This window comes from Streptomyces sp. UC4497 (assembly GCF_054871485.1).
The window spans coordinates 282,214-363,721 of the sequence record NZ_JBTYHB010000005.1 but is presented as its reverse complement, the minus strand read 5'-3'; the positions used below and the strand labels follow the sequence as shown (position 1 = coordinate 363,721).

General features: G+C 70.7%; 80 protein-coding genes and 1 riboswitch (1 of these 81 cut by a window edge). Of the genes, 54 read left to right on the top strand and 26 right to left on the bottom strand.

Annotated elements, in window-relative coordinates:
• Nucleotides 1–170: 170 nt before the first annotated feature.
• The 10 genes from ACYSUO_RS10520 (at nt 171) to ACYSUO_RS10475 (ending at nt 10,369) form a co-directional block, all read left to right on the top strand.
• Nucleotides 171–779 carry a CDP-alcohol phosphatidyltransferase family protein gene (locus ACYSUO_RS10520; RefSeq protein WP_461775787.1) on the top strand — a complete coding sequence of 203 codons (609 nt, stop codon included), beginning with the start codon at nt 171–173 and terminating at the stop codon, nt 777–779.
• A 112-nt stretch (nt 780–891) separates the two neighbouring features.
• Nucleotides 892–3,387 (top strand): sugar phosphate nucleotidyltransferase, encoded by a 2,496-nt coding sequence (locus ACYSUO_RS10515; protein WP_461775786.1) that lies wholly within the window; start codon nt 892–894, stop codon nt 3,385–3,387.
• An 88-nt stretch (nt 3,388–3,475) separates the two neighbouring features.
• Entirely contained in the window at nt 3,476–4,381 is a 906-nt protein-coding gene (locus ACYSUO_RS10510; protein ID WP_461775785.1) for a DUF881 domain-containing protein, read from the top strand.
• The gene (locus ACYSUO_RS10505; protein WP_266722032.1) at nt 4,378–4,710 is read left to right on the top strand and encodes a small basic family protein; all 333 of its coding nucleotides are present in this window, start codon (nt 4,378–4,380) and stop codon (nt 4,708–4,710) included. Before ACYSUO_RS10510 ends, ACYSUO_RS10505 begins: the two co-directional genes overlap by 4 nt.
• A gap of 5 nt (nt 4,711–4,715) precedes the next feature.
• Nucleotides 4,716–5,702 (top strand): DUF881 domain-containing protein, encoded by a 987-nt coding sequence (locus tag ACYSUO_RS10500; protein WP_461775784.1) that lies wholly within the window; start codon nt 4,716–4,718, stop codon nt 5,700–5,702.
• A 122-nt stretch (nt 5,703–5,824) separates the two neighbouring features.
• On the top strand, nt 5,825–6,733 hold the full coding sequence (locus ACYSUO_RS10495; RefSeq protein WP_461775802.1) for an FHA domain-containing protein: 909 nt from the start codon (nt 5,825–5,827) through the stop codon (nt 6,731–6,733).
• A gap of 27 nt (nt 6,734–6,760) precedes the next feature.
• Nucleotides 6,761–7,489: a transcriptional regulator FtsR gene (gene ftsR / locus ACYSUO_RS10490; RefSeq protein WP_461775783.1), complete on the top strand. Its 729-nt coding sequence runs from the start codon at nt 6,761–6,763 to the stop codon at nt 7,487–7,489.
• A gap of 86 nt (nt 7,490–7,575) precedes the next feature.
• The gene (locus ACYSUO_RS10485) at nt 7,576–8,049 is read left to right on the top strand and encodes a bifunctional nuclease family protein (RefSeq protein ID WP_006123076.1); all 474 of its coding nucleotides are present in this window, start codon (nt 7,576–7,578) and stop codon (nt 8,047–8,049) included.
• 192 nt (nt 8,050–8,241) lie between these two features.
• Entirely contained in the window at nt 8,242–8,901 is a 660-nt protein-coding gene (locus ACYSUO_RS10480) for a MerR family transcriptional regulator (RefSeq protein ID WP_461775782.1), read from the top strand.
• Between the two features lie 46 nt (nt 8,902–8,947).
• On the top strand, nt 8,948–10,369 hold the full coding sequence (locus tag ACYSUO_RS10475; protein WP_461775781.1) for a DNA polymerase IV: 1,422 nt from the start codon (nt 8,948–8,950) through the stop codon (nt 10,367–10,369).
• On the opposite strand, the gene ACYSUO_RS10470 is transcribed toward ACYSUO_RS10475, so the two are convergent.
• Complete coding sequence (locus ACYSUO_RS10470; RefSeq protein ID WP_461775780.1) at nt 10,312–10,686, bottom strand: PRC-barrel domain-containing protein; 375 nt, start codon at nt 10,684–10,686, stop codon at nt 10,312–10,314. The two genes, ACYSUO_RS10475 and ACYSUO_RS10470, sit on opposite strands and share 58 nt — an antisense overlap.
• A gap of 123 nt (nt 10,687–10,809) precedes the next feature.
• A riboswitch (glycine riboswitch) is annotated at nt 10,810–10,905 on the top strand.
• Between the two features lie 186 nt (nt 10,906–11,091).
• Between ACYSUO_RS10470 and gcvP the strand changes: the two genes are divergently transcribed.
• On the top strand, nt 11,092–13,977 hold the full coding sequence (gcvP, locus tag ACYSUO_RS10465) for an aminomethyl-transferring glycine dehydrogenase (RefSeq protein ID WP_461775779.1): 2,886 nt from the start codon (nt 11,092–11,094) through the stop codon (nt 13,975–13,977).
• A gap of 51 nt (nt 13,978–14,028) precedes the next feature.
• Here the strand turns inward: gcvP and ACYSUO_RS10460 are convergent, their stop codons facing one another.
• Both ACYSUO_RS10460 and ACYSUO_RS10455 read right to left on the bottom strand, forming a co-directional pair.
• On the bottom strand, nt 14,029–14,229 hold the full coding sequence (locus tag ACYSUO_RS10460) for a DUF5999 family protein (protein WP_461775778.1): 201 nt from the start codon (nt 14,227–14,229) through the stop codon (nt 14,029–14,031).
• Nucleotides 14,230–14,579: 350 nt separating this feature from the next.
• Entirely contained in the window at nt 14,580–15,176 is a 597-nt protein-coding gene (locus ACYSUO_RS10455; protein WP_461775777.1) for a hypothetical protein, read from the bottom strand.
• 537 nt (nt 15,177–15,713) lie between these two features.
• On the opposite strand from ACYSUO_RS10455, the gene ACYSUO_RS10450 reads away from it, so the two are divergent.
• Nucleotides 15,714–17,234, top strand: coding sequence for a glutamate-cysteine ligase family protein (locus tag ACYSUO_RS10450; RefSeq protein WP_461775776.1), 1,521 nt, complete (start codon nt 15,714–15,716; stop codon nt 17,232–17,234).
• Between the two features lie 15 nt (nt 17,235–17,249).
• Here the strand turns inward: ACYSUO_RS10450 and ACYSUO_RS10445 are convergent, their stop codons facing one another.
• Nucleotides 17,250–19,013: a substrate-binding and VWA domain-containing protein gene (locus ACYSUO_RS10445; RefSeq protein WP_461775775.1), complete on the bottom strand. Its 1,764-nt coding sequence runs from the start codon at nt 19,011–19,013 to the stop codon at nt 17,250–17,252.
• 190 nt (nt 19,014–19,203) lie between these two features.
• Between ACYSUO_RS10445 and ACYSUO_RS10440 the strand changes: the two genes are divergently transcribed.
• A complete protein-coding gene (locus tag ACYSUO_RS10440) occupies nt 19,204–20,004 on the top strand; it encodes a CPBP family intramembrane glutamic endopeptidase (protein ID WP_461775774.1) in 801 nt (266 codons plus the stop codon).
• A gap of 18 nt (nt 20,005–20,022) precedes the next feature.
• On the opposite strand, the gene ACYSUO_RS10435 is transcribed toward ACYSUO_RS10440, so the two are convergent.
• The gene (locus ACYSUO_RS10435; RefSeq protein ID WP_461775773.1) at nt 20,023–20,832 is read right to left on the bottom strand and encodes a PhzF family phenazine biosynthesis protein; all 810 of its coding nucleotides are present in this window, start codon (nt 20,830–20,832) and stop codon (nt 20,023–20,025) included.
• A gap of 220 nt (nt 20,833–21,052) precedes the next feature.
• Between ACYSUO_RS10435 and ACYSUO_RS10430 the strand changes: the two genes are divergently transcribed.
• Complete coding sequence (locus ACYSUO_RS10430) at nt 21,053–21,679, top strand: PadR family transcriptional regulator (protein WP_461775772.1); 627 nt, start codon at nt 21,053–21,055, stop codon at nt 21,677–21,679.
• Between the two features lie 134 nt (nt 21,680–21,813).
• Here the strand turns inward: ACYSUO_RS10430 and ACYSUO_RS10425 are convergent, their stop codons facing one another.
• On the bottom strand, nt 21,814–22,242 hold the full coding sequence (locus ACYSUO_RS10425; RefSeq protein ID WP_327664398.1) for a type II toxin-antitoxin system Rv0910 family toxin: 429 nt from the start codon (nt 22,240–22,242) through the stop codon (nt 21,814–21,816).
• 257 nt (nt 22,243–22,499) lie between these two features.
• On the opposite strand from ACYSUO_RS10425, the gene ACYSUO_RS10420 reads away from it, so the two are divergent.
• The 3 genes from ACYSUO_RS10420 (at nt 22,500) to ACYSUO_RS10410 (ending at nt 25,513) form a co-directional block, all read left to right on the top strand.
• Entirely contained in the window at nt 22,500–23,009 is a 510-nt protein-coding gene (locus ACYSUO_RS10420; protein WP_328634094.1) for a Clp protease N-terminal domain-containing protein, read from the top strand.
• Nucleotides 23,010–23,233: 224 nt separating this feature from the next.
• Nucleotides 23,234–24,205 (top strand): EamA family transporter, encoded by a 972-nt coding sequence (locus ACYSUO_RS10415; protein WP_461775771.1) that lies wholly within the window; start codon nt 23,234–23,236, stop codon nt 24,203–24,205.
• A 396-nt stretch (nt 24,206–24,601) separates the two neighbouring features.
• The gene (locus tag ACYSUO_RS10410) at nt 24,602–25,513 is read left to right on the top strand and encodes a DMT family transporter (protein WP_461775801.1); all 912 of its coding nucleotides are present in this window, start codon (nt 24,602–24,604) and stop codon (nt 25,511–25,513) included.
• A gap of 4 nt (nt 25,514–25,517) precedes the next feature.
• On the opposite strand, the gene ACYSUO_RS10405 is transcribed toward ACYSUO_RS10410, so the two are convergent.
• Both ACYSUO_RS10405 and ACYSUO_RS10400 read right to left on the bottom strand, forming a co-directional pair.
• On the bottom strand, nt 25,518–26,168 hold the full coding sequence (locus ACYSUO_RS10405) for an FMN-binding negative transcriptional regulator (protein ID WP_461775770.1): 651 nt from the start codon (nt 26,166–26,168) through the stop codon (nt 25,518–25,520).
• Nucleotides 26,168–26,857, bottom strand: a complete 690-nt coding sequence (locus ACYSUO_RS10400) for a pyridoxamine 5'-phosphate oxidase family protein (protein ID WP_461775769.1) — start codon at nt 26,855–26,857, stop codon at nt 26,168–26,170. The genes ACYSUO_RS10405 and ACYSUO_RS10400 overlap by 1 nt, the downstream gene beginning before the upstream one ends.
• A gap of 37 nt (nt 26,858–26,894) precedes the next feature.
• On the opposite strand from ACYSUO_RS10400, the gene ACYSUO_RS10395 reads away from it, so the two are divergent.
• Nucleotides 26,895–28,226, top strand: coding sequence for an aminotransferase class I/II-fold pyridoxal phosphate-dependent enzyme (locus ACYSUO_RS10395; RefSeq protein WP_461775768.1), 1,332 nt, complete (start codon nt 26,895–26,897; stop codon nt 28,224–28,226).
• A 254-nt stretch (nt 28,227–28,480) separates the two neighbouring features.
• Here the strand turns inward: ACYSUO_RS10395 and ACYSUO_RS10390 are convergent, their stop codons facing one another.
• Nucleotides 28,481–29,428, bottom strand: a complete 948-nt coding sequence (locus ACYSUO_RS10390; protein WP_461775767.1) for a DMT family transporter — start codon at nt 29,426–29,428, stop codon at nt 28,481–28,483.
• A gap of 75 nt (nt 29,429–29,503) precedes the next feature.
• On the opposite strand from ACYSUO_RS10390, the gene ACYSUO_RS10385 reads away from it, so the two are divergent.
• Nucleotides 29,504–30,421, top strand: a complete 918-nt coding sequence (locus ACYSUO_RS10385; RefSeq protein ID WP_426905078.1) for a LysR family transcriptional regulator — start codon at nt 29,504–29,506, stop codon at nt 30,419–30,421.
• A gap of 57 nt (nt 30,422–30,478) precedes the next feature.
• Here the strand turns inward: ACYSUO_RS10385 and ACYSUO_RS10380 are convergent, their stop codons facing one another.
• On the bottom strand, nt 30,479–30,958 hold the full coding sequence (locus tag ACYSUO_RS10380; protein WP_461775766.1) for a pyridoxamine 5'-phosphate oxidase family protein: 480 nt from the start codon (nt 30,956–30,958) through the stop codon (nt 30,479–30,481).
• 128 nt (nt 30,959–31,086) lie between these two features.
• On the opposite strand from ACYSUO_RS10380, the gene ACYSUO_RS10375 reads away from it, so the two are divergent.
• Nucleotides 31,087–31,737, top strand: coding sequence for a cysteine hydrolase family protein (locus tag ACYSUO_RS10375; protein WP_461775765.1), 651 nt, complete (start codon nt 31,087–31,089; stop codon nt 31,735–31,737).
• Nucleotides 31,738–31,766: 29 nt separating this feature from the next.
• On the opposite strand, the gene ACYSUO_RS10370 is transcribed toward ACYSUO_RS10375, so the two are convergent.
• Nucleotides 31,767–32,225, bottom strand: coding sequence for a Rieske (2Fe-2S) protein (locus tag ACYSUO_RS10370; RefSeq protein ID WP_403714038.1), 459 nt, complete (start codon nt 32,223–32,225; stop codon nt 31,767–31,769).
• A gap of 126 nt (nt 32,226–32,351) precedes the next feature.
• Here ACYSUO_RS10370 and ACYSUO_RS10365 point away from each other — a divergent pair, with 126 nt between their 5' ends.
• The 7 genes from ACYSUO_RS10365 (at nt 32,352) to ACYSUO_RS10335 (ending at nt 38,497) form a co-directional block, all read left to right on the top strand.
• Nucleotides 32,352–33,161, top strand: coding sequence for a HipA family kinase (locus tag ACYSUO_RS10365; protein ID WP_461775764.1), 810 nt, complete (start codon nt 32,352–32,354; stop codon nt 33,159–33,161).
• Nucleotides 33,158–33,541 carry a DUF3037 domain-containing protein gene (locus ACYSUO_RS10360; RefSeq protein WP_403714042.1) on the top strand — a complete coding sequence of 128 codons (384 nt, stop codon included), beginning with the start codon at nt 33,158–33,160 and terminating at the stop codon, nt 33,539–33,541. The genes ACYSUO_RS10365 and ACYSUO_RS10360 overlap by 4 nt, the downstream gene beginning before the upstream one ends.
• 157 nt (nt 33,542–33,698) lie before the next feature.
• Nucleotides 33,699–34,460: a 3-oxoacyl-ACP reductase FabG gene (gene fabG, locus ACYSUO_RS10355; protein WP_266722087.1), complete on the top strand. Its 762-nt coding sequence runs from the start codon at nt 33,699–33,701 to the stop codon at nt 34,458–34,460.
• A gap of 17 nt (nt 34,461–34,477) precedes the next feature.
• Entirely contained in the window at nt 34,478–35,245 is a 768-nt protein-coding gene (locus ACYSUO_RS10350; protein ID WP_461775763.1) for an SDR family oxidoreductase, read from the top strand.
• A 209-nt stretch (nt 35,246–35,454) separates the two neighbouring features.
• Nucleotides 35,455–36,984, top strand: coding sequence for an ABC transporter substrate-binding protein (locus ACYSUO_RS10345; RefSeq protein ID WP_461775762.1), 1,530 nt, complete (start codon nt 35,455–35,457; stop codon nt 36,982–36,984).
• A gap of 119 nt (nt 36,985–37,103) precedes the next feature.
• Nucleotides 37,104–37,787 carry a uracil-DNA glycosylase gene (locus tag ACYSUO_RS10340; RefSeq protein WP_403714050.1) on the top strand — a complete coding sequence of 228 codons (684 nt, stop codon included), beginning with the start codon at nt 37,104–37,106 and terminating at the stop codon, nt 37,785–37,787.
• A gap of 140 nt (nt 37,788–37,927) precedes the next feature.
• Nucleotides 37,928–38,497: a hypothetical protein gene (locus ACYSUO_RS10335; protein ID WP_461775761.1), complete on the top strand. Its 570-nt coding sequence runs from the start codon at nt 37,928–37,930 to the stop codon at nt 38,495–38,497.
• Nucleotides 38,498–38,536: 39 nt separating this feature from the next.
• On the opposite strand, the gene ACYSUO_RS10330 is transcribed toward ACYSUO_RS10335, so the two are convergent.
• Together ACYSUO_RS10330 and ACYSUO_RS10325 are read right to left on the bottom strand one after the other, a co-directional pair.
• The gene (locus tag ACYSUO_RS10330; RefSeq protein ID WP_461775760.1) at nt 38,537–39,016 is read right to left on the bottom strand and encodes a hypothetical protein; all 480 of its coding nucleotides are present in this window, start codon (nt 39,014–39,016) and stop codon (nt 38,537–38,539) included.
• 215 nt (nt 39,017–39,231) lie between these two features.
• The gene (locus tag ACYSUO_RS10325) at nt 39,232–39,846 is read right to left on the bottom strand and encodes a TetR/AcrR family transcriptional regulator (RefSeq protein WP_461775759.1); all 615 of its coding nucleotides are present in this window, start codon (nt 39,844–39,846) and stop codon (nt 39,232–39,234) included.
• Between the two features lie 95 nt (nt 39,847–39,941).
• Between ACYSUO_RS10325 and ACYSUO_RS10320 the strand changes: the two genes are divergently transcribed.
• Together ACYSUO_RS10320 and ACYSUO_RS10315 are read left to right on the top strand one after the other, a co-directional pair.
• Nucleotides 39,942–41,201: an FAD-dependent monooxygenase gene (locus tag ACYSUO_RS10320; protein WP_461775758.1), complete on the top strand. Its 1,260-nt coding sequence runs from the start codon at nt 39,942–39,944 to the stop codon at nt 41,199–41,201.
• Complete coding sequence (locus tag ACYSUO_RS10315) at nt 41,198–42,100, top strand: Gfo/Idh/MocA family protein (RefSeq protein WP_461775757.1); 903 nt, start codon at nt 41,198–41,200, stop codon at nt 42,098–42,100. Before ACYSUO_RS10320 ends, ACYSUO_RS10315 begins: the two co-directional genes overlap by 4 nt.
• Nucleotide 42,101: 1 nt before the next feature.
• Here ACYSUO_RS10315 and lnt read toward each other — a convergent pair whose 3' ends face one another.
• Both lnt and ACYSUO_RS10305 read right to left on the bottom strand, forming a co-directional pair.
• Complete coding sequence (gene lnt / locus ACYSUO_RS10310; RefSeq protein ID WP_461775756.1) at nt 42,102–43,694, bottom strand: apolipoprotein N-acyltransferase; 1,593 nt, start codon at nt 43,692–43,694, stop codon at nt 42,102–42,104.
• 98 nt (nt 43,695–43,792) lie between these two features.
• Nucleotides 43,793–44,269 (bottom strand): nuclear transport factor 2 family protein, encoded by a 477-nt coding sequence (locus ACYSUO_RS10305; protein WP_461775755.1) that lies wholly within the window; start codon nt 44,267–44,269, stop codon nt 43,793–43,795.
• Nucleotides 44,270–44,369: 100 nt separating this feature from the next.
• Between ACYSUO_RS10305 and ACYSUO_RS10300 the strand changes: the two genes are divergently transcribed.
• Nucleotides 44,370–45,038: a maleylpyruvate isomerase N-terminal domain-containing protein gene (locus tag ACYSUO_RS10300; protein WP_461775754.1), complete on the top strand. Its 669-nt coding sequence runs from the start codon at nt 44,370–44,372 to the stop codon at nt 45,036–45,038.
• Nucleotides 45,039–45,098: 60 nt separating this feature from the next.
• Nucleotides 45,099–45,839, top strand: coding sequence for an SDR family NAD(P)-dependent oxidoreductase (locus ACYSUO_RS10295; protein WP_461775753.1), 741 nt, complete (start codon nt 45,099–45,101; stop codon nt 45,837–45,839).
• On the opposite strand, the gene ACYSUO_RS10290 is transcribed toward ACYSUO_RS10295, so the two are convergent.
• Nucleotides 45,836–46,009 carry a hypothetical protein gene (locus tag ACYSUO_RS10290; RefSeq protein WP_266722113.1) on the bottom strand — a complete coding sequence of 58 codons (174 nt, stop codon included), beginning with the start codon at nt 46,007–46,009 and terminating at the stop codon, nt 45,836–45,838. The genes ACYSUO_RS10295 and ACYSUO_RS10290 overlap by 4 nt on opposite strands.
• A 100-nt stretch (nt 46,010–46,109) precedes the next feature.
• On the bottom strand, nt 46,110–46,961 hold the full coding sequence (locus ACYSUO_RS10285; protein ID WP_461775752.1) for a helix-turn-helix transcriptional regulator: 852 nt from the start codon (nt 46,959–46,961) through the stop codon (nt 46,110–46,112).
• A gap of 101 nt (nt 46,962–47,062) precedes the next feature.
• Here ACYSUO_RS10285 and ACYSUO_RS10280 point away from each other — a divergent pair, with 101 nt between their 5' ends.
• The gene (locus ACYSUO_RS10280; protein ID WP_461775751.1) at nt 47,063–47,770 is read left to right on the top strand and encodes an SDR family NAD(P)-dependent oxidoreductase; all 708 of its coding nucleotides are present in this window, start codon (nt 47,063–47,065) and stop codon (nt 47,768–47,770) included.
• A 16-nt stretch (nt 47,771–47,786) separates the two neighbouring features.
• On the opposite strand, the gene ACYSUO_RS10275 is transcribed toward ACYSUO_RS10280, so the two are convergent.
• From ACYSUO_RS10275 to ACYSUO_RS10265, 3 genes are all read right to left on the bottom strand, one after another.
• The gene (locus ACYSUO_RS10275) at nt 47,787–48,707 is read right to left on the bottom strand and encodes an NADP-dependent oxidoreductase (protein ID WP_461775750.1); all 921 of its coding nucleotides are present in this window, start codon (nt 48,705–48,707) and stop codon (nt 47,787–47,789) included.
• Between the two features lie 98 nt (nt 48,708–48,805).
• Nucleotides 48,806–49,681: an undecaprenyl-diphosphate phosphatase gene (locus ACYSUO_RS10270; RefSeq protein WP_461775749.1), complete on the bottom strand. Its 876-nt coding sequence runs from the start codon at nt 49,679–49,681 to the stop codon at nt 48,806–48,808.
• Between the two features lie 206 nt (nt 49,682–49,887).
• A complete protein-coding gene (locus ACYSUO_RS10265) occupies nt 49,888–50,874 on the bottom strand; it encodes an ArsR/SmtB family transcription factor (protein ID WP_461775748.1) in 987 nt (328 codons plus the stop codon).
• A 94-nt stretch (nt 50,875–50,968) separates the two neighbouring features.
• Between ACYSUO_RS10265 and ACYSUO_RS10260 the strand changes: the two genes are divergently transcribed.
• Complete coding sequence (locus tag ACYSUO_RS10260) at nt 50,969–52,204, top strand: MFS transporter (RefSeq protein WP_461775747.1); 1,236 nt, start codon at nt 50,969–50,971, stop codon at nt 52,202–52,204.
• On the opposite strand, the gene ACYSUO_RS10255 is transcribed toward ACYSUO_RS10260, so the two are convergent.
• On the bottom strand, nt 52,128–52,847 hold the full coding sequence (locus tag ACYSUO_RS10255) for a TVP38/TMEM64 family protein (RefSeq protein WP_461775746.1): 720 nt from the start codon (nt 52,845–52,847) through the stop codon (nt 52,128–52,130). The genes ACYSUO_RS10260 and ACYSUO_RS10255 overlap by 77 nt on opposite strands.
• Nucleotides 52,848–52,934: 87 nt before the next feature.
• On the opposite strand from ACYSUO_RS10255, the gene ACYSUO_RS10250 reads away from it, so the two are divergent.
• The 3 genes from ACYSUO_RS10250 (at nt 52,935) to ACYSUO_RS10240 (ending at nt 56,021) form a co-directional block, all read left to right on the top strand.
• Entirely contained in the window at nt 52,935–53,639 is a 705-nt protein-coding gene (locus ACYSUO_RS10250) for a DNA alkylation repair protein (RefSeq protein ID WP_461775745.1), read from the top strand.
• Nucleotides 53,640–53,919: 280 nt separating this feature from the next.
• Entirely contained in the window at nt 53,920–55,101 is a 1,182-nt protein-coding gene (gene tuf / locus ACYSUO_RS10245) for an elongation factor Tu (protein ID WP_461775744.1), read from the top strand.
• 56 nt (nt 55,102–55,157) lie between these two features.
• Nucleotides 55,158–56,021: a spermidine synthase gene (locus ACYSUO_RS10240; protein ID WP_461775743.1), complete on the top strand. Its 864-nt coding sequence runs from the start codon at nt 55,158–55,160 to the stop codon at nt 56,019–56,021.
• Nucleotides 56,022–56,048: 27 nt separating this feature from the next.
• Here the strand turns inward: ACYSUO_RS10240 and ACYSUO_RS10235 are convergent, their stop codons facing one another.
• Nucleotides 56,049–57,362, bottom strand: coding sequence for an MFS transporter (locus ACYSUO_RS10235; RefSeq protein ID WP_461775742.1), 1,314 nt, complete (start codon nt 57,360–57,362; stop codon nt 56,049–56,051).
• Between the two features lie 147 nt (nt 57,363–57,509).
• Between ACYSUO_RS10235 and ACYSUO_RS10230 the strand changes: the two genes are divergently transcribed.
• The 3 genes from ACYSUO_RS10230 to ACYSUO_RS10220 all read left to right on the top strand — a co-directional run bounded on the left by ACYSUO_RS10230 (nt 57,510) and on the right by ACYSUO_RS10220 (nt 59,229).
• Nucleotides 57,510–57,677 (top strand): DUF4442 domain-containing protein, encoded by a 168-nt coding sequence (locus tag ACYSUO_RS10230; RefSeq protein WP_461775741.1) that lies wholly within the window; start codon nt 57,510–57,512, stop codon nt 57,675–57,677.
• Nucleotides 57,678–57,822: 145 nt separating this feature from the next.
• Nucleotides 57,823–58,275: a DUF4442 domain-containing protein gene (locus ACYSUO_RS10225; protein WP_461775740.1), complete on the top strand. Its 453-nt coding sequence runs from the start codon at nt 57,823–57,825 to the stop codon at nt 58,273–58,275.
• 774 nt (nt 58,276–59,049) lie between these two features.
• Entirely contained in the window at nt 59,050–59,229 is a 180-nt protein-coding gene (locus ACYSUO_RS10220) for a hypothetical protein (protein ID WP_461775739.1), read from the top strand.
• Nucleotides 59,230–59,267: 38 nt separating this feature from the next.
• On the opposite strand, the gene ACYSUO_RS10215 is transcribed toward ACYSUO_RS10220, so the two are convergent.
• From ACYSUO_RS10215 to ACYSUO_RS10200, 4 genes are all read right to left on the bottom strand, one after another.
• On the bottom strand, nt 59,268–60,017 hold the full coding sequence (locus tag ACYSUO_RS10215) for an AfsR/SARP family transcriptional regulator (RefSeq protein ID WP_461775738.1): 750 nt from the start codon (nt 60,015–60,017) through the stop codon (nt 59,268–59,270).
• A 47-nt stretch (nt 60,018–60,064) separates the two neighbouring features.
• Entirely contained in the window at nt 60,065–60,295 is a 231-nt protein-coding gene (locus tag ACYSUO_RS10210) for a hypothetical protein (RefSeq protein WP_461775737.1), read from the bottom strand.
• A 28-nt stretch (nt 60,296–60,323) separates the two neighbouring features.
• On the bottom strand, nt 60,324–61,430 hold the full coding sequence (locus tag ACYSUO_RS10205; protein WP_461775736.1) for a hypothetical protein: 1,107 nt from the start codon (nt 61,428–61,430) through the stop codon (nt 60,324–60,326).
• Between the two features lie 227 nt (nt 61,431–61,657).
• Entirely contained in the window at nt 61,658–62,179 is a 522-nt protein-coding gene (locus tag ACYSUO_RS10200; protein ID WP_461775735.1) for a hypothetical protein, read from the bottom strand.
• Nucleotides 62,180–62,879: 700 nt separating this feature from the next.
• On the opposite strand from ACYSUO_RS10200, the gene ACYSUO_RS10195 reads away from it, so the two are divergent.
• From ACYSUO_RS10195 to ACYSUO_RS10125, 15 genes are all read left to right on the top strand, one after another.
• Nucleotides 62,880–64,787 carry an ATP-binding protein gene (locus tag ACYSUO_RS10195; RefSeq protein WP_461775734.1) on the top strand — a complete coding sequence of 636 codons (1,908 nt, stop codon included), beginning with the start codon at nt 62,880–62,882 and terminating at the stop codon, nt 64,785–64,787.
• Complete coding sequence (locus tag ACYSUO_RS10190) at nt 64,784–67,684, top strand: eCIS core domain-containing protein (RefSeq protein ID WP_461775733.1); 2,901 nt, start codon at nt 64,784–64,786, stop codon at nt 67,682–67,684. Before ACYSUO_RS10195 ends, ACYSUO_RS10190 begins: the two co-directional genes overlap by 4 nt.
• Nucleotides 67,681–69,501 carry a Pvc16 family protein gene (locus ACYSUO_RS10185; protein WP_461775732.1) on the top strand — a complete coding sequence of 607 codons (1,821 nt, stop codon included), beginning with the start codon at nt 67,681–67,683 and terminating at the stop codon, nt 69,499–69,501. Before ACYSUO_RS10190 ends, ACYSUO_RS10185 begins: the two co-directional genes overlap by 4 nt.
• Nucleotides 69,502–69,519: 18 nt before the next feature.
• Nucleotides 69,520–72,456 carry a phage tail sheath family protein gene (locus tag ACYSUO_RS10180; protein WP_461775731.1) on the top strand — a complete coding sequence of 979 codons (2,937 nt, stop codon included), beginning with the start codon at nt 69,520–69,522 and terminating at the stop codon, nt 72,454–72,456.
• Nucleotides 72,457–72,477: 21 nt separating this feature from the next.
• The gene (locus ACYSUO_RS10175) at nt 72,478–72,915 is read left to right on the top strand and encodes a phage tail protein (RefSeq protein ID WP_461775730.1); all 438 of its coding nucleotides are present in this window, start codon (nt 72,478–72,480) and stop codon (nt 72,913–72,915) included.
• The gene (locus ACYSUO_RS10170; RefSeq protein ID WP_461775729.1) at nt 72,912–73,283 is read left to right on the top strand and encodes a hypothetical protein; all 372 of its coding nucleotides are present in this window, start codon (nt 72,912–72,914) and stop codon (nt 73,281–73,283) included. Before ACYSUO_RS10175 ends, ACYSUO_RS10170 begins: the two co-directional genes overlap by 4 nt.
• A 20-nt stretch (nt 73,284–73,303) precedes the next feature.
• Nucleotides 73,304–73,438 (top strand): DUF6760 family protein, encoded by a 135-nt coding sequence (locus ACYSUO_RS10165; protein WP_461775728.1) that lies wholly within the window; start codon nt 73,304–73,306, stop codon nt 73,436–73,438.
• Between the two features lies 1 nt (nt 73,439).
• Nucleotides 73,440–73,874, top strand: a complete 435-nt coding sequence (locus ACYSUO_RS10160; protein WP_461775727.1) for a phage tail protein — start codon at nt 73,440–73,442, stop codon at nt 73,872–73,874.
• Nucleotides 73,875–74,418: 544 nt separating this feature from the next.
• The gene (locus tag ACYSUO_RS10155) at nt 74,419–75,072 is read left to right on the top strand and encodes an eCIS core domain-containing protein (protein ID WP_461775726.1); all 654 of its coding nucleotides are present in this window, start codon (nt 74,419–74,421) and stop codon (nt 75,070–75,072) included.
• Nucleotides 75,063–75,743, top strand: coding sequence for a CIS tube protein (locus ACYSUO_RS10150; RefSeq protein ID WP_461775725.1), 681 nt, complete (start codon nt 75,063–75,065; stop codon nt 75,741–75,743). Before ACYSUO_RS10155 ends, ACYSUO_RS10150 begins: the two co-directional genes overlap by 10 nt.
• A gap of 6 nt (nt 75,744–75,749) precedes the next feature.
• Nucleotides 75,750–76,811, top strand: coding sequence for a phage late control D family protein (locus tag ACYSUO_RS10145; protein ID WP_461775724.1), 1,062 nt, complete (start codon nt 75,750–75,752; stop codon nt 76,809–76,811).
• Nucleotides 76,808–77,467, top strand: a complete 660-nt coding sequence (locus ACYSUO_RS10140; RefSeq protein ID WP_461775723.1) for a phage baseplate assembly protein V — start codon at nt 76,808–76,810, stop codon at nt 77,465–77,467. The genes ACYSUO_RS10145 and ACYSUO_RS10140 overlap by 4 nt, the downstream gene beginning before the upstream one ends.
• Nucleotides 77,468–77,479: 12 nt before the next feature.
• Nucleotides 77,480–77,869, top strand: coding sequence for a PAAR domain-containing protein (locus ACYSUO_RS10135; RefSeq protein WP_461775722.1), 390 nt, complete (start codon nt 77,480–77,482; stop codon nt 77,867–77,869).
• Nucleotides 77,870–77,873: 4 nt separating this feature from the next.
• Nucleotides 77,874–78,263, top strand: coding sequence for a GPW/gp25 family protein (locus ACYSUO_RS10130; protein ID WP_461775721.1), 390 nt, complete (start codon nt 77,874–77,876; stop codon nt 78,261–78,263).
• A 2-nt stretch (nt 78,264–78,265) separates the two neighbouring features.
• Nucleotides 78,266–81,508, top strand: the 5' portion of a protein-coding gene (locus ACYSUO_RS10125; protein ID WP_461775720.1) for a baseplate J/gp47 family protein. Its footprint extends 792 nt past the window's final position; 3,243 of the gene's 4,035 nt are visible here — the first part of the coding sequence; the start codon lies at nt 78,266–78,268; the stop codon falls past the right edge of the window.

Sequence of the window (81,508 nt, the reverse complement as noted above, 5' to 3'; positions counted from 1 at the left end):
GCCGCCGAACTCCTTTTATGGAAAAGCCCGGGCCGGGATACGGTCCGGGCTTTTCTGTGTTTAGGGTGTGGGCGTGTACTGCGTTACGACGCCCCCATAGCTCAGGCCTCCTGACACTGAGGGTAAAGTCAGGGGGCATCGTTGGTTCGTTCCCCACAGGAGGCCCCCGGGTGGAGGTCCAGGAGACCCGTGTTCAGACGGACAGGGTCCTCACCATCCCGAACATCCTCAGCATGGCGCGTCTCGTCGGCGTGCCCCTCTTCCTGTGGCTCATCCTGCGCCCTGAGTTCGGGGGCCCCAAGAGTGACGGCTGGGCACTGCTCGTGCTGGCGCTCAGCGGCATCAGCGACTATCTCGACGGGAAGCTCGCGCGGCGCTGGAATCAGATCAGCAGCCTTGGCCGGCTGCTCGACCCGGCCGCCGACCGGCTCTACATTTTGTCCACGTTGGTGGGTTTGACCTGGCGTGACATTCTGCCCATTTGGTTGACCGCCGTACTTTTGGCGCGTGAACTGCTTCTGCTGGTGATGGTGGGGATCCTCAGGCGCCACGGCTATCCGCCGCCCCAGGTGAACTTCCTCGGGAAGGCAGCGACCTTCAACCTGATGTACGCGTTCCCCTTGCTGCTTCTGAGTGACGGAACGGGCTGGATCCACGAACTCGCTGCTATTTTCGGATGGGCGTTCGCCGGATGGGGTACGACGCTGTACTGGTGGGCAGGGATCCTCTACGTGGTTCAAGTCCGCCGGCTTGTCCGGGCGGACTCCACGGCCGATTGAGCTCGCCATTGCGCGTTGGCAGAGGCCAGATGTCCCGCCGTGAGAAGTGCGGGCCATTCAAGGCGGGTGAAGTCGGCTAGACCGTCGTCTCTTCAAGGAGGACGCTTCCGACATGAAGGCCGTCGTGATGGCCGGAGGCGAAGGCACACGCCTTCGCCCAATGACCTCGAGTATGCCCAAGCCGCTCCTGCCAGTGGCCAATCGGCCGATCATGGAGCATGTGCTCAGGTTGCTCAAGCGGCATGGGCTCAGTGAGACCGTGGTCACCGTGCAGTTCTTGGCTTCACTCGTCAAGAACTACTTCGGGGACGGCGAAGAGCTTGGAATGGAGCTCACCTATGCCAATGAGGAGAAGCCACTCGGCACTGCCGGCAGCGTGAAAAACGCTGAGGAAGCGCTGAAGGATGACTCTTTCCTTGTCATCTCGGGTGACGCCCTCACTGATTTCGACCTCACCGAGCTCATCGAATTCCACAAGGAAAAGGGTGCGCTCGTCACCGTCTGTCTGACGCGTGTGCCCAATCCGCTAGAATTCGGTATCACCATCGTCGACGAGGAGGGGAAGGTCGAGCGCTTCCTCGAGAAGCCGACCTGGGGGCAGGTCTTCTCGGACACGGTGAACACGGGCATCTATGTGATGGAGCCCGAAGTCTTCGACTACGTCGAGGCCGATGTCCCGGTGGACTGGTCCGGGGATGTCTTCCCGCAGCTGATGAAGGAAGGCAAGCCCATCTACGGCTACGTCGCCGAGGGCTACTGGGAGGACGTCGGTACTCACGAGAGCTATGTGAAGGCCCAGGCCGACGTCCTCGAAGGAAAGGTCGACGTCGAACTCGACGGGTTCGAGATCTCGCCCGGTGTCTGGGTGGCCGAAGGTGCCGAGGTGCACCCGGACGCCGTGCTGCGCGGGCCGCTCTACATCGGCGACTACGCCAAGGTCGAAGCGGATGTAGAGATCCGCGAGCACACGGTCGTCGGCTCGAACGTCGTCGTGAAGAGCGGGGCCTTCCTGCACAAGGCCGTCGTGCACGACAACGTCTACATCGGGGAGCACTGCAATCTGCGGGGCTGTGTGGTCGGCAAGAACACCGACATCATGCGGGCCGCGCGGATCGAGGACGGCGCCGTCATCGGCGACGAGTGCCTCGTCGGTGAGGAATCGATTGTCCAGGGCAATGTGCGGGTCTACCCGTTCAAGACCGTCGAGGCCGGCGCGTTCGTCAACACCTCGGTCATCTGGGAATCGCGCGGGCAGGCCCATCTGTTCGGGGCGAGGGGCGTCTCCGGGATCCTGAATGTCGAGATCACGCCCGAACTGGCCGTGCGGCTCGCGGGGGCGTACGCGACGACGCTGAAGAAGGGGTCGACCGTCACGACCGCGCGTGACCACTCCCGTGGTGCGCGTGCGCTCAAGAGGGCCGTCATCTCCGCGCTCCAGGCCAGCGCCATGGACGTAAGGGACCTGGAGAACGTGCCGTTGCCCGTGGCGCGGCAGCAGACGGCTCGGGGCAGTGCCGGCGGGATCATGATCCGTACGACGCCCGGGGTGCCGGACTCCGTCGACATCATGTTCTTCGACGAGCGCGGGGCCGATCTTTCGCAAGGCAGCCAGCGCAAGCTGGACCGGGTGTACGCGCGGCAGGAGTACCGCAGGGCGTTCCCCGGGGAGATCGGCGATCTGCACTTCCCGTCGAGCGTCTTCGACTCGTACACGGGGTCCCTGCTGCGGAACGTCGATACGACGGGGATCGCGGAGGCCGGGCTCAAGGTGGTCGTCGACGCGTCAAACGGAAGCGCCGGGCTCGTGCTGCCCAGCCTTCTCGGGCGGCTCGGCGTCGACTCCCTGACGATCAATCCCGGGCTCGACGAGTCCAGGCCCACGGAGACCGCCGACGCCCGCAGGTCCGGGCTCGTACGGCTGGGGGAGATCGTGGCCTCGGCGCGGGCCGCGTTCGGCGTGCGGTTCGACCCGGTCGGCGAGCGGCTTTCGCTGGTCGACGAGAAGGGGCGGATCGTCGAGGACGACCGGGCGTTGCTCGTGATGCTCGATCTTGTCGCCGCGGAGCGCAGGAGCGGGCGGGTGGCGCTGCCCGTGACCACGACCCGGATCGCGGAGCAGGTCGCCGCGTATCACGGGACGCAGGTCGAGTGGACGACCACGTCTCCCGACGACCTGACGCGCGTGGGGCGTGAGGACGGGACGATCTTCGGCGGGGACGGGCGGGCCGGGTTCATCATTCCCGAGTTCAGCAGCGTGTTCGACGGGGCCGCGGCGTTCGTGCGGCTCATCGGGCTCGTCGCCCGTACGCAGTTGACCCTCAGCCAGATCGACGCACGGATTCCGCGGGCGCATGTGCTCAAGCGGGATCTGGCGACGCCGTGGGCCGTCAAGGGCCTCGTCATGCGCCGTGTCGTGGAGGAGGCGGGCGAGCGGTCCGTGGACACGACCGACGGTGTACGGGTCGTGGAGGCCGACGGGCGTTGGGTGATGGTGCTGCCCGACCCGGCCGAGGCGGTCACCCACCTGTGGGCCGAGGGGCCGGACGACGCCTCGGCGCAGCAACTGCTCGACGAGTGGTCGTCCGTCGTGGACAGCGCCGGGCGCTGACCCGGATCCCTGCTGCTCGACGCCCAATTCGGGCGTCGGGCGGCAGGGCAGTGGGGTCGTTGGGTGACAGCGGCCGCGACGTGCGACGATGTGCGGCATGCCGCAGCAGCCCCCCAAACGGAGCACCCCAGAGCGCCCCTCGCGCCCCGACGCCTCCATGTCGCTGCTGACCAACGTCATGGATCACAGCCTGGACGACGGATATGCGGAGGCCACCGCGCGCAAAGAGGCGCTGGGGCAGAGCGGTTTGCCGAAGACGCTGCGGGCGAAGCTGGGGCTCGCGGCCGGACTTGTGCTCGCCGCGCTTGTGGTGACGGTGGGCGCGGCGCAGGCCCGCGTCACCGCGCCGGTGGTGGCCAAGGAGCGCGAGGAGCTCATCGACCGCATCGACCAGGAGACCGAGTCCGCCGACCAACTGGAGGGGCAGGTCGACTCGCTGCGCGGGCGCGTGGGGGAGATGCAGCGCGAGGCGTTGAAGAAGCACGGTGGTGAGCAGGCGGAGTTGGCGGGAGTGCTCTCCGGCGCCGTCGCCGTGCACGGCCCCGGTGTGAAGCTCGTCATCGACGACGCCAAGTCGGCCACCACGGGCGACGGCAGCGGTCCGCGCGAGAGCAACGGTTTCTCCGACACGGGCCGCGTACGCGACCGGGACATGCAGCGCGTCATGAACGGTCTCTGGCAGTCCGGCGCCGAGGCCATCAGCATCAACGGGCAGCGCCTCACCTCGCTGTCCGCGATCAGGGCCGCGGGTGACGCGATACTGGTCGACAACAAGCCGCTGGTGCCGCCGTACACGGTGCTCGCGGTGGGGGACGGACAACGGCTGAGCACCCGGTTCCAGAACAGCCCCGACGGTCTCTATCTGCACGCGCTGCAGGAGAACTTCGGGGTCAGGACCAGTATTTCGGCTCAGGACGACATCGAGCTTCCTGCCGCACCCAGCGTGATCGTACGTACAGCACAGCCGAGAGCAGAGCAGAAGGGCACATCGTGATCGCCGTACTGGGCCTCGTCGTGGGAGTCGTGGTCGGACTTTTCGTCCGGCCCGAGGTTCCGGCGGTCGTCGAGCCTTACCTCCCCATCGCCGTCGTCGCGGCGCTGGACGCGGTGTTCGGGGCGCTGCGCGCCATGTTGGACGGGATCTTCGACGACAAGGTGTTCGTCGTCTCGTTCCTGTCGAACGTCGTCGTGGCCGCGCTGATCGTCTTCCTGGGCGACAAGTTGGGCGTCGGCGCGCAGCTGTCGACCGGTGTCGTCGTGGTGCTCGGCATCCGCATCTTCTCCAACGCGGCCGCGATCCGGCGGCATGTGTTCCGGGCGTGAGGCCGATGAGTCAGAACGAGAACGAAGAGAACGCAGAGAACCGCGAGAACCCGCGGGGCGTGCAACCGGACGGCGGGACCGACCAGTTGCGCAAGGAGCTCTCCAAGGAGCTGCCCCCCGAGGTGCCGCCGGCGAACCGTGCGGCGGAGCGGGAGGCAGAGGCGGCTCCGGCCGAACCCGAGGCGCCCGAACCCCGGGCGCCCGAACCGGAGCCGGCAGGCCCGGATGACCGTCCGGACGCCGGGCCGGAGGTCGTCGAGCCCGAACTGACCGGGCGGCAGCGGCTCGTGAAGGGTCTGTGGCCGCCGCGCGCGTCACGTGCCCAACTCATCATGGCCGTGCTGCTGTTCGTCCTGGGGCTCGGGCTCGCCATCCAGGTGCGGTCCACCAGCGACAACAGCGCGCTGCGCGGTGCGCGTCAGGAAGATCTCGTTCGCATTCTCGATGAACTGGATGATCGAACTCAGCGTCTTGAGGATGAGAAGCAAGGTCTCGTGGACCAGCGCACCGAGTTGGAGAACAGCTCGGACCAGGCCGACGAGGCCCGCAAGCAGACGGCCGAGAAGCAGAAGCAGCTCGGCATTCTGGCGGGCACGACGGCCGCGCAGGGCCCCGGGATCACCATGACCGTCACCGACACGAAGGGGGCCGTGGAGGCGGACATGCTGCTCGACGCGGTCCAGGAGCTGCGCGCCGCCGGCGCGGAGGCGATTCAGGTGAATGATGTCCGCATCGTGGCCAACACGTATCTGACGGACGGCAGCGGAGGGAAGGGGATCAGTGTGGACGGGCACGAGATCAGCCGCCCCTACCGGTTCAAGGTCATCGGCAAGCCGCAGGACCTGGAGCCGGCCCTGAACATCCCCGGGGGTGTCGTGCAGACGCTGGAGAAGGAGCAGGCCACGGTGGCCGTGAGCCGCTCGAACAAGATCGTCGTGGATGCCTTGCGATCGGCGCAACGGCCTGATTACGCTCGGTCGTCCTCGGAGTGAAGCCGGGGGTGCATGGTGGATACCGTGCGAGGGCATGAGGTTGCGGGGGGTCGCCGCAGCAAGGGTGGTGCGCGTGGTGGAAACTGTTTGGCGGATACGGACGTTGTGAGGGTGTCCGTGTCATTGATGTACGCGATGTACGCCGATGTGTGCAGTCAGGGTTCGTCCTGCCCCACGGGCGGGTCTGTTTCGGTCAAGGGGAATCGCCCGTGAAGTTGTTTGCGAAGTTGTTCGGCAAGAGCCGTGAGGACGCGCGTCACCGTGCGCCGCGGCAAGGGGACGCCCCGGAGACGCAGGTGGGCGAGCGCCCGCTGTTCCGGGACCAGGTCGCCGGAGACAATTCGGGCGGACAGGGCGCGTCGTCTGTTGACCCTGCCGGTTCCGGCCGCATAGGTTTCGGAGAACCGTCAACCTCAAGTACGGGTGGAGGGTTTGCCCCCGACCCGTACGCGTCCCACGCCCCCGCGGGGCAGCCGCGGCAGGAGGATCCGTCCATGTCGGCCCTGGTGTGTACGAGGTGCGGAAACCGGAACGGGGAGAACAGCCGGTTCTGCTCCAACTGCGGTGCGCCGCTGCGCGGCGGTGCGGCGCCGGAGGGGCCGTCCGAGACGACGTCCACGATCTCCATCTCCGGCCTCGAGTCCTACGACCCGGAGGCGACGGGTCAGACGCAGCTTCCGGCCCTCTCTCCCGAGGCGCAGGCGGCGGTCGACGCGCTGCCGCTGGGCTCGGCGCTCCTGGTGGTGCGGCGCGGTCCGAACTCGGGCAGCCGCTTCCTCCTGGACGGCGAGCTGACCACCGCGGGGCGCCACCCGCAGAGCGACATCTTCCTGGACGACGTGACCGTGTCGCGCCGCCACGTGGAGTTCCGTCGCCTGCAGGACGGCTCGTTCACCGTCGCCGACGTCGGCAGCCTCAACGGCACGTATGTGAACCGTGAGCGCATCGACTCGGTGACGCTGAACAACGGGGACGAGGTGCAGATCGGCAAGTACCGGCTGGTGTTCTACGCGAGCCAGCGCGGTATCTGAACCGTCCGCGACCCTTCAGGAAGGTCCATGCTGCACACGACGAGTGGCGGTGCCCCCGGGGGCACCGCCACCACGGACAGTCGGCTGATGAGCATCGGCACCGTACTGAACGTGCTCCGAGAAGAGTTTCCCGAAGTCACCATCTCCAAGATCAGGTTCCTGGAGTCCGAGGGCCTCGTCGAGCCGCGGCGCACGCCCTCGGGCTACCGGAAGTTCAGCCCGGACGACGTCGAGCGGCTCGCCCATGTGCTGCGCATGCAGCGGGACCACTACCTGCCGCTGAAGGTCATCAAGGAGCAGCTCGACGCCCTGGAGCCGGGCGAGACGCTGCCCGTGCCCGCGCCGGGACGCCCCGGCGACGCGGAGGACGGCACCGATGTGCCGACGGCCGCGCGAGTCGGCCGGGACGAATTGCTGGCCGCCGTCGGCGTCGAGGAGCACGAGCTCGACGAATGGGAGTCGTACGGGCTCCTCACGCCGCTGCCCGACGGTGGCTACGACGCGTCCGCCGTGTCGGTCGCCGAGCTCATCGGCGAGCTGGCCCGGTTCGGGATCGGGCCGCGGCACCTGCGGGTCATGCGGGCGGCCGCGGACCGGGAGGCCGGCCTGGTGGACCAGGTGGTGGCCCCCCTGAAGGTGCACCGCAACCCGCAGACGCGGGCGCACGCCGAGGCCCGCGCCAAGGAGCTCGCAGGCCTCACAGTGAGGCTGCACTCGGCACTTGTGCAGACCGCGCTCGGGGTGCGTCTGCCCTGATCGCGGGCTCGGGTGAGCACCGACGGCCCGGTCCTCGGTGGATGCCCGACTACCCAAACCGACCGGGCACGTCCTAGGGTTGCTGTGTGAACGAGCTCGACGTCGTAGGTGTCCGGGTCGAAATGCCCTCCAACCAGCCGATCGTGCTCCTGCGTGAAGTGGGAGGCGACCGGTACCTCCCCATCTGGATCGGACCGGGGGAGGCGACCGCGATCGCCTTCGCCCAGCAGGGCATGGCGCCCGCGCGTCCGCTGACGCACGACCTTTTCAAGGATGTCCTTGAGGCGGTCGGCCAGGAGCTCACGGAAGTGCGCATCACGGACCTGCGCGAAGGCGTCTTCTACGCGGAGCTGGTGTTCGCGAGCGGGGTCGAGGTCAGCGCCCGCCCGTCGGACGCCATAGCCCTCGCACTGCGCACCGGTACGCCGATCTACGGCAGTGACGGGGTCCTGGACGATGCGGGGATCGCGATCCCCGACGAGCAGGAGGACGAGGTGGAGAAGTTCCGCGAGTTCCTCGACCAGATCTCTCCCGAGGACTTCGGCACCAACAGCCAGTGACCGGTCGGCCGACGGCCGGGCCCGGGCGTCGAGCGGCGGCGCCCTCGGGACATTCGGCTAGCCTTTCCCGGCGGTGGGCCACGGGAAACCACTCTTAGGGTGATTATCACTCGGCGTGCCTAGTGTGGCGTTCGTTGACGCACCCCCTGTGACTGCCTACCGTCGACAAGGCAGGTCAATGAGGAGGTCGGCGTGAGAAGCAGCGGCGACGGTACGGCGACGGGCGGACCGTACCTTCCCCCGAGCTCTCGAATGAGCTCGAGCAGGGGGTACCCCCTCCACGGCGGCGCGGCCGATCACACTCCGCAGCGCCCACAGGCCGTGCCTGTGGTGGCGGGGAACAGCGGCGAGGCCGCTTCCGAGCAGCTGGGATACCGGGGGCCGACGGCATGTGCGGCGGCCGGCATCACCTACCGGCAGCTCGACTACTGGGCCAGGACCGGCCTTGTCGAACCCAGTGTGCGCTCCGCGTACGGATCGGGGACACAGCGGCTCTACAGCTTCCGGGACGTCGTCGTCCTCAAGGTCGTCAAGCGGTTCCTGGACACGGGCGTCTCCTTGCAGAACATCCGGGCGGCCGTGCAGCACCTGCGCGAGAGCGGCTTCCGGGACCTGGAGCGGATGACGCTGATGAGCGACGGCGCGACCGTGTACGAGTGCACGTCGCCGGATGAGGTGCACGATCTGCTCCAGGGCGGCCAGGGGGTCTTCGGGATCGCCGTGGGCGTGGTCTGGCGGGACGTGGAGGCCGCGCTCTCGCAGCTGCACGGTGAGCGTGTGGACACCGGCGAGACGATCGTGCCGCCGAACCCCACGGACGAGCTCGCGAGGCGGCGGGGCAGGGCCGTGTGAGGTCCGTACGGCCGCGTTGTCAGTGGCGTAGGGCAGCATCAGTGATGTGAGAACCGCGCCCACCATCCTGCATCTCGACATGGATGCCTTCTACGCCTCTGCGGAGCAGGCGGCGAAGCCGAGCCTGCGCGGGAAAGCGGTCGTCGTGGGCGGGCTCGGTCCGCGCGGTGTCGTGGCCACGGCGTCGTACGAGGCGCGGAAGTTCGGGGTGCACTCGGCGATGCCGATGGGACAGGCGCGCCGGCTCGCCCCGCATGCCGCCTACCTGGTGCCGCGCTTCCGGCTCTACCGGGAGATCAGCGAGCAGGTGATGGGGCTCCTCGGCGCCCTTTCGCCGCTCGTGGAGCCGCTGAGCCTGGACGAGGCGTTCGTCGATCTGGAGGCCGGTGAGGCGGCCTGGGACGCCGCTTCGGCGGAGGCCGTGGGGCGGCGGCTGCGGGCCGACATCCGGCGTGTGACCGGGCTGACCGGGTCCGTGGGGCTCGCCGCGTCCAAGATGCTCGCCAAGATCGGCTCGGAGGAGGCGAAGCCGGACGGGCTCGTGCTCATACGCCCCGGTACCGAGCGCGCGCTGCTCGGGCCGCGGTCCGTGCGGATCCTGCCCGGCGTCGGGCCCGCGACGGCGGATCATCTGCGGCGGGCCGGGATTCTGACCGTGGAGGAGATCGCGGGGGCCGGCGAGGACGAGCTGGTGCGCCTCCTCGGGAAGGCGCACGGCAGCCATCTGTACGAGATGGCGCTGGCCCGCGACGAGCGGCCGGTCGTCGCCGAGCGGGACTCCAAGTCGGTATCGGTCGAGGACACGTACGACGTGGACATCCATGACCGGGTGCGGGTCCGGATGGAGGTGCGCAGGCTCGCCGGCCGGTGCGTGGAGCGGCTGAGAGCGGCCGAGCGCTCGGGGCGGACCGTGGTGCTCAAGGTGCGGCGCTACGACTTCTCGACGCTGACGCGCTCCGAGACGCTGCGGGGGCCGACGGACGACCCCGGGGTGGTGCGGGAGGCCGCGGCGCGGTTGCTGGAGAGCGTGGACACGACCGGTGGTGTGCGGTTGCTGGGGGTCGGTGTCAGCGGGCTCGCCGACTTCACGCAGGAGGACCTGTTCGCGCAGTTCGCCGCCGCGGAGGAAGCGGCCGCGGAGGAAGCGGCCGCCGAGGAGCCGGAGGGGGAGGCGGACGCGGCCGAGCCGGTGGAGGCCGCCGAGCCCGTCGAGCGGCGATGGCTGGCCGGGCACGATGTGCGGCATGCCGAGTTCGGGCCCGGGTGGGTGCAGGGCAGCGGGCTGGGGCGGGTGACCGTGCGGTTCGAGACGCCGTATGCGCTGGTGCCGGGGCGGGTGCGGACCTTCCGGGTCGACGATCCCGAGCTGGAGTCGGCGGATCCGCTTCCGCTGGTGGAGGGCGCCGAGGTTCAGGTCGGGTCGTCCTCCGCGCCCGCGACCTTGCCGAATGTGACGTCGGGCGACTGAGGAGCCGTGATGTCCAGACCGTAGTGGTCGTAGAGCTGGAGTTCCTGCTCGGGGGAGAGGTGGCGGCCGACGCCGAAGTCGGGGGAGTCCTTGATCAGGGAGCGCTCGAAGGGCACGTGCAGCGTGCCGTCCGTGAAGTCGCTGGGTTCGAGCGGGACGAAGGCGTCGCGGCTGAACAGGCCGGTTCGTATCGCGGCCCACTCCGGTTCGCCCGTCGCGTCGTCGAGGTACACCTCGTCGATGGTGCCGATCTTGGCTCCGTTGCGGTCGAACGCCTTGCGGCCGATCAGATTGCGCGGATCAACATCGGTCTGCACGGGCCCTCCAACTGATCGCGATGATCGCAACTCGTCTGTAAGCACTACGAAAGAGCACATTGCGGAAGGCGGCCACTCGGGGGCTGCGGCCAAGTAGCCGCTGGTAGGCTGGCGAGTGGCTGCTGACCCCGTGCGGGAGAGTCTTCCGACAGTAGTCGGGGGCGCCGAAGGAGCAAATCCTCCCCGGAATCTCTCAGGCCCCTGTACCGCACGGACGAGGTCACTCTGGAAAGCAGGGCGGGGTGCACGGTTTCCGCTCTCACCGACGGTGCAAGCCGGTGTGTTCCGTGTTCTCGCGGGGTGGGCCGGTGAAGCTCTCAGGTTGAGATGACAGAGGGGGAGGCCGTCCGGGTACCCGCGCCGTGGTGCCCCTCGTAGGTCGCAATGACCAGGAGGCCTCCGCCAATGACCGCCAATCGTATTCCGCTCTCGCAGCTGGAGCGAGGAATCCCCTTCGAGCAGCGCCACATCGGCCCCGATGACGCCGCTCAGGCCAAGATGCTCGCGCAGGTCGGCTACGGCTCGCTGGACGAGCTGACCGCGGCCGCGGTGCCCGATGTGATCAAGAGCGCCGAGGCGCTCGACCTTCCGGCCGCCCGTAGCGAGGCCGAGGTGCTCGCCGAGCTCAAGACGCTCGCCGAGCGCAACCAGGTGCTCGGCTCGATGATCGGCCTCGGTTACTACGGGACGTTCACGCCGCCGGTCATCCTGCGCAATGTGATGGAGAACCCGTCCTGGTACACGGCGTACACGCCCTACCAGCCGGAGATCTCGCAGGGCCGCCTCGAGGCGCTGCTCAACTTCCAGACCATGGTCGCCGAGTTGACCGGCCTGCCCACTTCGGGTGCCTCGCTGCTCGACGAGGGCACCGCGGCCGCCGAGGCGATGGCCCTGTCGCGCCGCGTCGGCAAGGTCAAGAACGGCGTGTACGTCGTCGACGCCGACGCCCTTCCGCAGACCATCGCCGTCATCGAGACGCGCGCCGAGCCGACCGGCGTCGAGATCGTCGTCGCCGACCTGAGCGAGGGCATCCCCGCCGAGGTCGCCGAGCGCGGTGTCGTGGGTGTGCTCGTGCAGTACCCCGGTGCCTCGGGTGTCGTGCGGGACATCAAGCCCGTGATCGACCAGGCGCACGAGCTGGGTGCCATCGTCACCGTCGCCGCCGATCTTCTTGCTCTTACGTTGCTGACCTCGCCCGGCGAACTCGGCGCGGACATCGCCGTCGGTACGACGCAGCGCTTCGGTGTCCCGATGGGCTTCGGTGGTCCGCACGCCGGATACATGGCCGTACGCGAGAAGTTCGCGCGCTCGCTGCCGGGCCGTCTGGTCGGTGTGTCCGTCGACGCCGACGGCAACAAGGCGTACCGACTCGCCCTGCAGACCCGTGAGCAGCACATCCGCCGCGAGAAGGCGACCAGCAACATCTGTACCGCGCAGGTGCTGCTCGCCGTCATGGCCGGCATGTACGCCGTGTACCACGGGCCCGAGGGCCTGAAGTCCATCGCGCGGCGCACCCACCGCTACGCCACCGTGCTCGCCGCGGGACTCACCGCGGGCGGCGTCGAGGTCGTGCACGGCGCGTACTTCGACACCCTCACCGTGCGGGTGCCCGGCCGGGCCGCCGAGGTCGTCTCCGCCGCGCGCGAGGGCGGTGTCAACCTGCGCCTCGTGGACGCCGATCACGTCTCGCTCTCCTGTGACGAGACCACCACACGGGCCCAACTGGGCTCCGTTTGGAGCGCGTTCGGTGTCGAGGGGGACGTCGAGGCCCTGGACGCCGAGGCGGCGGACACGCTGCCGGGCGGCCTGCTGCGCGAGGACGACTACCTGACGCACCCCGTCTTCCACCAGCACCGCTCCGAGACGGCGATGCTGCGTTACCTGCGGACGCTCGCCGACCGCGACTACGCGCTGGACCGCGGCATGATCCCGCTGGGCTCCTGCACGATGAAGCTCAACGCGACGACGGAGATGGAGCCGGTCACCTGGCCCGAGTTCGGCCAGCTGCACCCCTTCGCCCCCGCCGAGCAGGCGCAGGGCTACCTGACGCTCATCCGTGAGCTGGAGGAGCGGCTCGCCGAGGTCACCGGCTACGACAAGGTGTCGCTGCAGCCGAACGCCGGCTCGCAGGGCGAGCTCGCCGGTCTGCTCGCCGTCCGTGGCTACCACCGGGCCAACGGCGACGAGCAGCGCACCGTCTGCCTCATCCCGTCCTCCGCGCACGGCACGAACGCGGCGAGCGCCGTGATGGCCGGCATGAAGGTCGTCGTCGTGAAGACCGCCGACGACGGCGAGGTCGACATCGAGGACCTTCGCGCCAAGATCGAGCAGTACGCGGACCAGCTGTCCGTCCTCATGATCACGTACCCGTCGACGCACGGTGTCTTCGAGGAGCACGTCGCCGACATCTGCGCCGCCGTGCACGACGCGGGCGGTCAGGTCTACGTCGACGGCGCCAACCTCAACGCGCTTGTGGGTCTCGCCAAGCCGGGCCGCTTCGGCGGCGACGTCTCGCACCTGAACCTGCACAAGACGTTCTGCATTCCGCACGGCGGCGGCGGTCCCGGCGTCGGCCCGGTGGGTGTGCGCGAGCACCTCGCGCCGTACCTGCCGAACCACCCGCTGCAGCCGGCCGCGGGCCCCGAGACGGGCGTCGGCCCGATCTCCGCGGCGCCGTGGGGCTCCGCCGGGATCCTGCCGATCTCCTGGGCGTACGTACGGCTCATGGGCGGCGAGGGCCTGAAGCGGGCCACGCAGGTCGCCGTGCTCTCCGCGAACTACATCGCCAAGCGGCTCGAGCCGCACTTCCCGGTGCTCTACAACGGCCCGGGCGGGCTCGTCGCGCACGAGTGCATCATCGACCTGCGGCCGCTCAGCAAGGCGACGGGCGTGAGCATCGACGACGTCGCCAAGCGGCTCATCGACTACGGGTTCCACGCGCCGACCATGTCGTTCCCGGTCGCCGGTACGTTCATGATCGAGCCCACCGAGAGCGAGGACATCGAGGAGCTCGACCGGTTCTGCGACGCGATGATCGCGATTCGCGGCGAGATCGAGCGCGTCGCCTCCGGCGAGTGGGCGGCCGACGACAACCCGCTGCGGAACGCTCCGCACACGGCCGGGATGCTCGGCGGTGACTGGGAGCACGCGTACAGCCGGGAAGAAGGTGTCTTCCCGGCCGGGGTGGTCGCTTCGGACAAGTACTGGCCGCCGGTGCGGCGTATCGACCAGGCGTTCGGCGACCGGAACCTGGTGTGTTCCTGCCCGCCGATCGACGCCTACGAAAGCTGATCCACTCGGGACTGCGCGGCCGTCGGTCGCGCAGTCCTGCTCAGCTGATCCCTACGCCGCCGTCACCACTGCGCCCAGTGGGCGGTGCGGGGCGATGATCCTGCCACTGGGCAGCAGCTCGCCGGTGTCCTCGAAGAGCAGGACCCCGTTGCAGAGGAGACTCCACCCCTGCTCGGGGTGGTGAGCCACAGGGAGTGCTGCTTCCCTGTCCTCGGATTCCGCTGTCGGGCAGAGTGGCTGGTGCTGGCACATGGATGGGATCTTTCGCTGCGAAGTGATCTCGATGACGTGGGCTGTGCTGGTGGTGCCTGTCGTGCTGCGGCTTGAAGGCTTGTTCATGGCCGCCCCCCGATTTCGTGAGTTCTGGAACCCAGTGTTGCCCTGTGGGCGTCAATCCGCAGGGATTTCCTTGCAGCGGTCCTTATGGGTGTCAGACGCATCACCCGTGCGGACGGTTCAGTTCAACTCGACTCTCCCTTCGGGTGGTTAGGAGTGGTCGGTACGGGCTAGTCCGCCCGGGCAGGGCTGTGCCCCGCGACCGGACGGCGGACGGTGCGGGGCACAGGCGTGTGTGACAGGAGCCGTCGGCGGGCCCCGGTCGGTCAGGCGAGCAGGCCGGCGGTGGCCGGGGTCGGGCTCGGCGTCAGACGGTGTGTGAGGACCGGCAGGAGCTCCGCCACCCGGTGCGGGCGGTGCGGGGCGATGCCGGGCGGTGCGGGTGCCAGCGGGACGAGGATGTCGTCGGCCGCGGGTTGGCCGCTCGCCGGGTCGGCGGTGCGCTCGCCGTGCAGCCACAGCGTGAGCATGTAGAGCTCGGGCACCGAGAGCAGCCGCGGCTGGTAGGCCTGGGGCAGCGACTCCGCCTGGCGAAGGGCCCGTTCGGTGGACCTGATGTAGGGGCCCTCGAAGAAGTGCGAGAAGGCCCAGCCGTCGGGTGTGAGCATGGTGTCGGCCGCTGCCACCGCGCGCTCCCCGCAGCGGATCAGGAAGCGCCAGCCGACAAGACGGGCCCTGGATGGCCCGGTGGTTCCGTTGATGTGGTCCAACACATGGAGCGGCAGCGGGAGTTCGGGTGTGGCGGGTCCCTGTGCGGAGCGCAGGGACGGGGTGCGTGCCTCGCGGACGGCGGTGGGGGAACCGAGGGCCGTGAGGACACTGCGCAGGGCAGGCGCGGGAGCCGGTGGGACGTGCAGCGGCATGGTGGGTCGCCTCTCATTCGACAGGCATGTGATGCGAGGGCGGTGCGGGACGAGCGGACGGCGCTGTCTGCTGCGGGTGCACATGGGTACTCGGGGCAGAAAGGGCGGGGGTCCGGTCCGAATCCGGGCCGCGGGCGCCAACTCCCTGTCTCGCCAGCGGAGTTTATACGATGCGTGTTCACGCGGTGTTTCGCCTAGCACGCCGCCCGGATTTCGCAAGGTGCTATTCGGGCGCGGTTCCCCTGCGGTTTTGGGGCTATCCTCCCCATTTCCGCTGGGGTCGCCGTGCGTGACCTCGGCGTCCTTCGGCAGAGCGGTCGGCGTGTTCTTGTCGGCGTTTTTCACCAGGGCCGCAAGTGACGGAATCTGCGGGCGGCCGCATGCCTAGGGAATGTGCCTGCGGGTAACCGCCCTGAGGCTACTGTTCCGTGGACGCGCGCGGGGGCGTTACGGATCACATTGCCGGGGCATCATCCACCGTGACACGCGGCCGTGACGGAGCATCAACGGGTCGCCCGTGCGAGGAGGGACGCTTCCATGGGGGAGAAGGTCGTTGCGGGGACGGTCGGTCTTGCCGATCCGCGGCGCTATCGGGAGAAGCTCAAGGAGTGCCTGGAGGGGTTCGGGCGACTGCTGGAAGAGAAGCGCTTCGATCGTCCGAAGAATCTCATGGGGCTGGAGATCGAACTGAATCTCGCGGGGCCCGACGGGCTGCCGAGAATGATGAATGCGGAAGTTCTGGAGCGCATCGCGAGCCGCGATTTCCAGACCGAACTCGCGATGTTCAATCTCGAAGTGAACATTGCCCCGCACCGGCTCGGCGGCCGCGTTCTCGACCAGCTCGCCGAGGAACTGCGCACGGGGCTCGGATATGCGCACCGGAAGGCGAACGAGGTCGACGCGGGCATCGTGATGATCGGCATTCTGCCGACGCTCAGCGCGGACGACCTGGTCTCGGCGAACCTGTCGGACGTCGACCGCTACACCCTGCTCAACGACCGCATCGTGGCCGCGAGGGGCGAGGACTTCGCGCTCGACATCGCCGGTGTCGAGCGGCTGACCTGCACGTCCTCCTCGATAGCGCCCGAAGCCGCGTGCACGTCCGTGCAGTTGCACCTCCAGGTGACGCCTGGGCGTTTCGCCGATGTGTGGAACGCGGCGCAGGCGGTGGCCGCCGTGCAGATCGCGCTGGGAGCCAACTCGCCCTTCCTGTTCGGCCGTGAGCTGTGGCGCGAGTCGCGGCCGCCGCTGTTCCAGCAGTCCACCGACACCCGGCCGCCGGAGCTCGCGGCGCAGGGCGTACGGCCGCGTACCTGGTTCGGGGAGCGCTGGATCGATTCCGCGCACGACCTTTTCGAGGAGAACCTGAAGTACTTCCCGCCGCTGCTGCCGATCCTCGACGACGAGCAGCCGCTCGACGTCATCGCCAAGGGCGGCACCCCGAGCCTCGCCGAACTCGTCCTGCACAACGGCACGGTGTACCGCTGGAACCGCCCCGTGTACGGCATCGCGGACGGCGTGCCGCACCTGCGCGTCGAGAACCGGGTGCTGCCCGCGGGCCCCACCGTCACGGACGTCATCGCCAACACCGCGTTCTACTACGGCGTCGTCCGCGCCCTGGCCGAGGAGTCCCGGCCGGTGTGGTCGCGGCTCCCCTTCGCCGCGGCGGCCCGCAACTTCGACACCGCCTGCCGGTACGGCATCGACGCGCGCCTGGAGTGGCCGCGCAGGGGCCGGTTCGGCGGCACGGAGCGGGTGCCGGCCGTGAACCTCGTACGGGACGAGCTGCTGCCGCTCGCGGCGGCCGGGCTCGACGCGTGGGGCGTGGCGCCGGCCGACCGGGATCTGTACCTGGGGGTGATCGAGGAGCGGTGCCGGCTGCGGATGAACGGTGCGGCGTGGCAGTCGGCGACGTATCACCGGGCGCTGGAGAGCGGTCTGGCGCGGGACGCGGCGCTCGCGGCGACCACGCGCCGGTACTGCGAGCTGATGCACGGGGGCGAGCCGGTGCACAGCTGGCCCGTCGGGCTGCCGGAGCCGGCGGTTCCGCTGGGCTGAAAGGGCCCGGCCGGCTCAGTTGCCTGTGGCGCCCGCTTCGATGATGGCCTTCAGGATGACTTTCTGGATGTCCGCCGGGTCGCTGACCTGGTGTCCCGATCCGCCCGTCGCCTCGGCGATCTGCTCGACCTCCCGCTTGTCGGTGTCGGGCCCCACGGCGATGGCGATCAGCGGGACGGGGTGGTCGCGGTCGGTGAGACTGCCGAGCTTCCTGATGAGGTTCTCGCGGGAGATCGACCCCGGGTCCTCGTTCACGCCGTCCGTGACCACCACGACGGCGTTGAACCTGCCGCTCTTGTACGAGGACGTGGCCTCCTTGTAGGCCGCGAGCGTCGTGTCGTACAGGCCCGTCGCCCCGCCGGGCACCGGCTGCAGCGCGGTGAACGCGGCCGACAGGCGGTCGCGCCGGGTGCCGGAGCCGACGCGGTCGCCGAGGCGTTCGGTCGGCACGAGCTTCTTGTAGTCGCGGTTGCCGTCGAGGAACGTGGCGAACTCCCACAGGCCGATCTCGTCCTCCGGCGTGAACGTGGAGAGGGCCGCCAGCATCGACGCCTTCGTCACCTCCATGCGGGACTCGCCGCGGCTGGGCACGATGTTCCCCATCGAGGCCGACGCGTCCACGACCGTCGTGATCCGGGCGCTCTGCACCGTGATCGTCCACATGCCGAGGGTCTCCTCGAGCTGCTCCTCGGTGGGCGCCTTGGCCGCCACGCGCGCGTACGGCTGTGGGGAGCGGCCGCCGGCCCGTGAGACGAGCGTCGCGGGGGAACGGCCGCTGTCCGTGCGGAAGCCGTGCCGCTCCAGGATCGAGCGGCCCTCGGGCGCGCTGAGCAGCGTCATGAAGCGGACGGCCGCGCGGCTCTCGTCGGTGCTCAGCGTGTCCTCGCCGACCAGCGAGAACGGGTAGTCGAGGGTGGGCGAGCCGTCCTTCGGATAGAAGAGGTCGACCGAACCCGCCTTCCCCGATTCCCTGTTGTGCGCGTACGCGGCCTGCTCGGACAGGATCAGCGCCTCGTTGCGCCGCGGGTTGCCCTGCTCGGTGCCGGAGGTGTCGCGCGGCACCGTGTCCATGAGCTGCGCGTCGCTGTCGGACGTGCGCTGCGAGAGGGTCTTGGCCATGGCGGCGGCCTGTGTGCCGTCCTCCTTCGCGGATGCGGCCGCCAGCTTCGTGAGCGCCAGCAGTCCGCTGGCGCTGCGGGCGGGGTCGGCGGCGCCCAGGCGCAGCTTGTCGTCCTGCATGGCGGCGCCCGTCAACTGGGCCCAGGTGTACGTCTTCCGCGGCCAGCCGAAGGACTTCGCGGCCGCGGGCACCATGCCCACGCCGATCGGTGAAGAGGCGACGTTGCCGGCCGGTGTGACCTTGGTGTCCCCGGTGCCCGTGGTGACGCGCTGCACCCAGACGTCCGAGTCCGGCACCCAGACCTGGTAGTCCGCGGTGCCCTTGCCCGCGCGCAGGGAGTCGGCGACCTTGTACGCGTCGCGCGCGGTGACGGCGACGTCGAGGCAGTTGCCGTCGGAGGTGAGCTTCTCGCGGTGGGCGTGCTCCGCCGCTTCCCGCAGCGCCGGGGCCATGTCGGGGGAGGCGACCACGTCGAGGTGGACCTCGTCCTCGCATCCGCTGCCGAGGCCGAGCAGCTCGGGGCGGAACACGGCGGCCGTGCCGGCGGCGACGACCAGGACGAGGGCGGTCGCGATGGCCACGGTGCGCCCGCGCGAGCGGGGACGGGGTGCGGTGGCGGCCGTCCCGTACTCGTCGTGCATGCTGCTGTGACGTCCCATGGCGGTGGAGCCCCTCCCTGAGCCACAAAGGCAGTTGCGGTATAAGCGGTGGAGCAGTGGAGGGGAGCGGTGCGCCGAATTGCGTCGCCCTGGCCCCCTCGGCCTGTCGCACGCGATCTTCGTACCTGCATTCGAGACCCTAGCGGGACGCTGTGACGGGTGCGGCGGGATTCATCAACTGGAGGCAGGTGTGCAGGTGGAGGCGGAACCGACGCCCGGTTCTTCTCCCGAGAAGCGGCTCTCACGGCGCTTTTTGCGGGACGAGACGCTGCTTGTTCTGGGGCTTTCGCTCGGTGCGAGCGGTGTGTCCGCGCTCATCAGCTTCGTCGGCTCTGTCACGAAACCCGGCGGCCTCAAGGACCAGGCGGCGACCCTGAACGCCTCGGCGGCGCCCGGCCGTCCGTGGCTCGACCTCGCCTGGCAGCTGTTCGGCATCGCGAGTGCCCTCGTGCCGGTCGCGCTCGTCGCGCACTTCCTGCTCAGGGAGGGCGAGGGGATGCGCACGATCGGCTTCGACCGCAAGCGCCCGTGGTTCGACACGGGCCGGGGCGCCGCGGTCGCCGCCGTCATCGGCAGCACGGGGATCGCCTTCTACCTCGCCGCCCGTGGCCTCGGCTTCAACCTCACGGTGGTGCCGGAGGCGCTGCCCGACGTGTGGTGGAAGTTCCCGGTGCTGATCCTCTCCGCGGTGCAGAACGCCGTGGTGGAGGAAGTCATCGTCGTCGGGTATCTGCTGCGCAGGCTCGGGCAGTTGGGGTGGTCGCCCGGGACGGCGCTCGTCGCGTCGTCCGTGCTGCGTGGCTCGTACCACCTGTACCAGGGCATCGGCGGGTTCTTCGGGAACCTCGCGATGGGCGTCGTCTTCGTCTTCCTGTACCGGCGGTGGGGGCGGGTCGGGCCACTGGTGGTGGCCCATTCGCTGTTGGACATCGGTGCGTTCGTCGGATACGCGGTGCTGGCGGGCAAGGTGGGCTGGCTGCCCACGGCCTGAACCCCTACGCGTATTGGCTTATGCGTGCAGTTCGCCCTCGATGGTCGTGACCGCGCGGCCGGTCAGGAGTGTGCGCTCGCCGCGCAGGGCGACGCGTACGAGACCGCTGCGGGGGGAGGCCTGCAGTCCGGTCAGCTCCTCGCGGCCCAGGCGCGCCGCCCAGAACGGGGTGAGCGCCGTGTGCGCGCTCCCGGTCACCGGGTCCTCGTCGACGCCGACGCCCGGGAAGAAGCAGCGCGACACGAAGTCGTAGCCCCGGGACGGGTCCTCGGCGCGGGCGGTGGCGATGATGCCGCGCCGGGAGAGGCCCACGAGCGCCTTGTGGTCGGGGGCGAGCGCCCGCACGGCCTTCTCGTCGGCGAGCTCCACGACCAGGTCGCCGACGGACGGGCCCGTGTCGTGCACGGAGAGCGGCTCGGCGCCGAGGGCCTCGGCGAGCCCCGCGGGGACGGGCTCCTCCGTGAGCGGCGCCGTAGGGAAGTCGAGCGTGAGCGAACCGTCCTCGCCGGGCGTCGCCACGAGCACGCCGCTGCGTGTCGCGAACCGCACGGGGCCGCGCGTCACCCCGGTGGAGTGCAGTACGTGGGCGGTGGCCAGGGTCGCGTGCCCGCACATGTCGACCTCGGTGGCGGGCGTGAACCAGCGCAGCGCCCAGTCGGCGTCCCCGCCCTCCGGCAGGGGGTGCGCGAAGGCGGTCTCGGCGTGGTTGACCTCCAGGGCGACGTTCTGCAGCCAGGCGTCGTCGGGGAAGGCGTCCAGGAGCAGGACGCCGGCGGGGTTGCCGCCGAAGGGCCGGTCGGTGAAGGCGTCGACGATACGAATACGCATGTCAGAGACGTTAGTTGCCCTCACTGACAACGGCCCAAGGCCAATCCGGGGTGGCTGGCCTGTTTTCCGGGAGCCATCGGGCTTGCCGTCGGGTGCCGCGATTGAGGGCTGCGATCGGGGCTTGCCATCCGAACAGTCCCGATATATCGTTGAGGCATCGCGATCGGTTGATGATCGCGTTCAGAGAAACCTGCGATCAGTTGTGAAAGGACTGATTCCCATGCGTAACCACGGACACGAACACGGACATGGCGGCTTCGGCCCCGGCCACCCCGGCAGGGGCGGATTCGAGCGCGGCGGCTTCGAGAGCCGGCGCGCGGCGTTCGGGCCTTTCGGGCCCGGCTTCGGCGGCCCCGGCGGTCCCGGCCCCTGGGGGCGCGGCGGCCGCGGTGGCGGGCCTCGCGGACGGGCGCGGCGCGGTGACGTGCGCGCCTCGATCCTGGCCCTGCTGAAGGACCGCCCGATGCACGGCTACGAGATGATCCAGGAGATCGCCGAGCGCAGCGGCGGCGCGTGGAAGCCGAGCCCCGGCTCGGTCTACCCGACGCTGCAGCTGCTCGAGGACGAGGGCCTGATCGCCAGCGCGAGCGAGGGCGGCAAGAAGCTCTTCTCGCTCACGGACGACGGCCGTACCGCCGCCGAGGAGGGGCCCGAAGCCCCTTGGGAGGAGGCCGGTCGCGGCGTCGACTGGGAGGCCATGAACGAGATCCGGCAGGCCGGATTCGGCCTGATGGAGGCGTTCGGTCAGGTCTGGAAGACCGGCAGCAAGGAGCAGCGCGAGAAGGCGCTCTCCGTCATCACCGACGCGCGCAAGAAGCTGTACCTGATCCTCGCCGACGAGGACTGAGCCCCGTGCGGGCCCGGACAGGCCACAGAGCGCGGAAGAGGCGTCCCGTACGACAGGTGCGGGGCGCCTCTTCGCGTGCGTACGTCACGTACGTAGTACGTACTGCGTACGTACGAAGGGGTCAGGTCGTGCCGTCAGGTCACGAGCCCGTTCAGCTTGCGCAGTGACTCGTCGAGCGCGGCCGTCGCCGAGTCCTTGAGCTTGCCCGCCATGAGCGAGACCGCCGCGCCCGTGAACTCGCCCTTGATGCGGGCCGTCGTCGCGTCGCCGTCCGGGGTGAGCGAGTAGTGCATGAAGAGGTTCACGCCCATCGGGCCCTTGCCCCTGATGGCGAAGGCGCGGCCGTCCTCCAGCTCCTCGATGGTCCAGTTGACCTCGGCGGGGAAGCCCATCAGCTTCATGTTCTCCTCGAACTGGCCGCCCACTTCGAGTGAGGTGGGGCCGCCCTTCGGGAAGTCGGTGTGGGTGGCGTTCCACTTCCCGTACGAAGAGAAGTCGGTGAGCTGCGCCCAGACCTTCTCCGTGGGCGCTTCGATGCGTGCTTCCGCGCTGACTTCGGCCATGTGGCCACCCCTTTGAGTCGTGAGCCATGACGGGCTTCGGTGTCGCGTCGTCGCGGAAAGTAGCCGTGTGGCCTCGAACATTCAATACTGATGACCCGTCAGTTCCGGGGTGGCGCGTTCCGGTCCCCTCGGGGACGGGTGGCTCGATCTCATCCGTAAGGAGGAGATGTCCTTGATCAGTGCCCAACTTGTGTCGGACATGAGAATGCTCCTCACCGTGGATGTTCCGAAGGGCCCGCGCTGATGGGGTGGGGAGTGTGCATAGCTCAACCCCGTCCGACGCCGATGCGCTCGGCCCCACCAGCGACGAACCCGTAGACGCCCAGCTCAGCGACGAACTCGCGGCGGTCGTCGCGGGCGCTCGGCGGCGCGCGGTCCGGGACGGGGACCGGCAGATCGACACCGCGCACCTGCTGCACTCCCTTCTTGAGACGGATCCCGACGTACGTGCCGCGTTCCCGGAAGGCGCGCAGGTGGCGCGGCTGCTCGGCTATCTCGTGCAGCGCAGCATCGGGTACGGGCTGCGCTGGCAGGGCTCCGTGGAGGACTCCGGCGCCGTGCCTCTCGTGCCCTCCGCCCCCGGCTGGTCGCCCGTCGCGGCCGCCGCGATGGAGGCGGGCGTGGAGCGGGCCGCGTCGCGCGGGGACGAGCGGGCGCGCGGCGTCGACGTGCTCGCCGCGCTCGCGGCGGACGTGGAGTGCCGGGCGGTCGAGGTGCTCGGCCGGGCGGGCGTCGATGTGGAGCGGCTGCGGCGGCAGCTCAACTGAAGCGGATTGCGAGGCGCCGGGGTGCCGCGGTTCGGCGGAGCCGTGTGTGAGGCGCGGTGGCCCTGCGGCTCGACTTGCTTTCCGCGCAAGGCGACCCACGGGGCCGCCGTCCATCCCGTGAGACAGGGGTCAATGGGGATGACGGTCCTGACGCACCCTGCCATGATGTGCCGGTGCACGAGTCAATGGGGTCTTCGGGGAAGCAGGCAACCCGCGGGCGTGGCATGGGACTGGGCCTTGCCCTCCTCTCCGCGCTCGCGTTCGGCGGTTCCGGGGTGGCCGCCAAACCACTGATCGAGGCGGGGCTCGACCCGCTCCATGTGGTGTGGCTGCGCGTCGCCGGCGGCGCCCTGGTCATGCTGCCGGTCGCCTGGCGGCACCGCGCGCTCGTGCTGCGCAGGCCCGCGCTGCTCGCCGGATTCGGACTGCTCGCGGTGGCGGGCGTACAGGCCTGCTACTTCGCCGCGATCTCCCGCATCCCCGTCGGTGTCGCCCTGCTCATCGAGTACTTGGCGCCCGCGCTCGTCCTCGGCTGGGTCCGCTTTGTGCAGCGCAAGCCCGTGACACGCGCTGCCGCGGTCGGCGTCGTGATCGCCGTGGCCGGCCTCGCCTGTGTCGTCGAGGTGTGGTCGGGACTCGGCTTCGACGCGCTCGGCCTGCTGCTCGCGCTCGGCGCGGCCTGCTGCCAGGTCGGCTACTTCGTGCTGTCCGACCACGGCGGCGACGCGGCCGAATCCGGGGCAGAGGTGCCCGACCCGTTCGGTGTGATCGCGTACGGGCTGCTCATCGGCGCCCTGCTGCTCACGGTCATCGCCCGCCCCTGGGGCATGGACTGGTCGGTGCTCGCGGGCAGCGCCTCCATGGACGGCACGTCCGTGCCCGCGTGGCTGCTGCTGTGCTGGATCGTGCTGCTGGCCACGGTCGTCGCGTATCTCACCGGTGTGGTGTCGGTGCGCCTCCTGTCGCCGCAGGTGGCCGGGGTCGTGGCCTGCCTGGAGGCGGTCGTCGCGACCGTCCTCGCCTGGGTGTTGCTCGGGGAGCACCTGTCGGGTCCGCAGTTGTTCGGCGGGGCGATGGTCCTGGTCGGGGCGCTCATCGCACAGTCGTCGAAGTCGGTCGCGACGCCGCGGAATCCGTCCGACGACGCTGACGACGCACCGGAAAACGTGTTGTCGCGCTCCGGCGGGGCCGTCTAGCCTGCCGGGCATGCACGCACGCGCACTCGTCCTCCCGCCCCCGGCCGTCTGAGGGCTGCCCGGCCGTCGTGGCCGGGCCCGGTCGACCGGGGATCTCGCCACTGTGGGGCTGCCACCTGAGGGTGCCGGTCGAAACCGTGCTGCTTGAAGCGATCCCCGGCGCCGTGTTCGGCCCTGCCGCGGGCGGCGCTTCCCGGAGGGACACGGCCGTCCGCCCACGACGGTCCGTGTTCCTGGCCCCCGGTGTCTGACGGAGGGCCGCTCTCCGTGGAGTGTCACGTGTCGCATGTCTCGCATGTCTTCAAGGCGGGCGCGGTCGCGCCTGCTGATTCCGGGTCTGTAGCCGGTTCTGCGTCCGGATCCGGTTCTGCTTCTGGTTCTGGGCCCCTACGTCAACTGCCGGTCGCCCGCGGTCTGGTGTATCTGGTCGTCGCCGGTGTCGCCTGGGGCACCGCGGGCGCTGCCGCCTCGCTGGTGTTCCGGGCCAGTGACCTGGGGCCGGGTGCCCTGTCGTTCTGGCGCTGCGTCGGCGGGCTCCTGTTGCTCGTCGCCGTGCGGGCGCTGCGGCGTACGCCCACGCCTGTGTCGTACGAGACGCGGGGGCGCAAGGCCGTCCGGCTGGGCGTGCTCGGTCTTTCGCTCGCCGTGTTCCAGACCGCCTACTTCGCGGCGGTGCAGGTGACCGGGCTCGCCGTTGGCACCGTGGTCGCGCTCGGGGCGGGGCCCGTGCTCATCGCGGTCGGCGCGCGCGTGCTGCTCGGGGAGCGGCTCGGTGTGGGCGGGCTGCTGTCCGTGGCCGGGGCGCTCGGCGGGCTCGCGGTCCTCGTCCTCGGTGGTGGCGGGGCGACCGTGCGTCCGCTCGGAGTGGTGTGGGCGCTGCTGTCCGCAGCCGGGTACGCCGTGATGACGCTGCTCACCCGGTGGTTCGGGCGGCACGGCGGGGGAGGGGGCGGGCTCGGCACGACCGTGGGCACGTTCGCGGTCGCCTCGCTCGTGCTGCTGCCGCTCGGCGCGGCCGAGGGACTGGTGCCGCACACCGGCCATCACCTCGCCGTCCTCGGCCTGTTGGTGTACATCGCCTCGGTGCCGACCGCGCTCGCGTACAGCCTGTACTTCGCGGGCGCGGCGGCCGTGCGCTCCGCCACCGTCTCCGTGATCATGCTGCTCGAACCGGTCGGCGCCGCCGTCATCGCGGTCACGCTGCTCGGTGAGGAGCTGACCGGGGCGACCGTCGCGGGCACCGCCCTGATGCTGGCGGCGGTGACGGGCCTCGCCGTGGCGGAGGCCCGGTCCACCTCAACCGGATGACCCGCTAAGCGGGTTCGTGACGGCGCCGGCGCTGCGTGGCGAGGGCGGCGGCGTCGCGCGGGTCGCCGCGACCGGCGAGGCCCGCCGCGATCTTGTCCTGGACCTCCTCGGGCTTGTGCTCCGCGTACTTGAACTTGGCGCGTACGTCGGTCACCTGGAGCAGCAGGCCTCGGATGCCCGGCAGCATCCGGCCGTACGGGGCCTCGCCCGCGGCCACCGGAACCGAGAGGCCGGGCGGCTGGAAGTGGCCCACCTGCCGGTTCAGGAGCTCCGCCTTCTCCTCCGCGTCGTCCACCACGCGCGCGGTGCAGCGGAGTTGGACGGCGGCGTAGAAGCTGGTCGGCGTGCCGTGCTCCGGCGGGACGTCCGGCGGCGCCTGCCAGGGGCCCGGCACGAACGCGTAGTCGTCGACGACGCTCAGCAGCACCTCCGGGTTGGCGTCGAGCGCGGACCACAGGGGGTTGGGGCGGGCGAGGTGGGCGACGACCTCACCGAACTCGCCCGGGCCTTCAGGGGCGTACGCGAAGTGCATGGGTTGTACGAAAGGGGGCTCGCCGTCGAGGCCGTTGACCGCGAGCTGGCCGAAGTCGTGGGCGGCGAGCCACTGTTGCCACTCGGCCGTGTCGCGCGCCGCGTCCCAGGGGTGGATCAGCATCACAGCCCCTTGAGGTACGAGGGAACGTCGATGCCGTCGGCGAGGTCGTCCGAGGGGAGTAGCTCGCCGTAGCCGCGCTGTACCGGGACCACGCCCGCCCAGTGCGGCAGATCCATGTCCTCGGGCTCGTCGTTCGGACCGCCCTCGCGGACCTTCGCCGAGACCTCGGAGAGGTCGATGCGCAGCACCGCCGTCGCGGCGAGCTCCTTGGCGTTCGCGGCCCGGGAGTCGGCGGAGCGGCCCGCCACCACGTGGTCGACGATCGCGTCCAGGGCGAGCCGCTTCTCCTCGGCGTCCGTGACCTGGTGCGCCGTGCCGTGCACCACCACGGAGCGGTAGTTGATGGAGTGGTGGAAGGCGGAGCGAGCGAGCACCAGGCCGTCGACATGGGTCACGGTCACGCAGACCGGCAGGCCCGGGTCCCGCTGCCCCGCCATGCGCAGCGGGCGCGAGCCGGTGGAGCCGTGCACGTAGAGCCGCTCGCCCACGCGCGCGTACAGCGTGGGCAGCACCACGGGGGCGTCGTCGCGGACGAAGCCGAGGTGGCAGAGGTAGGTCTCGTCGAGTATCGAGTGCACCAGGGCGTGGTCGTACGCCGCGCGCTCCTTGGAGCGGGTCGGGGTCGTGCGGTCCGTGGGCGCGTAGGAGGCGGCCGGCTGTTCCTGGTTCACGTCCTGGGTGACGCTCATGTTGCGAACTCCATTGCACTAGTACATACTGCTGTTTGTGCTAGGAGAGTATCGGATCAGTGGGCGTCGCGCAGCAGAGATCTGTGCCAGCGTCGAGCGTGGAGTGATTTCAGGTGACCTGGAGCCGGGTCAACTGCTTCCGCCCATGCGGGAGTTGGCGGAGCAGCTTGGGGTGAATCCGAATACGGTCGCGGCCGCGTATCGGTCGCTGCGTGAGCGCGGGGTCATCGAGACGGCCGGGCGGCGCGGCAGCCGGGTGCGTTCGAAGCCGGTCATCACCGCGCGCGAGGCCATCCGCGTGGACGTGCCGGAGGGGGTGCGGAACGTGTCGGACGGCAATCCCGACACCGCGCTGCTGCCCTCGCTGGTCGAGGCGTTCGCGGCGGCGGCCGGCGTCGCCGACAAAGAGCCGGTGCTGTACGGGGACGACTCCCTGGAGCCGGGGCTTGTGCGCCGCGCGCGGGCCGACCTCGACGCGGACGGGGTGCCGGACGGGCCCGTCGCCGTGACGTCCGGTTCGCTCGACGCCATCGAGCGGGTGCTCGCCGTGCACCTCAAGCAGGGGGACGCGGTCGCCGTGGAGGATCCCGGCTGGGGCAGCATGCTCGACCTCGTGCCCGCGCTCGGGCTGCGGACGGTGCCGGTCGGGGTGGACGACGAGGGGCCGCTGCCGGACGACGTGGAGCGGGCGCTGGAGGCGGGGGCCCGGGCGATCGTGGTGACGGACCGGGCGCAGAATCCGACCGGGGCGGCGGTGGGGTCGGGCCGGGCGGAGGCGTTGCGGGAGATTCTGGGCGCGCACCCGGAGGTCCTGCTCATCGAGGACGACCATGGTCACGGCATCGTCGATCTGCCGCTGCATCCGCTCGCCGGGGCGACGCGGCAGTGGGCGTTCGTACGTTCCGTGGCCAAGGCCTACGGGCCCGACCTGCGGCTCGCCGTGCTTACGGGGGACGTCGGAACGGTGGATCGGGTGCGGGGGCGGCAGCGGCTCGGGCCCGGGTGGGTCAGCCGCATCACGCAGCGGGCCGTGGCCGGGCTGTGGGAGGCCGGGGCGGTGGATGCGGTGGCCGTCGCGGCGTCGTACGGGGAGCGGCGGGATGCGCTGGTCGCCGCGCTGGCCGAGCGGGGGGTCGTTGCGCATGGGCGCAGCGGGATGAATGTGTGGGTGCCGGTGCCGGATGAGACCGGGGCGGTGGCGAGGTTGTTGCATGCGGGGTGGGCGGTGGCGCCGGGGGCGAGGTTCCGGATGGAGGCGGCGCCGGGGGTGCGGATCACCGTGTCCCGGTTGGGGGTTGAGGAGGTCGGGGTGGTGGCGGATGCGGTGGTGTCGGCCGTGCGGGCCGCTCCGCGGAGGCATTACGCGTGAGGGTTGCGGTGGGCCGTGGGTTCGGTGCCGCGTCGGGGTGGGGCTTAGGGGGTTCCGTTGCGCGGGGCCGGCTTTTTGGGCTGTGCCGGGGTGGGGGCCTCCCGAGGGCGCTGCCCGCGCCGGGGTGCCGCCTTGCCCACCCTGCCGCCCCAGGCGGCAGATTGCCCAAGGCGGGGGCGGCGTTGGCCGTCAGGGGTGGGGAGGCGTGGTGGGTGGTGGGTTGCTCAAGGCGGGGGCTGGCTGGCCCCCGTGGCTCAGGGGCGGTTTCCGCCGCGCCGTCGCGACTGTGTCAGGGCTGCGCCGGCCAGGACGATGGCTGCGCCGATAGGGGTTGACCAGGAGAGGGACTCGCCGAGGACTGCGACGCCGGCTGCTGTCGCGATGACCGGGACGAAGTACGTGACCATCTGCGCGGTCGTCGGGCCGACCTCGGCCACGAGGCCGTACTGGATGAGGAACGCCACGCCCGTGCCGAGCGCGCCCAGCGCGGCGATCGCGAGCAGCGGGCCCATCGCGAAGTGGGTCGGCCAGGACGTGAACAGCGGGGTGACGAGCGCCAGTTGGGCGGTGGCGAGCAGCAGCTGCGCCCCGATCATCGACACGTTCGACTCGCCCGTGTTCGCGAGCGTGCGGCGGACGTAGATCCAGCCGATCGGGTAGCAGAGCGAGGCCAGCAACGCCATCGCCGTGCCCGCCACGTCCAGGCCGTGGAAGCCCTGCCACACGCCGAGGACGGTCAGCACGCCGAGGAAACCGATGCCCAGACCCGCGACCCGGCGCCGCGTGGGCCGGTCCTCGGAGAGTGCGACCAGCGAGAGTGCCATGCCCCACAGCGGCGACGTCGCGTTGCAGATCCCGGCGAGCGTCGACGGGATCGTCTCCTCGGCGAACGCGAAGAGCGAGAACGGCAGCGCGTTCAGGAAGAGCGCCGCGACCGCCAGATGCCCCCAGGTGCGGGCCCCGCGGGGCAGTCGCTGACGCTTCACGATCATGGCCACGAGCACGACCGCCGCGCCGAACAGCAGGCGCCCGAGCGTGACCTGGAACGGGGCGAAGCCCTCCGTGCCCACCTTGATGAGCAGGAAGCTGAAACCCCAGATGAGGGCGAGTACGCCGAAGCGGATGCGCCAGTCGAGGGCGGGTCGCGGGGTGCCGGCTGTGGGCGGAGCCGCAGTGGCTCGGGAAGCGGTCGTCGTGCTCATGGGGTCCAGAGTGGCTCCCCGCGTCTTCGTAGCACAAGCGAGATTAATTTCCGGGTACCAATTAGCATCACTTACATGTTGAACCTGGAGCGCCTACGGGTCCTGGATGCCCTGGCCCGGCACGGATCGGTGAGCGGCGCGGCCGAAGGGCTGCACGTCACCACATCCGCCGTCTCGCAGCAGATGGCCAAGCTGGAGCGCGAGGCGGGCCAGCAACTGCTCGCCAAGCAGGGGCGCGGCGTGCGGCTCACCGACGCGGGCCGGCTGCTCGCGGAGCACGCGGCGCGCATCCTCTCGCAGGTCGAGCTGGCGCAGTCCGACCTGGAGGCGCAGCGCGGGCAGGTCGTGGGGGAGCTGCGACTGTCCGCATTCCCGACGGCCGCCCGCGGACTGTTCCCCGGCGCGCTCGCCGCGCTGCGCGCCGAACATCCGCAACTACGTGTACGGTCCCAGGAGTTGGAGCCCGAGGCCGCGGTCGCCGAGGTGATCCGCGGGGATCTCGATCTCGCCGTCGTACTGGACTGGTACAACAAGCCGATGCCCATGCCGGAAGGCCTGGTCAAGGCGAGCATTCTCGACGATCCGGCCGATGTCGCCATGCCGGCCGACCATCCGCTGGCGGGGCGCGAGGAGGTCGGCCTGGAGGACTTCGCGGACGACGAGTGGATCACCTGGGGGCAGGGCGAGTTCTGCCACGAGTGGCTGATGTTCACGCTGCGCGCCAAGGGCGTCGAGCCGCAGGTCGGCCACCGCGCCGCCGAGACGCACACCCAACTCGGCCTGGTCGCCGCCGGGTTGGGCGTGTGCGTCGCGCCGTTGCTCGGCCGCGATCCGATGCCCGAGGGTGTCGTGACGGTGCCGGTGCGGCAGAAGGTGCGGCGTCATGTGTACGTCGTGTGGCGCGCGGACGCGGACCGGCGGCCCTCGATCCGCGCGGCGGTGCGGGCGCTTCAGAAGGTGGGGGCGGACCTTGGGCAGCTGGCCGACGGGTGATGGTCGTGGGCCACGGCCGATAACCGATGGCCGATCAGTGGCGGCTGGCGGGTGGCGTCAGCGGCGGCCCGGATCGGCCAGCTTCCGGAAGTCCCATGACGCGATCTTGTCCGGCGTGAGTCGCGCCCACGCGTGTCGGCCGTCGTGGACCATCTCGGTCATCCCGAAGTTCTTGTGCGCGAACAGCCTCTCCACGGTGTCGAGTTCGGGGCACTCCTCGCCGGTGCGCGGGGTCTCGCCGACGAAATCCATGCGCCCGGACAGTTCGACGCCGCGCAGCTCCCCGTACTGTTCGCCCGCGTCGACCACCACCGCCACCCGGCTGTCGGCCCGCAGGTCGGCCCAGCGGCGGCTGCGGGACAGCGAGTAGATCCACAGCGACGTGCCGTCCCAGACGAACCAGAGCGGGCTGACGTGCGGCGTGCCGTCCGCGGCCACCGTGGCGACCCGGCAGGTGCGCTGCTCGGTGAGGAACGCGTCGCGCTCCTCGGTCGACATCATGATTTTGCGTCCGCGGCGCTGGGTGGCGGTGGTCATCTGGGCTCCCTTGAACGGTGTCCGACTCGCCTGACGTGGTATCAGGAACGCAGCATGCGACCTCTTCCCTGTGCACGCAATGGTGGCTAGCCTCCAGCAGCCCGGAATCCGACAGGCAGGGGGCGGTCGTGCCGTTGAACGAGAAGCACGCGAAGCGCGAGAAATTGGCCGAGCTGCTCGCCCCGGCGAGCACGGTGCTGCTGACCGTCGAGTGCCAGCAGGGCGTCGTCGGCGCCGACAGCGCACTGCCCGAACTCGCCGAAGAGGCACGGTCGTCGGGGGCCCTCGCCAACGTGGCGCGACTGGTGGCCGCCGCCCACGAGAGCGGAGTCCAGGTCCTGCACGCCGTCGCGGAGCGGCGCCCGGACGGCCGCGGGGCCAGCCGCAACGCCCGGCTCTTCCGCGCGACCGAGCGCCTTCCCGTGAAGCAGCTCTCGGGCACCGACGCCGTCCGCGTCTCCCCGCCGATCGAGGTCGCGGACGAGGACCTCGTCGTACGCCGACTGCACGGGCTCTCACCCATCTCCGGCACCGACGTGGATCCGCTGCTGCGCAATCTCGGCTGCCGCACGCTCGTCGTCACCGGGGTCTCCGCCAACGTGGCCATCCCGAACGCCGTGTTCGACGCCGTCAACCTCGGCTACACGGTGGTCGTGCCCCGGGACGCCATCGCGGGGGTGCCCGCCGACTACACCCCCGCGATGATCGACAACACGCTCGCCCTGGTCGCCACCGTGACGGCGACACCGGACGTGCTCGACGCGTGGAAGCGCCCTTAGGCCCTGCGCCGGGCCGATGCCCTGTCGGGCTACGCGAGCTCGATCGAGTCGCCGCTGACCTTGAGCTTCCTCTCCTCCAGGGGCTGCGTGGCCGGCGGATGCGCCACGCTGCCGTCCTTGATGGAGAACTTGCTGCCGTGGCACGGGCAGTCGATGGTGCCGTCGGCCACCTTGTTCACCTTGCACCCCGAGTGCGTACAGATGTTGGTGAACGCCTTGAACTCGCCGGACGCGGGCTGCGTCACGACGACCCCGGCGTCCGTGAGGACTTTTCCACCGCCCTCCGGGATGTCCGAGGTCTTGGCGATCGCGTTGCCTTTCTTCTCGCCGCCGCCCGACGACGCGTTGCCCGCGGGCTGTGACGTGTCCTCGTCCGAGCTGCCGCACGCGGTCAGCGCCGCGGCGATGCCCACGGCGCCGACCGCCGTGACGACGGTGCGGCGCGACGGGACGTGGCTCGTGGGGGCGGGCTCCTGCGAAGCGGTCATGAGGTGAAGGTCCCTTCATCGGTGGGTCGGGTCGAGGGGACGTGCTGGATCCCGTGGGGGTTTCCCTGAGGTACGTACGGTGATCCCTGGACGTTCAACGCCCTCCTGATCTCATAACCTGGGCGCATGCTCACCGAAGTCACCGCGACCCGCTATGTCACCCCATTGAGGGAAGGCGGGTCGCTGCCCGGTCTCGTCGAGGCCGACGACCTCGTCCCGTACGTCATGAAGTTCACCGGCGCGGGACAGGGCCGCAAGACGCTTGTCGCCGAGGTCATCTGCGGCCGGTTGGCGCGCGCGCTCGGCTTTCGCGTGCCGGAGCTCGTCGCGATCGACCTGGACCCGGTGATCGGCCTCGGCGAGCCCGACCAGGAGGTGCAGGAGCTGCTGAAGGGGAGCGGCGGCACCAACCTCGGCATGCGGTTCCTGCCGCGGGCGCTCGGCTTCGACCCGCTCGCGTACGTCGTCGATCCGGTTCAGGCGGGCCGGATCGTCTGGTTCGACGCGCTGATCAACAACGTCGACCGGTCCTGGCGCAACCCCAACATGCTGGTCCAGGGCGGCGAGCTGTGGCTCATCGACCACGGCGCCAGCATGATCTGGCACCACAACTGGCGCGGCGCGCACGCGTGGGCGGACAAGCCGTACGACGCGAGCGACCACGCCCTCGCCCCGTTCGGGCCCGACGTGGAGAGCGCCGCGGCCGAGCTCGCGCCGCTCGTCACGGAGGAGCTGATCGCCGGGGCCGCCGCCGACGTGCCCGACGTGTGGCTCGCGGACGAGCCCGGATTCGACACCCCGGACGCGGTGCGGCGCGCTTACGTAGAGACGCTACGCGCGCGTGCCGCCACGATTCACGAACGCGTCACGCTGCCCGCGGCCGACACCCGCCCCGTCACCACACCCGGCTGGGTGACCGAAGGAGCCGCCCGATGAGCGAGCGCCACGTCTTCGAGTACGCCCTGCTGCGCGTCGTGCCGAGTATCGAACGCGGGGAGCAGATCAACGCCGGTGTCGTCGTGTACTGCCGCGCCAAGTCCTTCGTCACGGCCCTCACCCACCTCGACGAGAAGCGGCTGCTCGCGCTCGACCCCGAGGCCGACGTGACGGGTGTGCGCGCCGTACTGCATGCCGTCGAGCGGCACTGTCGCGGGGGAGACGACGCGGGCCAGGCGGCCGCGGACGACGCCGGACGGCGCTACCGCTGGCTCGTCGCGCCGCGCTCGACCGTGGTCCAGCCCGGTCCCGTGCACACCGGTCTGACCGCGGATCCGGCCGCCGAGGCGGAGCGCCTGCTGGGCCTGCTGGTGCGCTGAACGCCCAGGTCGGGGGCGGCTAGTGATCAGCGGCACCTGGTGGGCACGTTGACACCGGGTGCCAGGGCTTCTAGCGTCGCACGCACAGGGTACTAAGCGGTTGCTCACCCGCACCGGGTGCGGCGGCCGCACCTCTAGGGCGAGGAGACCGAAGAGCATGTCCACCACTGAGCAGCGCGTAGCGATCGTCACGGGAGCCGCGCGCGGCATCGGCGCCGCCACCGCGATCCGTCTGGCCGAAGAGGGCCGCGCCGTCGCCGTGATCGACCTCGACGAGGCCGCCTGCAAGGACACCGTCGAGGCGATCACCGCCGCCGGTGGCAAGGCCCTTGCCGTCGGCTGCGACGTCTCCGACGAGGCGCAGGTCGAGGCCGCGATCGCGCGCATCGCCGAGGAGCTCGGCGCCCCCACGATCCTCGTGAACAACGCGGGCGTGCTGCGCGACAACCTGCTGTTCAAGATGAGCGCCAACGACTGGGACACGGTCATGAACGTGCACCTGCGCGGCGCGTTCCTGATGTCGAAGTACGTCCAGAAGCACATGGTGGACGCCAAGTTCGGCCGCATCGTCAACCTGTCGTCGTCCTCGGCGCTCGGCAACCGCGGCCAGGTCAACTACTCGGCCGCCAAGGCCGGTCTGCAGGGCTTCACGAAGACCCTCGCCAAGGAGCTCGGAAAGTTCGGCGTCACCGCCAACTCCGTCGCCCCGGGCTTCATCGTCACCGAGATGACCAAGGCCACCGCCGAGCGCGTCGGCATGGGCTTCGAGGACTTCCAGGCCGCGGCCGCGACCCAGATCCCGGTGCAACGCGTGGGCCGCCCGGAGGACATCGCCAACGCCATCGCCTTCTTCACAGGCGAGCAGGCCGGCTTCGTCTCGGGCCAGGTCATGTACGTGGCCGGCGGCCCGCTCAACTGAGGCCGGGGGATACGGACATGACCACTTCCGAACTTCCGGAGCTCTCCGGCAAGGTCGCGCTCATCACGGGCGCGAGCCGCGGCATCGGCTACGGCATCGCCGAGGCCCTGATCGCGCGCGGCGACCGCGTCTGCATCACCGGACGCGGCGAGGACGCCCTCAAGGAGGCCGTCGAGCAGCTCGGCTCCGACCGTGCGATCTACGTAGCGGGCAAGGCGCACGACGAGGCGCACCAGGCCGCCGCCGTCGAGCGCACCATGGAGGCGTTCGGCCGCGTCGACTTCCTCGTCAACAACGCCGGTACGAACCCGGTGTTCGGCCCGATCGCCGAGCTCGACCTGAACGTGGCGCGCAAGGTCTTCGAGACCAACGTCGTCTCCGCGCTCGGCTTCGCGCAGCAGACGTGGAAGGCGTGGCAGAAGGAGAACGGCGGCGCGATCGTCAACATCACGTCCGTGGCGGGCATCTCCGCCTCGCCGTTCATCGGCGCGTACGGCATCAGCAAGGCCGCCATGGTCAACCTGACGCTCCAGCTGGCGCACGAGTTCGCGCCGGTGGTACGGGTCAACTCGATCGCCCCGGCGGTCGTGAAGACGAAGTTCGCGACCGCCCTGTACGAGGGCCGGGAGGCCGAGGTCGCGGCCACCTACCCGATGGGCCGGCTCGGTGTGCCGGAGGACATCGGGGGCGCCGCCGCGTTCCTCACCTCCGAGCAGTCCGGCTGGATCACCGGGCAGAACCTCGTCGTGGACGGCGGCAAGTTCCTCAACGCCGGCGTCGAATAGGCCCGCGGGGCCGAGTCCCCGAGGGCAGATTCCGGGCGTTGCGCGACAACGTTCCACAAAGGGCCCCGCTCGCGAAGTGCCCCGTCGTTTCAAGCAGTTGAACCGGCGGGGCGCTGCGATATTGTCTGCCGACCTGGCATGGCTGATCGAGGAGCGAGCGCGTGTTCAACAGGTTCCCTGCCCCTCGCACGTGGGCTGCATTCGCGTCGATGACCCTGCTCACGGGGTGCGGTCTGATGAACTCGGGCGAGGGTTCCGACGCGCGGCCCATCACCGTGGGCACCACCAGTGTGCCGAGCACGCTGGACCCCGCGATGTCCTGGGACGGCTCGTGGGAGCTGTTCCGCAACGTCTACCAGACGCTGGTGGCGTTGCCTTCGGGCGCCGCCGAACCGCAGGCGGACGCGGCCGAGTGCCGGTTCGAGGACTCCGCCAACCGCGTCTACCACTGCGAGCTGCGGGAGGACATGAAGTTCTCCAACGGGAACAAGCTCGACGCCAAGGCCGTGAAGTACTCCATCGACCGGGTCCGCAAGGTCGGCGGGGGCGGCGGCCCCGCGGGGCTGCTGGGCAGCCTCGACCGCGTGGAGACGCAGGGCGAGCGCGGCGTAACGTTCCGCCTCACCAAGCCGGACGCCACCTTCCCGTTCGTGCTCTCCACCCCCGCCATGTCGATCGTCGACCCCTCCGCGTACCCGGCCAAGTCCGCGCGCACGGACGGCAAGGTGACCGGTTCGGGTCCCTACGTGCTCAAGTCGTACGCCGACGGCAGCAAGGGCGAACTCGTGCGCAACGACAACTACCAGGGCTTCGCGGACCGCAAGAACGACGCGGTGACCATCCGCTACTTCAAGACGTCGTCCGCCATGGTCGGCGCCCTGAAGGCGAAGAAGATCGACGCGACCTTCCGTGGTCTCGCGGCCGACGACATCGTGAAGCTCCAGAACAAGCAGGGCGCGAACGGCCTGCAGCTCGTCGAGGGCGCGGGCATGGAGATCAGCTATCTGGTGTTCAACCCCAAGGACCCGTGGGCCGGCAAGAGCGCGGTGCGCCGGGCGGTGGCCCAGATCGTCGACCGTGGGGCGATCGCGGAGAAGGTGTACGCGAACACCGTGGAACCGCTGTACTCGATGGTCCCCAGGGGCCTCGCGGGCCACACCACCGACTTCTTCGACGAGTTCAACGACCCGAGCGCCGCGAAGGCGGCCCAGATCCTCTCCAAGGCGGGCATCAACGCCCCCGTCCCGCTCACGCTCTGGTACACCTCCGACCGCTACGGCTCCGCCACCGAGCCCGAGTTCGCCGAGCTCAAGCGGCAGTTGGAGGCGTCGAAGCTCTTCAAGGTCACGCTCAAGAGCCGCCCCTGGAAGTCGTTCGAACAGGGATACAAGAAGGGCGAGTACCCGGTGTTCGGGCGCGGCTGGTTCCCCGACTTCCCCGACGCGGACAACTTCATCGCGCCCTTCGTGGGCGAGAAGAACGCCCTGAGCACGCCGTACGTCTCGCCCGAGATCACCGACAAGCTGCTTCCGCTGTCCCGCAAGCAGAGCGACCGGGGCGTCGTGGTGCGACAGTTCGAGCAGGCCCAGCACATCATGGTGCGGGACGCGCGGCTGCTGCCGCTGTGGCAGGGCAAGCAGTTCATCGCGGCGAGCGAGGAGATCTCGGGCGGCGAGCGGGCCCTCGACCCGTCGACGATCATGATGATGTGGGAGCTGCACCGCAAGACGAGCTGGTGATGTGGGTGCAGGCGTCGATTGTCAGTGGGCGCCGGTAGGTTTCTGGGTGTAGATGCGGCCGCGTCCCCGGCACGGTGGGGCGCGGGCGTGCATGTGCCCGTACCCCGGAGGTTGTTGACGTGACCGACACCGCGATGCTGCCCGAGTCCTGGCGCGGCGTCCTCGGCGAGGAACTGCAGAAGCCCTACTTCAAGGAGCTCACCGAGTTCGTCGAGGAGGAGCGCGCGAAGGGTCCCGTCTACCCGCCGCGCGAGCAGGTCTTCGCCGCGCTCGACGCGACGCCGTACGACAAGGTCAAGGTGCTTGTCCTCGGCCAGGACCCGTACCACGGCGAGGGGCAGGGGCACGGCCTGTGCTTCTCGGTGCGGCCCGGCGTGAAGACGCCGCCCTCGCTGCGCAACATCTACAAGGAGATGCAGGCCGAGCTCGGCACCCCGATCCCGGACAACGGGTATCTGATGCCGTGGGCCGAGCAGGGCGTGCTGCTGCTCAACGCGGTGCTGACGGTGCGGGCCGGAGAGGCCAATTCGCACAAGGGCAAGGGCTGGGAGAAGTTCACGGACGCCGTGATCCGCGCCGTCGTCCAGCGGCCCGACCCGGCGGTCTTCGTGCTGTGGGGGAACTACGCGCAGAAGAAGCTGCCGCTCATCGACACCGAGCGGCACGCGGTGGTGAAGGGCGCGCACCCCTCGCCGCTCTCGGCGCGGAAGTTCTTCGGCTCGCAGCCGTTCACGCAGATCAACGAGGCGATCGCCGCGCAGGGGCACACGCCGATCGACTGGACCATTCCCGACCTGGGCTGAGCGCGGGTCCCGATCTGGGGCGGGCGCCGGCCCGGCTCGCGGGGAGTCGTGCCTGAGCTGGATTGTCAGTGCCGCCGGTTAGCGTCGTCGGATCGGACATCGTGGTCGGGCGCACCGGGCGGCCGAGCTTGGAGGAGACAGTGGCACAGCAGCGTGAGCAGGCGTCGGACGACGCCATGATGAGCCGCATCGGGCAGGCGGTCATGCTGCACCACGGCGGCGACCGCGAGGAGGCGCAGGGCCGCTTCCTCGGCCTGTGGGCGGAGATCGGGGAGGACGGCGACCCGCTGCACCGCTGCACGCTCGCGCACTACATGGCCGACACCCAGGACGACCCGTCGGACGAGCTGGCCTGGGACCTGCGCGCGCTGTCCGCCGCCGACTCCCTGACCCAGGAGCGGCTCGCCGAGCACGAGGCGTCCCTGGCGCTGAAGGCGTTCTATCCGTCGCTGCATCTCAACCTGGCGGCGGACTACGTGAAGTTGGACCGCCCCGGGGCGGCCCGCAGCCATCTGACGCGGGCCCGCGCGGCGGCGGGGGCCCTGGGGGACGACGGTTACGGGGACGGGGTACGGGCCGCCCTCACGCGGCTCGAGGAGCGGGTGGCCACGATGGGGGCGGGGCCGGCGGAGCCGAGAGCGGGGGACGGGCGCGGGGGTGAGGGCCGGTCCGGCGGGGAGCCGCTGGGGCCGCCGCGGAACGGCTCGTAGGCGGGGGAGCTTCCCGCGGCTGCGGAGGCGCGGGCGCGGTCAACCGCCGTAGGTGTCACGGCAGATGGCCGCCTGGGGGCTGTCCGGGTCCCAGCCGCCGTATCGACGGCCGAGGGCGCAGACGTCGGTCTGGGCGGGGACCTTCGGGGCCTTCTTGACGTGCCGCGTTTCGGGGCCGGTACGGGGGTCGGGGGCGGTGGTTCGGTGCGGGGCTTGGGTGGCTCTCGGGGCCGGGCGCGGGGGAGTGGGGGCGGTTGCCTGCGGCGGCTGTTCCGGGTGCCGCGCCGGGGTGTGCTGCGGGGTGGACGGTTTCAGCTGCTCCATGGCCTCGCGGGCGGGCGCCTGGACGACCGGGTGGTCGGCATGTCCCTCGGGGCGGGGCGCCGGGGCGGAGACCGAGGGGGAGGGCGCCTTCGGGGTGGCCGGCGGACGGACGCTGACGCAGCCGGAGGCGGTGACTGCGGTGACGGCGGCGGCCGCGGTCAGCAGGAATGTGGTTGAGCTGGGCGTTCGGGGCACGGGGGCCACTTTGGTGGGGGAGCGGGGGGTGGGGGAGGGAATGGGGGGATGATGCCCCGCATGGGTGACGGGTGCTCCGCGTGGGGCGGGAGGGGTGCTTACGTCGCGGGGCTCTGCCCCGGACCCCGCTGCTCAATCGCCGCAGGGGCTTGATTTGTGCTCAATCGCCGCACGGGCTTGATAGGTGGTCGATCGCCGTAGGGGTTGTGGGCGTCCTAGAGGCGGCTTGAATGGGTCAGCATTCCGTTGAGGAGTTCGGTGTAGCTCTTGCGGAGGGACGGGAGGGTGGGGGGTGAGGTGTGGAATGAGCCGGCCACGGAGGAGAACATGATGCCCTCCGTCCAGGCGATCAGGGACAGCGTGTGGCGCTCGGGGGTGCTTGAGCCTGCTGAGCGGAGCAGGGTGGTGAGGGGGTCGCGGAACTGGCGGCCCGTCTCGTCGAAGAAGGTGCGCAGCTCGGGCCTGCGGGTTGCCTCCAGCGCCAACTCGTAGCGGCAGACGAGGAGTTGGGGGTGGTGGGTGAGGTAGCGGTGCAGGGCGAGGGCCATTCCGTCGACCAGGGAGGCGAGGCCGCCCGCGGGGGTGGGGAGTTCGTCGACCGAGAGCACCTGCCCCTCGCGCACCGCGAGCCGCCGCACCGCCGTTTCCAGGAGGGCGAGGCGGGTGCGAGCGTGGTTCGACGTCGAGCCCTGGGGCAGCCCCGCGACCTCGTCGACCGCGCGGTGGGTCAGTCCGCGCATGCCGCGTTCCGCGAGCAGCGTCAGGGCGGCGTCGGCGATCCGGTCGGCCCGGGTGAGGGCGAGTGCGGGGGCGGCTTCGGGGTCGGTCATAGGAGGAATCTATCGCGATTACTACGGGTGTAGTACGGTCGTGGTCCGGGCTCACTACAGGTGTAGTGATTCTTCGGTACTCCATAGGAGGCGTCATGTCCCGACAGCCCCGTGCCGTCGTCGTCGGAGGCGGGATCGGTGGGCTCACCGCCGGGCTCGCGCTCCAGCTGCGCGGCTGGCAGGTCACCGTTCTGGAGCGGGCGGGCGAGCTGAAGCCCGTGGGGGCGGGGATTTCGCTCGCGCCCAACTCCCAGCGCGCGCTCGGCGTCGTAGGACTCGGTGACGAGATCCGTTCCCTCGAGGCGTGGGAGGGGGACGGTGGGTTGCTCACGCCGAAGGGGCGCTGGCTCTCGCGGGCCGACCCGAAGCTCGCGGCCGAGCGGTTCGGTGGCTCCATCGTGCTGCTGCACCGGGCGACCCTGGTCGACAAGCTGGCGGGCCGGCTGCCCGCCGACGCCGTGCGCACCGCGTCCGACGCGCGGCTCCTCGATCCCGGTGACTCGGACGACCCGGCCCGCCCCGCGCGCGTCGGCACACCCGAAGGAGACCTGGAGGCGGAGCTCGTCGTCGGCGCCGACGGCATCAAATCCGCCGTGCGCGGCGCGCTCTTCCCCGAGCACCCCGGCACCGAGTACACCGGCTTCACCACCTGGCGCGTGCTCGTGCCGCCGCTCGGCCGCCCCTTCACCCAGCACGAGACCTGGGGTCGCGGCCGGATCTGGGGCACCCACCCCTTCGCCGACGGCACCGTCTACGCGTACGCGGCGGCCATGGCCCCGGCCGGACAGCGGGCACCAGACGGCGACGAGAGGGCGGAACTCCGTCGCCTGTACGGGAGTTGGCACGATCCGATTCCCGCGATCCTCGACGCGGTCGAGCCCGGCCGGGTCCTTCGCCACGACGTCCACCAGATCGCCGAGCCGCTGCCCGCCTTCCACCGCGGCCGCGTCGCCCTGCTCGGCGACGCCGCGCACGCCATGGCGCCGACCCTCGGCCAGGGCGGCAACCAGGCCATCGAGGACGCGGTCGTCCTCGCCCACCACGCCGCCCCCGACGCCCCGCTCGACCTGCCCGGCTACACGGCCGCACGGCTGCCCCGTACGACGGCGATCGCGCGCAAGGCGATGACCGTCAGCCGCGTCAACCTCACCGCGAACCGGCCCCTGATCGCCCTGCGCAACACGGCGATCCGCGCCGTCGGCGCGCTCGGCCCGGCCTTCCTGCTGCGCGGCATGGACGGCATCGCGGACTGGCGCCCGCCCCAGCGCGAGCCGTACACCGCCCCGTATGCTGCCCGGACGCAAGCGCGGGCCGGCACGGCCCGGTCGTCGCAGGACAGGAGCACTCAGACGTGAAAGTCGGCGTCATCGGACTCGGAGACATCGCCAAGAAGGCGTACCTGCCGGTGCTCGGCGCGCGGCCCGCGCTCGAACTGCACCTGCAGACGCGGACGCCCGCGACCCTGACCGAGGTCGCGGACCAGCTCCGCGTGCCCGAATCGCAGCGCCACGCCGACCTCGACTCGCTCCTCGCGCAGGGCCTCGACGCGGCCTTCGTGCACGCGCCCACCACCGCCCACCCGGAGATCGTCACGCGGCTCCTGGAGGCGGGCGTCGCGACGTACGTCGACAAGCCGCTCGCCTACGAACTCGCCGAGTCCGAGCGGCTCGTACGGCTCGCCGAGGAACGCGGCGTGAGCCTGGCCGTCGGCTTCAACCGCCGCTACGCGCCCGGGTACGCGCAGTGCGTCGAGCACCCGCGCGAGCTGATCCTGATGCAGAAGAACCGCGTCGGGCTCCCCGAGGAGCCGCGCGCGATGGTCCTCGACGACTTTATCCACGTCGTCGACACGCTGCGCTTCCTCGCGCCGGGACCGGTCGAGGACGTGAGCGTGCGCGCCCGCGTCGAGGGCGGCCTCCTTGAACACGTCGTACTCCAGCTCGCGGGCGACGGCTTCACCGCGCTCGGCGTCATGAACCGGCTGAGCGGTTCCACCGAGGAGATCCTCGAGGTGTCGGGGCAGGACTCGAAGCGGCAGGTCAACAACCTTTCCGACGTCGTCGACCACAAGGGCCAACCCACGGTCCGCCGTCGCGGCGACTGGGTGCCGGTCGCCCGCCAGCGCGGCATCGAGCAGGCCGTGCTCGCGTTCCTCGACGCGGTGCGGGCGGGCAAGGTGCTGAGCGCGCGGGACGCGCTCGCCACGCATGAGCTGTGCGAACAGGTTGTGCGTGAGGTGTTGCGGCGGATGTGACTCAGCGGGGCTCGAACGCACCGTTCAGGCGGCGACGGCGTTGCGGACTCGGGGCTCCGCCCCGGACCCCGCTGCTCAATCGCCGCAGGGGCTCAATGAGCGAGAGCACCACGAGGACCGTCACCGCCCCGTGCACCGGCCACGCGCCGAACCGTACGTACAGCGTGGTGCCCCGAGCCGTCGGCATGTCGTAGACGCGGGCCGCGCTCGCCGATGTGCCGAGCCAGGCGCCGGCGCGCGTCCCGTCCGGGCCGTACACCGCGGAGACCCCGGTCAGCGTCGCGTGCACCATCGGGCGGCCGGTCTCCGCGGCCCGTACCGCCGCGAGCGAGGCGTGCTGCGCGGGCGCCCAACTGTGCTGGAACGTCGACGTCGAGGACTGCGCGAGCAGCACCTGCGCCCCGTCCCGCGTCAGCTGCCGCGTCATGTCGGGGAACGCCGACTCGAAGCAGACCAGCGGCCCGACGCGCAGTGTCCGCCCGCCGTGGCGCACGTCCATCACGACCTGCCGCGTGCCGCGCATCCGGTCCTCGCCCGCCGCCTTGCCGACCGAGGTGGCCCAGCCGAGGAGCGAGCGCGCGGGCACGTACTCGCCGAAGGGGACGAGCCGCATCTTGTCGTAGTGGTCGCCGGTGGGGCCGTCCCTGCCGACCAGCACGGAACTCTTGTATATGCCCAGGCCCGAGCCGTCGGCGGCGCGGCGCCGCGCGTCGACGTTGACGAGGATCTCCGCGTCCACCTCGCGGGAGAGCGCGGCGAGCCTGCGGGCCAGGTCGGGGCGGCGCGGCAGGTCGTAGCCGACGCTGCTCTCGCCCCAGACGACGAGGTCCGCGCCCCGGCCCGCCAGCTGACGGGTCAGCCGCACCTCCCGGTCGAAGCGGGCCTTGATGCTGCCGAGCCCGTCGACCACACCCGGCTGCACCACCGCGATCCGCGCCCGCCCGTCGGTCTCGGGCTGCGGCGCCCACGCCCACGCGGCCCCGGTGACCGTGACCGTGGCGACCAGCCCCGCCACCGCCGGAGCGCGGGCGCCGCGCGCGACGACGAGCAGCGTCACGCCGGTGTTCACGGCCACCACGAGCAGGCTCAGCAGCCAGACGCCGCCCACCGACGCGAGTCGCAGCGCGGGTGTCACCTGCCACTGACTGGAGCCGAGCAGACCCCACGGACCGCCCAACCCCTGCCAGGAACGGACCAGTTCGACCATCAGCCACCCCGAAGGCACGGCGAGGAGCGCGATCGCCGCCTGCCCCGGCGTCGGCCGGCCGTGCAGGAGGCGGCGCAGCAGCCAGCCCCACGGCGCCCACAGCGCGCCGAGCAGCGCCGCGAGGACGAGCGTGAACACGTGCAGGCTCGGCAGCAGCCAGTGGTGCACCGCGAGCATGAACCCGAGCCCGCCCAGCCAGCCGTCGAGCGCCGCCCGGCGCGGCGTGCCGGCCGAGCGCGCGAGCAGCATCCACGGCACGAGCGCGACGTACGCGAACCACCACAGGGAGGGTGCCGGGAACGCGAGCGCGGGCAGGGCGCCCGCGACGACCGCCGCGGCGCCGCGCCACCACCGTGATGTGTCGAGCCGCTGCCGCCACCCCTCCATGCGCCGCGCCTCCCGACCGACTCGTCCTCGTACGACCATCGCCTCGCGGCTCCAGTGTGCGCGCCGCCGACGATCAACGACAGTGGGCGGAGAACGCGTCAGCTGCCCGCGACGGCCCGCTGGGGGACGCGGCGCCACTTCTCGTAGACCGTCACCCGGTGCAGCCGCCAGCCGCCGGGCGTACGGACGAGGTCGAAGGCGTACCGGCCGCCGCAGATGAAGTCGGGGGCGGTCGAGTCGCCGTCGCCCGCGAAGCGCATGGGGTTGAAATAGTCGGCCCGGACCCGGCCCGTGTCGCCGATGTCGCGGTCGACGGTGTCGAAGCGGACCCGGCGGTTCACGATCAGGTGCTGGCGCATCGGGAACAGCTCCATCGTCGTCGACAGCCACTGCGCGATCTCCGCGGCGGTGCCCTCCACCCCTCCCGCCTCCCGGTAGTCGGCACGGCCCTCCGGTTCGAACAGGGCGCGGTACGCCGCCCAGTCGCCGTCGTCCACGGCCGCCGCGTAGTCCGTCACCAACTCGTCGACGGCGAGGCGGTCGAGAACGGTCGCCAGTTCCACACGCTGCGTCATCGGCTCAGTCTCGGGCCCTGGGCGCACAGAACCAAGAGGCGTGCGCCGGCGGGTCGAAAACTCCTGGGGAGCGCGCGGCGTGCGCTGTTACGGTCGCGCCATGGCAGCTGATCCGAACACGCAACTCCCGTCCGGGGCACCGGGACCCGTCACGGCGGACGACGTCGTGCAGGCCGTCGAGCTCACGGTCGCCGCACTGCGGGCCGCGCCCGACGCCGACTGGAACGCCCCGGCGGGCTCGCTCGAGTGGACGTGCTGGGAGACCGGCGAGCACCTCGCCGACGACCTCTTCTTCTACGCCGCGCAGATCGGCTCGCTGCGCCCCCTGGAGGACGACTACGTGCGCTGGGGTTACAGCCGGCGCCGCGCCGAGGGGCCTGACAACACCATCACCGTCGAGCTCGACGCGGGCCCGTCCGCGATGCTCGGGGCCCTGGAGGCGGGCGGCGGCATCCTCGCGGCGGTGGTGCGCGCGACCCCGCCGACCGCCCGCGGGTTCCACGTCTTCGGCGCCTCCGACCCCGAGGGCTTCGCCGCGATGGGCGTCGTCGAGACGCTGGTGCACGCGCACGACCTGGCCCTCGGCCTCGGCTTCACGTTCGAGCCGCCCGCCGATCTGTGCGCGCGCACGCTGCACCGCCTCTTCCCCGACGTCCCCGGTGACACCGAGCCGTGGGCGACGCTGCTGTGGGCCACGGGGCGGGGCGAACTGGAGGGCAGGGAACGGCGCGGAAAGTGGCGCTGGTACGGTGCGCCCGGCGCGACATGATCTTCGTCCGCGTGGCCACATCCCGGTCCACGGGGACGTACTTCTGACCAGGAGGCCCCCTTGAACCGCCCCATCACGCTCGTCACCGGCGGCAGCCGAGGCATCGGCGCCGCCACGTCCGTGCGTCTCGCGCGCGAAGGCCACGACGTCGCGCTGTCCTTCGTGAGCGACAAGGACGCCGCCGAGCGCACCGCCGAGGCCGTGCGTGCCGAGGGCGCCCGCTGCGTCGTCGTGCGGGCCGACACGTCGCAAGAGGCCGATGTGGAGCGGCTCTTCGACGAGGCGAGTGACCGACTCGGGCCGCTCACCGGGCTGGTGAACAACGCGGGCGTCACCGCTCCGGTCGGCCCGTTCGCCGACGCGCGCACCGAGGACTTCCGCCGCGTCCTCGACGTCAACGTCCTCGGCGTCCTGCTGTGCTGCCGCCGCGCCGCACGCGACATGACGGCGGCGGGCGGCGGCGCCGTCGTGAACGTGTCCTCCGGTGCCGCCACCATCGGCAGCCCCGGCCAGTACGTGCATTACGCCGCGTCCAAGGCGGCCGTGGACACGATCACGGTGGGCCTCGCCAAGGAACTCGGCCCTGCGGGCGTGCGGGTCAACGGTGTGGCACCCGGCATCATCGACACGGAGATCCACGCCACCAGCGGAACGCCCGACATCGCGCGCGAAGCGGCTCCCGGGATCCCGCTGCGGCGCCCGGGGACGGCGGACGAGATCGCCGGGGCGATCGCCTGGCTGCTGTCGCCGGACGCGTCGTACGCGACGGGGACCGTACTGAGGGTGGCCGGAGGCCGCTAGGCCGCTTCCACGACCTCCGCGCGCACCGCGGCAGCCCACTCCGTGACCAGCAGCGCGTACTGGGCGCGCTGCTCTCCGGTGAGTCGGCCTCCGGTGCGCAGCCACAATCCGCGGATCTGCTCGTTGACTTCCTCGGCAGACCGCACAGGACCAGAATTGACGGGCGGCATGTGCCAAGGCTACGTGCGGGCCGCCCGGTTTGGGAACCCTGAGCGAACGGTCCTGAGCGTCAAGTGACCGAAGATGTAAAGGAGTTCGCGAAAGGCCTGGTCAGGCGCCGACCGCTGCGGGAAGCGCCGTCGTGGCGAGCAGCGTCAGACGGTCCGCGTCCGGGGTGCCGGGTTCGGCCGTGTAGAGCATGACGCGCAGGTCGTCGCCCGCCATCGTGAGAATGTCGCAGTCCAGCGTCAGTGGACCGACCTCCGGGTGGTCGATCGTCTTGCGCGCGGCGGCGTGCCGGCCGACGGCCCCCGAGTCCCACAGCTCGGCGAACCGCGGGCTGCGCGTGCGGAGTTCGTCGACGAGCGTGTGCAGGCGCGGGTCCAGCGGGTAGCGGCTCGCGGTCGTGCGCAGGTCCGACACCAGGGCCGTCTCCATGGCCTGCCGCTCGTCGGGGGTCTGGCGGACCCGGCTCGTCGGCCCGAGGAACGTCCACCACACGCCGTTGCGCCCATGGCCTCCCCACTCAGGGCGCTCGCCGAGCAGCGCCGTGTACAGCGGGTTCGCGAGCAGCAGCGTCCACGCCGCGTCGAACACGGCGGCCGGCGTCCCGGACAGCCGGTCCAGGAGCCGGCGCACGCCGGGGGTGAGCCGGCCCGGCACCGTCTCCAGGCCGGGCGGCGCGAGGCCCGCGAGCCGGAAGAGGTGCTCACGCTCGGCGTCCGTGAGCCGCAGCGCACGGGCCAGCGCCTCCACGACCTGGTCGGAGGGGTGGGTGGCGCGGCCCTGTTCCAGCCGGGTGACGTAGTCCGCCGAGATCCCCGCGAGCAGCGCCAGCTCCTCGCGGCGCAGCCCGGCGGCCCGCCGCTGCCCGACGGCGGCGATCCCCGCGGCCTCCGGCGGGACCCGGTCCCGCCAGCGCCGCACCGTGTCCCCGAAGTCGCCGAGCTCCGCATGTGCCATGCCACCACTGTGCCCCGTCCGGCCGCGATCTTCCTGGTATCACCGGTCCCAGGAAGACGGGACGACTGTTCGCCGGGCCGCTCCCGGCGCAGCCTGGACGCATGACCACCACACTGATCACCGGGGCCAACAAGGGCCTCGGACACGAAACCGCCCGCCGCCTCGTCGAGGCCGGCCACACCGTGTACGTCGGCGCCCGCGACCCCGAGCGCGGCCGCCGCGCCGCCGAGCAGCTCGGCGCGCGGCACGTCGTCATCGACGTCACCGACGACGCCTCCGTCGCGGCCGCCGCGAAGACCATCGAGGCCGATGGCGGCCTCGACGTACTGATCAACAACGCCGGCATCGAGGGCCGCACCGTGGGCAACGGCATCGTGCTCCCGGCCGACGAGACCGTCGACACCCTGCGTCCGCTGTTCGAGACGAACGTCTTCGGCACCGTCCGCGTCACCCACGCGTTCCTGCCGCTGCTGCGCCGCTCCGCCACCCCCGTCGTCGTCAACGTCAGCAGCGGCCTGGCCTCGTTGGCCGGCGCCACCGACCCGGGGAACCCGGCGGCCGGCTACCCCGGCCTCGCCTACCCGGCCTCCAAGACCGCCGTGAACATGCTGACGGTGCAGTACGCGAAGGCGTTCCCGAAGCTGCGGATCAACGCCGTCGAGCCCGGCTTCACCAGGACCGACCTGAACGGCAACACGGGCGTCCAGACCGTCGAGCAGGGCGCCGAGATCATCGTCCGGATGGCGCGGATCGGCGCGGACGGACCGACGGGGACGTACGTCTCCGCCGAGGGACCGCTGCCCTGGTGACGCCCTGCCCGCGCCCCTACGGCTTGAGCACGATCTTCCCGTGGGTGTGCCGCTTCTCCAGCTCGCGGAAGGCCTCGCGTACTTCCTCCAGCGGGTAGGTGCGGGCGATCGGCACCTCCAGCTCGCCGCGCGAGGCCAGTCGGGCCAGTTCGCCGAGGACGACCGCGCTGGCCGCCGCGCCTTCCCCGTACGTCCGGGCGCCGACCCGGCCCGCGACCTTCCAGTCGCGGATGGTGTTGATGCGCTCGGGCCGCACCCCCAGCTCCACGGCGAGCTCGACATAGCCGGTGCCGAACGTGTCGATGAACGCGTCGACGCCCCCGTCTCCCGCGGCCTCCAAGATCCGCTCCCGTACCCCGTCCCCGTACGCGAGGGGGATCACGCCCTTCTCCTTCAGCCAGCCGTGATGCGGTTCGCTCGCGAGCCCGATGACGGTGACACCGTGGCGCCGCGCGAGCTGTACGGCGATCGAGCCGACGCCGCCCGCCGCGCCGGACACCACGACCGTGTCGCCGGGGCGGAGGTCCACGGCCCACACGCAGGCGTAGGCGGTGGCCCCGGCGACGTACAGGGATCCGGCCACGTCCCAGGGGAGCCCGGACGGCCGGTGCACGAGGTTCACGTCGTCGACGGTGACGTACTCGGCGTGGCTGGCCCTGCGGTGCGTGAACCCGACGACCTCGTCGCCGACCCCGAAGTCCCTTACGTGCGAGCCGACTTCGACGACGACGCCGGCCAGATCGCTGCCCTGACCCGACGGGAACGTGGCGGGCCACCGCTCGTGCAGGAACCCCGTCCGAATGCTCACCTCGCCGGGCTGGATCCCGGCCGCCCGCACCTCGACCAGCACCTGGTCGGCCGCGGGAACGGGCCGCGGCACGTCCTCGACCCGCAGTACATCGATTCCGCCGTACTCGTGAAACCGCACCGCTCGCATCCCGCGCCCACCCGTCCCGCTCGGCTCAACTGTGATGTGGGTCGCAACACTTGGGGTGCCCGGTCTCTTCCCCGGGTCCACCTGTTTCCCGGATCCGGTCAGCCCGCCGACTCCGCCGCATGCGGGCTGAGCACGCCCACGCTCACCAGGATGAACAGGGCGATGCCGAGGATGATCCGGTAGTACACGAACGGCATGAAGCTGCGCGTCGAGATGAACTTCATCAGCCAGGCGATCACCGCGTAGCCGACGCCGAAGGCGATCAGTGTGGCGAACACCGTGGGGCCCCAGGAGACATGGCCGCCCTCGCTCGCGTCCTTGAGCTCGAAGACGCCGGAGGCCAGGACCGCCGGGATCGCCAGGAGGAAGGAGTAACGGGCCGCGGACTCACGGGTGTAGCCGAGGAAGAGGCCGCCGCTGATCGTGGCGCCGGAGCGGGAGACGCCGGGGATGAGGGCGAGCGCCTGGCACAGGCCGTAGATCAGGCCGTCCTTGACCGAGAGGTCCTTGAGTTCCTTGCGGGTGTGGGCCACACGGTGGCGACCGCCCGTCTCGTCGCGGGCCGCCAGCCGGTCGGCGATGCCGAGGACGACGCCCATCACGATCAGCGTCGTCGCGGTGAGCCGCAGATCGCGGAACGGGCCCTCGATCTGGTCCTTGAACGTCACGCCGAGCACCCCGATCGGGATCGAGCCGACGATCACGAGCCAGCCCATCTGAGCGTCGTGGTCGCCCCGCATCGTCTTGTCGGTGAGGGACCTGAACCACGCCGAGATGATCCGCGCGATGTCCTTGCGGAAGTAGATGACGACCGCGGTCTCGGTGCCGAGCTGGGTGATCGCCGTGAAGGCGGCGCCGGGGTCGTGCCAGCCCGCGAACGCGGCCGTGAGGCGCAGATGGGCGCTCGACGAGATCGGCAGGAACTCGGTGAGCCCCTGGACGAGCCCGAGGATGAATGATTCGAACCAGGTCATGAGGTGGGTACGCGATCCAGGTGCTCGGCGGAACCGGCCGCGAACGCGGGCCAGGCGGGGCGGCGCGAACTCCCGTCACATCGGGCCCGGGGTTCGCGTGGGGCAGAGTAGCGTTCGAAAGTGACGGGAGCACCACAGGGGAGTGAGCGGAGCCTTTACAGGCCCGGTTTGCAGGCCCCGTTTATCGGTCCCGGTCGCAGGCCCCTTTACTGGCCCGGCCGTTGGGCCCGGAGGAGCGCGTCCCCCGTCGGCGTACGGAAGTAGAGCACCGAGCGGCCCGCCCTGCGCCGCTGTACGAGGCGGGCCTCGTGCAGCACCTTCAGATGGCGGCCCACCGAGCCGAGGCCCTGTCCTGTGAGGGCCACCAACTGGCTGGTGGTCAGCGGCTGTTCGAGGAGGACCAGGACCTGCGCGCGGGCCGTGCCCAGCAGCGCCGCGAGTCCGCCGGGCAGCGCCGCCCTGTCGACGTCCGCGAGGGCGCCCGCGCACGGGTAGACCACGGCGTACCGGTCGACCGGGTCCCGCTCCGGCCATGACACCCAGCCCTGCTTCGGTGTGACCGGGACGAACAGCAGTTGTGTGCCGGCGATGTTCCGTGGCGGGTAGTCGTGTGCGTTGATCCGGAGCCGGCCCTCGCCGAGCCAGCCCATCGTGGGGCGCATCCCGCCGAAGGCCGCCGCCCAGCCGCCCCGGGTCAACTCCCTTGTCCTGGCGAGGACATCGGCCTCGATGATCCGGCGGCGCCGCGGCCACTCCGGAAGGACCGTCTCCCGCCACACCCACGCGAACAGCGCCGCCGCGCGTTCCGCCAGGTCCTCGGCGTGGGCGAGCGCGTCGGGCAGCGGGCCGGGGGAGGAGACCGCGAGGTCGGCGCGGACGGCCGCCGGCGGGGTGGCGCGGATCCGCGCGAGGCCGTCCGCCAGATCGTCCTCGCGGGCGCCGTCGGGTGTGGGCGTCATGAAGTCGGCGATCCAGCGCGCCCCGAACGCGGCGTCCAGCAGCAGCGCCGTCGTCGGCTCCGCGGCGAGCCGCGCGCGGTAGGCGGGCAGATGGGTGTCCAGCCAGCGCCGCTCGCCGGGGTGCGCGGCGACGGGATCGGCCAGTTTCTTCAGGCTCGCGGTCGCCTCGGCGAGCCGCGACACGATGAACCGGCTGCCCGCGAGCGTGTCCGCGTCGACCTGCCAGACACCCACGGCCGCACCCCGTCCCGTCGTTTCGCCGGCCCCGTCGTTTCGCGGGTGCGCGAAACATTAACGCCCCTCGTCCACCGCCCCGCAGCCTCCCCTCATGGACACCTACCGGGAGCTGTTCCGCACGCCCGAATATCCCTCCCTCTTCGCCACCGTCTCGCTCCAGATCGCCGGGCAGACGGTCGGCGGGCTCGCACTCGGCTCGCTCGTCTACGCCTCGACCGGATCGCCGCTGCTGTCCGCGCTCGCCATGTTCGGGCCCTCGCTCGCCCAGGTCGTGGGCGCGCTCACGCTGCTCTCCGCGGCGGACCGGGTGCCGCCGCGCGCCGCCCTCGTCGGGCTCGCGCTCTTCCTCGGTCTCGCCACGGCGGCGCAGGCGACGCCCGGCCTTCCGACGGCCGCGGCCCTCGCGCTCGTCCTCGTCCAGGGCGTGCCGTCGGCGCTCGGCGGCGGGGTCCGCTACGGCCTGCTCACCGACATCCTCGCCCGCGACGGCTATCTGCTCGGCCGCTCCGTCCTCAACATGAGCGCGGGCATCTGCCAGATCCTCGGGTACGCCCTGGGCGGCCTGCTCGTCACCGTGCTGTCGGCGCGCGGCACACTCCTCGTTGCCGCAGGGCTGTACGTGCTCGCCGCGGTGGTCGGGCGCTGCGGACTGTCCCGGCGCCCGGCGCGCGCGGCCGGGCGTCCGTCCCCGCGCGAGACGATGCGCGGCAACGCCGCCCTGTGGTCCTCGGTCCCGCGCCGGTACGTCTATCTCGCGCTGTGGGTGCCCAACGGGCTGATCGTCGGCTGCGAGGCGCTGTTCGTCCCCTACGACACCGGGCACGCGGGAGTGCTGCTCGCGAGCGCCGCCCTGGGCATGCTCGCCGGGGACGTCCTCACCGGCCGTTTCCTGCCGCCCCGGTGGCGCGCCCGGCTCGCCGCACCGCTGCGGCTGCTGCTCGCCGCGCCGTACCTGGTGTTCGCCCTGCGGCCCGCCCTGCCGTTCGCCGTGGCGGCGGTCGCCCTCGCCTCGGTCGGCTTCTCGGCGGGCCTGTTGCTGCAAGAGCGGCTGATGGCGCTGACCCCGGAGCGCCTGAGCGGGCACGCCCTCGGGCTGCACACGGCGGGCATGCTGACCATGCAGGGAGTGGGCGCGGTGCTCGCGGGCGCGCTGGCCCAGACGACCTCGCCCGGCACCGCGATGACGGTGCTCGCCGTGGCCTCCGTCGCGGTGACGCTGCGCCTCGGCAGGGGCCTCAAGGGGGAGCCGGTCAGTCCTCCTGCGCCGTCCGCTTCCGCAGCTGATGACGCTTGCACCACGCCACGACCGCGCCCGCGCACCCCGTGACGACGATGAAGCCCATCGCGATCAGGAAGATGGGCGACGTGGGCGTCGAGGCGCGGGCGCCCGCCACCACGTACGCCGCCGTGTTCGGGATCGAGCCGAGCGCCGTGGCGAGGAGGAACGGGACGATGCTCATCTTCGAGATCGACGCGCAGTAGTTCGCCGCCCAGAACGGGATGCCGGGGAAGAGCCGCGCCGCGAGCATCGAGCGGAAGCCGTGCTCGCTGAGCTGCCCGTCCGCCGCCTTCAGCCAGCGCCCGCGCAGCAGCGGCCGCAGCGCGTCCTGGCCGAGCAGCCGGCCGAGCAGGAAGGCGAGCCCGGCGCCGAGCACCGTCCCGCCGAGCGCGCCGAGCAGCCCCAGCTGGGAGCCGAACAGGGCGCCCGCCGCCAGGTTGAGCAGCGGTTTGGGCACGAAGGCGACCGTGCACACGCCGTACGCCACCGCGAACAAAACGACCGCCGCCGCCCCGTTCACCTGCGGCGGCCAGCCCTGCGTGATCAGCCGCTGCGGCTCGAAGAGCAGCACGCACGTCGCGCCCGCGGCCAGCAGCAGCACCAGCAGCGAGAGCCGCGACCACGGCGACAGCAGCGCCTGGCCGCAGCGGGCGGCGAGCCCGGCGGGACGGGCGGGGACGGTCTCGAACATCCGGGGAGACTAACCGACCCCCACATAAGATCGCCGTAGGTTGTGTCTCACTTTCCCGGCTCTTGCCCCAGTTGCGAGGAGCATCACGTGCCCGTCGCCGCGCCGCCCAGCGTTCTCGCCGACACCCTGCTCGCCCGGCTCCCCGAGGTGTACGGCGCGGCCGCCGACCCCGAGCGGGCCGCGCAGATGCGCGCGTACATGAAGGACGTGGCCCCTTTTCTCGGCCTCACCTCGCCCGTGCGCCGGGAGCTGACCAAGGTCGTGCTCGACGGCACGCCGCGTCCCGACGAGAGCGACCTCACCGCCGTCGCGCTGCGCTGCTGGGCGCTGCCCGAGCGCGAGTACGCCTACTTCGGGATCGACTATCTGCGCCGCCATGTGGGACGTCTCACGTCCGGCTTCCTGCCCGTCGCGCGCGAACTGGTCACGACCGTGCCGTGGTGGGACACGGTGGATCACCTGGCGGCGCACATCGTCGGCGGCCTCGTCGCGGCCGACCCGAAGCTGTGCGCCGACATGGACGCGTGGATCGGGGACGAGAACCTCTGGGTCGCCAGGACGGCGCTCCTCCACCAGCTCCGTTACAAGGACGCCTCCGACACCGGCCGGCTCTTCGCCTACTGCCTGCGGCAGTCCGGGCACCCCGATTTCTTCATCCGCAAGGCGATCGGCTGGGCCCTGCGCGAATACGCGAAGACCGACGCCGACGCCGTGCGGTCCTTCGTCGCCGCGCACCGCGACACCCTCAGCCCGCTCTCGGTGCGCGAGGCGTTGAAGAACGTAGGCGAGTAACTGCCGCTCGGCGCGCGGAAAATCGTTCGACGTGGGGCGCCGCGTCGGAGAAGATCTGCCACATGTTCCGGCACGCCTTCCACGCAGCTCCGTCCGCAGTCGCGGACGCAGCTCGGGCTGCCGTCCTCCTGACCGCTGCCGCAGCTGACGGCGCGCGAAGCTGACCCTCTCCGGACACTCCGGCGGACCCCGCAGGGGGAGGGTCGGTCCGGCTCAGGGGTCCCCGCCTCCCGCTTGGAGGCCAGTAGCTCTCTGAAGTTCCCGAAGGGACCTCATCGCCATGCCCAAGACGGCATACGTGCGCACCAAGCCGCACCTCAACATCGGCACCATGGGTCACGTCGACCACGGCAAGACCACACTCACCGCCGCCATCACCAAGGTCCTCGCCGAGCGCGGCGCCGGCACGTTCGTGCCGTTCGACCGGATCGACAAGGCGCCCGAGGAGGCGCAGCGCGGCATCACCATCAACATCGCGCACGTCGAGTACGAGACCGACACCCGGCACTACGCGCACGTGGACATGCCGGGCCACGCCGACTACGTGAAGAACATGGTCACGGGCGCCGCCCAGCTCGACGGGGCGATCCTCGTCGTCTCGGCGCTCGACGGGATCATGCCGCAGACCGCCGAGCACGTACTGCTCGCCCGCCAGGTGGGCGTCGACCACATCGTCGTGGCCATCAACAAGGCGGACGCGGGGGACGAGGAGCTCACCGACCTCGTCGAGCTCGAAGTGCGGGAGCTGCTGTCCGCGCACGGGTACGGCGGCGACTCCGTGCCCGTCGTGCGGGTTTCCGGGCTCAAGGCGCTCGACGGGGACCCGCGGTGGACGGCGTCGATCGAGGCGCTGCTCGACGCGGTGGACACGTACGTTCCGATGCCGGAGCGGTACGTGGACGCGCCGTTCCTGTTGTCCGTCGAGAACGTGATGACGATCAGCGGGCGCGGCACGGTGGTCACCGGCGCGGTCGAGCGAGGCCGCGTACGGGTCGGCGACCGGGTGCGGGTCTACGGGGCGGAGTCCCTCAAGGAAGGGGAGACCGTCGTCACCGGCGTCGAGACCTTCGGCAAGCCGATGGAGGAGGCGCAGGCGGGGGACAACGTGGCGCTGCTGCTCCGCGGTGTGCCGCGGGACGCGGTGCGGCGCGGGCATGTCGTCGCCGAGCCCGGCACGGTCAAGCCCGCGCGCCGCTTCACGGCGCAGGTGTACGTGCTGTCGGCGGCGGAGGGCGGCCGTTCCACGCCCGTCACCACCGGGTACCGGCCGCAGTTCTACCTGCGTACGGGGGACGTCGTGGGGGACGTCGACCTCGGTGAGGTGGCCGTCGCGCGGCCCGGCGAGACCGTCGCCATGACGGTGGAGCTGGGGCGGGACGTGCCTCTGGAGGCCGGTCTCGGGTTCGCGATCCGTGAGGGCGGGCGGACCGTGGGCGCGGGCACGGTGACGTCCGTGGAGTGAATCGGAGCGGGGCAGGGACCGTACGGGTTCCGGCCCCGCGACGGCACAATGTGCACGTGAACGCATCCGAGTCCGGACCCGAGCCGATACCCGTCACCCGCGACGTCGACCACGGCACCGCCAAGCTGTTGCCCGACGTGGACCGGCGGCGGGCCTGGTTGCTCACGGTGGACGGGGCGCCCCAGTCGTACGTCGACCTGGACGAGCCCGCGCACCTGGAGTTCGAGTACGCGCGCCGGCTCGGCCACGTCCTCGACTGCCTCGGCGACGAGGGCGCGCCGCTCGACGTGCTGCACCTGGGCGGGGGCGCGCTGACCCTGCCCAGGTACGTCGCCGCGACCCGGCCCGGATCGCGGCAGCAGGTCGTCGAGGGGGACCGGGGGCTGCTCGCGCTCGTCGCCGAACATCTGCCGGTGCCGGACGGCGCGGGCATCGTGGTGCACGGCGGCGACGCGCGGGCCTGGCTGGAGGCGGCGCCCGACGCCTGCGTGGACGTGCTCGTGGGGGACGTGTTCGGCGGCTCCCGGGTGCCCGCGCACCTGACGACCCTGGCGTACGCGCGTCAGGCGGCGCGGGTGCTGCGGCCCGGCGGGACGTACGCGGCCAACCTCGCGGACGGCGCGCCCTTCGCGTTCCTGCGCTCCCAACTGGCCACGTTCGCCGCGGTGTTCCCGCATGTCGCGCTCGTCGCCGAACCGGCGGTGCTGCGGGGCAGGCGGTTCGGCAACGCCGTGCTGCTCGCCTCGGGCGAGGAGCTGGAGGTGGCGGAGCTGGCGCGGCGTACGGCCCGCGACGCTTTCCCCGCGCGGGTGGAGCACGGCGCCGCGCTGCGCCGATTCGTCGGCGACGCGAAGCCCGTGGCGGACGCGGACGCGGTGCCCTCGCCGGAGCCGCCGGGCGGTTCGTTCAGCGTGGGGTGACCGGGGGTTCGGCCGGCATGGGGTCCGTCAGCGTGGGGTGACGGGAGGTTCGGCCAGCGTGGGGTCGGTCAGCGTGGGTTCGTGGGGCGCGGCGGTCGCCGGGTCGCGTCGCCGCAGGTGTCGTACGTCCGGCACGAACAGCACCGCCGCCGTCGCCACGACCACGAGCGCCGAGCAGCCCCACAGCGAGGCCGACCGGCCGAAGGCGGACTCCGCCGGGCCGGCGAGCGCGGTGGCCAGCGGCACCATCGCCACCGAGCCGAACCAGTCGTAGGCCGAGACGCGGGAGAGTTTCTCCTCGGGTATCTCCTGGTGCAGCGCGGTGATCCAGGAGACGCCGAAGATCTCGATGGTGACGCCGCTGACGAACATCACGGCGATCAGCAGGCCGAGCGGCACGGGGACCGCGAGCGCCGCCGACGGCAGTGCGAGGGAGAAGACCGAGAGCGTCGCCGCGAACAGCAGGCGCTTCGGTTTCCACCGCATCATCAGCAGTCCGCCGAGGATCGTGCCCACGCCGAACGCGCCGAGCGCGATGCCCCACGGCCCCGCCCCGCCCAGTTCGTCGCGCGCCACCAGCGGGCCGAACACCGACTCGGCCGCGCCCACCACGGCGACCACGACCGCGAACTGGCAGACGATCGTCCACAGCCACGGCCGGCCGATGACCTCCCGCCATCCGTCCCGCATGTCGGCGAGCAGCCCGCTGCCGGGCTCCCGCGGCGCGATGTGCCGTACGTCGAGGAACATCCGCAGCGCGCCCGCGACCAGGAACGCCACCGCGTCCACGGCGAGCACCCAGCCGGGGCCGAACGCCGCGACCATCGCCCCGCCGAGCGCGGCGCCGCCCACCCCCGCACCGGACATCCCCATCCGGAACATGGCGAAGGCGCGGCTCGCCTGCTCCCCGGAGACGGAGGCCATCAGCATGCCCTCGGCCGCGGGGTTGAAGAACGCCTGACCCGTGCCGCCGAGCGCGCTGAGCGCCATCATCTGCCACAGCTTCGGGTCGCCCTGGAGGACGAGCAGGGCGAACGCGCCCTGGGAGAGGAAGTTGAGGGCGTTCGCCGCGACCATCACGTGGTGCCGCGGCAGCCGGTCGGCGACCGCGCCGCCCACCAGCAGGAAGACCACCAGGAACAGCGTGCGGGCCGCGGCCACCAGGCCCACGTCACCGCCGTCGCCGCCCGCGTCGAGCACTGCGAACGCCGAGGCGATCAGCGCGCCGTGCGCCCCCAGTGTCGTGACGACCGCCGAGACGGAGAGCAGCGTGTAGTTCCGCCCGGCCCATGCGGGGCGCAGGCGTGGACGCTTCGGTTCGGGAGTGGCGGCAGAGGTCACTGAGGGACTATCGCCGCCATGCCGCCGAATCGACAAACCGCTTCCCCGGACACCGGGCGATTGGTCGGGCGATGCCGGATATCTCCCGGTTGTCCGTAGGGGCGGGGAGGGATGGTCAAGCTTGCTACCGGCGGGTAACATTCGGGCATGAGCGCAGATCAGATGTCCATCGGCGACATGCTCGCCGCCACGGTGCCGATGGCCCGCACCCTGAACCTCGAGTTCCACGAGACCTCGCCCGAGAAGGCGGTCGTCGGCCTGCCCGACCAGGCCGACTACCACAATCACGTCGGCGGACCGCACGCCGGGGCGTAATCGCCCACACCTGCACGCCCGCGTTCCGCGCCGAATTGCAGATTCCGGTTTTGGGGAGGGTGTGCGCCCCGAAGGGACTCTCCCGGCTCGGGGGTGAAGCGTGAAGGGGTGGTCAACTTGTCTACTCGCCAGTAACATCTCGCTCATGACGACTGAAAGCGCTTCGATGGGCGAGATGCTGGCCACTGCTGTCCCGATGGTGCGGACTCTGAACCTGGAGTTCGTCGAGGTCACCCCGGAGCGCGCCGTGCTTCGACTGCCGGACCAGCCGGACTATCACAACCACATCGGCGGCCCTCATGCGGGCGCCATGTTCACGCTGGCCGAGTCCGCCAGCGGCGCCATCGTGCTCACGGCCTTCGGTGACCAGCTCTCGCGCGCGGTGCCGCTCGCGGTGCGGGCCGAGATCGACTACAAGAAGCTGGCCGTGGGCCCGGTAACGGCCACGGCGACTCTGGGCCGCCCGGCGGTCGAGGTCATTGCCGAGCTCGACGCAGGCGGGCGACCGGAGTTCCCGGTCGGCATTGCCGTACAGCGCGAAGATGGGGCGGTGACGGGCGAGATGACTGTTGTGTGGACTTTGCGGCTGAATGGTTGAGCGTGTGGGTGAGGGGTGCCTGAGATCTGGGGGGGGCAGGGGGCGGAGTCCGGTGCGTGCTGACTTCAACTACAGGCTTGAGTCGCCGCATTGGATCGCGGAACCTGATGGGTCGTGCTCGGGAACAGTGATCTGCGGACTCATGGCGTCGTGAAAGTGGCCGGCCGTGCGTGTAGGCCCCAGAGCGGGATTGTGTGCGCGTTGCCTGCCATTGACGGGCCGCGCAACGTACAGGTCAAGGGCGCGGTTGCGAAGAGGACGCGTCTGCCTGTCCACGAATGGTCCGCATGCTGCTGCACCGGAATCCATGTCCGTCAGATGCTGCCCGCTGCTCAGCTGACCCTGATTGCAGATCTTCGCTTAGCTTGGCCTTGTTGGCACGCTGCGCCCGCGATGGCTGCGTTCCTCGTTCGCTCTTGCGGCGGGAAGTGGCCTCCGGCTGGGCGGCGTGTGCGGGAGGTTTATCGCATGTCGGTATAGGCCGGTGTCGCTGTGGTGTGCTCGTCGCTGTTAGTGCGACTCAAGGCGGTAAGGTTTTCGCCACTACCGTTGGCCCATCACGCACGGGATCGAATAGCTCCTAATACGTGACATTGAATGAGCGGGGGGCGCAACGTTTCCACGCTTATGGTCTCGGTGATCGCTCTGGCGGTCTCGGGCTTTGCCACACTTCGACAAGTGCGTCATGCGCGCAGGTAGTAATCCAAATCGACGTCGGGGGCGTCGATGTCGATTCGGGTGGGTTTGGCCGTTGGACTTCCAGGTAGCGGGTGAATGTCAGGCAGTTTCGATGGCTTCTCTTGCCATGCGGCTCACTTGCTCGTCGCCGACCGAACCGATGTGCTCGCCGAGCTGATTCACTTCTGGTGCTTGGGACCGGTGGAGAACGGCAATAGCGTGGATCAGGGCTCGGTGGGACGGGGCGACATGCAGTATGCAGGGCTTGTGCGCTGAACTGCAGCGATGCCTTTCTAAGCCCGGCAGGGTTCGAACTATCGAACCATCGAAGTAGGGAGCAGGCTGCGGAGTTCGGGCGTTGGCTCCAGCGAGATCTCCTGCAGCAGGATGCGGCGACACTGCTCGTACTGCCTTGCTGCTTCCCACCGGTTTCCCGCGGCGACATGCGCCCTGATCAGGGTTGCGTGCGCGCTCTCCCGCAGGGGTTCGGCGTGCACGGCGGCGAGACCGGCCTCGATCGACTCCCCGTACCGGCCGGCGTGGGAGAGCCGTTCGCAGAGCGCCTCCAGCGCGTGTAATCGCAGATGGTGGTGGCGTTCGCGATCCGCGATCAGCCAGTCGTCGTACCAGTCGGGGAGCAGGTCGACCGACAGTTCGGCGCACGTTTGCGGATAGAGGAGGTCGTCGCAAGGCGTAGCCCGGTTGAGCAGTCGATGCGCCCGTTCCTGCACCGCGATGAGGTCGACCGTCACTTCCGGGGCGAGCAGCAGCTGGGGTGCCGAACCGTTCGGGGTACACCGGCAGGACTTCTGGACCCGCCACAGCGCCGACCGCAGATTCGCCGCGGCCTTCTCTGGAGAGGTGTCCGGCCACAGGGATTCTGCCACGTGGGTGCGTGTGAGGGGGCGCCGCTGAACTGCCAGGAAGGCGACCAGGCGTTGGGCGCTGCTGATCATGGACACCCAGTTGCCGTCGACGGTAATGGTGAAGCCCTGCAGTAACTGAACGCTCACAGCACCGGCCAGTTGTGCGCGCATCGTGCCTCCCCCGGGAATGCCGTGCATCTCTCGCAGGATAGAGATGCCGTCGTGGACAGGACATCAGCCCTGCATCACCGCTCCGTCACCGGGGAGTCGGGCGGGGGAGAACCGGGCGGATGCAGGCGGTCGAGCCAGGCCCGCACCGCCTCGCACGCCTCGTCGGCACTCGCGGCGGTGGCCACCGGGGTCTCTCCTTGGCCACTGACCTCGACGATCCTGACGCGCAGTCCGCTTGCCTGGCCCCCTTCCCGCCACGCGCGCAGGATCAGGACGTTGATGCGCCCGCTCCGGGATGCGTTCACGTCGACAGCCTGCCTCCTAACTGCACGCCTACGAGGGCTGCGGACCCTCGACCGGGGGTGTTCCGGCGCGGCCGGCCTGCGGTGCAGGGGGAGGGCAGTTGTCGCAGTCCAACCCAGGGAAGAGTCTGTTCCGGAACAGGTCAGTGAGGAGCTTGTTCCGTGCGACGAGGCCCATGTACCGACCGCAGCGCGTCACGGCGACATAGTGCGCGTCACTGCAGAAGACGGACCGCAGCCACTGCTGTTCCGGCATCGCCTCATCGAGGATTTCCTTGTGCAGAAAGGCGGCAAGGAGTTCGTGCAACCTGACAATGCTGACCATCTTCGTACCGCAGCGCTTCTCCAAATCGCGTACTTCGTTGAGGAGGATCTGCTCGGGAGCATCACTCCTGCGCACGGTCCCGGTGAAGACGAGCTGCGGGTGTGGAGGCTGGAGATCCCTTGTGCTCTGCGGCTGATCCGTGGAGGACTCCGGCGGGAAAGTCAGCTGCGACCGCGCCGCGATGACCGCGGCGCGGTCGAGGGCCAGCCGCAGCGAACCGTTGGACAGGGAAAGCGCCTTCAGTATGAGCCTCGGCTCGGCCCAACCCTGGTAGACCCGGGGTCGGCCCGCGTCGGTGGCGACAAAGGCGATCGCCCGGGGACTCCCCAGCCGCTGAGCGCCCGCGCAGATGATGGCCAGTCTCGTCTCCCACCATGCGGTGCCGTCCTGCAAGTCGATGACGGCTACCGGGTTCTTGGCGAATTCGTTGATCGCTTCGAGGACTTGAGGGCCACCGCTGGCCTGGAGGTCCAGCCCCTCGGAGGCACCCATATTGCGGGGAACGTCGCCCGGCGGTGCCTGCTCGGCGGCGGCGTCGACGACCGCCCCGAAGTTGAGCGTGAAGCCGAACCCGCCCAGGGACCCGCCCCTGGCCGCGACCGCCTCAAGGAGCATCAACAGGACGGGCACGGACGAGATGACCACGATGGCGATCAGGACGCCGGGCTCCAGGTCTTCAGTGGGCCAGTCGGCGAATTCCCTGAGCAGGAAGAAGCCCGTGACCAGGACGACGATCACCATCGCGCTCGCCAGCAGCGCCCAGCCCGGTCCGAATGGCCAGAATCGCCAAGTGCCTTGCCTTCGCCGCTCCATGACAGCACCCCCTGTGCGTGGCAGGCAAGGTAGGGGCCAACCGTCAGCGAGGCGTCAACGTCATGTCACGGGCGTTCCAAGCTACGCTCCCGGCCTGGGCGGTGACGTCGAGGTGACGGCCGTATGACACGGCGCGTCGATGCTATGGAAGGTGAGGGCGGCGGAACTCCACCGCTGACAACGGATGACGGGCCGTGTGGAGGGGGAGTGGGCACCAGCGGGGGTAGTTAACCATCCCAGGCGAGGATCTCCCTGACCTCGGGCGCGTGAAGCCGGTCGAGGTTGGCTGGTCCGTGACGCTGAGTCATTGCAGACCGAGGGTCGAGAAGTCGGCCGAGCATCGTCAGCCGGGCCCCGGCTGCGATCAGCCGGCCCCAGTGCAGCGGATGCTGCGGGTGCGCGCATTCGAAGAGTTGCTCCACGGTGCGAAACCATCGGCGGAACTGCTGGTCGTTCGCGTACAGCCGGACGAACTCCCTGAACTCTATGGCGCGGGCCGGGGTGGAGTCGACGGTCATCACCTCACCGATGGCGGACATGATCAAGCGGGTTTGCGCCGAGTGCGCCACGGCGTCCTGGTCGGGATGCCAGCGGAAGTACGCGTGGCTGGTCAGGGCCTTGAAGATGCCGTAGAGCCCCGAGTTGATCCGCTGTCCGCTCTGCGAGGACTCGTAGGGCAAAAAGCCAAACTCCCGCTCGATGATGCGGATCCAGCCCAGGTGCTCCCCGAAGCGGACACCACGAGCCATACCCCAGATGGCATCAGGGCTGCCCCGACAGCATGGCCGCCGCTCGCAAGTCCGGCCGCCAGGCGAGGGCGGGGGGCGGAGGACGTCACCGGCGAGGCCCGGCGAGTTCGTGTGTTGTGACGAATGTGGCGGTGCGGCGGCCGGTGGGCAATGCCGCCAGGCGCGTGACGACCAATGCTGCCACGATCGGGTCGGCGGTACCGGGCAGCCCGAGGAGTGGGGAGAACTCCGCCCAGTGGCCCCGGATCCAGGCCGCTTTGCGGGTGGCCTGCCCATGAGCCTTGTCCATGAGGTCGTGTGCCTGCCGGATACCATGGTCCTTCTTGAGGGACAGGTCGCTGTCTTTGCCTCGCACACCAGGACGACCGGCCGGTCTTCGGCTCCCGGGCCTGCCGCGAGGGCGTCGATTTCACCGCACGGCAGCGGGCGCCCTTCCAGTTGCTCCAGTCCGCACTGCACAGCCATGCCGGCTCGTGCACACTCCCTGCCGACGGAGTTCTCGAACTCGTCGTGGACCCTCTTGGCGAGAACGGTGACGGAGTCCCGCGCCCGCGGATCGCGCACGGCGCCGTGGCGGGCTGTCCATACCGCGTTGTGCAAGCGTGCCGGAGGCAGCGGCCAGCGGCGGCTCTGGTGTGACGCATACCGGCAGTGATGATCTGGTGACGGGGGAGTGACGTGAACGTCGGACCATGTCGTCATGGAACGTCGGACGGACTGGATCGAGGCACTGCTGCCCGGTCTGCGCCGCCTTGACGGCCTCCTGGACAGGGACGAACCCTCGAAGGGCGCGGCCGCGCCTGCCCACGCCCCGTTCGACCAGTTGCGACGGGCCTTCGGCCTCTCCGAGTTCGACCTCGATCTGGTGCTGGTTGCCCTCGGCCCCGAACTCGACCCCCGATACGGTGACCGGTACGCGGGCCTGCAGTCGGGTGGAGCGTACTGGCCGAGCGTCGAGCTGGCGCTGAGCCTTCTGTGCACGTCCGCCCGGGAGAAATTCGCCCGGCGCGCTCATCTCGACGACGACGCCCCGTTGTTGCGGCATGGGCTGTTGCGGCTCGTCACGGGGCAGAGTGAGCGGGAAGTACCCGTTCATGCCCTGTATCTGCGGCTCGACGGCGGGGTCACCGCGCACCTTCTCGGCCGACGCGCCATCGACGTGCGGCTGGCGGCGACCTGCACCCGCATCGAGCCCGGCGGGGAGCCGCCGCCGGTCGAACGGCGCACCATGGAGCGCATCGAGGCCCTCGCGCGGGGACGCGTCCTTTACGTATCGGGGCCGCCCGGGGTCGGGAAGCGGTCCGTAGCCGCGACCCTCGCGCATGGCCGCGGTGCGCCGCTGCTGACGATGGATCTCGCGCGATGCGAGGACGGGTCACTTGCGATCCTGCTACGGCAGGCGAGGCTCGAAGGCGCTGTGGTCTGCCTTGCCGGGCTGGATGTCCTGCACGAGCGAGATGCGGGTGCATTCGACCGGTGCATGACGGCGCTGCTCGCGGCTCCGGGCCCGATCGTCCTTACGGGGACCAAGCCGTGGGAGTCCTTGGGCGATGTCAGGCCCGGCGTTCCGGCTGTGGCGCTTCCCGTTCCGGGGCCCGCGCTGCGGAGAGTGTGCTGGTTACGGGCACTGGACCGGGCCGGGGCAGCGCTGGACGACGAGGAACTCGACCTGCTGGCAGAACGATTCCGGCTCACCCCAGGACAGATCGAGGCCGCGACGGACCTGGCGAGTGGCGAGGACGCGCCGTCGTACGAGAACCTCGCGGCGGAGGCACGGCGGCGGACCGGCCATGAGCTGGCGACGATGGCCGTACGCATCGAGCCGCGCCGGGCCTGGTCCGAGCTGGTGCTGCCGCCGGACCGGCTCGGCCAGCTCCGTGAGGTCTGCGTGCGCGCCGCGCACCGGGGCCTGGTGTACGAGGACTGGGGTTTCGCCGGCAAGTGCCGCGGCACGGGCCTGAACGTGCTCTTCCACGGCCCGTCCGGCACCGGCAAGACGATGGCGGCCGAGGTCGTCGCCGGAGAGCTCGGCTTCGACCTCTATGCGATCGACCTCGCCCAGGTGGTCAGCAAGTACGTCGGCGAGACCGAGAAGAACCTCGACCGGGTCTTCTCCCTGGCCGAACGGACCGACGGCGTGCTGTTCTTCGACGAGGCGGACGCGCTCTACGGGCGGCGCTCGGAGGTCCGCGACGCCCACGACCGCTACGCCAACATCGAAACCGGCTACCTCCTGCAGAAGATGGAGCAGCACGCAGGTATCACCATCCTGGCCACCAACCTGCGGCAGCACCTCGACGAGGCGTTCACCCGTCGGTTGGACGTGATCGTCGAGTTCCCGCTGCCGGACGAGGAGCAGCGCCGGCGCCTCTGGGAGGTCGTCTTCCCCGCGGAGGCGCCGCTCGGCGACGACGTCGACCTCGGCCTGCTCGCCCGCGATATCCGGCTGCCCGGCGGCGGCATCCAGAACATCGCCCTCGCCGCCGCCTTCTACGCCGCCGCGAACGGCCAGGTCATCGACATGGCGCACCTCGACCAGGCCTCCGTACGAGAGCACCGGAAGCACGGCCGCGTCTGGGCCGCCGACGCCTGGACGGTACGGCCATGACGGAGACATCCCGCCGCGTCCCGGCCGAGAAGGCCGCCGCCGAGAAGCACCGGAGGCCGGTGGTGCAGCGGTGCGGACTGCCGGGATGCCCCTGCCACGACGCGCACGGCGCCGTCGGCGACATGGTGCAGGGCAAGCCCGTCGGATCACCGCTGCCCGCGACCACGCGCTCGTTCATGGAATCCGGATTCGGTAGGGACTTCGGCGACGTCCGCGTCCACACCGGGCCGCAGGCCGCCGGCTCCGCCGACCGGCTGAACGCCCGGGCCTTCACCAGCGGCCGCGACATCTTCTTCGGAGCCGGCCAGTACAACCCCGGCACGACCGCCGGCCAGGGCCTCCTGGCCCACGAACTCACCCACGTGGTGCAGCAGCGCTCCGGCCGGGCCCCCGCCGACGGCATCGACCACCCCGGCGACCCGTACGAACTCGAGGCGGAGGAGGCCGCGCGCGCGGTGGTCAGCGGTCAACCCGCGTCACTCACCCAGGCCGCCGTCCCGGGCCCTCCGCAGCTCGCGAAGGGGCCGACCAAAGACCCGTGTCCGAAGTACCTCATTCCTAGTGAGAAGGGGCCTGACTCCGAAGTCGATCAGCTGTTCATGGCGATGGAGAAACGGCTCGTCTACCGGAAGGGTGATCGTCCCGACACCGAAACCATGCGCAGGAGCTGGCTGAAGAAGCATGGCAGCCCGATCGTTCTGGACAGGCTCATGGAGTCTCCCGGCTGGCCGACCGACAGCCAGGGCACGGCGTGCGAAATCGAGCACATAGTGGAATGGTCGCTGCACGGCGACAATCCGGGCGAGTCCGAGCGCCCCGCCAACCTCACCCTCCTCGGCAAATCGCGCAACTCCCGCGCCGGTAACAAGACCAAGCAGCAGCTGGAGGCCCTCCGCGCCACGAACTGCTCCCGCTTCGTCGGTGCGGAGCGGGAGCCCGCGCAACCAGTCGACGAGTGCATGATGGTCGATCGCAACTTCCCCACCTGGCTCAACGAGCATCAGAAGAAGGGGCCCGGCCAGATCTTCTTCGTGCTCAAGTTCGGGAAGAGTCGGATCCCGGTCGATCTGTCCAATGCCAAGCAAACCGCCGGAGCGGGTGGCGGAGTCACCTATACAGGCGACCTTGCAACCCTCGCCGGGATCAAAGGGGGCGTGAAGGGGATCCTCCTCGACCAGATCTCCCTGACGCTGCTGGGCGACAAGCTCGTGACCGACGGCGCCATCCAGGCCCGCATCCGGGACACCATTGCTAAACCGATGCAGATGAGCGTCACTCCGGTCGTGGTGGTAGTCAAAGCGGCTGACGGGACTCTCTGGCTCGACCCCACCAAGACGAAGACGACCTTCCCAGGTCTCAGCGAGACGACCTTCGTCTTCGCATCGACCCCTGACGGCGATATCGAGGGCAAAGCCCTTTTGATCCCCAGCAAACCGCTGCTCAACAAGACGGTCATCAACCTCCTCGTCAGGGACGGCGAACTGACGGCCCGGCTGCAGGTTCCCGTCGGCCAGCTCAACCTGCCTGTCCCCGGACTGACGTTGTCGGGCGAGGGATTGACCATCGGCTTCGAGAACGGCGGGCTGTTCGCCTCGGGGCAGCTTCTGCTCACATACGGAACAGTCGCCCGCGCGGAATTGAAGGCACAGGCGACGAAGGACGCCTTCTCCGCGGTGGGCCGCGTCGTCCTGACCATCCCGGGCATCGACCGCGCGACGGGCGACATCTGGTATCGGGAGGGCGAGCTGGGTGGACGGGTGCAGATCGGGGCCGACAAGCTGAACGTCCCCGGGCTCCGGAGCGCGGACCTGTTGATTGACATCCAGCAAGGGTTGCTCACCGGCACCGGTACCGCCTTGCTTGCCGTTCCAGGGCTCGACAACCCGACCCTCAGCCTCGCTTATCGAGACGGTGGCCTGGAGGGCTCCGCCCGTGCCGGTCTGAAGATCCCGGGGCTGGAGGGCGGTGCGGTCGAACTGCGTTACGCGAAGGGGGCGCTCACCGGCTCCGGGACCATCGCCTACCGGAAGGGGAAGCTTTCGGGGACGGTGGCGGTCGTTCTCAGCGAGCGGCACCGGCTGAGCGGTGGTGGCGAGTTGGCGTACGAGCTTGCGCCGGGGCTGGCGGCCTTCGCCGGGATGACGTTCACCGAGGACGGGCGCACCAGGATCAGCGGGGGGCTGCGCGTGCCCGAGACGGTTGATCTGTTCCCGCTGAAGCAGATCGAGAAGCCGCTGTTCAAGCTGCCGAGGATGGAGATTCCGCTGCTGGCGGTGCCGTTGGGCCCGCGCAGTGTGGGCATCGTGGCCACGATCGACGCGCGGCTCGTGGCGCGGGCCGGGATCGGGCCCGGGCAGCTGCGCAAGGCGACGATCCTGTCCGACTTCAATTCTTCGGAGCCCGAGGCGGCGTTCACCTTCCAGGCGGCGGGCGAGCTGTACGTGCCCGCGTCGGCCGAACTGGCCATGGTCATCGCGGGCGGCATTGGCGTCAGCCTGGCCATCGCGCGCGCCGTCGGCGGCATCGAGGCGGAGGGCGCCGCGGGCCTCCAGGGCGCCTTCAGCGCGGCGGCCGCACTGGACTACCGTGCCGGGCGCCTCGCTGTCAGCGGGCTCGTCGCGTTGGAGGCCCAGCCCAGGCTGGCCTTCCGGCTGAAGGCCTTCGTGGCCGCCGAGGCTGACCTCTTCGTGACCACCATCGAGCTTTACCGCAAGGAATGGCAGCTCGCCTCGGTGGAGGCGGGGGCGGCGCTCAAGGTCGGCGTGCGCGTCCCCTTTACCTACGTACTCGGCGAGCCGTTCGCCCTCGCCCTCGACCAGGTCCAGTTCATCGTGCCTCCCATCGAGCCGGTGCCGCTGGTCAAGGAGCTGCTGCGCGGGGGAGGGGGCGTGCCGTGAGCCTGGACGCCGCCGACCGGTCGCTGGAGCGGCTGCTGGTGGAGCGGGTGCCGCTCCCCGCGGACGCGGTCACCTTCGACGCGCCGACCCGCGATTGGGCGGACGCTCGCGCTCACGACACCGTCAACCTGTTCCTGTACGACATCAGGGAGAACCACGACCTGCGTACGCGTCTATGGACCGACATGGCGGTGCCCAACGGCGGGACCGTACGGCGGCCTCCGCCGGCGCGCGTGGACCTGTGCTATCTCGTCACGGCCTGGAGCGCGGCATCACCGCCGGACGTTCTGGACGAGCACCGGCTACTGGGCGCGGTCCTCCGGACGCTGCTGCGCTTTCGTACGCTGCCACCCGACGTCCTGCAGGGGGAGCTGGCAGAGCAGCGCCCGCTGCCGCCACTGCTCGTCGCACAGCCGAACGGCCCGCAGGAGCCCGCGGAGATCTGGTCGGCGCTCACCAACCTGCCGCACGCGTTCCTGCACCTGGTCGTCACGATCGCCGTGCCGCCGAGCGCGTACCCGGACACGTCCCGCCCGACGCCGCCGGTGAGCGCCAGGGTGCTGCGCACCGGGGTCGGCACGGGACCTGCCGCGCGGCTCGGGCTGCGACCGCGGCTGGGCGGGCCGCACCCGGCGGGCGAGCCGGTGGCGCGCGCCGAGATCGGCCCCGGCATTCTGGCCCGCCTCGCCGCGCCGGTCTTCGCCTCGAACACTTCGGTCACCGTCGCCGACGGCAGGAATGTCCGGGCCGGTGCGCGGCTGTTCGTCGACGGCGGAGACGCCAGCGACCTGCTGCCGGTGAGCCGCCGGCTCCCACCGGGACGCGCCGTGCTGCCGGCCGAGCCGCCGCTGCGGTTCCCGCACGACCGGGGCGCGGCGGTGCGCGGAGTGACGGTCGTCCCGGTCCCTCGGGGCGTGCTGTTCGCCGGGGCCGATGCCGGGGGCACCTCGCTGCGGTTTGCCGCAACGGGCTTGGCGGACGGTGCCTGGCTGCTGATCTCCGACGGCGAGCGGACCGAGCCGGTACGCCTGGCCGCGGAGAATCCCGCCACCCCAGAGACCCGGCCGATCCGCCGTGCGCTGCGCTTCCCGCACGAACAGGGCGTCGGCTTGCACGAGATGACGGTCGGCAGCGTGGTCACCACCCTCGCCGACCCTGCGGCGCAGCCTACGACCGCGATCACTCTCGACGGGCGGGGCCCGCTCGACAGCGGAGCGCTGGCCGAGAACATGACGATCCTGCTCGGCACGGGGGCGGTGGAGGCGGAACCGCTGCGGCTGGGTCCCGTTCCGCCGGCCCCCGGCGTGACCGTGCCGATGACGACGTCCGTAGCGGGCGACCATCCGGTGGGGGCCACGATCCGGCACGTCACGGGGGCCGAGCCGGCCGGACGCCTCCACCTGCCGGGCGGTCCCGGCGAGTCGGCGGTTGTGATAGCCGCGGCCGCCGGATTCCGGCCCGGCGACGTGATCCGACTCGGTGCCGAGGACGCCGGCTCCCACCATGTGGTCACCGAGGTCTCGACGGTGCCGGGCGCGGTCGCCGAGGGCGCCGGGGCGACGGCGCTGATCGGTGGGCTGGTGACCGACGCCGGCGATCCGGCCCTTCCGTTGGAGGGCGCCTCGGTGCTGCTGGTGGAGCTGCGGCGCACGACGACCACGGACACGGGCGGGCGGTTCACGTTCGCAGGCCTCACGCCGGGGCCCACGGCGCTCACCCTGCGCGTGCGCGCCACCGGCTACTCCGGCCAGGACCGTCTCATCCGGGTTCCCCCGGACGGCGACGGCGACTATCACGTGCGGCTCAACACGGGCTGACGACCGAGGGAGCAGGACATGCCCGGATATCAGGCGCCAGGCGTCTACGTCGAGGAGATCGTGCTGGGGCCCACCCCGCTCACCGGGGTCAGCACGAGCGTGACCGGGCTGGTCGGCGTCGCCCGCCGCGGCCCCGTCAACAAGCCGACGCTGGTGACGGGCATCGGCGAGTACTTCCGGACCTTCGGCGACCTGCTCGACAAGGAGACCTACGGCGATCATCGCTGGCTGCCGTACGCGACGCAGGGCTTCTTCGGCGAGGGAGGCCAACTGGCGTACATCCTGCGGGTGGCGAACCTTCCTCCGTCCGGCGCGAAGTCGCCCGATGCGGCCACGTTCGCGCTGACGGCCGGCACGGTCCTCCCCGGCCGTGCGGGAAGCTCCCACACCGTCCTCATCGCGGACGCGGACGAGGACGCGGAAGAGATCGAGCTGCCCTATTGGTCGGCGGACCTCAAGGAAGGGACCGTGATCAGGCTCGGTGACGGCCCGGACGCCGAGCTCGTCTCCGTGACCGGCTTCAACGACCAGGACCGGCGGATACGGATCGCCCCCGGACTGACACGCACCCACAGCGCGGGCCTGAGCGTCATGCGGGTCTCGGACTCGATCTCGGGCAAGGTGGCCGAGCTCAGCGGCAGGCCGGCGAACACGCGAGGGGCGAAGCTGCTCCGGGTCGCGCCGGGCGCGGGGCTCGTCAACGGCCGGTGGGTCAGGGTCCTGGATCCACCGCACACCGAGTTCGTACGCGTGGAAGCGGCGCCCGCCGCGGCGGCAAAGGACGTCGGCATCGTGCCGGCCCTTCGATTCACTCATCCGGCTGGGGTCGCGGTGGCCCAAGCCCCAGCGGCGGCTATTACGGGGCAGCTAGCGGAAGTTGCGGCCGGCGCGGGTCCGGTCAAGGTCGGCGCGGCCAATCCCGGCCACGTCGCGAACGCGTGGATCGTCATCGACAGCGATACGGTCGGCGAGACCGAGGCGGTCCGCCTGGAGTCCGTCAGCGCGGACGAGTTGGAACTCCGGCTGAGTGGTGACACGCCGCTCCGCTTCTCTCACGCGGTCGGGAAGAACGTCTCGCTCCTCCCCGCGATGCCTGACATGCCGGACGCGTCGACCACTCTCGTCGGCGGTCTGCGGCTCAAGGCCGCGAGCGGCGCGCTCAATCAGGGCGACGTGATCGTTCTCAACGACGGCGCGGGAACCGACGAGATCGTCCAGCTCACCTCGGCGCCCGCCGCGGCCGAGCCCTTCGACGCCGATATCGCCCCTTCCTTCCGCTTCCCCCATGACGGCGACGCCGCCACGGTGGAGATCAGGAAGGCCGTGACGCCCTCGGTGACGACGCGGCTGGCCGCCGTCTCTGGCCTGGAGGCGCAGGAGGTCACGGTGGCCGACCCCGCCGGCTTCCCGGACGCGGCGCAGGACTACGTCGTCGAGATCCTGGACGGGGCAAACAGCGAGTACGCGAGCGTGAGCGGCGCCCATGCCGCCACCAAGCGCCTCGCGCTGCGCAGGCCACTGCAGTTCGGCCACGCAAAGGGCACGCCGATCCGCAAGCTGACGCCCGGACTTCTGATCACCGCGGGGGCTAGCGAACCCGACCCCGAACTGCATCCGGAGCCGGGCGCCTGGGGCAACGAGATCGTGATCACCGTCGCGGACTCGTCGGTGCTGACCACCAAGACCAAGGCGGCGGCCAACCAGGGCGACCCCTTCGTCGAGCTCGCCGGCGCGGGGGGAATCGAGACGGGCACCGTCCTGCGGCTTCCCGGCAACCGGTACGCCACCGTCAGCAGAGTGCAGGGCCGCCGGGCGTATGTCGGGGGAGCAGGGGTGCCGGTCGGGGTTGCCGAAGGAGACGTCGTCGCGACCCACGAGATCGACCTGGCGGTCTCCTACGCCGGGATCACCGAGTCGTTCGAAGGACTGTCGCTGGACCCGGCGCACTCCCGGTACGTCGAGCGGATCGTCAACCGGGACTCGAGGATCGTCCACGTGGCGAGCCCGGGCGGGGCGGGCGGCAGCCCGCCGCTGCCCGGGAGTTGGTCGCCTGCTGGCGGCAGCGACGGCCTCGGCGGCATCGTGCCCGCCACGTTCCTCGGCCGCGACGACCCCGACGCCGACCGCAGGACCGGGTTGTTCGCCCTCCTGAACGAGGACGAGATCAGCATCGTCGCCGTCCCGGGGGAAGCGGACGAGGTGGTGCAGCGGGCGCTCATCTCCCACTGCGAGCAGGCTCGTTACCGCTTCGCCGTGCTCGACCCCGTGAAGGACGCCCGCCTCGCCACTGTGCAGGAGCAGCGGGCGTTGTACGACTCCTCGTACGCGGCGCTCTACTATCCGCACATCCAGATCTTCGACACCCTGGGCAACGAGCGGGTCTACGCGCCACCCAGCGGGCACATCGCGGGCCTGTTCGGCCGCACCGACAGCAACCCCGGCGTGCACAAGGCGCCTGCCAACGCGACGCTGAGGCAGGCGACCGGCCTGCAGTTCCCCATCACGACCGGGCAGCAGGCCGTGCTCAACCCCCGCGGGATCAACGCCGTCCGTGCGTTCCCGGGCAGGGGGATCAGGGTGTGGGGGGCCCGCACCATCTCCAGCGACGCGCTGTGGCAGTACGTCAACGTGCGCCGGCTGTTCATCTACTTGGAGCACTCCATCGACCGGGGCAGCCAGTACGCGGTGTTCGAACCGAACGACACGCGGCTCTGGCGGCGCCTCAAGGGCTCGGTGACCACGTTCCTCACCACGGTCTGGCGCTCGGGCGCGCTCCAGGGCACCAGCGAGGAAGAGGCGTTCTTCGTCCGGGTCGGGCTGGGGGAGAGCATGACCCAGGCCGACATCGACGCCGGCCAGGTGATCATCCTGATCGGCGTGGCTCCGGTGAAGCCGGCTGAGTTCGTCATCTTCCGCATCGGCCAGAAGGCCGGCGGGCCGGACGCCGGCCAATGACGATCGAGGAGGTGACAGACCATGGCACTCAAGCCACTTGAAGTCGATCCCTATCGGAACTTCCTGTTCCGGGTGGAGGTCGAAGGTATTATCCAGGCCGGGTTCAACGAGGTATCCATCGGCGAGAATGTCATCGCCGAACTCCCCTACCGGAATGGCGACGAGATCCCCACGGTGGGCAAGGGCGCCGGGCTGACAAAGTACGGCGACGTCGTCCTCAAGTGGGGACTGACCGACTCCCGGGTGCTGTTCGACTGGTGTCAGCGGGTGATGAACGGCGTGACGGAGCGGCACTCCGTGATCATCAGCGTGCTGGACAGCGACGGCGAGCCGAGGGTCGAGTGGGAGTGCAAGCAGGCCTGGCCCTCCAAGATCAAGACCCCCGATCTGACCGCGAGCGGCACCGCGTACGCCATCATGACGCTCACGCTGTGCCACCACGGGGTGGTGCAGCGATGACGGCCATGGCACTGCAGACCGAGTACCCGTTCGCCCTTCCCAAGGGGTATGTCGACCCCGACGGGACGCTGCACCGGTCCGGCGTGATGCGGCTGGCCACGGCCGCCGACGAGATCCTCCCGCACAAGGACCCGCGCGTCCGCGCCAACCCGTCCTACCTCGTCGTCATCCTGCTCGCCCGCGTGATCAACTCGCTCGGCGACCTGACCGACATCAACACCCGTGTGGTCGAGGGCTTCTTCGCGGCGGACCTGTCGTATCTCCAGGAGCTCTACAACCGCATCAACGGTGACGGCACGCACAAGGTCACCTGCCCGCACTGTGAACGGTCCTTCGAGGTGGAGGAGACCGCCGCGGGGGAATCCTGAGCCACCCATCGGACCGGCTCGTGGAGGAGATGGCCTTCCTCGCCTACTACCTGCACTGGCCGTACGACCAGTTGATGACGCTCGAACACCACGAGCGCCGCCGATGGGTGGAGCAGATCAGCCGCTTCAACGCCGAGATGAACGAAAGGACGTGAGGTGAGCGACCCCGGAACGTTCCCGTACGCGGCCCACAAGTTTCTGGTCGAGTTCGACAACCAGGTCATGGCGAGCTTCTCCGAGTGCAACGGGCTGACCGCCGAGACCGAGTTCGACGAGGTCCAGGAGGGCGGCCGCAACGACACGCACTTCAAGCTGCCCAAGGGCTCCAAGCACGGGAACGTCACCCTGCGGCGCGGCCTCACCGACTCCGACGTGCTGTGGACGTGGCACCGCCAGGTGCTCGCAGGCCGGATCAGGCGGCGGACGGTCTCGGTGATCCTCTGGAACGAGACGGTCGACGACCAGTCCTGGGTCTGGGAGCTCCTGGACGCCTATCCGGTCCGCTGGACCGGCCCCGACCTGAAGGCCGACGGCGCCTCCGTCGCCGTGGAGACGCTGGAGCTCGCGCATCATGGCATCCGCAAGGGCTAGCGCCGTCCGGGCCGATCCGGACCGATGGACGGCCGCCCGGTCGCTGCGGCCGACGCCGCTGCGGATCCCCGCGGCCCGCCGGGGACTTCGGCTGCGGCATGGGCACGGCCCGCCCGAACTGCTGCACCGGATCCGGCGCCGCCCGCCGCGTCGCGTCCCACCCCGTCGCGTCCCGCCTCGCCGCGCCTCGGCAATTGGCGACCCTGTACCGCAGTCCATGGCCACCCCGGCCAAGCGCACAGCGGGCCCGCGCGCACTTTTGCCTCGAGCCCCGATGCCGCACTTCGCAGAGCCGCGGGCCCCGAGGCCGCGCATATCGGCCCCGCGCGTGGGCATTCCGGACGTGCTGCTATCCGGCATCGCGCACCTGCCCGTCGGGTCCCCGAGCGTCCGACCGCTGCCTGTCGCCGTTCCAGGCGTCTCGCCTCCCGGCGACTCGCTCCCGACTGCGGCACCCCCTCGCTCCATCCCACCTGGGGCAACCGCTCTCGTTTTGCCGCCTGTGGTGACCCCGAGCGCTGCAGCGCCCGCAGAGACACAGTTCGTGGAACCGCCTCTTCCTCTTCCTCTCCCTCTTCCTCCGGAGGTTTCCGCGGAGGGCGCGGGGAAGCGGGCGCCGGTCCGGATCGAGCCCTCGATCGGGACTCCGCTGTCACCGGCCCTGCGGCAGCGGATGCGGCGGCTGACCGGATTCGACCCGGGCTCGGTCCGGCTCCACACGGGCGGGGCGACCGTACGGGCGGCGGCCGCCCTCGGAGCCGCCGCCTTCACGGTCGGACCGGAAGTCCACCTGGGGCGCGGCGGGTTCGACCCCGGCGACCCGCGCGACGTTCACCTCCTGGCGCACGAGCTGGTGCACGTCAGGCAGCAGCCGGCGACGCGGCCGTTCCAGCCCGGCGAGCTCTCGCCGGCCGGGATGGCGTCGCTGGAGGCGTCGGCCAGCGGCGGTCACCATGTCGCCCCGGCCCGGACCCCGCCGGCTCCCGTTGCCATGGTGCACGGCCGGCCGGTCGTACCGCTGCGGGCGCCGCTGGAGGACGAGCCCGCCAGTGGAGGCGGTGCTGAGGAAGTGGCGCCGACGCCGGCCGAGCCGCCTGCGAAACCGGACTCGGATGCCTTGCTGCGCGAGCTTGAGCGCCGGCTGTGGCATCGGCTCAGGATCGAGCACGAACGAAGCGGGGTGCGGACATGGAGGTGATCCAGATCCACCGCCACGAGAGCCCGAGCGATTCCACCCTGGTGCCCGTGATCAAAGCCCGGGGAACGGCGCGCGACGGGATCTTCAATCCGCGGGAGATCTCCATCCAGAGGTCGGTGACCTGGCGCGAAACCAAGCCACTCGCCGCGGACCTGCCGCAGCGCCAATTCTCCGGCGGGGACAACCGGAAGCTCACCCTCTCGCTCTGGGTCGACACCTATGAGGCGGGCGAGGACGTCCGCGACTACACGGGCAAGCTCGCAGCTCTGGCCGAGGTCCCGGAGGGCCAGCCCCGCCCCCCGTACTGCGTGGTCTCCTGGGGGCACAGCCGGCACGATCACGAGGGCCTGCCGTTCACGGGCGTAGTGGAGAGCGTGACGCAGAAGTTCACCCTCTTCACCGCGGACGGCACCCCGGTACGGGCCACGGTCGACCTGCAGATCAAGGGCGTGGACTCGCCCAAGAACCAGAACGTGCGCCGACCGCGCAAGCGCGGCTCGCCGATGCAGGCCAGAACCCGCCTCGTACGGGAGGGCGACTCGCTGTGGGCGATCGCCGCGCAGGAGTACGGAGATCCCGCCCGGTGGCGTCCCATCGCCGCGGCCAACGGCATCCTCAACCCCCGGCGGCCGGTGCCCGGCACCTGGCTGACCCTTCCGGCGCAGGAGTGACGGCCGATGGACATCGACCAGCATGCGGCGCTCGCGCCGGTCTTCAGCGTCACGGTTGCCGGTGCCGACCTGCCTCCAGAGATGAAGGCCGAGGTCACGATGGTGTGTGTCGAGCAGGCCATCGACGCGGCGGGAACGTTCGCCATCGAGCTGAGCAATGCGGCCGCGGATGAGAAGGAGGTGAGCTGGAGCGACGACCAACTGCTCGACCCGGGCGGCGAGGTCGAGATCAGGCTCGGATACGACGGTGGCGCCACGCCGGTCGTGCTGACGGGCGAGATCACCGGGCTGGAGCTCGCCTTCCCCGAGACCGGCCCGGTCACGGCCACCGTCCGCGGGTACGACCGGCTGCACCGGCTGCGCCGTGGCCGCCGGAGCCGGGCCTACCTCGACGTCAAGGACAGCGACGTGGCCACCAGGATCGCCGGTGACCTCGGGCTGACCGCGGACGCGGCCGACAGCGGTGAGGTCCATCCGATACTCCTTCAGGCCGACCAGAGCGATCTGGACTTCCTCCTCGCGCGCGCCCAGGCGATCGGCTACGAGGTGCTCGTCCGCGACAAGACGCTCGTCTTCCGGGCACGGGCCGCCGGGCCGCCGGGTACGGGCCGCGTGTCCCACCGGCACGGGCTGCTGGAGTTCCTGGGGTACCTCAGCACCTCCGACCAGGTGAGCGGAGTCGTGGTCCGCGGCTGGGACCCGATGCTCAAGGAAGCGCTCGTCGGCCGCGCCAAGGCCGCCGATGTCGCTCCGCAACTGGGCGACCGGTCGGGCCCCCAGGCCGCGGAAGGCCTGTTCGGCGCCGGAGTCCTCAGCGTGATGGAGCAGCCGGTCCGTACACAGCGAGAGGCCGACCTGCTCGCCAAGGGGATCCTCAACGATCTCGCCCTGCGCTACGTCACCGCGGAAGCGACCGTCATCGGAGACCCGTCCCTGACCGCGGGCAGCCTCGTCGAGTTCTCCGGCCTGGGGCGGCGGTTCAACGGCCGTTACTACGTCGTCCGCCTTGCGCACGTGTGGGACGGGCGGTTCGTCACCCGCCTGTGGCTGAGGAGGAACGCCACATGAACACCATCGAGTTGTGGCCGTACGGGCAGCGCACCCTCGCCGACGCCACCGGCCGCGTGTACGGGGTGGTGACCGGGGTCGTCACCGCCAACAAGGACGAGGACAAGCCCGAGCGGGTGGGGCGGGTCAAGGTGCGGCTGCCCTGGCTGGCCGACGACGCCGAGACCGGCTGGATCCGGATCGCGACGCCGATGGCGGGCAAGGACCGGGGCCTGTTCGTCCTCCCCGAGCCGGGCGACGAGGTACTGGTCGCGTTCGAGCACGGCGACCCCGGACACCCGTACGTCCTGGGCGCGTTGTGGAACGGGAAGGACACCCCGCCCGCCACCAACTCCGATGGCACCAACGACAAGCGGATGATCCGGTCCCGCAGCGGCCTCACGGTGCTCCTGGACGACACCGACGGCAAGGAACGTATACAGATCGCCGACAAGGACGGCAAGCAGGCGATCGTCGTCGACATGGCCGGCAAGAAGGTCACCATCACCTCCTCCGGGGACATCGAACTGACCGCCAAGGACGGCACGGTGACCATTTCCGCCAAGACACTCAAGCTCGCCTCCAGCGGCGAGACCGGGATCTCCGCCAAGGGAACGCTCGCCATCGGCGGCAAGACGGTGAACGTCAAGGGCGATCCGAAGGTCAACATCAACTGACGGGAGCCGGACATGGGACAGCCAGCGGCAAAGAAGGACGACAAGGTGACCGCGACCGACACGCATATGATCCAGCCGCCGGGGACCGCGCCCCCGGTGCCGACCCCGCACCCCTTCTCCGGCACGCTCGACGGCGGGCTGTCGGGCGACGTGACCATCATGGGCAGCCCGGCGGCCGTCAAGGGCAGCACCGCCACCAACAGCCCGGCGCACCTGCCGATAGGGGGGACGTTCGTCAAGACGCCCGCCGACAAGGCCAAGGTCACCGGAGGCAGCGGCACCGTGAAGATCAACGGCAAGCCCGCCGTCCGCAACAGCGACACCGCCGAGACGTGCAACGACCCCAAGGACCTCCCGGCCGGCACCGTGGTCGCCACCGGCACGGTCATGATCGGCGGGTAGCGGCATGAGCGATCCGCGCGGGACCGGCTGGCGCTTCCCCGTCGGCACCGAGCCCGGCTTCGGGACGGCGATGTCGACTCTGGACGACTCGGTCGAGGAATCGATCCGGATCATCATCGGAACGGCGCGCGGCGAGCGGGTCATGCGCCCGACCTTCGGCTGCGGCATCCACGACCACGTGTTCGCCACCAGGGACGCCAGTACGGCGGGACTGATCGAGTTCGAAGTCATGGAGGCGCTGGTGGAGTTCGAACCCCGGGCAGAGGTCCTGCGGGTATGGGTGGCCCCCGGGCCCGGGGAGGCCGAGCTGCTGGTCGAGCTCGACTACCGCGTTCGCGCGACCAACAACGTGTTCAACCTGGTCTACCCCTTCTATCTGCAGGAAGAGGGCTGACCATGCGCCCCCCGGCCGTCGACACCCGGACCTTGCAGCAGCTGCGGGCCGAGATACTCCGGCGCACGGCAGAGTCCGTTCCCGAATGGCAACCTGCCGACGGAGACCCCGGTCTCGCCCTCGTCCGGATCGACGCGCGCTTCCTGGAACTGCTCCTGGAACGGCTCAACCGGATGCCGGCCAAGCACCTGCTCGCCTTCCTGGACCTCATGGGCGTGGAGCTCCTCCCCCCCGGAGCGGCCGTGGCTCCCGTCGTCCTCACACCGGCGCCCGACGCGGGTCCGGCGACGCTCGTCCCGCAGGGAACGATGCTCACCACGGTGCAGACCGAGACCGACCCGGCTGCGGTCTTCGCGACGAGCGACGACCTGACGGTGATCTCGGCCCGTCCGGTCGCCGCGTTCACCATCGAACCCGAGGCGGACCGTTTCGCCGACCGGACTCCGATGATCACTGGCGCCGACCCCGCGGTCTTCGCCCCCTTCCGCGGCGAACACCCGATCGACCACGTCCTCTATCTGGCCCCCGGCAACCTCCTCGGCCTCCACCACCCCGCCGACCTGACTCTCTACTTCCGGCCGCCGCCGGAGGGCGACCTGGACGAACTGCGGAGCCTGCTGCGGGCCGTGGTCTGGGAGGCGTACCGAGCGGGCAGCTGGCTGCGCCTGCCGGGACCAACAGCAAAAGAGCCGGTGAAGCTTGACGGCCGGGACGCCGTGCCGTTGACCTTCCATGGATATCCCGGTTCCGAACCGCTCACCCTGGAAGGGCAGGGACTGACCGGGACACGCGGCGGCCGGTGGATCCGCGGCGTCCTCCGATTCCCCCGCACCGAGATCGTCAAGGTGGTTACGGATGTTCTGGGCGAGCCTTTCGTGGGCGTGGACCCGCCGCTCTTCGCTCCGCACCCGGCGGGTTCGCGGGTGCGGCGCCTGACGGTCTCACTGCCGGTCACCACTCTTGCGAAGGGGATGGACCTCGGGGAGGCGTTCGGGCACATCGAGGTCAAGTCGGGCGCCGGCCTGCGCGCGGGGGACCTTGTAATGATCGACTTCGGGAAGCAGTGCGACTACATGACGCTGGGGGAGGTGCCTGACGTCGCCGGCCCGGTGACGATCCCGGTCACTCCGGACCTGAGCCGCTCCCACGCGCCGAACATCCCGGTGTGTACGGTCTCGGAGCCGCTTCGCGGCGTGACCTCGCACCTGTCCGCGGACACCGGTCGTGGCGCCGTGCGACTTCCCCGTGGCTCCTTCGCCGACCCACCGGCACCGGGGGACGTCTTCGGCGTTGCCGTCCCCCCGGGGAGTGACGTCACGGCCGTCGACATGGTCACTGCCCAGATCGACCAGACCACCCAGCTTCCACCGGACGACGTGCGCGTCGGCCAGGTACCGGTCGACTTCACCCAGGACTTCCTCCCGCTCGGTCCCGACCCCAGGCCCGGCGAAACCCTCCACGTCGCGAGTGCCGAAACCCTTGCGCCGGTGGAGCGCACGCCGACCTTGCCCTCAGGTGGCAAGGTCGGTCTCCGCATCGGCATCGAGCTCGGCGCCTCGAAGGTCGTCTGGGAATACCTCGACGAGCAGACCTGGACGGAGGCCACCACGGTCGACGACCAGGCTCCCGGTGCGGCCGCCCTCAACGCCGACGGCCCAATCGTTCTGGCACTCCCGAGCGCACCCACCCCGGCAGTGATCGACAAGGACGGGACGAAACCGGAGGTTCTGGCGTTCCGTGCACGGCTGGATGCGCCTGCGTACCGCCGCGTGCCCTGCCTGCGATCCTTCAGCCTGGACGAGAAGGACCCGCTGTACGTATTCACCAGCGAGCGGCCGCGCGGCCTCGCGCGCGCCGGGAATCAGCTGGACCTGACCGGTCTGGTGCCGATCGATCTCACGGAGAACTACTTGCCCTTCGGGCTCGTGCCCGCCGAGGGCAACACGGTGTACTTCCTGATGCCGCCGGAGTCGGTCCGCAATCCCCAGAAGGTGCCGGGCGACGTACACCTGCCCCACACTGCCAGGGTCAGCTGGGAGTACTCCGCGCGTGAAGGCTGGAAGCAGCTGGGGGAGTCGACCGCGTCCCGGCAGGGCACTCCGGTCCCGTCGAGGACGTTCTCGGACACCACCCGCGCCCTCACCCGGTCCGGCACGGTCGAGTTCACGCGGCCCCGGGACTTGTCCGTCGCGGAGGTGGCGGGGGTTTCCGGGCACTGGCTCAGGGCCCGCCTGGTGGGCGGGGAGTACGGGCGCCAGATCGAGCTCGTGCAGGTCAGCCTGGACGACCCGGGCAAGGGATTCCGTATCCGGCAGGGAACGGGGGCGCTCAATCCTCCGGTGATCGGGGAGATCGGGTTCACCTACGTGGCCGGAAGCCGCAGCCTGATGGTGGCCGCCCGTAATCTGTTCGCCTTCGCGGACCACTCGGCCGCCAACTCGGCGAGTCGTCCCTACCGCCCGTTCGCGGCGGTCGAGGAGAGCGAGCCGACCTGCTACGTCGGCTTCGACCGGCCGCCGCCGAACGATGCCGTCAGCCTGTACGCCGCCGTGCCGCCCAGATCGTACGTCGAGAGCCTGACGCCACCGGGGGAGGGGAACGAGGCCGAGGCGGGCGTGCCCGTCTGGGAGTACTGGAACGGGCGCCGCTGGAACGAGCTAGGGGTGTCGGACGGGACGAACGGGCTGACCGAGTCGGGCATGGTGCGGTTCGTCGGTCCCGCCGATCTCGTGCCCGCCGTCAAGCTCGGCCAGAGCGTGCCACTCGCCTGGATCAGGGTGCGCCTGATCGGCGCGGAGGGCGGCGACAGCCGGCTGCTGACCGGGCTCTTCGTCAACGGCGTGGAAGCTCGCCACATCGACGGGGGCCCGGCGGGAAACCGGCCCGCCGGTGCGATCAGCCGCCTGGCGACCTCGAACCCGCTCCTGGCCGCCGTTGCCAACCCGGAGCGCGCGGCGGGAGGTGCCCAGGCCGAGACGCTCCGGGAGGTGCAGGAGCGCGGACCGCAGCTGCTCCGGCACCAGAAACGTGCCGTGACCGCGGAGGACTTCGAATGGCTGGCCAGGCAGGCGGCGGGCACCAGCGTGGCGCGCGCCCGCTGCCTCCTGGCGCGCGACCGCGAGCTGCGGGTGCAGCCGGGCTGGGTCACGGTCATCGTGGTGCCGCAGGACTCCGGCCCCCGGCCGCTGCCCTCCGCGGAGCTGATCCGGCTGGTCGAGGACGACCTCGAACGCCGCGCGCTCGTC

Bases quoted from the DNA above. Each gene is read 5' to 3' on its own strand.
- ACYSUO_RS10230 (WP_461775741.1), top strand. From the start codon at position 57,510: ATGAGCGCAGATCAGATGTCCATCGGCGACATGCTCGCCGCCACGGTG.
- ACYSUO_RS10445 (WP_461775775.1), bottom strand. From the start codon at position 19,013: ATGGGACGTCACAGCAGCATGCACGACGAGTACGGGACGGCCGCCACC.
- ACYSUO_RS10405 (WP_461775770.1), bottom strand. From the start codon at position 26,168: ATGCTGATCCACCCCTGGGACGCGGCGCGCGACACGGCCGAGTGGCAA.
- ACYSUO_RS10270 (WP_461775749.1), bottom strand. From the start codon at position 49,681: ATGACCTGGTTCGAATCATTCATCCTCGGGCTCGTCCAGGGGCTCACC.
- ACYSUO_RS10150 (WP_461775725.1), top strand. From the start codon at position 75,063: ATGGAGGTGATCCAGATCCACCGCCACGAGAGCCCGAGCGATTCCACC.
- ACYSUO_RS10140 (WP_461775723.1), top strand. From the start codon at position 76,808: ATGAACACCATCGAGTTGTGGCCGTACGGGCAGCGCACCCTCGCCGAC.
- ACYSUO_RS10345 (WP_461775762.1), top strand. From the start codon at position 35,455: ATGACCCTGCTCACGGGGTGCGGTCTGATGAACTCGGGCGAGGGTTCC.
- ACYSUO_RS10220 (WP_461775739.1), top strand. From the start codon at position 59,050: ATGTCAGGCAGTTTCGATGGCTTCTCTTGCCATGCGGCTCACTTGCTC.
- ACYSUO_RS10200 (WP_461775735.1), bottom strand. From the start codon at position 62,179: ATGGCTCGTGGTGTCCGCTTCGGGGAGCACCTGGGCTGGATCCGCATC.
- ACYSUO_RS10365 (WP_461775764.1), top strand. From the start codon at position 32,352: ATGCTCACCGAAGTCACCGCGACCCGCTATGTCACCCCATTGAGGGAA.
- ACYSUO_RS10195 (WP_461775734.1), top strand. From the start codon at position 62,880: ATGGAACGTCGGACGGACTGGATCGAGGCACTGCTGCCCGGTCTGCGC.
- fabG (WP_266722087.1), top strand. From the start codon at position 33,699: ATGTCCACCACTGAGCAGCGCGTAGCGATCGTCACGGGAGCCGCGCGC.
- ACYSUO_RS10455 (WP_461775777.1), bottom strand. From the start codon at position 15,176: ATGCCGCTGCACGTCCCACCGGCTCCCGCGCCTGCCCTGCGCAGTGTC.
- ACYSUO_RS10275 (WP_461775750.1), bottom strand. From the start codon at position 48,707: ATGCGAGCGGTGCGGTTTCACGAGTACGGCGGAATCGATGTACTGCGG.
- ACYSUO_RS10260 (WP_461775747.1), top strand. From the start codon at position 50,969: ATGGACACCTACCGGGAGCTGTTCCGCACGCCCGAATATCCCTCCCTC.
- ACYSUO_RS10180 (WP_461775731.1), top strand. From the start codon at position 69,520: ATGCCCGGATATCAGGCGCCAGGCGTCTACGTCGAGGAGATCGTGCTG.
- ACYSUO_RS10510 (WP_461775785.1), top strand. From the start codon at position 3,476: ATGTGCGGCATGCCGCAGCAGCCCCCCAAACGGAGCACCCCAGAGCGC.
- ACYSUO_RS10225 (WP_461775740.1), top strand. From the start codon at position 57,823: ATGACGACTGAAAGCGCTTCGATGGGCGAGATGCTGGCCACTGCTGTC.
- ACYSUO_RS10290 (WP_266722113.1), bottom strand. From the start codon at position 46,009: ATGCCGCCCGTCAATTCTGGTCCTGTGCGGTCTGCCGAGGAAGTCAAC.
- ACYSUO_RS10255 (WP_461775746.1), bottom strand. From the start codon at position 52,847: ATGTTCGAGACCGTCCCCGCCCGTCCCGCCGGGCTCGCCGCCCGCTGC.
- ACYSUO_RS10300 (WP_461775754.1), top strand. From the start codon at position 44,370: ATGGCAGCTGATCCGAACACGCAACTCCCGTCCGGGGCACCGGGACCC.
- ACYSUO_RS10360 (WP_403714042.1), top strand. From the start codon at position 33,158: ATGAGCGAGCGCCACGTCTTCGAGTACGCCCTGCTGCGCGTCGTGCCG.
- ACYSUO_RS10460 (WP_461775778.1), bottom strand. From the start codon at position 14,229: ATGTGCCAGCACCAGCCACTCTGCCCGACAGCGGAATCCGAGGACAGG.
- ACYSUO_RS10280 (WP_461775751.1), top strand. From the start codon at position 47,063: ATGACCACCACACTGATCACCGGGGCCAACAAGGGCCTCGGACACGAA.
- ACYSUO_RS10135 (WP_461775722.1), top strand. From the start codon at position 77,480: ATGGGACAGCCAGCGGCAAAGAAGGACGACAAGGTGACCGCGACCGAC.
- tuf (WP_461775744.1), top strand. From the start codon at position 53,920: ATGCCCAAGACGGCATACGTGCGCACCAAGCCGCACCTCAACATCGGC.
- ACYSUO_RS10385 (WP_426905078.1), top strand. From the start codon at position 29,504: ATGTTGAACCTGGAGCGCCTACGGGTCCTGGATGCCCTGGCCCGGCAC.
- ACYSUO_RS10170 (WP_461775729.1), top strand. From the start codon at position 72,912: ATGACGGCCATGGCACTGCAGACCGAGTACCCGTTCGCCCTTCCCAAG.
- ftsR (WP_461775783.1), top strand. From the start codon at position 6,761: ATGCTGCACACGACGAGTGGCGGTGCCCCCGGGGGCACCGCCACCACG.
- ACYSUO_RS10515 (WP_461775786.1), top strand. From the start codon at position 892: ATGAAGGCCGTCGTGATGGCCGGAGGCGAAGGCACACGCCTTCGCCCA.
- ACYSUO_RS10145 (WP_461775724.1), top strand. From the start codon at position 75,750: ATGGACATCGACCAGCATGCGGCGCTCGCGCCGGTCTTCAGCGTCACG.
- ACYSUO_RS10285 (WP_461775752.1), bottom strand. From the start codon at position 46,961: ATGGCACATGCGGAGCTCGGCGACTTCGGGGACACGGTGCGGCGCTGG.
- ACYSUO_RS10500 (WP_461775784.1), top strand. From the start codon at position 4,716: ATGAGTCAGAACGAGAACGAAGAGAACGCAGAGAACCGCGAGAACCCG.
- ACYSUO_RS10380 (WP_461775766.1), bottom strand. From the start codon at position 30,958: ATGACCACCGCCACCCAGCGCCGCGGACGCAAAATCATGATGTCGACC.
- ACYSUO_RS10415 (WP_461775771.1), top strand. From the start codon at position 23,234: ATGGGACTGGGCCTTGCCCTCCTCTCCGCGCTCGCGTTCGGCGGTTCC.
- ACYSUO_RS10130 (WP_461775721.1), top strand. From the start codon at position 77,874: ATGAGCGATCCGCGCGGGACCGGCTGGCGCTTCCCCGTCGGCACCGAG.
- ACYSUO_RS10450 (WP_461775776.1), top strand. From the start codon at position 15,714: ATGGGGGAGAAGGTCGTTGCGGGGACGGTCGGTCTTGCCGATCCGCGG.
- ACYSUO_RS10370 (WP_403714038.1), bottom strand. From the start codon at position 32,225: ATGACCGCTTCGCAGGAGCCCGCCCCCACGAGCCACGTCCCGTCGCGC.
- ACYSUO_RS10325 (WP_461775759.1), bottom strand. From the start codon at position 39,846: ATGACCGACCCCGAAGCCGCCCCCGCACTCGCCCTCACCCGGGCCGAC.
- lnt (WP_461775756.1), bottom strand. From the start codon at position 43,694: ATGGAGGGGTGGCGGCAGCGGCTCGACACATCACGGTGGTGGCGCGGC.
- ACYSUO_RS10215 (WP_461775738.1), bottom strand. From the start codon at position 60,017: ATGCACGGCATTCCCGGGGGAGGCACGATGCGCGCACAACTGGCCGGT.
- ACYSUO_RS10425 (WP_327664398.1), bottom strand. From the start codon at position 22,242: ATGGCCGAAGTCAGCGCGGAAGCACGCATCGAAGCGCCCACGGAGAAG.
- ACYSUO_RS10190 (WP_461775733.1), top strand. From the start codon at position 64,784: ATGACGGAGACATCCCGCCGCGTCCCGGCCGAGAAGGCCGCCGCCGAG.
- ACYSUO_RS10320 (WP_461775758.1), top strand. From the start codon at position 39,942: ATGTCCCGACAGCCCCGTGCCGTCGTCGTCGGAGGCGGGATCGGTGGG.
- ACYSUO_RS10390 (WP_461775767.1), bottom strand. From the start codon at position 29,428: ATGAGCACGACGACCGCTTCCCGAGCCACTGCGGCTCCGCCCACAGCC.
- ACYSUO_RS10400 (WP_461775769.1), bottom strand. From the start codon at position 26,857: ATGAGCGTCACCCAGGACGTGAACCAGGAACAGCCGGCCGCCTCCTAC.
- ACYSUO_RS10175 (WP_461775730.1), top strand. From the start codon at position 72,478: ATGGCACTCAAGCCACTTGAAGTCGATCCCTATCGGAACTTCCTGTTC.
- ACYSUO_RS10205 (WP_461775736.1), bottom strand. From the start codon at position 61,430: ATGGAGCGGCGAAGGCAAGGCACTTGGCGATTCTGGCCATTCGGACCG.
- gcvP (WP_461775779.1), top strand. From the start codon at position 11,092: ATGACCGCCAATCGTATTCCGCTCTCGCAGCTGGAGCGAGGAATCCCC.
- ACYSUO_RS10305 (WP_461775755.1), bottom strand. From the start codon at position 44,269: ATGACGCAGCGTGTGGAACTGGCGACCGTTCTCGACCGCCTCGCCGTC.
- ACYSUO_RS10435 (WP_461775773.1), bottom strand. From the start codon at position 20,832: ATGCGTATTCGTATCGTCGACGCCTTCACCGACCGGCCCTTCGGCGGC.
- ACYSUO_RS10430 (WP_461775772.1), top strand. From the start codon at position 21,053: ATGCGTAACCACGGACACGAACACGGACATGGCGGCTTCGGCCCCGGC.
- ACYSUO_RS10350 (WP_461775763.1), top strand. From the start codon at position 34,478: ATGACCACTTCCGAACTTCCGGAGCTCTCCGGCAAGGTCGCGCTCATC.